General features: G+C 70.7%; 100 protein-coding genes, 3 tRNA genes and 2 pseudogenes (1 of these 105 running past the window's edge). 57 read left to right on the forward strand and 48 right to left on the reverse strand.

The genetic code is table 11. The features are described 5' to 3' along the window. Window positions 1-122: 122 nt before the first annotated feature. A complete protein-coding gene (locus tag ACGF8A_RS01900) occupies window positions 123-1,562 on the reverse strand; it encodes a CCA tRNA nucleotidyltransferase (protein WP_393103187.1) in 1,440 nt (479 codons plus the stop codon). A 257-nt stretch (window positions 1,563-1,819) separates the two neighbouring features. Between ACGF8A_RS01900 and ACGF8A_RS01905 the strand changes: the two genes are divergently transcribed. The 7 genes from ACGF8A_RS01905 to trxA all read left to right on the forward strand — a co-directional run bounded on the left by ACGF8A_RS01905 (window position 1,820) and on the right by trxA (window position 11,647). Continuing rightward, window positions 1,820-4,210 (forward strand): DUF6049 family protein, encoded by a 2,391-nt coding sequence (locus ACGF8A_RS01905; RefSeq protein ID WP_393103189.1) that lies wholly within the window; start codon window positions 1,820-1,822, stop codon window positions 4,208-4,210. A gap of 43 nt (window positions 4,211-4,253) precedes the next feature. Further along, window positions 4,254-6,557, forward strand: a complete 2,304-nt coding sequence (gene murJ, locus ACGF8A_RS01910) for a murein biosynthesis integral membrane protein MurJ (RefSeq protein WP_393103191.1) — start codon at window positions 4,254-4,256, stop codon at window positions 6,555-6,557. Between the two features lie 140 nt (window positions 6,558-6,697). Then, a complete protein-coding gene (locus ACGF8A_RS01915) occupies window positions 6,698-8,422 on the forward strand; it encodes a protein kinase family protein (protein WP_393103193.1) in 1,725 nt (574 codons plus the stop codon). A gap of 27 nt (window positions 8,423-8,449) precedes the next feature. Further along, window positions 8,450-9,175 carry an RNA polymerase sigma factor SigM gene (sigM, locus tag ACGF8A_RS01920; protein ID WP_393103195.1) on the forward strand — a complete coding sequence of 242 codons (726 nt, stop codon included), beginning with the start codon at window positions 8,450-8,452 and terminating at the stop codon, window positions 9,173-9,175. Next, on the forward strand, window positions 9,172-10,086 hold the full coding sequence (locus ACGF8A_RS01925) for an anti-sigma factor family protein (protein ID WP_393103197.1): 915 nt from the start codon (window positions 9,172-9,174) through the stop codon (window positions 10,084-10,086). The genes sigM and ACGF8A_RS01925 overlap by 4 nt, the downstream gene beginning before the upstream one ends. A gap of 216 nt (window positions 10,087-10,302) precedes the next feature. Then, the gene (trxB, locus tag ACGF8A_RS01930; RefSeq protein WP_393103199.1) at window positions 10,303-11,271 is read left to right on the forward strand and encodes a thioredoxin-disulfide reductase; all 969 of its coding nucleotides are present in this window, start codon (window positions 10,303-10,305) and stop codon (window positions 11,269-11,271) included. Between the two features lie 43 nt (window positions 11,272-11,314). Next, window positions 11,315-11,647 carry a thioredoxin gene (gene trxA / locus ACGF8A_RS01935; RefSeq protein ID WP_393103201.1) on the forward strand — a complete coding sequence of 111 codons (333 nt, stop codon included), beginning with the start codon at window positions 11,315-11,317 and terminating at the stop codon, window positions 11,645-11,647. Between the two features lie 123 nt (window positions 11,648-11,770). On the opposite strand, the gene ACGF8A_RS01940 is transcribed toward trxA, so the two are convergent. The 9 genes from ACGF8A_RS01940 to rpmH form a co-directional block, all read right to left on the reverse strand. Further along, window positions 11,771-12,388, reverse strand: a complete 618-nt coding sequence (locus tag ACGF8A_RS01940) for a GNAT family N-acetyltransferase (RefSeq protein ID WP_393103203.1) — start codon at window positions 12,386-12,388, stop codon at window positions 11,771-11,773. A gap of 334 nt (window positions 12,389-12,722) precedes the next feature. Beyond that, window positions 12,723-13,826: a ParB/RepB/Spo0J family partition protein gene (locus tag ACGF8A_RS01945; protein WP_393103205.1), complete on the reverse strand. Its 1,104-nt coding sequence runs from the start codon at window positions 13,824-13,826 to the stop codon at window positions 12,723-12,725. Continuing rightward, a complete protein-coding gene (locus ACGF8A_RS01950) occupies window positions 13,823-14,896 on the reverse strand; it encodes a ParA family protein (RefSeq protein ID WP_393103826.1) in 1,074 nt (357 codons plus the stop codon). The genes ACGF8A_RS01945 and ACGF8A_RS01950 overlap by 4 nt, the downstream gene beginning before the upstream one ends. A 304-nt stretch (window positions 14,897-15,200) precedes the next feature. Further along, window positions 15,201-15,917 (reverse strand): 16S rRNA (guanine(527)-N(7))-methyltransferase RsmG, encoded by a 717-nt coding sequence (gene rsmG, locus ACGF8A_RS01955; protein WP_393103207.1) that lies wholly within the window; start codon window positions 15,915-15,917, stop codon window positions 15,201-15,203. A 105-nt stretch (window positions 15,918-16,022) separates the two neighbouring features. Continuing rightward, window positions 16,023-16,535, reverse strand: coding sequence for a protein jag (locus ACGF8A_RS01960; protein WP_393103209.1), 513 nt, complete (start codon window positions 16,533-16,535; stop codon window positions 16,023-16,025). A 15-nt stretch (window positions 16,536-16,550) separates the two neighbouring features. Next, window positions 16,551-17,855 (reverse strand): membrane protein insertase YidC, encoded by a 1,305-nt coding sequence (gene yidC, locus ACGF8A_RS01965; RefSeq protein WP_393103211.1) that lies wholly within the window; start codon window positions 17,853-17,855, stop codon window positions 16,551-16,553. Between the two features lie 3 nt (window positions 17,856-17,858). Beyond that, on the reverse strand, window positions 17,859-18,236 hold the full coding sequence (gene yidD / locus ACGF8A_RS01970; protein ID WP_393103213.1) for a membrane protein insertion efficiency factor YidD: 378 nt from the start codon (window positions 18,234-18,236) through the stop codon (window positions 17,859-17,861). Beyond that, complete coding sequence (gene rnpA, locus ACGF8A_RS01975) at window positions 18,233-18,604, reverse strand: ribonuclease P protein component (protein ID WP_393103216.1); 372 nt, start codon at window positions 18,602-18,604, stop codon at window positions 18,233-18,235. The genes yidD and rnpA overlap by 4 nt, the downstream gene beginning before the upstream one ends. A 21-nt stretch (window positions 18,605-18,625) precedes the next feature. Next, on the reverse strand, window positions 18,626-18,763 hold the full coding sequence (gene rpmH, locus ACGF8A_RS01980; RefSeq protein WP_003949374.1) for a 50S ribosomal protein L34: 138 nt from the start codon (window positions 18,761-18,763) through the stop codon (window positions 18,626-18,628). A gap of 374 nt (window positions 18,764-19,137) precedes the next feature. Here rpmH and dnaA point away from each other — a divergent pair, with 374 nt between their 5' ends. The 9 genes from dnaA to ACGF8A_RS02025 all read left to right on the forward strand — a co-directional run bounded on the left by dnaA (window position 19,138) and on the right by ACGF8A_RS02025 (window position 31,936). Next, complete coding sequence (dnaA, locus tag ACGF8A_RS01985) at window positions 19,138-21,033, forward strand: chromosomal replication initiator protein DnaA (RefSeq protein WP_393103218.1); 1,896 nt, start codon at window positions 19,138-19,140, stop codon at window positions 21,031-21,033. Window positions 21,034-21,890: 857 nt separating this feature from the next. Beyond that, window positions 21,891-23,021, forward strand: a complete 1,131-nt coding sequence (gene dnaN / locus ACGF8A_RS01990) for a DNA polymerase III subunit beta (protein ID WP_393103220.1) — start codon at window positions 21,891-21,893, stop codon at window positions 23,019-23,021. A 201-nt stretch (window positions 23,022-23,222) separates the two neighbouring features. Beyond that, entirely contained in the window at window positions 23,223-24,098 is an 876-nt protein-coding gene (gene gnd, locus ACGF8A_RS01995) for a phosphogluconate dehydrogenase (NAD(+)-dependent, decarboxylating) (RefSeq protein WP_393103222.1), read from the forward strand. Between the two features lie 66 nt (window positions 24,099-24,164). Then, entirely contained in the window at window positions 24,165-25,286 is a 1,122-nt protein-coding gene (recF, locus tag ACGF8A_RS02000; RefSeq protein ID WP_393103224.1) for a DNA replication/repair protein RecF, read from the forward strand. Next, window positions 25,283-25,813, forward strand: a complete 531-nt coding sequence (locus tag ACGF8A_RS02005; RefSeq protein WP_393103226.1) for a DUF721 domain-containing protein — start codon at window positions 25,283-25,285, stop codon at window positions 25,811-25,813. The genes recF and ACGF8A_RS02005 overlap by 4 nt, the downstream gene beginning before the upstream one ends. Before the next feature lie 453 nt (window positions 25,814-26,266). Beyond that, window positions 26,267-28,327 carry a DNA topoisomerase (ATP-hydrolyzing) subunit B gene (gene gyrB / locus ACGF8A_RS02010; RefSeq protein ID WP_393103228.1) on the forward strand — a complete coding sequence of 687 codons (2,061 nt, stop codon included), beginning with the start codon at window positions 26,267-26,269 and terminating at the stop codon, window positions 28,325-28,327. A 42-nt stretch (window positions 28,328-28,369) separates the two neighbouring features. Continuing rightward, window positions 28,370-30,961: a DNA gyrase subunit A gene (gene gyrA, locus ACGF8A_RS02015; RefSeq protein ID WP_393103230.1), complete on the forward strand. Its 2,592-nt coding sequence runs from the start codon at window positions 28,370-28,372 to the stop codon at window positions 30,959-30,961. Between the two features lie 18 nt (window positions 30,962-30,979). Beyond that, a complete protein-coding gene (locus ACGF8A_RS02020) occupies window positions 30,980-31,759 on the forward strand; it encodes a DUF3566 domain-containing protein (protein ID WP_393103232.1) in 780 nt (259 codons plus the stop codon). Window positions 31,760-31,859: 100 nt separating this feature from the next. Further along, window positions 31,860-31,936 (forward strand) — tRNA-Ile (locus ACGF8A_RS02025). Between the two features lie 259 nt (window positions 31,937-32,195). Here ACGF8A_RS02025 and ACGF8A_RS02030 read toward each other — a convergent pair. Next, complete coding sequence (locus tag ACGF8A_RS02030; RefSeq protein ID WP_393103234.1) at window positions 32,196-33,071, reverse strand: hypothetical protein; 876 nt, start codon at window positions 33,069-33,071, stop codon at window positions 32,196-32,198. A gap of 673 nt (window positions 33,072-33,744) precedes the next feature. Further along, a complete protein-coding gene (locus ACGF8A_RS02035; protein ID WP_393103236.1) occupies window positions 33,745-34,131 on the reverse strand; it encodes a DUF6344 domain-containing protein in 387 nt (128 codons plus the stop codon). A gap of 370 nt (window positions 34,132-34,501) precedes the next feature. On the opposite strand from ACGF8A_RS02035, the gene ACGF8A_RS02040 reads away from it, so the two are divergent. Beyond that, window positions 34,502-34,630 carry a DLW-39 family protein gene (locus ACGF8A_RS02040; protein ID WP_003999697.1) on the forward strand — a complete coding sequence of 43 codons (129 nt, stop codon included), beginning with the start codon at window positions 34,502-34,504 and terminating at the stop codon, window positions 34,628-34,630. A 180-nt stretch (window positions 34,631-34,810) separates the two neighbouring features. After that, window positions 34,811-36,238, forward strand: coding sequence for a hypothetical protein (locus tag ACGF8A_RS02045; protein ID WP_393103238.1), 1,428 nt, complete (start codon window positions 34,811-34,813; stop codon window positions 36,236-36,238). A gap of 124 nt (window positions 36,239-36,362) precedes the next feature. Here ACGF8A_RS02045 and ACGF8A_RS02050 read toward each other — a convergent pair whose 3' ends face one another. Both ACGF8A_RS02050 and ACGF8A_RS02055 read right to left on the reverse strand, forming a co-directional pair. Further along, complete coding sequence (locus ACGF8A_RS02050) at window positions 36,363-38,219, reverse strand: protein kinase (protein WP_393103240.1); 1,857 nt, start codon at window positions 38,217-38,219, stop codon at window positions 36,363-36,365. A 139-nt stretch (window positions 38,220-38,358) separates the two neighbouring features. Continuing rightward, complete coding sequence (locus ACGF8A_RS02055; RefSeq protein ID WP_393103242.1) at window positions 38,359-38,907, reverse strand: helix-turn-helix domain-containing protein; 549 nt, start codon at window positions 38,905-38,907, stop codon at window positions 38,359-38,361. A 182-nt stretch (window positions 38,908-39,089) separates the two neighbouring features. Between ACGF8A_RS02055 and ACGF8A_RS02060 the strand changes: the two genes are divergently transcribed. Then, window positions 39,090-39,162 (forward strand) — tRNA-Ala (locus tag ACGF8A_RS02060). Window positions 39,163-39,751: 589 nt separating this feature from the next. Here the strand turns inward: ACGF8A_RS02060 and ACGF8A_RS02065 are convergent. Continuing rightward, window positions 39,752-40,465: a DUF5324 family protein gene (locus ACGF8A_RS02065; RefSeq protein ID WP_393103244.1), complete on the reverse strand. Its 714-nt coding sequence runs from the start codon at window positions 40,463-40,465 to the stop codon at window positions 39,752-39,754. 318 nt (window positions 40,466-40,783) lie between these two features. Between ACGF8A_RS02065 and ACGF8A_RS02070 the strand changes: the two genes are divergently transcribed. Further along, complete coding sequence (locus ACGF8A_RS02070; protein ID WP_393103246.1) at window positions 40,784-41,317, forward strand: peptidylprolyl isomerase; 534 nt, start codon at window positions 40,784-40,786, stop codon at window positions 41,315-41,317. Between the two features lie 189 nt (window positions 41,318-41,506). Beyond that, on the forward strand, window positions 41,507-42,391 hold the full coding sequence (locus ACGF8A_RS02075) for a rhomboid family intramembrane serine protease (protein ID WP_393103248.1): 885 nt from the start codon (window positions 41,507-41,509) through the stop codon (window positions 42,389-42,391). Window positions 42,392-42,716: 325 nt separating this feature from the next. Here ACGF8A_RS02075 and crgA read toward each other — a convergent pair whose 3' ends face one another. Next, window positions 42,717-42,971, reverse strand: a complete 255-nt coding sequence (crgA, locus tag ACGF8A_RS02080; RefSeq protein ID WP_393103250.1) for a cell division protein CrgA — start codon at window positions 42,969-42,971, stop codon at window positions 42,717-42,719. Between the two features lie 142 nt (window positions 42,972-43,113). On the opposite strand from crgA, the gene ACGF8A_RS02085 reads away from it, so the two are divergent. From ACGF8A_RS02085 to ACGF8A_RS02110, 6 genes are read left to right on the forward strand one after another with little or no spacing between them, the layout of a single operon-like run. Continuing rightward, window positions 43,114-43,893, forward strand: coding sequence for a DUF881 domain-containing protein (locus tag ACGF8A_RS02085; RefSeq protein ID WP_393103252.1), 780 nt, complete (start codon window positions 43,114-43,116; stop codon window positions 43,891-43,893). A gap of 21 nt (window positions 43,894-43,914) precedes the next feature. After that, entirely contained in the window at window positions 43,915-44,607 is a 693-nt protein-coding gene (locus tag ACGF8A_RS02090; RefSeq protein ID WP_393103254.1) for a class E sortase, read from the forward strand. Between the two features lie 54 nt (window positions 44,608-44,661). Then, complete coding sequence (locus ACGF8A_RS02095; RefSeq protein ID WP_103813562.1) at window positions 44,662-44,823, forward strand: hypothetical protein; 162 nt, start codon at window positions 44,662-44,664, stop codon at window positions 44,821-44,823. Continuing rightward, window positions 44,820-45,458: an aminodeoxychorismate/anthranilate synthase component II gene (locus ACGF8A_RS02100; RefSeq protein WP_393103256.1), complete on the forward strand. Its 639-nt coding sequence runs from the start codon at window positions 44,820-44,822 to the stop codon at window positions 45,456-45,458. The genes ACGF8A_RS02095 and ACGF8A_RS02100 overlap by 4 nt, the downstream gene beginning before the upstream one ends. Further along, window positions 45,455-46,651: a class E sortase gene (locus ACGF8A_RS02105; RefSeq protein ID WP_393103258.1), complete on the forward strand. Its 1,197-nt coding sequence runs from the start codon at window positions 45,455-45,457 to the stop codon at window positions 46,649-46,651. The genes ACGF8A_RS02100 and ACGF8A_RS02105 overlap by 4 nt, the downstream gene beginning before the upstream one ends. A gap of 13 nt (window positions 46,652-46,664) precedes the next feature. After that, window positions 46,665-47,420: a class E sortase gene (locus tag ACGF8A_RS02110; protein ID WP_393103260.1), complete on the forward strand. Its 756-nt coding sequence runs from the start codon at window positions 46,665-46,667 to the stop codon at window positions 47,418-47,420. A gap of 75 nt (window positions 47,421-47,495) precedes the next feature. Here ACGF8A_RS02110 and pknB read toward each other — a convergent pair whose 3' ends face one another. The 6 genes from pknB to ACGF8A_RS02140 form a co-directional block, all read right to left on the reverse strand. After that, complete coding sequence (gene pknB / locus ACGF8A_RS02115; protein ID WP_393103262.1) at window positions 47,496-49,493, reverse strand: Stk1 family PASTA domain-containing Ser/Thr kinase; 1,998 nt, start codon at window positions 49,491-49,493, stop codon at window positions 47,496-47,498. 171 nt (window positions 49,494-49,664) lie between these two features. Further along, complete coding sequence (locus tag ACGF8A_RS02120) at window positions 49,665-51,137, reverse strand: peptidoglycan D,D-transpeptidase FtsI family protein (RefSeq protein WP_393103264.1); 1,473 nt, start codon at window positions 51,135-51,137, stop codon at window positions 49,665-49,667. Next, complete coding sequence (locus tag ACGF8A_RS02125; RefSeq protein ID WP_393103266.1) at window positions 51,134-52,573, reverse strand: FtsW/RodA/SpoVE family cell cycle protein; 1,440 nt, start codon at window positions 52,571-52,573, stop codon at window positions 51,134-51,136. The genes ACGF8A_RS02120 and ACGF8A_RS02125 overlap by 4 nt, the downstream gene beginning before the upstream one ends. 27 nt (window positions 52,574-52,600) lie before the next feature. Next, on the reverse strand, window positions 52,601-54,136 hold the full coding sequence (locus ACGF8A_RS02130) for a Stp1/IreP family PP2C-type Ser/Thr phosphatase (RefSeq protein ID WP_393103828.1): 1,536 nt from the start codon (window positions 54,134-54,136) through the stop codon (window positions 52,601-52,603). Between the two features lie 140 nt (window positions 54,137-54,276). Beyond that, window positions 54,277-54,786 carry an FHA domain-containing protein gene (locus ACGF8A_RS02135; protein WP_393103268.1) on the reverse strand — a complete coding sequence of 170 codons (510 nt, stop codon included), beginning with the start codon at window positions 54,784-54,786 and terminating at the stop codon, window positions 54,277-54,279. Window positions 54,787-54,796: 10 nt separating this feature from the next. Further along, a complete protein-coding gene (locus tag ACGF8A_RS02140; protein WP_393103270.1) occupies window positions 54,797-55,678 on the reverse strand; it encodes an FhaA domain-containing protein in 882 nt (293 codons plus the stop codon). Window positions 55,679-56,119: 441 nt separating this feature from the next. On the opposite strand from ACGF8A_RS02140, the gene ACGF8A_RS02145 reads away from it, so the two are divergent. Continuing rightward, window positions 56,120-56,203, forward strand: a tRNA-Leu gene (locus ACGF8A_RS02145). 210 nt (window positions 56,204-56,413) lie between these two features. Here the strand turns inward: ACGF8A_RS02145 and ACGF8A_RS02150 are convergent. The 3 genes from ACGF8A_RS02150 to ACGF8A_RS02160 all read right to left on the reverse strand — a co-directional run bounded on the left by ACGF8A_RS02150 (window position 56,414) and on the right by ACGF8A_RS02160 (window position 59,403). After that, window positions 56,414-57,514, reverse strand: a complete 1,101-nt coding sequence (locus ACGF8A_RS02150) for a sensor histidine kinase (protein WP_393103272.1) — start codon at window positions 57,512-57,514, stop codon at window positions 56,414-56,416. Beyond that, window positions 57,511-58,164 (reverse strand): response regulator, encoded by a 654-nt coding sequence (locus ACGF8A_RS02155; protein WP_393103274.1) that lies wholly within the window; start codon window positions 58,162-58,164, stop codon window positions 57,511-57,513. The genes ACGF8A_RS02150 and ACGF8A_RS02155 overlap by 4 nt, the downstream gene beginning before the upstream one ends. A gap of 573 nt (window positions 58,165-58,737) precedes the next feature. Next, the gene (locus tag ACGF8A_RS02160; RefSeq protein ID WP_393103276.1) at window positions 58,738-59,403 is read right to left on the reverse strand and encodes a histidine phosphatase family protein; all 666 of its coding nucleotides are present in this window, start codon (window positions 59,401-59,403) and stop codon (window positions 58,738-58,740) included. A gap of 651 nt (window positions 59,404-60,054) precedes the next feature. Between ACGF8A_RS02160 and ACGF8A_RS02165 the strand changes: the two genes are divergently transcribed. The 3 genes from ACGF8A_RS02165 (at window position 60,055) to ACGF8A_RS02175 (ending at window position 63,020) form a co-directional block, all read left to right on the forward strand. Beyond that, window positions 60,055-61,485 (forward strand): DUF2252 domain-containing protein, encoded by a 1,431-nt coding sequence (locus ACGF8A_RS02165; protein ID WP_393103278.1) that lies wholly within the window; start codon window positions 60,055-60,057, stop codon window positions 61,483-61,485. Between the two features lie 184 nt (window positions 61,486-61,669). After that, window positions 61,670-62,515: a hypothetical protein gene (locus ACGF8A_RS02170; RefSeq protein WP_393103280.1), complete on the forward strand. Its 846-nt coding sequence runs from the start codon at window positions 61,670-61,672 to the stop codon at window positions 62,513-62,515. A gap of 160 nt (window positions 62,516-62,675) precedes the next feature. Continuing rightward, a complete protein-coding gene (locus ACGF8A_RS02175; protein WP_393103282.1) occupies window positions 62,676-63,020 on the forward strand; it encodes a rhodanese-like domain-containing protein in 345 nt (114 codons plus the stop codon). A 387-nt stretch (window positions 63,021-63,407) separates the two neighbouring features. Here the strand turns inward: ACGF8A_RS02175 and ACGF8A_RS02180 are convergent, their stop codons facing one another. The 6 genes from ACGF8A_RS02180 to paaA all read right to left on the reverse strand — a co-directional run bounded on the left by ACGF8A_RS02180 (window position 63,408) and on the right by paaA (window position 68,262). Continuing rightward, a complete protein-coding gene (locus tag ACGF8A_RS02180) occupies window positions 63,408-64,544 on the reverse strand; it encodes an acyl-CoA dehydrogenase family protein (protein ID WP_393103284.1) in 1,137 nt (378 codons plus the stop codon). A gap of 131 nt (window positions 64,545-64,675) precedes the next feature. Continuing rightward, entirely contained in the window at window positions 64,676-65,734 is a 1,059-nt protein-coding gene (locus tag ACGF8A_RS02185) for a 2Fe-2S iron-sulfur cluster-binding protein (RefSeq protein WP_393103286.1), read from the reverse strand. Continuing rightward, a complete protein-coding gene (gene paaD / locus ACGF8A_RS02190) occupies window positions 65,734-66,270 on the reverse strand; it encodes a 1,2-phenylacetyl-CoA epoxidase subunit PaaD (protein ID WP_393103288.1) in 537 nt (178 codons plus the stop codon). The genes ACGF8A_RS02185 and paaD overlap by 1 nt, the downstream gene beginning before the upstream one ends. Next, the gene (paaC, locus tag ACGF8A_RS02195; protein WP_393103290.1) at window positions 66,264-66,983 is read right to left on the reverse strand and encodes a 1,2-phenylacetyl-CoA epoxidase subunit PaaC; all 720 of its coding nucleotides are present in this window, start codon (window positions 66,981-66,983) and stop codon (window positions 66,264-66,266) included. The genes paaD and paaC overlap by 7 nt, the downstream gene beginning before the upstream one ends. Then, a complete protein-coding gene (gene paaB / locus ACGF8A_RS02200) occupies window positions 66,980-67,267 on the reverse strand; it encodes a 1,2-phenylacetyl-CoA epoxidase subunit PaaB (protein WP_393103292.1) in 288 nt (95 codons plus the stop codon). The genes paaC and paaB overlap by 4 nt, the downstream gene beginning before the upstream one ends. Beyond that, window positions 67,264-68,262 carry a 1,2-phenylacetyl-CoA epoxidase subunit PaaA gene (gene paaA / locus ACGF8A_RS02205; protein ID WP_393103294.1) on the reverse strand — a complete coding sequence of 333 codons (999 nt, stop codon included), beginning with the start codon at window positions 68,260-68,262 and terminating at the stop codon, window positions 67,264-67,266. Before paaA ends, paaB begins: the two co-directional genes overlap by 4 nt. Window positions 68,263-68,496: 234 nt before the next feature. Here paaA and ACGF8A_RS02210 point away from each other — a divergent pair, with 234 nt between their 5' ends. From ACGF8A_RS02210 to ACGF8A_RS02220, 3 genes are read left to right on the forward strand one after another with little or no spacing between them, the layout of a single operon-like run. Next, a complete protein-coding gene (locus tag ACGF8A_RS02210; RefSeq protein WP_393103296.1) occupies window positions 68,497-69,267 on the forward strand; it encodes a DUF5819 family protein in 771 nt (256 codons plus the stop codon). After that, window positions 69,264-70,490, forward strand: a complete 1,227-nt coding sequence (locus tag ACGF8A_RS02215) for an HTTM domain-containing protein (protein WP_393103298.1) — start codon at window positions 69,264-69,266, stop codon at window positions 70,488-70,490. Before ACGF8A_RS02210 ends, ACGF8A_RS02215 begins: the two co-directional genes overlap by 4 nt. Then, window positions 70,487-71,272: a TrmH family RNA methyltransferase gene (locus ACGF8A_RS02220; protein ID WP_393103300.1), complete on the forward strand. Its 786-nt coding sequence runs from the start codon at window positions 70,487-70,489 to the stop codon at window positions 71,270-71,272. Before ACGF8A_RS02215 ends, ACGF8A_RS02220 begins: the two co-directional genes overlap by 4 nt. A 4-nt stretch (window positions 71,273-71,276) precedes the next feature. On the opposite strand, the gene paaN is transcribed toward ACGF8A_RS02220, so the two are convergent. Beyond that, window positions 71,277-72,968 carry a phenylacetic acid degradation protein PaaN gene (gene paaN, locus ACGF8A_RS02225; protein ID WP_393103302.1) on the reverse strand — a complete coding sequence of 564 codons (1,692 nt, stop codon included), beginning with the start codon at window positions 72,966-72,968 and terminating at the stop codon, window positions 71,277-71,279. A 160-nt stretch (window positions 72,969-73,128) separates the two neighbouring features. Between paaN and ACGF8A_RS02230 the strand changes: the two genes are divergently transcribed. The 3 genes from ACGF8A_RS02230 to ACGF8A_RS02240 all read left to right on the forward strand — a co-directional run bounded on the left by ACGF8A_RS02230 (window position 73,129) and on the right by ACGF8A_RS02240 (window position 75,592). Then, on the forward strand, window positions 73,129-74,646 hold the full coding sequence (locus ACGF8A_RS02230; protein ID WP_393103304.1) for a 3-hydroxyacyl-CoA dehydrogenase: 1,518 nt from the start codon (window positions 73,129-73,131) through the stop codon (window positions 74,644-74,646). Beyond that, a complete protein-coding gene (locus ACGF8A_RS02235) occupies window positions 74,643-75,233 on the forward strand; it encodes a TetR/AcrR family transcriptional regulator (protein WP_393103306.1) in 591 nt (196 codons plus the stop codon). The genes ACGF8A_RS02230 and ACGF8A_RS02235 overlap by 4 nt, the downstream gene beginning before the upstream one ends. 128 nt (window positions 75,234-75,361) lie before the next feature. Further along, complete coding sequence (locus tag ACGF8A_RS02240) at window positions 75,362-75,592, forward strand: hypothetical protein (RefSeq protein ID WP_393103308.1); 231 nt, start codon at window positions 75,362-75,364, stop codon at window positions 75,590-75,592. A gap of 6 nt (window positions 75,593-75,598) precedes the next feature. On the opposite strand, the gene ACGF8A_RS02245 is transcribed toward ACGF8A_RS02240, so the two are convergent. After that, window positions 75,599-76,099, reverse strand: a complete 501-nt coding sequence (locus ACGF8A_RS02245) for an Lrp/AsnC family transcriptional regulator (protein ID WP_393103310.1) — start codon at window positions 76,097-76,099, stop codon at window positions 75,599-75,601. A gap of 175 nt (window positions 76,100-76,274) precedes the next feature. On the opposite strand from ACGF8A_RS02245, the gene pdhA (ACGF8A_RS02250) reads away from it, so the two are divergent. Genes pdhA (ACGF8A_RS02250) through ACGF8A_RS02270 form a run of 5 tightly spaced genes read left to right on the forward strand, consistent with a single transcriptional unit; the run spans window position 76,275 to window position 82,586 of the window. Continuing rightward, the gene (gene pdhA / locus ACGF8A_RS02250) at window positions 76,275-77,411 is read left to right on the forward strand and encodes a pyruvate dehydrogenase (acetyl-transferring) E1 component subunit alpha (protein ID WP_393103312.1); all 1,137 of its coding nucleotides are present in this window, start codon (window positions 76,275-76,277) and stop codon (window positions 77,409-77,411) included. Next, window positions 77,408-78,412: an alpha-ketoacid dehydrogenase subunit beta gene (locus ACGF8A_RS02255; RefSeq protein WP_393103314.1), complete on the forward strand. Its 1,005-nt coding sequence runs from the start codon at window positions 77,408-77,410 to the stop codon at window positions 78,410-78,412. The genes pdhA (ACGF8A_RS02250) and ACGF8A_RS02255 overlap by 4 nt, the downstream gene beginning before the upstream one ends. Continuing rightward, entirely contained in the window at window positions 78,412-80,043 is a 1,632-nt protein-coding gene (locus tag ACGF8A_RS02260; protein WP_393103316.1) for a dihydrolipoamide acetyltransferase family protein, read from the forward strand. Before ACGF8A_RS02255 ends, ACGF8A_RS02260 begins: the two co-directional genes overlap by 1 nt. Before the next feature lie 54 nt (window positions 80,044-80,097). After that, window positions 80,098-81,009 carry a DUF6457 domain-containing protein gene (locus ACGF8A_RS02265; RefSeq protein ID WP_393103318.1) on the forward strand — a complete coding sequence of 304 codons (912 nt, stop codon included), beginning with the start codon at window positions 80,098-80,100 and terminating at the stop codon, window positions 81,007-81,009. After that, the gene (locus ACGF8A_RS02270; RefSeq protein ID WP_393103320.1) at window positions 81,006-82,586 is read left to right on the forward strand and encodes a molybdopterin molybdotransferase MoeA; all 1,581 of its coding nucleotides are present in this window, start codon (window positions 81,006-81,008) and stop codon (window positions 82,584-82,586) included. Before ACGF8A_RS02265 ends, ACGF8A_RS02270 begins: the two co-directional genes overlap by 4 nt. A gap of 18 nt (window positions 82,587-82,604) precedes the next feature. On the opposite strand, the gene ACGF8A_RS02275 is transcribed toward ACGF8A_RS02270, so the two are convergent. After that, entirely contained in the window at window positions 82,605-83,714 is a 1,110-nt protein-coding gene (locus ACGF8A_RS02275; protein WP_393103322.1) for a potassium channel family protein, read from the reverse strand. Between the two features lie 166 nt (window positions 83,715-83,880). Between ACGF8A_RS02275 and ACGF8A_RS02280 the strand changes: the two are divergent. Continuing rightward, window positions 83,881-84,666, forward strand: a pseudogene (locus ACGF8A_RS02280) (potassium channel family protein); the annotation flags it as partial. A 370-nt stretch (window positions 84,667-85,036) separates the two neighbouring features. Here the strand turns inward: ACGF8A_RS02280 and ACGF8A_RS02285 are convergent. Then, a complete protein-coding gene (locus tag ACGF8A_RS02285) occupies window positions 85,037-85,885 on the reverse strand; it encodes an ABC transporter permease (RefSeq protein ID WP_393103324.1) in 849 nt (282 codons plus the stop codon). After that, the gene (locus ACGF8A_RS02290) at window positions 85,882-86,904 is read right to left on the reverse strand and encodes an ATP-binding cassette domain-containing protein (RefSeq protein WP_393103326.1); all 1,023 of its coding nucleotides are present in this window, start codon (window positions 86,902-86,904) and stop codon (window positions 85,882-85,884) included. Before ACGF8A_RS02290 ends, ACGF8A_RS02285 begins: the two co-directional genes overlap by 4 nt. A gap of 148 nt (window positions 86,905-87,052) precedes the next feature. Here ACGF8A_RS02290 and ACGF8A_RS02295 point away from each other — a divergent pair, with 148 nt between their 5' ends. After that, window positions 87,053-88,033, forward strand: a complete 981-nt coding sequence (locus ACGF8A_RS02295; RefSeq protein WP_393103328.1) for an NAD(P)H-quinone oxidoreductase — start codon at window positions 87,053-87,055, stop codon at window positions 88,031-88,033. 37 nt (window positions 88,034-88,070) lie between these two features. On the opposite strand, the gene ACGF8A_RS02300 is transcribed toward ACGF8A_RS02295, so the two are convergent. Continuing rightward, window positions 88,071-88,577 (reverse strand): hypothetical protein, encoded by a 507-nt coding sequence (locus ACGF8A_RS02300; protein WP_393103330.1) that lies wholly within the window; start codon window positions 88,575-88,577, stop codon window positions 88,071-88,073. Between the two features lie 179 nt (window positions 88,578-88,756). On the opposite strand from ACGF8A_RS02300, the gene ACGF8A_RS02305 reads away from it, so the two are divergent. Beyond that, window positions 88,757-89,296: a bacterial proteasome activator family protein gene (locus ACGF8A_RS02305; RefSeq protein ID WP_393103332.1), complete on the forward strand. Its 540-nt coding sequence runs from the start codon at window positions 88,757-88,759 to the stop codon at window positions 89,294-89,296. Window positions 89,297-89,484: 188 nt separating this feature from the next. Here the strand turns inward: ACGF8A_RS02305 and ACGF8A_RS02310 are convergent, their stop codons facing one another. Next, the gene (locus ACGF8A_RS02310; protein WP_393103334.1) at window positions 89,485-91,116 is read right to left on the reverse strand and encodes a protein kinase; all 1,632 of its coding nucleotides are present in this window, start codon (window positions 91,114-91,116) and stop codon (window positions 89,485-89,487) included. Window positions 91,117-91,451: 335 nt separating this feature from the next. On the opposite strand from ACGF8A_RS02310, the gene ACGF8A_RS02315 reads away from it, so the two are divergent. Continuing rightward, entirely contained in the window at window positions 91,452-93,026 is a 1,575-nt protein-coding gene (locus ACGF8A_RS02315; protein ID WP_393103336.1) for a protein kinase, read from the forward strand. Between the two features lie 96 nt (window positions 93,027-93,122). Here the strand turns inward: ACGF8A_RS02315 and ACGF8A_RS02320 are convergent, their stop codons facing one another. Next, window positions 93,123-94,166 (reverse strand): phosphotransferase, encoded by a 1,044-nt coding sequence (locus ACGF8A_RS02320; RefSeq protein WP_393103338.1) that lies wholly within the window; start codon window positions 94,164-94,166, stop codon window positions 93,123-93,125. A 286-nt stretch (window positions 94,167-94,452) separates the two neighbouring features. Beyond that, window positions 94,453-95,154: a response regulator gene (locus ACGF8A_RS02325; protein ID WP_393103340.1), complete on the reverse strand. Its 702-nt coding sequence runs from the start codon at window positions 95,152-95,154 to the stop codon at window positions 94,453-94,455. Window positions 95,155-95,474: 320 nt separating this feature from the next. Between ACGF8A_RS02325 and pdhA (ACGF8A_RS02330) the strand changes: the two genes are divergently transcribed. The 3 genes from pdhA (ACGF8A_RS02330) to ACGF8A_RS02340 are packed head-to-tail and all read left to right on the forward strand — an operon-like array spanning window position 95,475 to window position 99,038. After that, complete coding sequence (gene pdhA / locus ACGF8A_RS02330; protein ID WP_393103342.1) at window positions 95,475-96,650, forward strand: pyruvate dehydrogenase (acetyl-transferring) E1 component subunit alpha; 1,176 nt, start codon at window positions 95,475-95,477, stop codon at window positions 96,648-96,650. A gap of 2 nt (window positions 96,651-96,652) precedes the next feature. After that, the gene (locus tag ACGF8A_RS02335) at window positions 96,653-97,633 is read left to right on the forward strand and encodes an alpha-ketoacid dehydrogenase subunit beta (RefSeq protein ID WP_393103344.1); all 981 of its coding nucleotides are present in this window, start codon (window positions 96,653-96,655) and stop codon (window positions 97,631-97,633) included. Between the two features lie 10 nt (window positions 97,634-97,643). Continuing rightward, window positions 97,644-99,038: a dihydrolipoamide acetyltransferase family protein gene (locus tag ACGF8A_RS02340; protein WP_393103346.1), complete on the forward strand. Its 1,395-nt coding sequence runs from the start codon at window positions 97,644-97,646 to the stop codon at window positions 99,036-99,038. A gap of 105 nt (window positions 99,039-99,143) precedes the next feature. Here the strand turns inward: ACGF8A_RS02340 and ACGF8A_RS02345 are convergent, their stop codons facing one another. Next, entirely contained in the window at window positions 99,144-100,043 is a 900-nt protein-coding gene (locus ACGF8A_RS02345) for a D-alanyl-D-alanine carboxypeptidase family protein (protein ID WP_393103348.1), read from the reverse strand. A 190-nt stretch (window positions 100,044-100,233) separates the two neighbouring features. On the opposite strand from ACGF8A_RS02345, the gene ACGF8A_RS02350 reads away from it, so the two are divergent. Both ACGF8A_RS02350 and ACGF8A_RS02355 read left to right on the forward strand, forming a co-directional pair. Then, complete coding sequence (locus ACGF8A_RS02350) at window positions 100,234-100,887, forward strand: GntR family transcriptional regulator (protein WP_393103350.1); 654 nt, start codon at window positions 100,234-100,236, stop codon at window positions 100,885-100,887. Further along, entirely contained in the window at window positions 100,884-102,203 is a 1,320-nt protein-coding gene (locus tag ACGF8A_RS02355) for a nitrate/nitrite transporter (RefSeq protein ID WP_393103352.1), read from the forward strand. The genes ACGF8A_RS02350 and ACGF8A_RS02355 overlap by 4 nt, the downstream gene beginning before the upstream one ends. Window positions 102,204-102,389: 186 nt before the next feature. On the opposite strand, the gene ACGF8A_RS02360 is transcribed toward ACGF8A_RS02355, so the two are convergent. After that, window positions 102,390-103,214, reverse strand: a complete 825-nt coding sequence (locus ACGF8A_RS02360) for a maleylpyruvate isomerase family mycothiol-dependent enzyme (RefSeq protein ID WP_393103354.1) — start codon at window positions 103,212-103,214, stop codon at window positions 102,390-102,392. Window positions 103,215-103,433: 219 nt separating this feature from the next. Between ACGF8A_RS02360 and ACGF8A_RS02365 the strand changes: the two genes are divergently transcribed. Continuing rightward, on the forward strand, window positions 103,434-104,231 hold the full coding sequence (locus tag ACGF8A_RS02365) for a carbon-nitrogen family hydrolase (RefSeq protein WP_393103356.1): 798 nt from the start codon (window positions 103,434-103,436) through the stop codon (window positions 104,229-104,231). Window positions 104,232-104,578: 347 nt separating this feature from the next. Here the strand turns inward: ACGF8A_RS02365 and ACGF8A_RS02370 are convergent, their stop codons facing one another. The 3 genes and pseudogenes from ACGF8A_RS02370 to ACGF8A_RS02380 all read right to left on the reverse strand — a co-directional run. Further along, window positions 104,579-105,229 (reverse strand): class I SAM-dependent methyltransferase, encoded by a 651-nt coding sequence (locus ACGF8A_RS02370; RefSeq protein ID WP_393103358.1) that lies wholly within the window; start codon window positions 105,227-105,229, stop codon window positions 104,579-104,581. A gap of 297 nt (window positions 105,230-105,526) precedes the next feature. After that, window positions 105,527-106,021: an LURP-one-related/scramblase family protein gene (locus ACGF8A_RS02375; RefSeq protein ID WP_393103360.1), complete on the reverse strand. Its 495-nt coding sequence runs from the start codon at window positions 106,019-106,021 to the stop codon at window positions 105,527-105,529. After that, window positions 106,018-106,227 (reverse strand): annotated as a pseudogene (locus ACGF8A_RS02380) (helix-turn-helix domain-containing protein); the annotation flags it as partial. The gene ACGF8A_RS02375 and the pseudogene ACGF8A_RS02380, both read right to left, overlap by 4 nt. A gap of 134 nt (window positions 106,228-106,361) precedes the next feature. Between ACGF8A_RS02380 and ACGF8A_RS02385 the strand changes: the two are divergent. Both ACGF8A_RS02385 and ACGF8A_RS02390 read left to right on the forward strand, forming a co-directional pair. Beyond that, window positions 106,362-106,748 carry a cupin domain-containing protein gene (locus ACGF8A_RS02385; protein WP_393103362.1) on the forward strand — a complete coding sequence of 129 codons (387 nt, stop codon included), beginning with the start codon at window positions 106,362-106,364 and terminating at the stop codon, window positions 106,746-106,748. Between the two features lie 59 nt (window positions 106,749-106,807). After that, a complete protein-coding gene (locus ACGF8A_RS02390; protein ID WP_393103364.1) occupies window positions 106,808-108,637 on the forward strand; it encodes an NHL domain-containing thioredoxin family protein in 1,830 nt (609 codons plus the stop codon). Between the two features lie 27 nt (window positions 108,638-108,664). On the opposite strand, the gene ACGF8A_RS02395 is transcribed toward ACGF8A_RS02390, so the two are convergent. The 3 genes from ACGF8A_RS02395 to ACGF8A_RS02405 form a co-directional block, all read right to left on the reverse strand. Continuing rightward, on the reverse strand, window positions 108,665-108,913 hold the full coding sequence (locus ACGF8A_RS02395) for a DUF6458 family protein (protein ID WP_393103366.1): 249 nt from the start codon (window positions 108,911-108,913) through the stop codon (window positions 108,665-108,667). Window positions 108,914-109,055: 142 nt separating this feature from the next. Further along, complete coding sequence (locus tag ACGF8A_RS02400) at window positions 109,056-110,354, reverse strand: M18 family aminopeptidase (protein WP_393103368.1); 1,299 nt, start codon at window positions 110,352-110,354, stop codon at window positions 109,056-109,058. A gap of 101 nt (window positions 110,355-110,455) precedes the next feature. Then, window positions 110,456-112,282, reverse strand: a complete 1,827-nt coding sequence (locus ACGF8A_RS02405; RefSeq protein WP_393103370.1) for an acyl-CoA dehydrogenase — start codon at window positions 112,280-112,282, stop codon at window positions 110,456-110,458. Window positions 112,283-112,447: 165 nt separating this feature from the next. Between ACGF8A_RS02405 and ACGF8A_RS02410 the strand changes: the two genes are divergently transcribed. The 3 genes from ACGF8A_RS02410 to ACGF8A_RS02420 form a co-directional block, all read left to right on the forward strand. Then, a complete protein-coding gene (locus ACGF8A_RS02410; protein ID WP_393103372.1) occupies window positions 112,448-112,918 on the forward strand; it encodes an SseB family protein in 471 nt (156 codons plus the stop codon). Window positions 112,919-113,231: 313 nt separating this feature from the next. Further along, complete coding sequence (locus tag ACGF8A_RS02415) at window positions 113,232-114,209, forward strand: pirin family protein (RefSeq protein WP_393103374.1); 978 nt, start codon at window positions 113,232-113,234, stop codon at window positions 114,207-114,209. Window positions 114,210-114,283: 74 nt separating this feature from the next. Further along, a protein-coding gene (locus tag ACGF8A_RS02420) for an AI-2E family transporter (protein WP_393103376.1) crosses the window boundary here: on the forward strand, window positions 114,284-114,356 show its start. The gene runs 977 nt beyond the window's last position; the window shows 73 of its 1,050 coding nt (coding positions 1-73); it begins with the start codon at window positions 114,284-114,286; its stop codon lies off the right edge, out of view.

Below are 114,356 nucleotides of genomic sequence, written 5' to 3' on the forward strand. Positions count from 1 at the left end.
CATCCACCCCCCCCCGTCATCGCGGGGTTGGTTTCCCCCAAAAACCCCCCCCCTCGCCCGCCGCCCCCGCGGGGGGGGGGGGGGTTTGAACCCCCCCCCCCCCCCCCCCCCCCCCCGCGGCGTCAGCTCTGTTCCGCCCACCACTCCTTCAGCGCCGCGACCGCCGCTTCATGGCCCATCGGGCCGTTCTCCAGACGAAGCTCCAGCATGTGCTTGTAGGCGCGGCCGACCGCTGGGCCCGGCTTGACGTCCAGGATCTCCATGATCTGGTTGCCGTCCAGGTCAGGACGGATGGCGTCCAGCTCCTCCTGCTCCTGAAGTAGGGAGATCCTCTCCTCCAGGCCGTCGTACGCCCGTGACAACGCCGCTGCCTTGCGCCTGTTCCGCGTGGTGCAGTCGGAGCGGGTCAGCTTGTGGAGACGGTCGAGAAGCGGTCCGGCGTCCCGGACATAGCGGCGGACGGCGGAGTCGGTCCACTCACCGGTGCCGTAGCCGTGGAAACGCAGGTGCAGCTCGACCAGGCGGGAGACGTCCCTCACGAGTTCGTTGGAGTACTTGAGCGCCGCCATCCGCTTCTTGGTCATCTTCGCGCCGACCACCTCGTGATGGTGGAAGGAGACCCGGCCGTCCTTCTCGAAGCGACGGGTCCGCGGCTTACCGATGTCGTGCAGCAGCGCGGCCAGGCGGAGAGTCAGGTCCGGGCCCTCCTCCTCCAGCGCCATGGCCTGCTCCAGGACGATCAGTGTGTGGTCGTAGACGTCCTTGTGACGGTGGTGCTCATCACTCTCCAGCCGCAGGGCCGGCAGCTCGGGCATCACGTGATCGGCGAGCCCGGTGTCGACCAGCAGCGTCAGTCCCTTGCGCGGGTTACGGGAGAGGACCAGCTTGTTCAGCTCCTCCCGGACCCGCTCGGCCGAGACGATCTCCAGGCGCCCCGCCATCTCCTTCATCGCCGTGACGACCTCGGGAGCGACTTCGAAGTCGAGCTGGGCCGCGAAACGCGCCGCCCGCATCATCCGCAGCGGATCGTCCGAGAAGGACTCCTCGGGTGTGCCCGGCGTACGCAGCACCCGGGCCGCCAGGTCGTCGCGACCGCCGTGCGGGTCGATGAACTTCTTCTCCGGCAGCGCGACAGCCATCGCGTTCACCGTGAAGTCGCGCCGGACGAGGTCCTCCTCGATGGAGTCGCCGTACGACACCTCCGGCTTGCGCGAGGTCCGGTCGTAGGCCTCCGACCGGTAGGTGGTCACCTCGATCTGGAAGCCGTCCTTCTGAGCACCGATCGTGCCGAAGGCGATCCCGACATCCCACACGGAGTCCGCCCACGGCCGGACGATCTTCAGCACGTCCTCGGGGCGGGCGTCGGTCGTGAAGTCCAGATCGTTGCCGAGCCGGCCGAGCAGCGCGTCCCTGACCGAGCCACCGACCAGGGCGAGTGAGAACCCGGCCTCCTGGAAGCGGCGGGCAAGGTCATCGGCGACAGGCGCGACCCGCAGCGACTCACTCGTCGCGTGGGGCGGCACCTGACTCAGGGCACGGGTGTCATCGTTGGCGTTCGGCACAACAGAACAGGGTACGTGGCCCGGACGACCGCGAGCGTCTCGATTAAGGGCGGGCGAACGCCGGCGCCAGCCTGTCACAAGGCCCGCCCTCACGACGTTCGGAGGCGTTCCCCTTCATAGGCTCACAATCGGGGCAGTGGCACCCGCTCCCCCGATCTTGTGGACCGGACCGCGGCACTTCCCCTCAGCGGGCATCGTTACCATGCGTGGACGCACATACCGACGACCACTGACGACGACGAGGGACGGGCAAGCGCGTGGCCGAGGCGGCAGACTTCCAGGGGACGAGTCCCTCAGCTGCCTGCCGGTGGCTGAGGCGTAGCGGAGCATTGCTGGCCGGGGCACCGCTGCTGGCAGGGCTGCTCCAGCTGCCGGGAGTCCCCGCCGCGGACGCCGCCGGGCGCACCCGCGCGCAGGAGGCCTCCGGCTCCCGTACCGTGTCCGTGGCCCTCGACTCACTCAGCCCCAGCGCCCCGACCGGCGGAGACACCCTGACCGTCTCGGGCACGGTGACCAACAAGGGCGAGCAGACGATCACCGACGCCCATGTGGACCTGCGTACAGGGCCCGAGATCAACACCCGCTCGTCGATCGACAGCGTCGCCAGGCGTACCGGTCACTCCCCGGACGCCGACGGCACACAGATCGACGACACCTATCGCCAGGAGTTCGCCAGGCTCACGCCGGGCGTCGCCCAGCGCTTCAGCATCTCGGTGCCCGTCGACGAACTGGACCTCGGTGACAGCGGTGTCTACCAGCTCGGTGTCGCCCTCTCCGGCGAGACGTCCGCGCAGCCCTGGGACCAGGTGCTCGGCATCCAGCGGACGTTCCTGCCGTGGCAGCCGGAAGAGGCCGGGACCAAGACGAGGACGACGTTCCTGTGGCCGCTCATCTCGACCGCGCACATGACGGCGGAGACGGGTTCGAACGAGCAGCAGACGCCGGTCTTCCGCGACGACGAGCTGGCCAAGGAGATCTCTCCGGGCGGCCGCCTGGAGCAGCTGGTGTCACGGGGCAGGGACCTCGACGTCACCTGGGTGATCGACCCGGACCTGCTCGCCTCCGTGGACGCGATGGCGCGCGGCTACCGCGTGCAGGGTGAAGGCGATGCCACCGTGCCGGGCAAGCACCAGGCGGTCGCCAAGCAGTGGCTGGCCGATCTGCAGAAGGCGGTGACGGAGAAGGAGGTCGTCGCCCTGCCCTACGCCGACCCGGACCTGGCCTCCCTCGCCCACAACGGCACGAGCGTCACAGGCTCGCTCAGTCGCCTCAAGGAGGCCACGGACGTGGTCGCCAACACCGTGGAGCCCATCCTCCATGTGAAGCCGAACACAGAGTTCGCCTGGCCCGTCGACGGCGCCGTGGACCCGTCGATCGTCAAGGTCGCCACCTCCGCCGGCGCCGACAAGGTGATCGCCCGCAGCGACAGCCTCGAGGAGACCAGCGCCCTGTCGTACACGCCGTCCGCGGCGCGTCCCATCGGCGGCGGCACCACCGCGGTGGTCGCGGACGCGCGGCTGTCCAGAGCCTTCCAGGGCGATCTGACGAGGGCCTCCGCGAAGACGCTGTCCGTGCAGAAGTTCCTCGCCCAGAGCCTCGCCCTCAACCTCCAGACGAACCAGCAGCGCAGCATCGTCGTCGCCCCCCAGCGCATGCCGACCGCCAGCCAGGCCCGGGCGATGGCCGAGGCGATCTCGTCCTTGCAGACCGGCGGCTGGAGCGAATCCCAGACCCTGGCCGCGGCCGCCAAGGCCAAGCCCGATCCCGCGGCCGCCAGGAAGGTGCCGTCGGCCTCCGACTACCCCACGTCGCTGCGCAAGCAGGAACTGCCGCGCTGGGCCTTCGAGCAGATCGCGCGGACGCAGACCAAACTCGACGGTTTCCGGGTCATCCTCACCGACCAGTCCCGGGTCGTGACACCCTTCGGGCGCGCCATAAACCGGGAGATGTCCACGTCCTGGCGCGGCCGGGCCACCGAGGCCCAGAACTACCGCGACGGGGTGGAGGACTACCTGGACGGCCTCGCCGAGGGGGTGACGCTGATCGACAAGTCGGAGACCAAGCTCTCCGGCCGCAGCGCCACGATCCCCGTGACAGTCCAGAACAACCTGGTGCAGGACGTCGACCACTTGGTCCTGCGCCTCACCTCGACCAGTCCGACGAGGCTGGAGTTCGGCGGCAACGGCTACGCCGAGCAGCCCGTCACGGTCTCGGGCGGGCACAGCCAGTCGGTGAAGTTCGGCACATCGGCCAACGCAAACGGCCGGGTGACCGTGAAGGCCCAGCTGTTCACGAAGGACGGCAGGGCCTACGGGCGAGCCGTCTACTTCGACGTGAAGGTCACCGAGATCACCGCCACGGTGATGCTGGTCATCGGCGGCGGCGTGCTGCTCCTCGTCCTCGCCGGCTTCCGGATGTACACCCAGCGCAAGCGGGCGGCCGCACGGGAGACCGAGGAGGACGGCACGGAGATGTCCGACGACTCCGCCGAGGCCTCGCAGAACCCCGACGGCCCCGCCGACCGTCTCCAGAAGGAGTCCGGCCCGCGGCCCGGCGCAGGCGCCCCGGAGCAGCCGAGTGACCCTGGGCCGGACACCCCAGCGGAAAGCGCCGACCCGTCCGGGACGGGTGAGAGAGTTGACCGTTGAGATGTCGTGGCCGGTGGGCCCGGGACGATGAGGTGGGGTAACCATGAACGCGCCGTACGACGGTGACCGCGGCCAGGCCGCGGGCAGCTCGGGCCACCCCGAGGGTCCGCCGCCCGAGCACGGCCAGGTGCCGCCGCAGCACCCCGCGGACATGTACCTCCAGGACGCCTACGAGCAGGACCCTTACCGGGCGCAGGACCTCGCCGCCCAGGACCCGGTAACGGAGGCGCTCTACGATCGCGCCGCGCACCCGCCGCCGCCCCCCGGCACGTACCCGCCGCCGCAGCACCTGTACGCCCAGCCGCCGCAGTCGCCGTACGCACCCGACCCTCGCGTGTGGGCCCAGACCCCGGCCCCCGAGCCGGCGGGCCCCACCCAGCACCTGCCGTACGGCGACGACCCCCGCACCACCCAGTACGTGGGTGTCGACGACCTGGTGACCGAGGCCGGTGAGCAGCGTCACGAACACGACGCCTTCGCGCACCTGTTCCGTGACCAGCAGCAGACCGGCGCCCGTCCCCCGACGGACTACGCGGGCGTGCCGGGTCCGGCCGCCGCTCCGGGTACCGGGCACGGGCCGGCGGACCAGCACGACGGGACACCGGCCGCGCAGGGCCAGTACGGCGGCGGTGCCCAGGCGCCGGCCGAGCAGTATCAGGCGCCCGCGCCGCGGCACGCCGCCGAGTCCGCGCCCGCTGCCGCCGCCCCGGCGAAGGGCGGGCGGGCCGCGGGTCTGCTGAAGTCGAGCGCCGTGATGGCGGCGGGCACGATGGTGTCCCGGCTCACCGGGTTCATCCGGTCGGCCTTGATCGTTTCGGCGCTGGGCGTCGGCCTGCTCGGTGACACCTTCCAGGTGGCGTACCAGCTGCCGACGATGATCTACATCCTGACCGTCGGCGGTGGCCTCAACTCGGTCTTCGTGCCGCAGCTCGTACGGGCCATGAAGGAGGACGACGACGGCGGCGAGGCCTACGCCAACCGGCTGCTCACGCTGGTCATGGTGGCGCTCGGCGCGCTCACCGTGCTCTCCTTCCTCGGCGCGCCCCTCCTGATCCGCCTGCTGTCCGACGCGGTTGCCAGCGACCCGGCGGCCAACGAGGTCGGCGTCACCTTCGTGCGCTTCTTCCTGCCCTCGATCTTCTTCATGGGGATCCACGTCGTGATGGGCCAGATCCTCAACGCACGCGGCCGGTTCGGCGCCATGATGTGGACGCCGGTCCTGAACAACGTCGTCATCATCGTGACGCTCGGCATGTTCCTGTGGGTGTACGGCACCGCCGAGCACTCCGGCATGAAGGTCACGAACATTCCGCCGGAAGGACAACAGCTCCTCGGCGTCGGAGTGCTGCTCGGACTCGTCGTCCAGGCCCTGGCGATGATCCCGTACCTGCGCGAGACCGGATTCAGCCCGCGTCTGCGCTTCGACTGGAAGGGCCACGGCCTCGGCAAGGCCGTGACGCTCGCGAAGTGGACCGTGCTGTTCGTCCTCGCGAACCAGGCGGGCGCCATCGTCGTCTCCCAGCTGTCCACGGCGGCCGGCAAGGCCTCGCCCGTAGACGGCACGGGCTTCGCCGCCTACGCCAACGCCCAGCTGATCTGGGGCCTTCCCCAGGCCATCATCACCGTCTCTCTCATGGCCGCCCTGCTGCCCCGCCTCGCGCGATCCGCGGCGGAGGACGACGCCGGCGCCGTCCGCGACGACATCTCCCAGGGGCTGAGGACGACGGCAGTGGCGATCGTGCCCATCGCCTTCGGCTTCCTCGCGCTCGGCATCCCGATGTGCACGCTGATGTTCGGCTCCTCCGGCAGCAGCGAGGCCACGAACATGGGCTTCATGCTGATGGCCTTCGGTCTCGGACTGGTCCCGTACTCCGTGCAGTACGTCGTCCTGCGGGCCTTCTACGCGTACGAGGACACACGGACCCCGTTCTACAACACGGTGATCGTGGCCGGCGTCAACGCCGCGGCGTCAGCCCTGTGTTACTTCGTACTCCCGTCCCGCTGGGCCGTGGTCGGCATGGCCGCCTCCTACGGCCTGGCCTACGTGATCGGAGTAGGTGTCGCGTGGCGCCGGCTGAGCAGGCGGCTGGGCGGCGACCTGGACGGCGCCCGCGTCATGCGGACGTACGCGCGCCTGAGCATCGCCTCGGTACCCGCTGCGCTGCTGAGCGGCGCGGCCTGCTACTACATCTCCAAGGCTCTTGGACAGGGCGTCGCCGGTTCGCTCGCCGCGCTGGTGGCCGGCGGAGCCGTCCTGCTGGGCGTCTTCTACGTGGCCGCGCGGCGCATGCGTATCGAGGAGCTGAACTCGCTGGTCGGTATGGTCCGAGGGCGTCTGGGCCGCTGAATCGGGGGGTACGCGCACAACCATCGTCCGCCATCGCGTGTCGTGCTAAGCGGCGGACTGTGGGCACAATTGGTTTCGGCGTCGGACGGCGCGCAACGGGGTTAGGCCGGCGCGCTATGGATGGGGAGGCAGGAACGACGGTGGCGGAACGGAGCACGGCTGCCGTCGACGTGGCAGACAACAGCGGCGACGAGCCGCTGACCGCCAAGGCGGACCAGTCCACGGCCGACGGGGTGGCCAAGAACCCGGAGCGGATCACGGAACACGACGTGGCACAGGGGAGTGGCGGGACCGAGGGTCCCGGAGCGAAGGCGACGCCGCCCGAACTGCACAGCGGTCACAAGCTCGCCAGACGTTACCGCCTCGAGGACTGTGTCACCCGTCTGGACGGTTTCAGCAGTTGGCGTGCGGTGGACGAGAAGCTGCGCCGCGCCGTCGGCGTGCACGTCCTGCCGGCGGACCACTCGCGGGCACGCGCCGTGCTGGCCGCGGCCCGCTCCTCCGCGCTGCTCGGCGACCCCCGCTTCGTCCAGGTCCTCGACGCTGTCGAGGAGAACGACCTCGTGTACGTCGTGCACGAGTGGCTGCCCGACGCCACGGAGCTCACCACACTCCTGTCCGCCGGTCCGCTGGAGCCGCACGACGCCTACCAGATGGTCAGCCAGGTCTCCGCCGCCATGGCCGCCGCCCATCGCGAGGGCCTCGCCCATCTCCGGCTGAACCCCAACGCCGTACTGCGCACGTCCACGGGACAGTGGCGCATCCGCGGCCTGGCCGTGAACGCCGCGCTGCGCGGTATCAGTTCCGACACCCCGCAGCGCGCCGACACCGAGGCGATCGGGGCCCTGCTGTACGCGTCGCTGGTGCAGCGCTGGCCGTACGAGAGCGATGCCTACGGTCTGTCGGGACTGCCCAAGGACGTCGGCCTCATCCCTCCGGACCAGGTGCGCGCCGGAGTCCACCGCGGCCTGTCGGAGCTCGCCATGCGTGCGCTCGTCAACGACGGTGCGACCGCCTCCCGCCACGAGTCCCCCTGCACGACACCGGAGGAACTGGTGAAGGCGGTCGGCGAGATGCCCCGCATCCGCCCGCCGGAGACCGCCTTCAGCGCGCCGCCGGACTACCAGCACACGACGTACCAGCAGGGCACGTACGGCCGCACCACACCGCATCCCGGTGTCCCCCAGCCGGTCGCGTCCCCGCCGTCTCCGCTGCAGAGCCGCACCGGCAAGGCCCTGAAGTGGGCCGTCTCCGCGCTGCTCATCGCCGCGCTGGGGCTGGGCAGCTGGCAGCTCGCGGACGCGCTGATGGAACGGGGCAACCAGTCGGACGACCCGAACAGGTCGCAGACGACGGACGGGAACGAAAAGGGCTCCGTGGAGAAGAAGCCGGCTGCCAAGCCGCTCACCATCGCCGGGGCTCAGGAGTACGTCGCCAGCGGCGAGGCCCAGGCCCCCGGCGACGTCGGCCTCACCTACGACGGCGACGGCTCGACGTACTGGCGCACCAACCGCTACAACGACGGTCCGGAACTTGCTCCCTACAAGCCCGGCGTGGGCATCGTCTACGACCTCGGCTCGTCCCAGGAGGTCTCGGCCGCGTCGATAGGGCTCCGGTACCCGGGTGACCACACGACGGTTCACCTTTACGCGACCGACTCGCTGACCCCTTCGACCGGCGTCGACGGAATGCAGGAGATCGGAACCGCCACGGCGAGCGGCACCTCTCTCAGCGTGAAGGCGTCGAAGTCGGTGAAGACCCAGTACGTGCTGGTGTGGATCACGGCAGTGCCGAACGCGCCCACCGACGGCTACAGCGGCGCCGGTTACAAGCAGGCCGTGACCGACGTGAAGTTCACGGGCTGACGTCTCACCGAAGGGGGAGGGGGTCCGATGGCGGAAGGCGCCGGGTACGAGACGGCGAGCGATCAGGATCTGCTCGCCCGCCATGTGGAAGGCGACCCCGACGCCTTCGGTGAGATCGTGCGGCGGCACCGCGACCGGCTCTGGGCGGTCGCACTGCGGACGCTGGGAGACCGTGAGGAGGCCGCTGACGCGGTCCAGGACGCTCTCGTCTCCGCCTACCGTGCCGCCCACACCTTCCGCGGGCAGTCGGCCGTCACCACATGGCTGCACCGCATCACGGTGAACGCCTGCCTCGACCGTGCCCGCAAGGCGGCCTCCCGCAAGACGGCTCCGGTCGATGACACCGAGCGGCTGGAGCAGCTGCTGGAGCCCCATGAGTCGGCCTCTGCGCCTGCCGAACGCAACGATCTGCACCGCCAGCTCCTCGAAGCGCTCGGCACTCTCCCGCTCGATCAGCGTGCGGCCCTCGTCCTGGTGGACATGCAGGGCTACCCGGTCGCCGAGGCCGCCCGCGTCCTTGACGTCCCGACCGGCACGGTGAAGAGCCGGTGCGCCCGTGGCAGAGCCAAGCTCCTGCCACTGCTCACCCATCTGCGACCGGAGAACACCGGCGAGGACGAAGATCCGGCCGCCGGACGGAACCGGGCTGAGGGGACATCCGTCCCACCGGCAGCGGGACCGCACGACGCGGGCCCACGGAATGCAGGGCCAAGCGACTCAGCTGCTGTGAAGGGCGGAGGTGGGCGAACGTGACTTCCACGACGGACACGGCCGGGCACCCGGACGTCACGGAGATCTCCGACCTCACCGAGGGCCTGCTGCCATCGTCCCGCACAGCGGACGTGCGACGCCATCTCGACGAGTGCGATCTCTGCGCGGACGTCTTCGCCTCGCTGGAAGAGATCCGCGGCGTGCTCGGCACGCTGCCGGGACCGGCACGCATGCCCGCCGATGTCGCAGAGCGAATCGATGCCGCTCTCGCGGCAGAGGCACTACTCGATGCCACGGCGCCGGACACGGCGAGCGCCATCGCCCCCGTGGAAGCGGCCCGCGTGAACGACGGCGCGCATGTTTCACGTGAAACATCGACCGTGACGGCTCGACCCGCGGGACGCGCCCGCACAACGACCACGGGGCCGGGCCGCAAGGAACGCAAGCACGGCCGGCGTCGCAGGGTGGCCGTTCTGGGGGCTGTGCTCTCCGTCGGCGCCCTGGGGCTGGCCTCGCTACTCGTCTCCTCCCTGCAGGGCGACCAGGGCACCACGCCCGAAGGCCGAAAGCCCTCGGCCGGGGACACCTTCGCAGCGGGCAAGCTGGAGCAGCAGGTCGCGGACCTCCTGGCCAAGAGCGAGAAGTCCGGTGGCTCCTCGCGTACTCCCCGCGACCTGGGTGCGCAGTCCGACCCCGGCAGCGAGGGCCCGCGCATCCTCACCAAGCCCACCGTTCCGGTGCCCGAGTGCGTCCAGAACGGTATCGGTCGGGACGACGACGCACTGGCAACCGAGAACGGCACGTATCAGGGGACGACTGCTCTGCTCGTGGTCATGCCTGACACCTCGGACCCCTCGCGTGTCACGGCCTATGTCGTGGACGCCACGTGCGTGAAGGATTCGCCTTCCGCCTCGGCCGAGGTGCTGCTGAAGCATTCCTACGCGCACTCCTGAGGGCACCGGTCCTCCTGGGAACGCAAGAGCCCCTCAGAAGGCATCCGCAACCCTCGCCTGGCCAGTCGCCCCAACGGGTCTCCGCTCTGCAGACGGCTCTCCGTGTACCCGGGCACAACGGGAATGCGAGCCCCTTAGGATCCGTTGGGTGGGATGAGAGTCCTGAGAGGGCCCTCACCGGTCGAACGACGCAGTCCAGAGACGAGGAATCAAGCCGTGAGCGATGTCCGTAACGTGATCATCATCGGCTCCGGGCCCGCCGGCTACACGGCGGCGCTCTACACCGCGCGCGCGTCGTTGAAGCCGCTGGTGTTCGAGGGTGCCGTCACCGCCGGTGGCGCCCTGATGAACACCACGGACGTGGAGAACTTCCCGGGCTTCCAGGACGGGATCATGGGCCCCGAGCTCATGGACAACATGCGCGCCCAGGCGGAGCGTTTCGGTGCCGAACTCGTTCCGGACGACGTGGTCTCCGTCGACCTGGCCGGTGAGATCAAGACCGTCACCGACACCGCCGGCACGGTGCACCGAGCGAAGGCCGTGATCGTGGCCACCGGTTCGCAGCACCGCAAGCTGGGTCTGCCCAACGAGGACGCGCTGTCCGGCCGCGGTGTCTCCTGGTGCGCCACCTGTGACGGGTTCTTCTTCAAGGACCAGGACATCGCCGTGATCGGCGGTGGTGACACCGCGATGGAGGAGGCCACCTTCCTCTCACGTTTCGCCAAGTCCGTGACGGTCGTCCACCGCCGGGACACGCTGCGCGCCTCCAAGGCGATGCAGGAGCGTGCCTTCGCCGACCCGAAGATCACGTTCGTATGGGACAGCGAGATCGCGGAGATCCAGGGTGACCCGAAGCTCTCCGGACTGAAGCTGCGCAACGTGAAGACCGGCGAGCTCTCGGACCTGCCGGTGACCGGTCTCTTCATCGCCATCGGCCACGACCCGCGGACCGAGCTGTTCAAGGGCCAGCTGGAGCTGGACGAGGAGGGCTACCTGAAGGTGACCGCCCCCTCGACCCGCACCAACCTGACCGGTGTCTTCGGTGCAGGCGACGTGGTGGACCACACCTACCGACAGGCCATCACCGCAGCCGGCACCGGCTGCTCCGCCGCCCTGGACGCCGAGCGCTTCCTTGCCGCCCTCGCGGACGAAGAGAAGGCCGAGCCCGAGAAGACCACTGTCTAATCCCCTCGCCCACCCCACGCACCAACCAGTTAAGGAGCCCGCCGTGGCCGGCACCCTGAAGAATGTGACCGACGCCTCCTTCGAGCAGGACGTCCTCAAGAACGACAAGCCCGTACTGGTGGACTTCTGGGCCGCCTGGTGCGGTCCGTGCCGCCAGATCGCGCCGTCGCTCGAGGCCATCGCTGCCGAGTTCGGCGAGAAGATCGAGATCGTCAAGCTGAACATCGACGAGAACCCCGGCACGGCCGCCAAGTACGGCGTCATGTCGATTCCCACCCTGAACGTCTACCAGGGTGGCGAGGTCGCCAAGACCATCGTCGGAGCCAAGCCGAAGGCCGCGATCCTGCGCGACCTCGCGGACTTCATCGCGGAGTAGCAGGCGGCGCCGCCGCAGCGCGGCGCATGTTTCACGTGAAACACGAATGGGCCAACCCCGCCGGGTTGGCCCATTTGCTGTGTCAGCGATCAACCGGAGCCTTACCAGCGATCTCCCTGCCGACTACAGCGGTCGCAGTGCCGGCTCCTTCTGCACCGCCCCCAGCAACCGGTCCAGTGCCATCTCCACGTCTTCTTTCCAGGAGAGGGTCGTTCGCAGCTCCAGTCGCATACGCGGGAAGGTGGGATGCGGCCGGACCGTCTTGAAGCCCACCGCGAGCAGATGCTCCGCGGGCAGCACGCAGGCAGGCTCCTTCCACCGGGCGTCCCCGAAGGCCTCGATCGCCTTGAAGCCCCGCCGCAGCAGATCCTTGGCCACCGTCTGCACCATCACACGGCCCAGCCCCTGCCCCTGGTACCCCGGCACGATGAACGCGGTCATCAGCTGCACCGCGTCCGGCGCCACGGGACTGGTCGGGAAAGCCGTCGAACGTGGCACATAGGCCGGAGGCGCGTAGAGCACAAAGCCCACCGGTACGTCGTCGACATAGACGACCCGTCCGCAGGAACCCCACTCCAGCAGGACAGCCGAGATCCAGGCTTCCTTCTCCAGGGCGGGCGTACCCGCCCTTACCGCGGCCTCGCCGCTGACTGGGTCGAGCTCCCAGAAGACACACGTGCGGCAGCGCCGGGGTAGATCCTGAAGGTTGTCCAGCGTGAGCGGTACGAGCCGACGCCCCATGAAGGCTGTTCCTCGCTTCCCTCGCTCGCAGCATCACGAGCGGCAGTCAGAGCACTCCGTTCCCTGAGCAGGCTGCCGACGAACCCGCCGACCGCTCCCAGGCCCAGTCCCGCGCTCAGCAGTCCGGTCCGGCTCATCGTTCGCACGGCCCCCGCCTCCCATAGACGTACCGCAGACGTACTGCCAGGTGGATGCGCCATACCCGAACGCATCGTATCCATGAAGCGATTCCCTCGATACCGCCAGAAAGCAAAGTGCGGGTCGTGTTCCGGTACACACCGGACACGACCCGCACGAAGGTCCGCGGAGCGGGCTCACGCCCGCGCCAGGGGACTCAGTCGTCCGACTCCTCGAGGTCGCCGCCCTCCAGAAGGCTCTTCTGAAGGACAGGTCCCTCGCCCGGGGCGAGTGAGCCGAGAATCCGCTCAAGGTCCTCCATGGAGGCGAACTCCACGGTGATCTTGCCCTTCTTCTGGCCGAGGTCGACCTTGACCCGGGTCTCGAAGCGATCCGACAGACGCGTCGCGAGGTCGGTCAGTGCCGGGGAGACGCGAGCGCCGGCCCGTGGCCCCTTGGAACGCTGAGCCGCCTTGGGCCGCGACCCCATGAGAGTCACGATCTCCTCGACGGCCCGCACCGAGAGACCCTCGGCCACGATCCGGTGCGCCAGCCGGTCCTGCTCCTCCGAGTCCTCCACGGAGAGCAGCGCGCGTGCGTGTCCGGCGGAAAGCACACCCGCCGCCACCCGGCGCTGAACGGCCGGCGACAATTTCAGCAGACGCAGCGTGTTGGAGACCTGTGGACGGGACCGGCCGATGCGGTCGGCCAGCTGGTCGTGCGTGCAGTTGAAGTCCTTCAGCAGCTGGTCGTAGGCGGCTGCCTCTTCCAGCGGGTTCAGCTGCGCCCGGTGGAGGTTCTCCAGCAGCGCGTCGAGGAGGAGCTTCTCGTCGTCCGTGGCGCGCACGATCGCCGGGATCGCCTCAAGGCCCGCCTCACGGCAAGCCCGCCAGCGCCGCTCGCCCATGATGAGCTCATAGCGGGCGTAGCCCAGCTGGCGTACGACGACCGGCTGGAGAAGACCGACCTCCTTGATGGAGGTGACGAGCTCCTGCAGCGCGTCCTCGTCGAAGACCTCACGGGGCTGACGTGGGTTGGGTGTGATGGAGTCGAGCGGCAGCTCGGCGAAATGGGCGCCCATGGGAGGTGCGGGCATGTCCACCCCGTCGTCCACCGACGGCTCTGCGGTTTCACGTGAAACAGGCGGCAGTGTGGCCACCTTGGCCGCAGCCACGCCCCGGTCAGTTGTCAGCACCGGCACCGCCGCGGGAGACGTGGATGCAGCACCTCCCACCGCTGTCTGGGCCGGCGTCCTTTCGGTCGGGGCCGCAGGGATCAGCGCCCCGAGACCACGGCCCAGTCCCCTCCGTCGCTCGCTCACTGGATCCCCTCCACCATGCTCTGGTCGCTCTGGGCGCCGATGTGTGCGTGCGTCGCGTCGTAGCTGACGCCCACACCCTTCAGCGCGATTTCTCGTGCCGCCTCAAGATAGGAGAGGGCACCGCTCGAACCTGGATCGTAGGTCAGGACCGTCTGACCGTAACTCGGCGCCTCGGAGATACGGACCGAGCGCGGGATGCTCGTCCGCAGCACCTCTTCACCGAAGTGGCTACGAACCTCGTCCGCCACCTGGGAGGCAAGACGTGTCCGGCCGTCGTACATGGTGAGCAGGATCGTCGAGACATGCAGCGCGGGGTTGAGGTGCCCCCGTACCAGGTCGACATTGCGCAGCAACTGCCCCAGACCCTCCAGTGCGTAGTACTCGCACTGGATCGGGATGAGAACCTCCTGGCCCGCGACGAGCGCGTTGACCGTCAACAGGCCCAGGGAGGGCGGGCAGTCGATGAGGATGTAGTCCAGGGGCTGCTCATAGGCCTGGATCGCCCGCTCAAGACGACTCTCCCGTGCCACCAGAGACACAAGCTCGATCTCCGCACCGGCGAGATCGATCGTGGCTGGGGCGCAGAAGAGACCCTCGACATCAGGAACCGGCTGGACGACCTCCGAGAGCGGCTTGCTCTCGACCAACACGTCATAGATGGACGGGACTTCCGCGTGGTGGTCGATCCCCAGAGCGGTGGACGCGTTGCCCTGCGGGTCGAGGTCGATCACCAAGACGCGCCCGCCATGCAGAGCCAGCGACGCGGCAAGGTTGACCGTCGTCGTTGTCTTACCCACCCCACCCTTCTGGTTGGCGACGACGATGACACGGGTCTGATCAGGTCTCGGCAGACCCTCACCGGCCCGGCCCAGAGCCTCGACCGCCAGTTGGGCAGCACGACCGATGGGAGTGTCGTCCATCGGGGGCGGTGTTTCACGTGAAACATCGTCCCCCGGCGACTCGGTACGGGGACCGGGGACCGGATCGGTCATCGGTCCCGCGATGTTGGCGTCGGACCGCAAGGATTCACTCTCCTCGACTACAGGCTCGCAATGAACAGAGCCTCCCATGCCTTCGGGGTCGTGAACCAGTGAGGCCTGGTGTTCTGTGGAGAAATCCACCTCTGTGGACAACTCCGTGCCCCCGGAGGGGGACGGAATGTCATCCGAAACGGCCGGAGCCTCGCCGAGTGAGCCGAGAGGCTTGCGGTCTCGGGGTTCGGCCGCGGCGCGACCGCGGCTGATGATGCCGTGCAGCAGTGAGCGACGTTTCACGTGAAACACGATGCACAGCAGCCGCGACCGGACTGTCGCGACACTCCGGGGTGCGTAGGTTTGGCAGCTTGTGTGGAGTACGTCTCGTCCTCAGGACGGATCAGCGGCGCCGGCGTGCCCGCCCCGTCCGTGCAGCCTTCGCCCGCTTCGCCGCGAACCGAACCCCGCCGGGGCTCTCCCCGACCTCGACACGTACGACCGTGGACAGGGGGTCCACGACGCCCTCTCCCACGTGCAGGATGGAAGTGCCGACAGCGCCGAGTTTGCTCAGCGCGGTACTCGCGGCCTTGAGCTCCTCCTCCGCCGTGTCGCCCTTGAGCGCGAGCATCTCACCGTAGGGACGCAGCAACGGAATGCCCCAGGTGGCCAATCGGTCCAGTGGGGCCACCGCCCGTGCCGTGACCACATGGACCGGCGGGAGCTTGCCCATGACTTCCTCGGCGCGGCCCCGCACGACCGTGACATGGTCCAGGCCGAGCAGTTCGACGACCTCGGTGAGGAAGTTCGTCCGCCGCAGCAGGGGTTCCAGCAGCGTGATCTTCAGGTCCTCGCGGACCAGGGCCAGCGGGATACCCGGCAGACCGGCACCGGAACCGACATCGCAGACGGTGACGCCCTCAGGGACGACCTCCGAGAGCACCGCGCAGTTCAGCAGATGACGTTCCCAGAGCCGGGGCACCTCCCGGGGACCGATGAGCCCCCGCTGTACGCCTGCCTCGGCCAGCAGCTCCGCGTACCGGACCGCGTCCGCGAAGCGATCGCCGAATACCGCCCGGGCCTCCTCGGGAGCGGTGGGGAGCTCCGCTGCCTCCGTCACGGGGACCGTCCTTCCGTACCCTCCAGCGCGCACGCGCTGACTACCAGGCTGACAAAGATCGGCCCCGCCTGCGCAACAGACGGGGCCGGTGGAGCGTGGGACCGCTCAGGCAGGCAGTACGACGACGAAGCGCTGCGGCTCCTCGCCCTCGGACTCGCTGCGCAGCCCCGCGGCCTTGACGGCGTCGTGCACGACCTTGCGCTCGAACGGCGTCATCGGCTTGAGCTTCACGGGAGAACCGCTGTTCCTGACCTCTGCAGCGGCCTTGGCGCCCAGCTCGGAGAGTTCGGAGCGCTTTCTGGCGCGGTATCCCGCGATGTCCAGCATCAGCCGGCTGCGGTCACCGGTCTCCCGGTGCACGGCCAGGCGCGTGAGCTCCTGGAGCGCCTCCAGCACCTCACCGTCCCTGCCGACCAGCTTCTGCAGGTCGTGGGTTCCCGCGTCGCTGATGATCGAGACAGCGGCGCGGTCGCCCTCGACGTCCATGTCGATGTCGCCGTCGAGATCGGCGATGTCCAGCAGACCTTCGAGGTAGTCCGCCGCGATCTCGCCCTCCTGCTCCAGGCGGGTCAGGGTGTCTGCACCCTCGGCAGCGGCGGAGGTGGTGCCTTCCGTCACGGGATGGACTCCTTCTTACTTCTTGGACGAGGACTTGGGCCGCTGCGGCCCCTTGCGCTGGCCGGACTGGGCCCGGCTGCGGCCCCCGCCACCGGACTTCGGCGCCGCCTTGCCGGCCGATTCCGCCGCGGCGTCCTGCGGCTGGTCGGACTTGCTCAGCGAGGTCGACGGCGCGGAGGTGTTCCCGGCATCGGTCGTCCCGGCCCCGCCCGCGGGCTTGGGGCCGCCGGTGGTCTGACGCTTGGACTTCGGCTGCCGCTTCGGCTGCTGACGCTTCGGAGCGGCGGCGGTGGTCGGCGTACCGTCCTCGGTGACCGTGGCCACGGCGCCCTCGCTCTTCACGACATTGCCGTCGGGCTGGGCCGCGAGGCCCGCCTTGCTCAGACCGTTGATGAACTTGCGCTCGTAGTCGTTGCGGTCCCGGCCCTTTGCCACGATGGCCTTGACGATGGCACGCTCGCGCCGGCTACGGGTCTTGCCGTGGTGCGTGACGTGCTTGTACAGCCGGTCCAGGTAGGAGGCCTGGGCCTTGGAACCCGGGGTCGGGTTGTTGTGGATGACGTACATCTGCTGGCCCATGGTCCACACGTTGGTGGTCAGCCAGTAGACGAGGACACCGACCGGGAAGTTGATGCCGAAGACGGCGAAGATGACCGGGAAGACGTACATCAGCATCTTCTGCTGCTGCATGAACGGGGTCTTCACCGAGGTGTCGACGTTCTTCGTCATCAGCTGACGCTGCGTGTAGAACTGCGACAGCGACATCAGGACGATCATGATCGCCGTGACGATCCGGACGTCGAGGATCGAGGAGCCGAGCGCCTCGACCTTGTCCGCGTTGTCGGTGAACTTCGCGGCGAGCGGGGCACCGAAGATGTGCGCCTTCTGCGCGCTCTCCAGCAGCCGGGTGTTGATCACGCCGACGGTGTCGTTCGACGCGATGCTGTTCAGCACGTGGTACAGGGCGAAGAAGAACGGCGACTGCGCGAGGATGGGAAGGCACGAGGAGAGCGGGTTGGTGCCCGTCTCCTTGTACAGCTTCATCATCTCTTCGGACTGACGCTGCTTGTCGTTCTTGTAGCGCTCCTGGATCTTCTTCATCTCGGGCTGGAGCGTCTGCATGGCCCGGGTCGCCTTGATCTGCTTCACGAAGAGCGGGATCAGGCAGATGCGGATCAGGATCACCAGCGACACGATGGACAGGCCCCAGGCCCAGCCCGTGTCAGGGCCGAAGATCGCACCGTACAGCGAATGGAACTGGACGATGACCCACGAAACGGGTGTGGTGATGAAGCTGAAGAGGCTGGCAATCGTGTCCACTAATCATGCTCCTTGGGCATGGGACGAGGTCTCTGCGGCCGGGCTCGGAGGAACGTCGATCGATGCACTCGAGGGTCCGTTCGCTTCGGTGGCCGTTTCGGCGGCGGAGGGCCCGCCCTTGCGTGCGCGCCATGTGTTGCGCAGCATCTCGTGCCACCGCGGACGCTTGCGCGGCGGGACATGGTCCACACCGCCCAGCGACCACGGATTGCAGCGCAGGATGCGCCAGGCCGTGAGTGCGGTGCCCTTGAGGGCACCGTGCCGGTCGATGGCCGTGTAGCCGTAGTGGGAACACGACGGGTAGTACTTGCACACCGGCCCGAGCAGCGGGCTGACGGTCCACTGGTACAGCTTGATCAGCGCCAGCAGCGGGTACTTCATCGCGCGCCCCCTCCCAGTAGCCGCTGCAGGGCGGCGTCCAGGTCTCGGGCCAGCTGTGCATGGTCGGCGTCACCCGCACCGGGCAGCGCTCGTACGACTACCAGGCTACCGGGGGGCAGCAGGTCGACCCGGTCACGCATCAGATGGCGCAGTCTGCGCTTCACTGTGTTGCGTACGACCGCGCCGCCCACAGCCTTGCTCACGACGAAACCCGCACGTGTCCGGGGAGCGCTCTCCCCAGGCGCGTGCGGGTCCGTGGCACCGCTACGAAGGTGGACGACGAGGAGTGGGCGTCCGGCCCGGCGTCCTCGTCGTACCGCGGTCGCGAAGTCCTCGCGCCGCCTCAGCCGGTTCTCGGTGGGCAGCACGACGTCATGACCTGATCGGAATCAGGCGGACAGGCGGGCGCGACCCTTGCCACGGCGGGACGCGAGAATCGCGCGGCCGGCACGGGTGCGCATACGCAGCCGGAAGCCGTGGGTCTTGGCGCGACGACGGTTGTTCGGCTGGAAGGTGCGCTTGCTCACTCGGGGGCTCCAGAAGAAATCGGGGTTTGCGGGGTGCCGTCCTGGCTGTCACCGTGCGCCCACGAGTAGCTCGCGTTACGCCCGAGTGCACCGCTTTCCGATCACCTTGACGCGATCTGTGCCCATCGGAGGCAGGCGGCAGCAGCCATCGACAACTCGACCTGGTTACGGTACGCGCGGCTACGCCATCCGGTCAAACCAAGGGCCATGGGGAGACACTGTCCACAGCCTGGGGACAACAACTTGAACCGTACCCGTCGCGCTGACTACCGTGGCTGGACTCCGATTCGTTCCCTTATCCCCGCCCGACCCGATTTACATCCCGACCCGTCCCACGACCACACGTTCGTGGGACCCGTGAGAGAGCGTGCCCTGTGGCTGACGTACCTGCCGATCTTGCCGCAGTGTGGCCACGAGTACTCGAGCAACTTCTGGGTGAGGGCCGTGGACAGGGCGTCGAGACCAAGGACGAACACTGGATCCGGCGCTGCCAGCCGCTCGCGCTGGTCGCCGACACCGCACTGCTCGCCGTACCGAACGAGTTTGCGAAGGGTGTCCTGGAAGGGCGCCTCGCACCGATCGTGAGCGAGACGCTGAGCCGGGAGTGCGGCCGCCCGATCCGGATCGCGATCACCGTCGACGACTCCGCGGGCGAGCCTCCGCCGGCGCCCCCGGTCCCGCCCCAGCAGCGCTACGAGGAGCCCGAGCTCCCATCCTCCGGGCAGTACGAGGGGTACGGCCGGCACCGCGCCGAGCAGCTCCCGGGCTCACCCGGCGACCAGCTACCCAGCCCGCGCCCCGCCTATCCCTCGGAGTACCAGCGCCCCGAGCCGGGCGCCTGGCCGCGGCCGTCCCAGGACGAGTACAGCTGGCAGCAGCAACGCCTCGGCTTTCCCGAGCGCGATCCGTACGCGACGCCGTCGCGCGAGCCGTACGACTCACAGGACTCCTACGGCTCACAGGACACGTACGGCGCCCCGTTGCGCGACTCCTACGGGCCGCCCGCCCAGGACTACCGCCCGCAGGGCCGGGAGCGGCCGTACGAGCAGCAGCGCTCGGAGTACGAGCCGTCACGCGGCGACTACGACCAGCGCGACGCCCGCCGGGAACTGCCCGAGCAGCCGATGGGCGGCGGGCAGGTGCACCGTGGCCCGGTCGGCGCCGCGCTGCCGGTGTCCAGCGGCGCCCCCGGTCCGCTCGCCGCGCAGCCCGCGCCGGCGACCGGTCCCGGGGAGCCGACCGCACGGCTGAACCCGAAGTACCTCTTCGACACGTTCGTCATCGGCGCCTCGAACCGCTTCGCGCACGCGGCCGCCGTGGCCGTCGCGGAGGCTCCGGCGAAGGCCTACAACCCCCTCTTCATCTACGGGGAGTCGGGCCTCGGCAAGACGCACCTGCTGCACGCGATCGGGCACTACGCGCGGAGCCTGTACCCGGGCACGCGCGTGCGTTACGTGAGCTCGGAGGAGTTCACCAACGAGTTCATCAACTCCATCCGCGACGGCAAGGGCGACAGCTTCCGCAAGCGGTACCGCGAGATGGACATCCTGCTGGTCGACGACATCCAGTTCCTGGCGGACAAGGAGTCGACCCAGGAGGAGTTCTTCCACACCTTCAACACCCTCCACAACGCGAACAAGCAGATCGTGCTGTCCAGCGACCGGCCGCCGAAGCAGCTGGTGACGCTGGAGGACCGGTTGCGGAACCGTTTCGAGTGGGGACTGATCACGGACGTCCAGCCGCCGGAGCTGGAGACCCGGATCGCGATTCTTCGCAAGAAGGCGGTGCAGGAGCAGCTCAACGCCCCACCGGAGGTGCTGGAGTTCATCGCCTCGCGGATCTCGCGGAACATCCGTGAGCTGGAGGGCGCGCTGATCAGGGTGACGGCGTTCGCCTCGCTCAACCGGCAGCCGGTGGACCTGGGCCTGACGGAGATCGTCCTGAAGGACCTGATCCCCGGCGGTGAGGACTCCACCCCGGAGATCACCTCGACGGCCATCATGAGCGCCACCGCCGACTACTTCGGCCTGACGGTCGAGGACCTGTGCGGCAGCTCCCGGGGCCGCCAGCTCGTCACGGCCCGCCAGATCGCCATGTACCTGTGCCGGGAGCTGACGGACCTGTCGCTGCCGAAGATCGGGGCGCTGTTCGGCGGCCGCGACCACACGACGGTGATGCACGCGGACCGCAAGATCCGCAATCTGATGGCCGAGCGGCGCTCCATCTACAACCAGGTGACCGAGCTGACGAACCGCATCAAGAACGGCTGACAGCGGCCGTCGCCCGCCGCCGAGGGCGCCCCGGGACAAGTTCCCCGGGGCGCCCTTCGTCGTTCCGTGGTAACCCGCTGTTCGAATAGCCACCGGGTTACGGCCACTCTCCACAGATTCGGTGAGTTTCTCCCGTCCACATGCTGGGGACTGGGAAGTTGTCCAGATCGTGTCCACAGCCACGCCTGTTGAAAGACCATCAGACCAGGTCAACTGCTTGTGGATTGGTGGACGAACGATCTCCACAGACTGTGGACAGCGGGCGCGTCCACAAGCTGTGCACGAAGTTGTCCACGGGCAACCCACAGGCTGGGGGCGGTTGTCCCCAGTGATCCCCAGCTTCTCCACAGCGCTGTCCACTGTTCGGCAACCCGACGCGCCTGATCACCGGGGCGAGTGAAAGGCGTCACACAAAGGTGCCAGGTTGGGCTGTGGGAAAGGTGGGTAAAGCTGGGGACGGCGCTGGGGAGAAGTCGCCCCGGCCTGTGCACGGGGTGTGCAGAACTTTCTTTTCTCCACAGACAGGCCCGGTTGTCCACCGCCGCCGCCCACAGGGCCCGTGGACAAAATCTCAGCTCTGAGCTGCGCAAACGCAGTTATCCACGGTATCCACAGCCCCTACTACTACTCCCGACCAGAGAGAGCGGGGAATTCGCTTCGAAGGGGGTCCTGTGCACAACTCGCCCCTCGGCGCCCGGCTGCCCCTCGTCACGACTTGACCCCGAGAGGCACCTACTGTCAGTGCGGTGCGTCAGACTGGTCCCGGTGTCCTTCCCTCCCCAGGGTCCGACGACACCGAGACAGACGACGAAGCCAGGCAGGGCGAGAAGCGCCGGCAACAGCAGGAGGCGGCAACAGTGAAGATCCGGGTGGAACGCGACGTACTCGCGGAGGCCGTGGCCTGGGCGGCGCGCAGCCTCCCGGCCCGGCCGCCGGCGCCTGTCCTCGCCGGCCTGCTGCTGAAGGCCGAGGACGGCCAGCTGAGCCTGTCCAGCTTCGACTACGAGGTCTCCGCTCGCGTGTCGGTGGAGGCCGAGGTCGAGGAGGACGGGACGGTCCTCGTCTCCGGCCGGCTGCTCGCCGACATCTCCCGCGCTCTCCCCAACCGGCCGGTGGAGATTTCCACAGACGGTGTACGGGCGACGGTGGTGTGCGGCTCCTCGCGGTTCACACTCCACACCCTGCCTGTGGAGGAGTACCCGGCGCTCCCGCAGATGCCGAACGCGACGGGCACGGTCCCCGGCGAGGTCTTCGCCGCCGCGGCCGCCCAGGTCGCCATCGCCGCCGGCCGGGACGACACGCTGCCCGTGCTGACCGGTGTGCGCATCGAGATCGAGGGCGACAAGGTGACCCTGGCCTCCACCGACCGCTACCGCTTCGCGGTCCGCGAGTTCCTGTGGAAGCCGGAGAACCCGGAGGCCTCGGCGGTCGCCCTGGTGCCCGCCAAGACGCTCCTGGACACCGCCAAGGCTCTGACCAGCGGCGACAGCGTCACGCTGGCGCTGTCCGGCTCCGGTGCGGGTGAGGGCCTGATCGGTTTCGAGGGCGCAGGGCGGCGTACGACGACCCGCCTGCTGGAGGGCGACCTCCCGAAGTACCGCACGCTCTTCCCGACGGAGTTCAACAGCGTCGCCGTTATCGAGACCGCCCCGTTCGTGGAGGCCGTCAAGCGTGTGGCCCTGGTCGCCGAGCGGAACACGCCGGTGCGGCTGAGCTTCGAGCAGGGCGTGTTGATCCTGGAGGCCGGTTCCAGCGACGACGCACAGGCTGTGGAAAGGGTCGACGCCCAGCTGGAGGGCGACGACATCTCGATCGCCTTCAACCCGACGTTCCTGCTGGACGGCCTGAGCGCCATCGACTCCCCGGTGGCCCAGCTGTCGTTCACGACCTCCACCAAGCCCGCGCTGCTCAGCGGCAAGCCGGCGCTGGACGCCGAGGCGGACGAGGCGTACAAGTACCTGATCATGCCGGTGCGACTCAGCGGCTGACGTCGTCCGGGCCGGGCGGACCGGTGATCCACAGCCTTCGCGGTCCTGTGCATCACCGGAGGCGAAGCCGCAGGTGGGGCGGTACGCGTGAGCGCGTATGCCCACAGATGTGCGCGACCGTCCGGGTCTAGGCTCGGACACGGGTACGAAAGTGCCCGACGCCACTTCGCCACACCTGTCGCAACCTAAGGAACACAACTGATGGAGCTCGGTCTCGTCGGCCTCGGCAAGATGGGCGGCAACATGCGCGAGCGGATCCGCCGCGCGGGCCACACCGTCGTCGGATACGACCGCAACCCGGACCTCGCCGATGTCCACAGCCTGGAAGGGCTTGTGGGCAAGCTCAGCGGCCCGCGCGTGGTGTGGGTGATGGTCCCGGCCGGTGCCGCCACCCAGTCGACCATCGACCAGCTGGCCGAGCTCCTGGAGCCCGGGGACGTCGTCGTGGACGGCGGCAACTCCCGCTGGACGGACGACGAGAAGCACGCCGCGGAGCTGGCCGCCAAGGGCATCGGCTTCCTCGACTGCGGTGTCTCCGGCGGCGTCTGGGGTCTGGAGAACGGCTACGCGCTGATGTACGGCGGCGAGGCGGCGGACGTCGCCAGGGTGCAGCCGGTCTTCGACGCGCTCAAGCCCGAGGGCGACTTCGGCTCCGTACACGCCGGCAAGGTCGGCGCGGGCCACTTCGCGAAGATGGTCCACAACGGCATCGAGTACGCCATGATGCAGGCCTACGCCGAGGGCTGGGAGCTCCTGGAGAAGGTCGACTCCGTGACCGACGTGCGGGAGGTCTTCCGGTCCTGGCAGGAGGGCACCGTCATCCGCTCCTGGCTGCTGGACCTCGCCGTCAACGCCCTCGACGAGGACGAGCACCTGGACAGGCTGCGCGGTTATGCACAGGACTCCGGCGAGGGCCGCTGGACTGTGGAAGCCGCCATCGACAACGCCGTGCCGCTGCCCGCGATCACGGCCTCCCTCTTCGCGCGGTTCGCCTCACGCCAGGAGGACTCGCCGCAGATGAAGATGATCGCGGCGCTGCGGAACCAGTTCGGTGGCCACGCGGTCGAGAAGAAGTAGACCCACAGGAAGTCGCACAAGAAGTAGCCAGCATTACAGGACGCTGGGGGAGGTCGGCGCACCACCATGCACGTCACGCATCTGTCGCTCGCCGACTTCCGCTCGTACGCCCGGGTCGAAGTCCCGCTCGACCCGGGCGTCACCGCCTTCGTCGGCCCCAACGGCCAGGGCAAGACCAACCTCGTCGAGGCGGTCGGCTACCTCGCCGCCCTCGGCAGCCATCGCGTCTCCTCCGACGCCCCCCTGGTCCGCCTGGGCGCCGACCGCGCGGTCATCCGCGCCCAGGTCCGGCAGGGCGACCGGCAGCAGCTGGTCGAGCTGGAGCTGAACCCGGGCAAGGCCAACCGCGCCCGCATCAACAGATCTTCGCAGGTCAGGCCGCGTGACGTACTCGGCATCGTCCGCACCGTGCTGTTCGCGCCCGAGGACCTCGCCCTGGTCAAGGGCGATCCCGGCGAGCGGCGCCGCTTCCTGGACGAGCTGGTCACCGCCCGCTCCCCGCGCATGGCCGGTGTGCGCTCCGACTACGACCGGGTCCTCAAGCAGCGCAACACCCTGCTGAAGTCGGCCGCGCTGGCCCGGCGGCACGGCGGTCGTTCCATCGATCTGTCCACGCTCGACGTCTGGGACCAGCATCTCGCGCGCGCGGGTGCCGAACTGCTCGCCCAGCGCCTCGAACTGGTCTCCGCGCTCCAGCCGCTCGCCGACAAGGCGTACGAGCAGCTGGCCCCCGGCGGCGGTCCGGTCGCCCTGGAGTACAAGCCGTCGTCCCCGGGTGACGCCCACACGCGCGAGGCGCTCTTCGAGCAGCTCATGGCCACGCTCGCGGACGCCCGCAAGCAGGAGATCGAGCGGGGCGTCACCCTGGTGGGCCCGCACCGGGACGATCTGAGCCTCAAGCTCGGTGAGATGCCCGCCAAGGGCTACGCCTCGCACGGCGAGTCCTGGTCCTACGCGCTGGCGCTGCGCCTCGCCTCCTACGACCTGCTGCGCGCCGAGGGCAACGAGCCCGTGCTGATCCTGGACGACGTCTTCGCCGAGCTCGACACGCGCCGCCGTGAGCGGCTGGCCGAGCTCGTCGCGCCCGGCGAGCAGGTGCTGGTGACGGCCGCGGTCGACGACGACGTACCGCATGTGCTGGCGGGGGCGCGGTACACCGTGGCCGACGGGGCGGTGGAACGCGTATGACGGCGCAGGGACCTGCCCCGAAGAACCCCGAACCCTCCGGCGTCGACCTCGCGCGTGTGGCGCTGCGGGCGGCGAAGGAGGCCGCACGCGCGCGTGGGGACGCGGTGCAGCAGAAGAAGCAGGCGCGCCGCGGCGGCCTGCGCTCCGGCGCGCGCGCCGACGGACGCGATCCCATGGCGCTCGGCTCCGCGATCAACCGGCTGATCAGCGAGCGCGGCTGGGAGGCCCCGGCCGCGGTGGGCGGTGTGATGGGCCGCTGGCCGCAGATCGTCGGCGACGACGTGGCCAAGCACTGCGTCCCGGAGAGGTACGACGAGGACGAGCGCGTGCTCGTCGTGCGGTGCGACTCGACCGCATGGGCCACCAATCTGCGGCTGCTCGCCCCCACGCTCGTCGCCCGGCTCAACGAGGACCTCGGCCACGGAGCGGTAAAGGCGATCAAGGTGCAGGGTCCCAGCGGTCCCACGCGCCGCTACGGCCCCTTGCGTGCCCCGGGAAGCACCGGACCCGGCGACACCTACGGCTGAGTGACGCCCTTCCCGGCGTGAACTGCATCACGTTTTGTGAGTGACCCAGGCCACGTCGGCAGGGTCCGGTGACGGGGGTTCTCCACAGGCGCGCACTGATCGTCGTACTACCGGACGCGGTTGCGAATACTGACCTGACGCCGGAGTAGCGAAGGGTTGACGCCCGGAAGCGCTGAGTGCCTCTGTGAGCCTCTTGGAGCCCCCTTCCGCATATCGGTACCCGGGCGATGATGGTTCAGGGCGGCACATGCGGACTCAGGTACCGGCAAACCCCCATCACTGTCGGCGCTACCGGTAGACTGGGAGGCAATCCCGCCCCGATCGTGGGGACCGTCCGGGAAAAGCTGAGCAACGCTGAGCAACGCTGAACAAGGCTTACCAACGCAACATGCCGCAGCCGCTCCGGCAACCCGCCGACGAGCCCGGCTCGTGCTGTGCCAGAAAGGGCGCTTCGTGGCCGATTCCGGCAACCCCAACGAGAACATTCCGTCCACCGGCGCCGGCGTGACCGCCGCGGCCTCCGCATCGAGCGGCGAGGTCACGGCCTCGTACGACGCCAGCGCCATCACCGTCCTCGAGGGTCTGGACGCGGTCCGCAAGCGACCGGGCATGTACATCGGCTCGACCGGTGAGCGAGGACTGCACCACCTCGTGTACGAGGTCGTCGACAACTCCGTCGACGAGGCGCTGGCCGGGCACGCGGACACCATCGACGTCACGATCCTGCCCGACGGCGGGGTCCGGGTCGTCGACAACGGCCGAGGCATCCCGGTGGGCATCGTCCCGTCCGAGAACAAGCCGGCTCTCGAGGTCGTGCTGACCGTGCTGCACGCGGGCGGCAAGTTCGGCGGCGGCGGCTACGCGGTCTCCGGTGGTCTGCACGGCGTGGGCGTCTCCGTCGTGAACGCCCTGTCCTCCAGGGTCGCCGTCGAGGTGCGGACCGACGGCCACCGCTGGACGCAGGACTACAAGATGGGCGTCCCCACGGCCCCCCTCGCCCAGCACGAGGCCACCGAGGAGACCGGTACCTCGGTCACCTTCTGGGCCGACAACGACATCTTCGAGACCACGGACTACTCCTTCGAGACGCTCTCGCGGCGCTTCCAGGAGATGGCGTTCCTCAACAAGGGCCTGACGATCAAGCTCACCGACGAGCGCGAGTCGGCCAAGGCCACGGCGGGCGCGGACGAGGCGGGCGCGGACGAGAAGCAGGAGCCCAAGACCGTCTCGTACCACTACGAGGGCGGCATCGTCGACTTCGTGACGTACCTCAACTCCCGCAAGGGAGACGTGGTGCACCCGTCGGTCATCGACCTGCAGGCGGAGGACAAGGAGAAGAACCTGTCCCTCGAGGTCGCGATGCAGTGGAACAGCGGCTACACCGAGGGTGTCTACTCGTTCGCGAACATCATCCACACGCACGAGGGCGGTACCCACGAGGAGGGCTTCCGCGCCGCGCTGACCTCGCTGATCAACAAGTACGCGCGCGACAAGAAGCTGCTGCGCGAGAAGGACGACAACCTCACGGGTGACGACATTCGCGAGGGTCTGACGGCGATCATCTCGGTCAAGCTGAGCGAACCCCAGTTCGAGGGTCAGACCAAGACCAAGCTCGGCAACACGGAGGCGAAGACCTTCGTGCAGAAGGTCGTCTACGAGCACCTCAACGACTGGCTCGACCGCAACCCCAACGAGGCCGCGGACATCGTCCGCAAGGGCATCCAGGCGGCCACCGCGCGCGTGGCGGCCCGCAAGGCACGTGACCTGACCCGCCGCAAGGGCCTGCTGGAGAGCGCGTCGCTGCCGGGCAAGCTGTCCGACTGCCAGTCGAACGACCCGATCAAGTGCGAGATCTTCATCGTCGAGGGTGACTCCGCCGGCGGCTCGGCCAAGTCCGGCCGTAATCCGGAGTACCAGGCGATCCTCCCGATCCGCGGCAAGATCCTCAACGTCGAGAAGGCGCGGATCGACAAGATCCTGCAGAACCAGGAGATCCAGGCACTGATCTCCGCCTTCGGCACGGGTGTGCACGAGGACTTCGACATCGAGAGGCTCCGCTATCACAAGATCATCCTGATGGCGGACGCCGACGTAGACGGCCAGCACATCAACACCCTGCTGCTGACCTTCCTGTTCCGCTTCATGCGGCCGCTGGTCGAGGCGGGACACGTGTTCCTGTCACGTCCCCCGCTATACAAGATCAAGTGGGGCCGGGAGGACGTCGACTACGCGTACTCCGACCGCGAGCGTGACGCGCTGATCGAGATGGGCCGGCAGCGCGGCAAGCGGATCCGGGAGGACTCGATCCAGCGCTTCAAGGGTCTCGGTGAGATGAACGCCGAGGAGCTGCGCATCACCACGATGGACCAGGAGCACCGCGTCCTCGGCCAGGTCACCCTCGACGACGCCGCGCAGGCCGACGAGCTGTTCTCGGTCCTGATGGGCGAGGACGTCGAGGCCCGCCGCCAGTTCATCCAGCGCAACGCCAAGGACGTCCGCTTCCTCGACATCTGAGTCGGTCCCAGCTGACCGCACCAGGAAGGATCTTCACCAGCTATGGCCGACGAGAACACTCCTGTCACGCCCGAGGACGAGGGCCAGACCCTCCGCGTCGAGCCCGTCGGGCTCGAGACGGAGATGCAGCGCTCGTACCTCGACTACGCGATGTCCGTCATCGTCTCCCGCGCGCTGCCGGACGTCCGGGACGGCCTCAAGCCCGTCCACCGCCGCGTCCTGTACGCGATGTACGACGGCGGCTACCGCCCCGAGCGCGGCTTCTACAAGTGCGCCCGTGTGGTCGGCGACGTCATGGGCAACTACCACCCCCACGGCGACAGCTCCATCTACGACGCCCTGGTCCGCCTGGCCCAGCCGTGGTCGATGCGCATGCCGCTCGTCGACTCCAACGGCAACTTCGGCTCCCCGGGCAACGACCCCGCCGCGGCCATGCGCTACACCGAGTGCAAGATGGCGCCGCTGTCGATGGAGATGGTCCGCGACATCGACGAGGAGACCGTCGACTTCACGGACAACTACGACGGGCGCTCCCAGGAACCGACCGTCCTGCCCGCCCGCTTCCCCAACCTGCTGATCAACGGCTCCGCGGGCATCGCGGTCGGCATGGCGACCAACATCCCGCCGCACAACCTGCGCGAGGTCGCGGCCGGCGCCCAGTGGTACCTGGAGAACCCGGAGGCCTCGCACGAGGAGCTCCTGGACGCGCTGATCGAGCGCATCAAGGGCCCGGACTTCCCCACCGGCGCCCTGGTCGTGGGCCGCAAGGGCATCGAGGAGGCGTACCGCACCGGCCGCGGCTCCATCACGATGCGCGCGGTGGTCGAGGTCGAGGAGATCCAGGGCCGCCAGTGCCTGGTGGTAACCGAGCTGCCGTACCAGGTGAACCCGGACAACCTCGCGCAGAAGATCGCCGACCTGGTGAAGGACGGCAAGATCGGTGGCATCGCGGACGTCCGCGACGAGACCAGCTCCCGCACGGGCCAGCGTCTGGTCATCGTCCTCAAGCGGGACGCGGTCGCCAAGGTCGTCCTGAACAACCTCTACAAGCACACCGACCTGCAGACGAACTTCGGCGCCAACATGCTGGCGCTCGTCGACGGCGTGCCGCGCACCCTCTCCCTGGACGCGTTCATCCGCCACTGGGTGACGCACCAGATCGAGGTCGTCGTCCGCCGTACGCGCTTCCGGCTGCGCAAGGCCGAGGAGCGGGCGCACATCCTGCGCGGCCTGCTGAAGGCCCTGGACGCCATCGACGACGTCATCGCCCTCATCCGGGCCAGCGAGACGGTCGAGATCGCGCGCACCGGCCTGATGGAGCTGCTCGAGATCGACGAGATCCAGGCCAACGCCATCCTCGAGATGCAGCTGCGCCGACTGGCCGCCCTGGAGCGCCAGAAGATCATCCAGGAGCACGACGAACTCCAGGCGAAGATCACCCAGTACAACGCGATCCTCGCCTCGCCGGTCCGCCAGCGCGGCATCGTCAGCGAGGAGCTCGCCGCGATCGTCGAGAAGTACGGCGACGACCGCAAGACCATGCTGGTGCCCTACGACGGTGACATGTCCATCGAGGACCTGATCGCCGAGGAGGACATCGTCGTCACCGTCACCCGCGGCGGTTACGTCAAGCGCACCAAGACGGACGACTACCGGGCGCAGAAGCGCGGCGGCAAGGGCGTACGCGGCGCGAAGCTGAAGGAAGACGACATCGTCGACCACTTCTTCGTGTCGACCACCCACCACTGGCTGCTGTTCTTCACCAACAAGGGCCGTGTGTACCGGGCGAAGGCGTACGAGCTGCCGGACGCCGGCCGCGACGCGCGCGGGCAGCACGTCGCGAACCTGCTGGCCTTCCAGCCGGACGAGGCGATCGCCGAGATCCTCGCGATCCGCGACTACGACGCGGCGCCCTACCTGGTCCTGGCGACCAAGGGCGGCCTGGTGAAGAAGACCTCGCTCAAGGACTACGACTCGCCGCGTTCGGGTGGGGTCATCGCGATCAATCTGCGCGAGCGTGAGGACGGTTCCGACGACGAACTGATCGGGGCCGAACTCGTGTCGCCGGACGACGATCTGCTGCTGATCAGCAGGAAGGCGCAGTCGATCAGGTTCACCGCGACGGACGAGTCGCTTCGCCCGATGGGACGTGCGACATCCGGTGTGAAGGGCATGAGTTTCCGCGAGGGGGACGAACTGCTCTCGATGAATGTTGTTCGACCCGGTACGTTCGTGTTCACTGCCACGGACGGCGGGTACGCAAAGCGGACCGTCGTCGACGAGTACCGCGTCCAGGGTCGCGGCGGCCTCGGCATCAAGGCTGCCAAGATCGTCGAGGACCGTGGATCGCTCGTTGGCGCGCTGGTGGTCGAGGAGACCGACGAGATCCTCGCCATCACGCTGTCCGGCGGTGTGATTCGCACGCGAGTCAACGAGGTCAGGGAGACGGGCCGTGACACCATGGGCGTCCAACTGATCAATCTGGGCAAGCGCGATGCCGTGGTCGGTATCGCTCGTAACGCCGAGGCGGGACGCGAGGCGGAAGAGGTCGACGGAGTTCTGGCCGCCGACGAATCCGCCGAGGGTGCCGTCACCACCGGCACGGACGAGGGCGAGGCGCCCCCGGCCGAGTAGCACGAGGAGTGAGTCAGCGTGAGCGGAGCCACGGGCGCCGGATCGACCGGTATCCCGGCCGGTACCTCGACCGGCGCGGAGACGGACGGCGGCGGCCGTGGCTCCGCCGCGCCTGCGACCGACCCGCACACCACCCAGCTGCGGGCGATCAAGTCGCCTGCGAAGGACGTTCAGACACCCTCCAACTCGCCTGACACTCATGGATCCCAGGGGGGAACTGTGACGGACACCCGAGGCCCGCAGGCCCAGCAGAACGCGGCTGGAGCGGGCCCGGCCGCTACGGCGGGCGCGCAGCAGACGGCTTCGCCGTTGCCCGGTGAGCGGCAGCCGGAGCAGGCTTCCGGGCCGTACCACCCGCCGCAGGCCTACCAGGCCGCTCCTGGGAGCGGCGTACGCCGCCCGCGCACCGGCGCGCGCACCACGCCGCGGGTGCGTAAGGCACGACTGCGGGTGGCCAAGGCCGACCCGTGGTCGGTGATGAAGGTCAGCTTCCTGCTCTCGATCGCGCTCGGCATCTGCACGATCGTGGCGTCGGCGGTGCTGTGGATGGTCATGGACGCGATGGGCGTCTTCTCCACGGTCGGCGGCACGATCTCCGAGGCCACCGGATCGAACGAGTCGAACGGCTTCGACCTGCAGGCCTTCCTGTCGCTGCCCAACGTCCTGATGTTCACGGCGATCATCGCGGTCATCGACGTCGTCCTGGCGACGGCGCTGGCGACGCTCGGCGCGTTCATCTACAACCTCTCCGCAGGCTTCGTCGGCGGGGTGGAGCTGACGCTGGCGGAGGACGAGTGACGGTCCCCTAAACGTCCAGCGACTATCGATTTTGGGAGTGCCGCAGTCGTGCGCTAATCTTCAGGAGTCAGCGCGCGGGACACACCCCGCAGAGCGCGGCGGGGCTATAGCTCAGTTGGTTAGAGCGCATCCCTGATAAGGATGAGGCCACAGGTTCAAATCCTGTTAGCCCCACCAGCGAGAAGACCCCCGGTCCCCTTGGGCCGGGGGTTTTTGATGCGCCCCCGAGTCCAGGTCGAGGCGGTGGCGTAGGTGGCGCCCGCGACCCGGATGTTGCCCGACGTGCCTCCCAACTCGCCGGGCAGTCACCCGGCACGCAGCCTGGCTTCTGCCGTCCGGCTCAAGGATGACCTGGCCACCGGGCCGTCCCGGGCCGTTGGATGCCGGATCGGCGGCAGCCGGGGCGCTGTCGGCTCGCGGAGCAGGCGGGACCTGGTCACTGGCCTTCCGCGGTCAGGCGTTGCCTGCGGGCCGCCGCTGCCTTGGCTCTGCGTGCGGCTTCGGTCACGCGGCGGTCGGTGAAGCGGGCGCGTTCCCTGGCCCGGCGCTCGGCCGCGACGGCGTGCCGGTGCTCCTTCTCGGCCCGTTCCAGTTCCTCGGCCAGCTCGCTGACGCGCTCCTTCAGCCGGTTCGCCCGCTTCTTGGCGTCCTCGGCGTCGCGCGTGGCCTGCGTCGCTTCCTCCTCGGCGGCCCGCAGGTCGTTCTCGGCCGCCTCGGCCTCCTCACGCGCCTTCGTCAGGCGCTCACGCCTCGACGCTTCCGCCGCTCGCTCGCGTCGGGCAGCCGGCGGTGGCGCTTCGGACACGGCAGGAGCCCGTCGTACGGCGTCCTGTGCGACCGCGGGGAAGCCGACGGCGGCGTCGAGGGGCCTCACCAGCCTGCCTGCCGCCCATTGCCGGGCCGCGTCCGGGTCGGCGAGGACGGCCTGCAGGGTGCTCTCGACCTCCCGTTGGGCGTCCGGCGTGATCGGGCGTCCGGCCTGCGCGGCGAGTTGGCCGGCCTGGCGTGACATGGTGCTGATCAGGACCCGTTGCCGGTGGATGAGTTCACGCAGCTGTGCGCCGTCCAGGTCGTGGTGGGCCTGGCGCAGGCCCTCCCCGAGTCGTAGCAGTGGTTCGACCTGGTCCGGCTGCTCGCGGACGAGGAGGTTGCCGGCCCACGCGGACAGGCTCGGGCGGCGCAGCTTGCCGATCTTTTCGGCGAGGGCGCGGTCCCCGGCCTTGCGGGCCGCTGCCGCGTGGGTGTCACGGGCGGCGGTGAACTGCTCAGGCCGCAACCCGTACAGCTCGTCGGCGACAGCGTCGAAGTCCACGGGCGTTCCTCTCCACGTGGCGGGGCGGCGTAGGAGCGTCCACATGACGGGGCGGCGTGGGAGCGGCCGTCGTGGGGGCGTCGTTCCGATTTTCCCAGAGCCGCCCTGGAGCGGCCTGCCCATGCGTGGCGATCCCCGGGTGGGGGAGGCGCTCGCCGCGGTCTCGTACGGGTCGGCTCAGGCGGCCAGTTTCGGCTCCGTGGCCGGGTGCTGGGACGCGGCCGGCTCGGCGGGGCCGCCGGGCTTGCGGTCGCGCATGACCAGCGTCGCGAGGAGGGCGGCGGTCAGGACGCCGACCGGCGGAGCGAGCCCGGCCGGCCCGCCTTGAGCCAGGCCGGTCCCGCCTGCCTCGGGCCGAACCTGATGACGTTCTCCGAGCGGCTCGCCGCACTCTTCGCGTCCGCGGGTTTCGCCGAGCCGAGCCGGGCCGGGCCATCGACACCCTGCTGTCGTGCGTCATCGGTATGGGCGAGGGCGAGGGCCAGGGATGGCGGACAGGCAGTGCGAAGGCCCGGCCACTGTGGAGTGGCCGGGCCTCGGCATGGACGCGGGGTACGCAAGTTCGCCGCGACGACAGGTGTGAAGAGAAGTGAGAGAAGCAGGGGAGGGAGGAGCGGGAGGAGCGAGGGAGGAGCAGAGGGAGCAGAAGGGGCAAGGAGAGGCGGTGGGAGCCTCAGCGCTTCAGCGGTGTGGAATCGGGGCCGGAGGCGAGGAGCGGCTCCGTGTCGCAGTCGTCGACTCGCGGGGCGGTGGCGGTGTCCGGGGTGTCGGCGGAGCCGGCCTGGTCGGTTTCTGCCAGCGGACGCTGCCGGCAACTCGGGGACTTTCCGTGGGCCTCGGCCCGGATGCGCTGCTTCATCGTGGGGGGCAGGGACCTGGTATGTGCCCAGGCCCAGGGAGACATCGTCGGCACGGTGATGCTCGCGGCGCTCTTGCGAGCCGGCTCGGGCTGGGGTACCGCCGCGGAGGCGGAGGTGGTGACGAGTCCGAGCGCCGTGAACAGCGCGAGGAAGGCGGTGACGAGGACGTTCCACAGCTTCATGACCGTGTTCCGGGCCATGGCCCCTCACTTTCGGGTTGGGCGATTTGCGTACTTTCCTCATGATGTGTATGGCGTTCGCGAAGTGTTGGACCGACGCCCGTGGCGCGTCGATCTTCCGATGAACACCACACGGATGGACGCAAGGGCCCCGAAAAGCTGGAAGAGGGGGATAATGTGGCGAAGTCAGGGCAATTCTCGCCGAGCGTAAGGAAGTGATCACCCTCGGGCGGGAGTGGTGTTCTACGCCGTCAGCCCGGCCCGGCTCCGCCTCTAGGCGGTGGTGTCGGGGGGAAGTTGGGGGCCCGACGCAGGTCACTGATCGATATCGGCCGGTGTGTATAGTCGGGCGCCAGAGGTCCCCTACGTCAAGGAAAGACGAGGTCGCGCGGTGAAGAAGCTTCTCCTGGTCGCACTGGCCGCCATCGGCGGGCTCCTCGTGTACCGCCAGATCCAGGCGGATCGCGCCGAGCAGGATCTGTGGACGGAGGCGACTGACTCCGTGCCCACGGGTTCGTGAGTACCGACAACCGAATCTGAACAGACCCCGGCCGCCTCGCGGTCGGGGTTTTGCGTGTATGCCGGTGCTCACCGAGGGACCCGCGGGGCAGGATGGGCCAGGCACGGACGGTTCGAGGCCGGAACTCCCGGGGGTGGGTTGCACGTGATCGGGCGGTGCGGTAGGGCGAGGGGACGTGCGGTGGCTGTGGTGCTGCCGGGGGCACTGCTGGTACTGCAAGGGACGGTGGGGCCTGCGGGGTCGGCGGGGCCGATGGGGTTGTCGCCGGGGGTGGCGGTAGCCGCCGGGACGACATCGGGTTACTCCGGGGCAGCCTTCTCGTCCACCTCTCCCTCCCCCTCTCCCTCGTCGTCGTCCTCGTCGTCGTCCTCGTCCAGGTCCGCTGCGTCGGCCTCCTCTGCCTCTTCCGCCTCCTCGTCCTTCGACTTCGCGGACGGCGCCCGTCCCGTCCGCGCCGCCACGGGTACGACCGACGCCGCACGCCTGGAGCCCGGCGGCACGTACCGGAGCACCCTGCCGGGCAACGGGGAGGCCTACTACCGCCTCGTACTCGACGCGACGTCGAACGCGTACGTCTCCGCCACCGCCGTACCCGACCCGGACGCCACCGTCTCCGCGATCGAAGGCATCAGGGTGTCCGTTCAGGACGCCGACGGCAGGTCCTGCTCGTCCGAGACGACGACCTTCGGCGCCGCGCGCAGCCCACATCCGATCGCGGCGGGCGGCTCACGCGAGGCCGGCGGCAGCCGCTGCCAGGAGGCGGGCACGTACTACGTGGTCGTCGAGCGAGCCGGTACGACGGACTCCGCGCCGGCCGAGTGGGAGCTGGAGCTCACCGCGGTCCAGGAGCCGGGACTGGCGCGGGCCGGCGCCACCGAGGCGCCGCAGGACTGGGACTCGGCCACCCCCGCACCGCCTGCGGTCGAGCCCCAGCGGCGTAGGGGTGGCTCCGGTTTCGCCACGGCGGCCTCCCTCAGGCAAGGCGTCTGGACCGACGACATCGCACCCGGCCAGACGCTCTTCTACGAGGTCCCGGTCGACTGGGGTCAGCAGGTGTCCGCCACCGCCGAACTCGGCACGGCGACGGGGGGTTCCGGCTATGTGAGCAGCGCTCTGGACGTCTCCCTCTACAACCCCGTGCGCGCTTTCGTCGCGGACAAGGGCGTCGGCTACGACGGCAAGCAGCGGACGGCCGCGCTGGCCGCGCTTCCGCCGGTCGACCACGCGAACCGACACTCCTTCACCGGCCGTGTCAGCGCGATGCGCTTCGCCGGCTCCTATCACCTCGTCGTGCACCTCTCCGCCGAGGTCGCGGAGGAGTTCGGGGACGGGCCGTTCGGGCTGACGCTGCGCGTGGGGGTGAATGGGGACGCGCAGCCGGGGCCCGACTACGCGGGGGAGTCCGTGCCGGAGGGCGTCTTCGCGGTACGGGGTGGGGGACCGGGCGGTTTCGGTGGGGCCCACGCCGGTGACGCGGGGGAGGGAAGCGGGGATGACGGGGCCATGGCGGCCGTCGCCGTGGGTGGGATCGGCGCGGGCAGCGTGATCCTCGTGGGGCTCGGTGTGTGGGTGGCTGTGGCGCGGCGGAGGGCCGGGGTCGCCGGGTAGAGCGGCGGAATCATCGGGCGCCGGAAGCTTTGGGTGCCGTATGCCCGGGGTGCCGGATGCCCGGGTGGGCTGCGGTGGCGGACGGCAGGCTGGGCTCGCTGGTGAGGGCCCGTGGGCGGTGCCGTCAGATGCGTGCCAGTGCCCAGAACCCCACGGCGTAGCAGACCAGCGCGAGCAGGAGCAGCGGGATCACCGCCTTGGCGGGTGGGCCGGGGCGGCGGGCGGCCCGTCGGCCGGTGCGACGGTGGCCTGCGGGCGGGCGTGGCGTTGGCGCCGTCGAGGGCGGAACCTGCGGGTCTTGAGCGGTGTATGAGGCAGTAGAGACGTCGGCGAGCTGCGGCGGCAGGGAGAGTGCCTGGGCGGGACCCGGGGTGGGGTGGTGGAGCGGCTTCGGCCCGTCCGGCTGGGGGGAGGCGAAGGACGCCTGGTGTGGTCGTGGGGGGTACTGGGGCTGTGGGTCGTGCTGGGGTTGTGGTGTGTGCTGGGGCTGAGGTGTGTGCTGGGGCTGTGGCACGTGCTGGGGTTGCTGTGTGGCGCGGTGCGGCTGCTGAGGTTCCGCGGGGGACCGGCGGGTGGTGACCGTCGGCTGAGGCGGCGGCAGGTGGAAGCTCCCGGTGTCGGACATACTGGGCGACTGCATGGGCGCCCTCTGCTGCTGCCGGGGGGCAGGGGGTACGTCCATGGGGCGGGCCCCGGCTGTCACGGGCCCCGTGCCGGGCCAGGGGCCCAAGGACTCCGGACGGTCCCGCGCGCCGGGCGGCACCGCAGCGTCTTCCCGCCGGGCCCCCTCGGGCGGCACCGGTACGTGGCTGCCCCCCGGATGCGGCCCTCCGGTCTGCGGCCAACCGCTTCCCGCCTGCGAGCCCTCGGCACGCACCCCGCCGCCCCATCCTCGGAGTGCCTCGGGTGTCCTCCCCTCGCTGCCGCTGCCGCTGCCGCTGCCGCTGCCGCTGCCGGATGCTCCTCCGGCGTCCGCTCCCCCGCCCGGCCTCGCGCTTCTTCCGCTCGGCAGGGCAGCGGAGTGACCCTCGTCGCTCCTGTCCCCAGAACCCGCGGCCGACCCCGTCGCCCGGGCCCCGGCCCCGGCCCCGGCCCCCGGAGTGAGCGGCCCACTCGGGCCGAACCCCGGGGGAAGCGGCCCCAGTTGGTCGAAGATCTCGATCTGCTCGTCATCGGGTCCGGGCTCGGGAAGCAGCTCGGCCGCGGCGGCAAGGGCCTTGCGCGCCCCCGTGGCCGTGCGGAACCGGGCCACCGGATCCGGCTGCAACAGCGAGGCCACCACCTGCCACAGCGGTTCCGGGATGCCGGTGGGGGCACCTGGAGTTCCGTGCTCGGCGAAGTACTGGATGAGCGCTTTGGCGTCCGGCTTGGCGCCCTCCAGCAGGTACAGCGCGACCAGCCCCACGGCGAACAGGTCGGCCGGAAAGTCGGGTTCCGCGCCCATCATCTGCTCGGGCGCGAGATATCCGGGCGTTCCCACCACCAGGTTGGTCTCGGTCAGGCGTGGCTCGCCCAGCCGCATCGCTATTCCGAAGTCGGACAGCCGCAGCCGTGGACGCCCGGTGCCGGTGGCTTCCAGCAGCACGTTGGCGGGCTTGATGTCACGGTGCACGACATCCTCCGCGTGCACCGCGGCCAGGCCCGACAGGAGCTGGTCGAGAAGGGCGCAGACGAAGGACGGCGGCAGGGGACCGTAGTCCCCGACGAGATGGACCAGCGAACCGCCGGCGACCAGATCCATGGTGAAAAGGACCTTGTCGTCGTCGGCGGCCCAGCTGGCCGGCGCGAGTACATGCGGGTGATCGATCCGCAGCGCCTGTTCCCGGACGAAGCGCAGCAGGGAGTGCGCGTCGCGCTGTTGCAGCACCTTGGCGGCCACGTAACGGCGGCGTCGGTGGTCCCAGGCGCGCCAGACGGCGCCTACTCCACCGCGTCCGATCGGGTCGACCAGCTCGTACCGTCCGGCGAAGACCTCACCCATCGCTGTGCGCCGCTCCTCCCCCTTCGGTCCCTGTCGGTCCCTGTCGGTCCCGGGGCCTCCCCCGTTGCCTGCCCCTCGACGCGTGGTACGACCCCTCCCGGACGTGTGCCGCACCCCCTACGGCACAGGTCCGCCTGGTTCAGCTCTGGTGCGACTGGTAGTGCGCGACGGCGTCGGAAGTGCGGCCGGCGCCGTACACCCGGAGGAACTCTGCCAGTTCCGGGTGGGTCGGGGCGAGGGTGTCCGCGGCGTCGATGATGTCTCCCGCGGCGGCCACCGAGCGCAGCAGGGACTGAATCTCACGCACCACCCGCTTGACCGTCGGCGCTCCCGAACTGTTCGTCGTCTGCGTGGTGTTGCTGAGCACCGAGCCCCCCTGGGACTTCTTGATCTCGTCCATCCTGTCGGTGGCCTCGGCCGCACTCACGCTGCCGTCCGCCACCTGCGCGGCCAGGTCCTGCAGCAGTTGCACCCGCTGGACCACGGCCGGGTTGCCGATCTTCGCCCGCTGACCGCTCATCAGCTGGGACAGCATCGGTGCGGACAGTCCCAGCACCCCCGCGAGACGAGCCTGGTTGAGCCCAAGATCGTCGATGAGCTTACGGAAGAGCGCCCCCAGCGGCTCCCCGTACCAGTTCCGCTGCAGTTCCCGCGCTCTTGCGGTGGCTTCCTGCTGTGCGGCGTCCATTGCGTCTCCCCATCGCTTCCCCTAAAACGGCGGTTCGCTGTAGCGAACCACGCCGAGCATCTTACGGAGAGTGGTCGTTCACGGGGACCCCCCAATCTTTTTGCGAGATACCGGGGGTGACCCGCTACTCTGGTCTGCGGCGCCTGCCGGTACGCGGTACTTCCGGCGGATGTCCCCTACTCGGGGCCTTAGCTCAGTTGGTAGAGCGCTGTCTTTGCATGGCAGATGTCAGGGGTTCGACTCCCCTAGGCTCCACAACACGGAAGCCCTCTGAACTGCGGAAACGCGGTTCGGAGGGCTTTTTCGTCCGCACGGTCGGGCGGCAGGGTGCCGGTCGCCGCCTCGCCCCCCACCGTCATTGCCTGTGCCTGTGCCAGTGCTACCGCCAGTGCCGCCGTCACTGCCGCCGCCCCTGCCACTGCCGGACCAGTCCCGGTGAGCATCCCGGCCGGACCGGCTCGCACAGTGCCCGGCCCCCGACCCGACCCCACCGCGGCCGCCCCCACTCACTGCGCACCCGCCCTCGGCACCCAACCCTCGGCACCCGCCTCCCAGCCGACCGAGTCCAGGCGAGCCCGGCGTCCGACCCGGAACAGTAAGTCGAGGCCACCGAGTGGCCCCCTTTGCGCAAACGACGCCCGCTGCCCATCGCAGTCACACTGTGACGAGGCACGAGCCTCGTTCGGCATTGCATTCGTGATCACTGCCCGCCCCGCGGGTGTGTGAACGTCGCAGCGGCAGGCAAGTCCCCCGCCGCACAACGCTGTTGGTTCCACGTGAAACATCGCTGTGGGGCGGGTGACCCTCAGGTCACCCGCCCCACAGCCGTTCAGGCGAGTCCGGCTCAGCCGCGGTCGTCGCGGTCCGCGGCCTCCTCCTCGGCCTCCTTGACCTGTACCTCGGGGTCGAGGACGGACTGGCCACTGCCGTCCACCGACGTGAGCCGGCCGGACTCGGAGACCTCGGTCGCCGCGGGGGGCTCGACCAGCCAGTCCGGGTTGGCCTGCTTGTCCCACCACTTCCAGGCGGCGAAGGCGCCGCCCGCGACGACGGCGGCGATGGCCATCACCTTCATGGCCCGGCCGGCCTTGGCCCGGCGCTCGTGCTTGCGGACGAGCTTGTGGATCTCCTCGGGCGAGATCTGCCCGCGCAGCGCGGCCAGCACGGCGGCGCCCCGGGCCGCTGCCTCGTCCTTGACGGGTCCGGCCGCGGCGACTGCCTGCTCGATCCTCGGCCGGGAGTAGTCTGCGGCCTGCCGTGCGGCCTCGCGGGCGCGGACGGCGGCCTCGTGGGCGGCGTGGTCGACCTTCGGCGGCACATGCGTGCGGACCTGGTAGCGGGCCTGCTCCAGGTGCGGCGCGAGATGCGACGCGTACTGGACGCGGGCCTGCCCGGTGGCCTGCGACACCTTGGGCGCGAGCCGTACGCGTGCCTCGTGTGCGTAGTGTGCGGCCCGGTCCTTGGCCGTGTCGGCGTAGGGCGCCACCACTTCCGCGGCGTGCAGCACGCTGTCCTTCGCCGAGCCGGTCGCGGCGCGCACGCTGTCAATGCGGGTCACGGGTTCCTCCTCCTCGGTGGCGTACGGTATTTCGACTTTCCACCCTTTTACGGATCATGCATGTCGGAGAGCGATGCGGCATGCGAGGGCGGGCATCCGGGTCACGATTCCGGTGCAATAGCGGATGAATAAGGGACAACATGAGCTTGTCGTCGACAATGCCACGGATCGGCGCCCTGCGCTTGTGTCCCGGGGCGACTCGGCCGGAATTTCGCAAGCGAATCGCCCGGAATCGCTGCTGTGGGAGGGCGTCGGGCGACGCCGGGCGTGGACCGTGCGAGGATCGTGGGGTCACAGGAAGACAACGGAAGGCAGATCGTGGCTGAGCAGCTTTACGCCACCCTGAAGACCAACCACGGCGACATCGCGGTTCGGCTGTTCCCGGACCACGCGCCGAAGACGGTCAAGAACTTCGTCGAGCTCGCCAAGGGCGAGCGGGAGTGGACGAACCCCGAGACGGGTCAGAAGTCCACGGACAAGCTGTACGACGGCACGGTCTTCCACCGGGTCATCAGCGGCTTCATGATCCAAGGCGGGGACCCGCTGGGCAACGGCACGGGCGGCCCGGGTTACCAGTTCGGGGACGAGTTCCACCCCGACCTGCAGTTCGACAAGCCGTACCTGCTGGCCATGGCGAACGCCGGCCCGGGCACCAACGGCTCGCAGTTCTTCATCACCGTCTCCCCGACGGCGTGGCTGAACCGCAAGCACACCATCTTCGGCGAGGTCGTGGACGCGGGCAGCCAGAAGGTCGTGGACGCCATCGCGAGCGCGCAGACCAACCCGCGCACCGACCGCCCGCTGAAGGACGTCGTCATCGAGTCGGTCGTCGTCGAGTCCCGCGAGGCCTGAGTCCCGCGAGTTCGCGCGAGGCCCGCGTGATCAGGCGCGGGCCTGGCCCTGCCGGTGCCGAGGCCGCGCCCCGGTGAGGGGCCCGGGACCTCCCGGAGGGGAACCAAACGCCCCGCTCGTCCGTAAAGATGAGCGGGGCGTTGCGGTGCAGCGGGGCTTCGCAGTGCCACCACGACTTAGGGGAAGCTCATGGACCAGGCGCAGGGCAGCCAGCCGGACGCGCAGAGCGCGCCTGTCTGCTATCGCCACCCGGGCCGCGAGACCGGCGTGCGCTGCACGCGCTGTGAGCGCCCGATATGCCCGGAGTGCATGGTGAGCGCCTCGGTCGGCTTCCAGTGCCCCGAATGCGTCCGTGGTGCCGTCGGCACCGGCCACGCGCCGAATGCCTCACGTCCCCGCACCATCGCGGGCGGCACGGTCGTTGCCGACCCCCGGCTGCTCACCAAGATCCTGATCGGGATCAACCTCGCGGTGTTCCTCCTCATCCAGGCCCGCCCGTCGGTGCTGAGCAGCCTGGTGCTGATCGGCGAGTGGCCCCCGGCGCCCTGGGGGCCGACGGAGGGAGTGGCGGAAGGCGAGTGGTATCGCCTGGTGACCTCGATGTTCTCGCACGAGGCGATCTGGCACATCGCGTTCAACATGCTCAGCCTCTGGTGGCTCGGCGCTCCCCTGGAGGCGGCCCTCGGCCGGGCACGCTTCCTGGCGCTCTACCTGATCTCCGGCCTCTCGGGCAGCGCCCTGACCTATCTGCTGGAGGCGCCCACGACCGCCTCGCTCGGCGCCTCCGGCGCGGTCTTCGGCCTCTTCGGTGCGACCGCCGTGCTGATGCGCCGCCTCAACTACGACCTGCGGCCCGTGCTGGCGCTGCTGGCGATCAACCTGGTCTTCACGTTCACGGTGAGCAACATCGCCTGGCAGGCACACATCGGTGGGCTGGCGGGCGGTCTGGTGATCGGCTACGCGATGGTGCACGCCCCGCGCGAGCGCCGGGCTCTGGTGCAGTACGGCGTCTGTGCGCTGGTGCTGGCCGTGGTCGTCGGGGTGACGCTGCTGCGCACGGCGCAGCTCAGTTGAGCCGGCGGGTTATCCACTGAGCCGGGCGGTTGTCCACAGCGTGTGGCGGATCTTGTGCACCCTGTGCGGGAACGTATGTGCCCCCTGCCGGTGACCGGAATTTCCGCAGGTCGGGCAGGGGGCGAACATGTTTTCGAGGGATCGTGTGACGGTCGTACCGGCGTCAACGGTCGATGGGTTATCCACAGATCGTCGTCTTTTCCCCAGGTCAGGTGTGGAAATTCTCCCCGGGCTGTGGATAACTCAGCGGATAGCCATGGGCAGAACTCCGTTCACCGCCCGGTGGTCCGCCCTTCGACGGGCCTGTCCACCGGGCGGAGAGCGGCTACTTCCACTGCGTGGAGACGCCGAACCCGGCCGCGATGAAGCCGAAGCCCACCACGATGTTCCAGTTGCCCAGCGACTCGACGGGCAGCGAACTGTCGGTCACGTAGAAGACGACGATCCAGGCCAGGCCCACGAGGAACAGCGCGAGCATGACCGGGGCGACCCAGGCGCGGTTGTTCAGCTTGAGGCTGGTCGCCTGCTTCGACGGCGGCGGCGTGTAGTCGGCCTTCTTGCGGATACGTGACTTCGGCACGAGGGTCTCTCCTGTCGATGCGCTGCGTGGCCGCGCAGGGAACGTGGGTCGGGCTCGGGGCAGCGTACAAGGGGACACTGAGCGCTCCCCCGGCCGTCCGTTAGCGTAGTGCTTCCGTGGCGCCGAAGGAGATAAGGGTACGTTGAGCAATTCTGCCGACTCCCCCGGGACGGGATCCAGCGCTGGGCGCCGATGGGCCTTCCGGCCTGTGCGGCTCCTCACAGTGGCTGTCTTCGCTCTCGCGGGCCTCATTTTCTTCACGAGTTTCCACACGGCCAAGGGCACCAACATCCGCACGGACGCGTCCTTGCTGAAGCTCTCCGACCTGATCCATGAGCGCAGCCGCAACAACGGGGAGCTGGACGAGGCCAACGCAGCCCTGCGCGAGGACGTGGAGACCCTGGCCGAGCGGGACGACGGCAGCACCAAGGCGGAGGACGACAAGCTCGCCGCCCTGGAGAAGGAGGCCGGGACCCAGAAGCTCACCGGTGAGGCGCTCACGGTGACGCTCAACGACGCCCCGCCCAACGCCACGGCCAAGCTTCCCGGCTACCCCGAGCCCCAGCCCGACTACCTGGTCATCCACCAGCAGGACCTGCAGGCCGTCGTGAACGCCCTCTGGCAGGGGGGCGCCAAGGGCATCAAGGTCATGGACCAGCGGCTGATCTCCACCAGCGCCGTGCGCTGCGTGGGAAACACCCTGATCCTCCAGGGCCGCGTCTATTCACCGCCGTACAAGATCACGGCGGTCGGTGACCCCGAGAAGCTCCAGAAGGCGCTCACCGCCTCCCAGGCGATCCAGAACTACATGGTCTACGTCAACGTCTACGGGCTCGGCTGGAAAGTCGAGGAGAACGGGACGGTGACTCTGCCCGGCTACTCGGGCACAGTGGATCTGCGGTACGCCCAGCCCATGGAGTGAGCCCCTTGCGAGGAGCCGCCGGTGCGCTCAGTCATCAGGACGGTCAGCGAGCTGTGCTTGACCGTCGGGACCGTGATCGTGCTGTTCGTCGTGCACGTCCTGTTCTGGACCGGTGTGGAGGCCGACGCCGTCATGGACGACGAGATCGACCAGCTCCAGGAGCAGTGGGCCAAGGGCGGTGTGCGCACGACGGCACCGGCGGACACCTCCGGCACCGCGGCGCCGCCGAAGCCGGCGGCGTACCGGGACGGACAGGCCTTCGCGATCATGTACATCCCGCGGCTTGGTTTCACGTGGAACAAGCCCGTCCTCGAAGGCACCGGCACCAGCACCCTGAAGAAGGGCCTCGGGCACTACGCCGGGACCGCACAGCTCGGGCAGAAGGGCAACTTCTCCGTCGCAGGGCACCGGCGGACGTACGGTGATCCCTTCAAGGACTTCCCGCGGCTGAGGCCCGGTGACGCGGTGGTGCTGACGGACGGGACGACCTGGTTCACGTACCGGATCGACAAGGGGCCGTACAAGACCGTTCCGACGGACGTCGAGGTGATCGAGCCGCTGCCACGTAATTCGGGGTACACCCGTCCGGGCCGCTATCTGACCCTGACGACCTGCGAACCGGAGTGGGGCCACAGCCATCGTCTGATCGTCTGGGCGCATCTGGATTCCACACAGCCTGTGGAGGCCGGGAAACCAGCCGCCCTGCGCCGTTAGTCTGGTGGAGTACGGCGTGAGTTTCTGGTGCCGTGGTGCGACGGAAGGGACGGCATGTACGGCTGGATCTGGCGGCATCTGCCGGGGAACGCGTGGGTCAGGGCGCTGATCTCACTGGTACTGATCCTGGCCGTGGTCTACGTCCTGTTCCAGTACGTCTTCCCCTGGGCCGAACCACTGCTGCCCTTCAACGATGTGACGGTGGACAACCAGTGAGCGCGCGCATTCTCGTCGTCGACAACTACGACAGCTTCGTCTTCAACCTGGTCCAGTACCTGTACCAGCTGGGTGCCGAGTGCGAGGTCCTGCGCAACGACGAGGTCTCGACCTCGCACGCGGGCGACGGCTTCGACGGCGTGCTGCTGTCGCCCGGCCCCGGCGCGCCCGAGCAGGCCGGCGTCTGTGTCGACATGGTCCGGCACTGCGCCGCGACCGGCGTGCCCGTGTTCGGCGTCTGCCTCGGCATGCAGTCCATGCAGGTGGCGTACGGCGGTGTCGTGGACCGCGCCCCCGCGCTGCTGCACGGCAAGACCTCGCTCGTCGAGCACGGGGGCAAGGGTGTCTTCGCGGGCCTGCCCACGCCGTTCACGGCGACCCGTTACCACTCGCTGGCCGCCGAGCCGCCCACGGTGCCGGCCGAGCTGGAGGTCACCGCGCGCACGCACGACGGCATCATCATGGGCCTCAGGCACCGCGAACTCCCGGTCGAGGGAGTGCAGTTCCATCCCGAGTCGGTGCTGACCGAGCACGGCCACCGGATGCTGGCCAACTGGCTGACGGAGTGCGGTGACGAGGGCGCGGTGACGAGGTCGGCGGGGCTCGCCCCGGTGGTGGGCAGGGCCACGGCGTGACCGCGCTGCGCCCTGAGCGCGAGTCCGGGGCCGCCGCGTACGGCGACGCCGGTGACCAGGGCTCCTCGTACGGGCAGCAGCCGTACGAGGGGGCGGGTGCGTTCGGGGACTGGTACGGGCAGCAGCCGTACCCGGCACCGGTGGGCGATGTCCCTCCGGGCGAGGCACTGCTGGGCGGGGCTCCTGCGGACGACGAGACGATGGCCCTGCGGATACCGGAGCCGCCGGGGCGTGGCACAGGCTCCGCGGCAGCCCGGCACGGCACCGGGAGGCGGGCCGCGAGAACCACAGACGTCACAGGGGCCACAGGAACCCCAGCAGCCGCCCATGCCACCGGAGCTGCCACGGGCGGACGTGCGGCTCGCAGAAAGGCCGCCAAGGGCCGCCACGGGCGTCATGGCGGACACGCCGACCCCGCCGGGCGCTCCGGCCCGCCCGCGGAGGGGGCACAGGACGCCGGCGGTGGCGGTGGCCGCCCGCTCTCCCGTGTCGAGGCGCGCAGGCTCGCGCGGGAGCGCAAGCCCGGTGCCGCGGTCGTCGCCAGCCGGCTGATAGGCGAGGTGTTCATCACCACCGGTGTGCTGATGCTCCTCTTCGTCACCTACCAGCTGTGGTGGACCAACGTCCGGGCGCACGCGCAGGCCGGCAACGAGGCCAGCCAGCTCCAGGACGACTGGGCGAACGGCAAGCGCAACCCCGGCACGTTCGAACCGGGTCAGGGCTTCGCGCTGCTGCACATCCCCAAGCTGGACGTCGTCGTGCCGATCGCCGAGGGCATCAACAGCAAGAAGGTGCTCGACCGGGGCATGGTCGGGCACTACGCCGAGGGCGCGCTGAAGACGGCGATGCCCGACGCCAAGACCGGCAACTTCGGGCTCGCGGGCCACCGCAACACGCACGGCGAGCCGTTCCGGTACATCAACAGGCTGCAGCCGGGCGATCCGATCGTCGTCGAGACGCAGGACAGGTACTACGTCTACGACATGGCCTCGATCCTGCCGGTGACCTCACCGAGCAACGTGAGCGTGCTCGAACCGGTCCCGCCGGGGTCGGGCTTCACCGAGCCCGGCCGCTACATCACCCTGACGACGTGCACACCGGAGTTCACCAGCAAGTACCGGATGATCGTCTGGGGCAAGATGGTCGAGGAACGGCCGCGCAGCAAGGGCAAGCCGGATGCGCTCGTCAGTTAAGGGCAGATGACACGTGGCAGCGACCACCGATCGTGAAGAGCACACCGGCACCGCCCCCGAGGCGCCCGGGCCAAGGCGCCGGGGGCCAAGCCGGATCGCCATGGCGGTCAGCGTCTTCGGTGAACTCCTCATCACCGCGGGCCTCGTGCTCGGCCTGTTCGTCGTCTACTCGCTGTGGTGGACGAACGTCCTCGCCGACCGCAAGGCGCACCAGGACGGCGACAAGGTCCGTGACACATGGGCCACCTCCGAGTCCTCCGGCCCCGGCCGGCTGGACACCAAGGACGGCATCGGCTTCCTGCACGTGCCCGCGATGAACAAGGACGAGATCCTGATCAAGAAGGGCACGTCGACGGATCTCCTCAACAACGGCGTCGCCGGCTACTACACCGATCCCGTCAAGGCGACCCTCCCCACCAGCGGCAGGAACGGCAACTTCTCGCTGGCCGCCCACCGCGACGGCCACGGCGCCAGGTTCCACGACATCCACAAGCTGAAGAAGGGCGACCCGATCGTCTTCGAGACGATGGACAGGTGGTTCGTCTACAAGGTCTACGCCGTCCTTCCCGAGACCTCGAAGTACAACGTCAAGGTCCTCGACGCGATCCCCGAGGAGTCCGGGCGCAAGCAGGCCGGCAAGTACATCACCCTGACCACCTGCACCCCGGTCTTCACCAGCCGCTACCGGTACGTCGTCTGGGGCGAGCTGGACCGCGTGGAGAAGGTCGACGGCGACCGGACCCCTCCCGAGGAACTGCGCCGGCCCTAGCCGCACGGGACGTACGACGGAGCCCCGGCAACCCTCAGAGGGTTGCCGGGGCTCCGTCGTAGGACGTGGTGGCGGTCAGTCGCCGTCGTTGCCTCCGAAGATGCCGCCGCCGTCTCCGTTGCCACCGTTGTTGCCGGGGAGGCCCACGGTGCGCAGGGTGATCTGCGTGGCGCCCGGGTCGTCGACCTCCTGGTCACCCGGCGGGTTCTGCGCAGTGACGAACGCGCCGTCGCCCTGGTCGCTGCCGCCCTCGAACTGGATGTTGGTGAAGCCGGCCGCGTTCAGGATCTGCTTCGCCTGACCCACCCGCTGTCCGACGACGTTCGGCACCTTGGTCTTCTGCTGGAGCTTGCCGACCTTGAGGTTCACCGTCGAGTTCCTGTCGACCTGCGAACCGGCGGGCGGCGTGACCTCGATGACCTTGCCGTCCTGGTTGGGGTCGGTGACCGGCACGTCGGTGCAGTTGCCGGTGAGGTCGTTGTCCTGCAGCTGCTTCTTGGCGTCGTCACAGGTCTGGCCGGCCACGTTCGGGACGGTCGCCCTCTCCTCGGCCTTGGCGATGATCAGGGTGATCGTGGAGCCCTTCTCGACCTCCTTGCCGGAGACCGGGTCCTGCTCCAGGACGGTGCCCGGGTCGTCCGAGGACTCGCGGGTCTCCGTCTTCACCTTGAACTCGTACTCGTCGCCCTCGAGTTTGGACGTGGCGTCGTCCACGTTCTCGTTGATGACGTTGGGCACCGCGACCTTCGGCGCGCCCGTGGACACCACCACGTTGATCGACGTGTTCTTGTCGACCTTCGTGCCCCGCGGCGGGTCCTGGTCGCAGACGTTGCCCTTCTTCTGGTCCTCGCAGGGCTTGCTGCTGACGGACAGCTGAAGATCGGAGTTGGTCGCCTGCTGCTCCGCGTCCTCCTGGGTCAGGCCCACGAAGTTCGGCACGTCGACCTTGTCGTTGCTCACCCCGTCCCCGCCGAACGCCCAGCGCCCGATCAGGATGGCGCCCACGAGGACCAGCACCGCGGCCACGACCAGCAGGATCGTCGAGGTGTTGGACTTCTTCTGGCGCCGCCGGTCCGGGCGGTCGTCGTAGCCGAAACCGCCGTCGTCCGGGTTGGCCGGCGGAAGCAGGGTCGTCGCGCCCGCGTGGCCGTCGGAGCGCAGAGCCGTGGTCGCCTGGTCGTCGGGGTAGCCGCCGTAGCCGACCGAGCCCATCGCCGCCGTGGCCCCGACCGGCTGGCCGTCGAGGCATGCCTCGATGTCGGCACGCATCTCGTCGGCCGACTGGTAGCGGTAGTTCGGGTCCTTGACCAGCGCCTTGAGGACGATCGCGTCCATCTCCGGCGTGATCTCGGGGTCGAAGACCGACGGCGGCTGCGCCTCTTCCCGTACGTGCTGGTAGGCGACGGCGACGGGGGAGTCGCCCACGAAGGGCGGGCGGACCGTCAGCAGCTCGTACAGCAGGCAGCCCGTGGAGTACAGGTCACTGCGCGCATCGACCTGCTCACCCTTGGCCTGCTCCGGGGAGAGGTACTGGGCGGTGCCGATCACGGCGGCGGTCTGCGTCATCGTCATGCCGGAGTCGCCCATGGCGCGGGCGATACCGAAGTCCATGACCTTGACCTGGCCGCCCCGCGTCAGCATGACGTTCGCCGGCTTGATGTCGCGGTGGACGATGCCGTTGCGGTGGGCGTACTCCAGGCCCTGGAGGATGCCGATGGTCATCTCCATGGCGCGCTCCGGCAGCAGCTTGCGGCCGGAGTGCAGCAGCTCACGGAGCGTGGAGCCGTCGACGTACTCCATGACGATGTACGGGATCGAGACCCCGTCGATGTAGTCCTCGCCCGTGTCGTAGACCGCCACGATCGCGGGGTGGTTGAGCGAGGCGGCCGACTGGGCCTCCCGGCGGAAGCGGGCCTGGAACGACGGGTCGCGCGCGAGATCCGCGCGCAGCGTCTTCACCGCCACGGTGCGGCCGAGGCGGGTGTCATGCGCGAGGTAGACCTCCGCCATGCCACCACGGCCGAGCACATGACCCAGCTCGTACCGGCCGCCGAGGCGACGCGGCTCTTCCATAAGCTACCTACCAGCCCTCTCCGTCGGTCCCGGCCGGCATGTGGTGCGGCCGGAGACTGCCGTCCGGGCCTACCGTACCCGGCTCGCTTTGTATGACCTGGCCAAGCCCGTCAGCTGATACAGGACCGGTATCGCAACGTGCATCAATGTGAAGGCGACGTGACGGGGCTCTCACTGCTTGCTCTGGATGACCGCCTCCATCACGCTCTTCGCGATGGGTGCCGCGAGGCCGCCGCCGGAGATGTCGCCACGGTCCGCCGCCTCGTCCTCGACGACCACGGCCACGGCGACCGGCGAGCTGCCGTCGTCCAGCTTGGCGTACGAGATGAACCAGGCGTAGGGCTTCTCACTGTTGTCGACGCCGTGCTGGGCGGTACCGGTCTTGCCGCCCACGGTCACGCCGTCGATCTTCGCTTTGCTTCCCGTGCCCTTGTCGACGACCGTCTCCATCATCGACTGCAGGATCTGGGCGTTGTCCGAGGACAGCGGCTTGCTCAGCTCCTCCGGCTCGGTCTGCTCGATCGTGTCGACGTTGGACGCCTGGAGCTTGTCGACCATGTACGGCTTCATCAGCGTGCCGTCGTTGGCGACCGCGGAGGCGACCATGGCCATCTGCAGCGGGGTCGCGGCAGTGTTGAACTGGCCGATCGAGGACAGCGCCACCTCGGAGGGAGCCATGTCCTCGGAGAACACCGAGGCGTTGGAGCGGACCGGCGTGAACTGCTCCTCGGTGAAGCCGAACTTCTTCGCCGTCTCCAGCATCTTGTCGTTGCCGAGGTCGGAGCCGACCTTGCCGAAGACGGTGTTGCAGGACCACTGCAGGGCGACCCGGAGGGTGGCGTTCTTGCAGGGGATGGTCCCCTCGTTCTTCAGCTCGGTCGTGGTACCGGGCATGGTCCACGGCAGCGGCGTCTTGGTGGGCGAGTCCGCTTCCGGGTACAGGCCGTGCTCCAGGGCGGCCGCGGCGGTGACGACCTTGAAGGTCGAGCCCGGCGGGTAGGTCTCGCGCAGCGCCCGGTTGAGCATCGGGTCGTCGGCGTCGTCCTTCTTCTGGAGCTTGTTCCAGGCCTTCTGGTCGTCGTCGGAGTACCCGGCGATCGTCGAGGGGTCGTACGACGGGTAGGAGGCCAGCGCCAGGATCGCCCCGGTCTCCGGGTCCAGCGCCACCACGGCGCCCTTGCCGCGCTTGGCCAGGCCCTCGTACGCCGCCTTCTGCGCGGCCGTGTTGAGGGTGGTGACGACGTTGCCGCCGGCCTTCTTCCTGCCCGTGAGCATGTCGAGGGTGTTGCGGAAGAACAGCCGGTCGTCGTTGCCGGTGAGGATCCCGTCCTCCAGGTTCTCCAGCTGGTTGGTGCCGAAGGCCTGGGAGGCGTAGCCGGTGACGGGTGCCCACATGGGGCCGTCCTTGTAGGTGCGGACGTACTCGAAGTCGCCGCTGGCGGCCCGCTTGGAGCCGGTGATGGCCTTGCCGTCGACGATTATGTCGCCGCGCGGGGTGGCGTAGCGCTCGATCGCCACACGGCGGTTGTCGGTGTCGGAGGCCAGCTCGTCCGCCCGGACGTACTGGAGCCAGTTGTCGCGGATCAGCAGCGTCAGGACGAGCAGTCCGCAGAAGATCGCGATCCGGCGCAGGGGCTTGTTCATGACGGGCGGACCACCTGGGTCATCTCGGCGTCGGGGTTGGGGGCGGGGGCCGGCGCCGGGCGGCGCGCGGTGTCGCTGATTCTCAGCAGGATGCCGATCAGGGCCCAGTTGGCGATCACGGAGGAGCCGCCGTAGGCCAGGAACGGCATCGTCATACCGGTCAGCGGGATGAGCCCCATCACACCGCCGGCGACGACGAACACCTGGAGGGCGAAGGCGCCGGACAGGCCGATGGCGAGCAGCTTGCCGAAGGGGTCGCGGGCCGCGAGGGCGGTGCGCACGCCGCGTTCCACGATCAGGGCGTAGAGCAGCAGCAGGGCCATCACACCGGCGAGGCCCAGCTCCTCGCCGAAGGTGGCGAGGATGAAGTCGGAGTTGGCGGCGAACCGGATGAGCTCGGAGTGGCCCTGGCCCCAGCCGGTGCCGAGGGTGCCGCCGGAGCCGAACGCCCACAGTGCCTGCATGGCCTGCTCGGAGTGCCCGCCGACGCCCTGGCGGGAGAGCGTGTACTCGCGCATCGGGTCCAGCCAGGCGTCGACGCGCTGCTGGATGTGCGGCTCGAACGAGGCCACGCCGACGGCGCCGACCGCGGACATCAGCAGACCGAAGACGATCCAGCTGGTCCGCTCGGTGGCGACGTACAGCATGATGACGAACATTCCGAAGAACAGCAGCGACGTGCCGAGGTCGGTCTCGAAGACCAGGATCAGGATCGACATCGCCCAGACCACGAGGATCGGGCCGAGGTCGCGGCCGCGCGGCAGGTACAGACCCATGAAGCGGCGGCTGGCCAGGGCGAGCGCGTCCCGCTTGACCATCAGGTAGCCGGCGAAGAAGACCGCGAGGACGATCTTCGCGAACTCACCCGGCTGGATGGAGAATCCGCCGACGTTGATCCAGATCCTGGCGCCGTAGATGTTCTGGCCGAGGCCCGGAACCAGCGGCAGCAGCAGCAGGAACAGCGCGCCGACCATGGAGATGTACGTGTAGCGCTGCAGGGCGCGGTGGTCCTTGAGGAAGATCAGCACCACGATGAACAGCGCGATGCCCATCGCCGTGTAGAGCAGCTGGCGCGGGGCGGCGGTGCCGGCCTGGCCGATGTCCTGCAGCAGCTCGGACTGGTCCAGCCGCCAGATGGCGACCAGACCCAGCCCGTTGAGCAGGGTGGCCAGCGGCAGCAGCAGCGGGTCGGCGTACGGCGCGAACTTGCGGACGACGAGATGGCCGACGCCGGCCAGCAGGCCGAGGCCGAGCCCGTAGCCCAGCAGGCCGGCCGGTACCTCGTCGTTCACGGCGAGGCCGACGTTGGCGTAGGCGAAGACCGGGATGAGCACGGCGAACACCAGGAGCCCGAGCTCCGTGTTGCGCCGGCTCGGCGTGCCGATCGAGCCGATCGTGGACGTGTGCTGCGTCGACGGATTGGAAGTACTGCTCATCGTGTGACGGGGCCTCTCACGGCTTGCCTACTGCTTACCGCACAGCGAGACGACCTTCTGCTCTTCCTCCGAGAGGCTGGGGCCGGGGCTGGGAGTGGGCGCGGTCGCGGACTGGGTCGGGGACGGGGATCCGGTGGCCGACGGGGTCGGCGTGGCCTTGGACGTGAGGGAGGTGCGGGTGGTTCCCGTGGTACCGCCGGCCTCTCCCTGGCCGGTCCGCGCGCTGTTCTCGCTCTCGGCGGCGCGTCGTTGCGCCTCCTTCTTGCACGCGGAGGCCTGCACGCCCAGCTCGTCGATCTTCGCCCGGGCGTTCTTCAGCCCGCCCTCGGCGATGGTGGCCTCGACCAGCTTCTGCTGGTAGGGCGGCAGGTACTTGAGTTCGATCTCGGGGTGGTCCTTCTCGACGTTCGACAACGAGACCCAGGCCAGGTCCTGGCTGATGCCCCGGTACAGCGCGACGTGCTCGTCGTTGGTGCCGACGTAGTACTGGGTCTGCGTCCAGCGGTAGCCGCCGTACAGACCGCCGCCGATGACGGCCAGCGCGAGGACGGTGTAGAAGGACCTCTTCAGCCAGCGGCGCCGGGGCCGCGGTTTGACGAAGTCGTCGTCGCTGTATCCGCCGAAGCCGTCAGCCGGGATGTAGCCGGTGGTGTCGCCGGAGCCGGGCGGGCCGAACTCGCCGCCCCCGCCGCCCTGCCCGGGCACCTGCCGGCCGAGCCCGGCGGCGCGGCCGGCCGGGGTCTGCATGATGCCGTTGTCGTGCAGGTGGTTCTGGTTCTCGGCGACCGCTCCGACCACGACCGGGGTGTCGGACAGCTGGCCGGCCAGGGTGTCACCGGTGTCGAGGTCGAGGACGTCCGCGACGATGACGGTGATGTTGTCGGGGCCGCCGCCGCGCAGCGCCAGCTCGATCAGCTGCTGCACGGTCTCCTGCGGGCCCTGGTAGCTCGCGAGGGTCTCCTCCATCGTCTGGTGGGAGACGACGCCGGACAGGCCGTCGGAGCAGATCAGATAGCGGTCGCCGGCCCGCACCTCGCGGATCGACAGATCGGGCTCGACGTGGTCGCCGCTGCCGAGGGCCCGCATCAGCAGGGAGCGCTGCGGGTGGGTGGTGGCCTCCTCCTCGGTGATCCGGCCCTCGTCGACGAGGCGCTGCACCCACGTGTGGTCCTGGGTGATCTGCGTGAGGACACCGTCGCGCAGCAGGTACGCGCGCGAGTCGCCGACGTGCACCAGGCCGAGCCGCTGACCGGTCCACAACAGGGCGGTGAGGGTGGTGCCCATGCCCTCCAGCGACGGGTCGTCCTCGACCATCTGGCGCAGCTGGTCGTTGGCCCGCTGGACGGCCGCGCCGAGCGAGGTGAGGACGTCGGAGCCGGGGATGTCGTCGTCGAGCTGGACGATGGTGGAGATCGCCTCGGAGGAGGCGACCTCGCCGGCCGCGGCGCCGCCCATGCCGTCGGCGATGGCGAGCAGGCGGGGACCGGCGTATCCGGAGTCCTCGTTGCCCTCCCGGATCATGCCTTTGTGCGAACCGGCGGCGAAGCGCAGTGACAGACTCATGCGCACCTCGCCCGTCGGCTCCGGGTACAGCCGGTCGTGTCGAGCCACACTGCCCACCCTCCGGTCGGGAGCGCGCCGGGGCCCCGGGTGTGGACCGCCGCTGCGTGCTCGCTCCGCTCGCGCTCATTCATGATGTAGCACTACTTCCGCAGCTCGATGACGGTCTTGCCGATGCGGATCGGTGCGCCCAGCGCGATCGGCGTGGGGGTCGTGAGGCGGGTCCGGTCGAGATAGGTGCCGTTGGTGGACCCGAGGTCCTCGACGATCCACTGACCGTCCCGGTCCGGGTAGATCCTGGCATGCCGGCTGGAGGCGTAGTCGTCGTCCAGCACGATCGTGCTGTCGTGCGCCCGGCCCAGGGTGATGGTCTGGGACTGGAGGGCGACGGTGGTGCCGGTGAGTGTGCCCTCGGTCACCACCAGTTTGGTGGGAGCGTTGCGCCGCCCCCGGCCGCCGGCCGGTTGCTGGCGCTGCTGCGGAGGCGCCTGGCGCGTGGCCTGCTGCGCCCGGCTCGCGTCCCGTCGGGATCCGCGCTGTGTGACACGCGTACCGAACAGATCGCTGCGGATGACCTGCACGGCCACGATCACGAACAGCCACAGTACGGCCAGGAAACCCAGCCGCATGACCGTGAGGGTCAGCTCTGACATTGCCCCCGGATCACCCTTCGGCTTGCCTATAGATAACGGTGGTGCTGCCCACGACGATCCGCGAGCCGTCGCGGAGCGTAGCGCGGGTGGTGTGCTGCCCGTCCACCACGATGCCGTTGGTGGACCCGAGATCCTGGATCGTCGAGGGCGTTCCGGTCCGGATCTCGCAGTGCCGGCGGGACACGCCGGGGTCGTCGATCCGCACGTCGGCGTCGGTGCTGCGGCCCAGGACCAGCGTCTGGCGGGAGATCTGGTGGCGGGTGCCGTTGATCTCGATCCAGTGCCTGGTCCGGGAGCCAGGGGCGGCGCCGGGCGCGGCCCCGGGACGCTGGGCGGCGGGCTGGGCCGGCTGGGGATAGCCGTACCCGCCGGGGCGGGCGCCGGGCGGCGGTGCCGAGGGCATGGGGGGAGCGCCCGCGGGCTGCGCCGGGGCGCCGGCCGGCGGGTACCCGTAGCCACCGGCGGCACCGGCGGGGCGGGCACCGCCGGGCGCGGAGCCCGGTGCCTGCTGGCTGGTGGAGGAGGCGAGCGTGCGGCTGCGCACCCGGTACAGACCGGTGTCCAGGTCGTCAGCCTTCTCCAGGTGGACCTTGATCGGGCCCATGAACGTGTAGCGCTGCTGCTTCGCGTAGTCGCGGACCATGCCGGCGAGCTCGTCGCCGAGCTGGCCGGAGTAGGGGCTGAGGCGCTCGAAGTCCGGGGCGCTCAGCTCCACGATGAAGTCGTTGGGCACGACCGTGCGGTCGCGGTTCCAGATGGTCGCGTTGTTGTCGCACTCGCGCTGGAGCGCTCCCGCGATCTCCACGGGCTGCACCTCGGACTTGAACACCTTGGCGAAGGTGCCGTTGACCAGACCTTCGAGACGCTGCTCGAACTTCTTCAGGACTCCCATGGGGCACCTCCTCCGGTGTTGCCGTCCTGTGTACTGCCTACCCGGTACTGCTTACTGATCGTATCCACGCCCCGGTTAATCGGCTGGTTCCCCCTGTCAGCCCGGTCGACGGGTGTCGACGGATGCCGACGCCTGACGAAGTTCCCTGCGGCGCTCCCCTTCGAACTTCTGGCATGGATCGTAGAGGGGGTCGCAAACAAGTGTCCCGCACCGGACTGTGGACTCGGTCCGGCTCCTGGGCAGACGGCCCGGACCGGTACGAGGTTGATACGTGCGGCGGTCCTCGGGCCGGTCGGCGTGCCGGTCCGGGTGCCGGTCGGGGGGGGCTGAGGGTGCGCCTGCCCCGGACAAGGGATGTGAACCCACCCCATCCAGCGTGCTAATGTTCTGGGTGTCGGAAGGCGCCAACCCCAAGGGGACGGGGCCGCAGACACACCCAATGCGCGGGTGGCGGAATAGGCAGACGCGCTGGATTCAGGTTCCAGTGCCCGCAAGGGCGTGGGGGTTCAACTCCCCCCTCGCGCACAGAGATACCGAGGAAACGGGTCTCCGCAGGTGACGTAAGTCACGGCGGGGGCCCGTTTCTCGGTTTACTGACGTCGCGTGACCGAGACTGCTCGTGATCTATCTCACGAGCGTGGCGCCTCCATGTCGACTCCGTGTCATGCGGTGCGGGCCCAACGCCCCCTCCAGCCGCACGCCGTGGGCTGCCGCCGAGCAGGATCTCGTACGTGCTCACGGCGCGGTTTCCGCCGGGAGCACCACGCAGACCTCGTAACCGCCGTCGCTCGTCGGGCCCGAGGTCATGGTGCCGCCGAGCAGTTCGGTGCGCTGGCGCAGACCGATCAAGCCGTGGTGTGCGCTGGGCAGGGGAAGGGCCGGCCGGGTCGGCGCGGTGTTGGTGACCCGGACGCGGACACGGCCGTCGGTATGGCGCAGGTCGATGCGCGCGGTGGCGCCGGGAGCGTGTTTGCGGGTGTTGGTCAGGGCTTCCTGGACCGTGCGGTAGACCGCTCGCTGGACGGTGGCCGGAAGATCCTCGGGGAGGTCCGTCCTCAGCTCGGTCTCGACACCGCAGCCGTCGGCCAGCCTCCGGAGGTCGGTGAGGGCCGGTTGCGGGGTCAGTTCCGTCGGGTGGCCACCGGAGGCGCGCAGGACGGCGACCATGTGGCGCAGCTCGTCGAGCGTCTGCACACTCAGTCGCCTGATAGTCGCGGCGGCCTCCTTCGTCTCGGGATCGCCCGTTGCGACCTGCAGCGCTCCGGCACGTACGGCGATCAGACCGACCTGGTGGGAGACGACGTCGTGCATCTCCCGCGCGAGCTGGGCGCGTTCCTTCGCCAGGACGGCCTGCGCGGTCAGCAACTGCTGATGGTCACGTGCCTCGGAGATCTCGGTCAGTCTCAGCGACAGGTCGCGCCGGGTCTGCACGAGCTGCCCCAGGAACACCGCGGCGGCCGCGGTCGCGGAGGTGTAGCCGAGCCTGATCAGGGTCGAGGGGTCGGCCAGATCGAGGTCCAGCGACGGCACGAAGGTCGCGTCGCTGACCGTGTACACCAGGGCGCACAGGACCAGCAGCGCCCGACTGCGGCTGAGGGAGGCGAGCGTGTACAGCGCGACCAGGCACGCGAAGAGCGCGTCGGACAGCAGGACGCCCGGGAGGGTGAGGGCGAAGGTGAGCAGCGGCCGACGGCGGCGCAGCAGCAGGGCGGCGGCAGCTGCGATGGCGCAGGCCGTCCGCCACGGCTCCTCGGCCTCCCAGTGGACCCAGACATCGAGGAGGGCCAGGCACACCACCAGGGCGTCCAGGAGCAGCGGGGGCGGGCGGCGGGTCATCCCGGTCCCCTGGTGAGCAGTCCGGCCCGCTGGGCGAAGAGTGCGGCCTGGACCCGGCCGCTCACCTCCAGCTTGGTGAGGATCGCGCTGACGTGGTCCTTGACCGTGCCGGTGCTCAGGTGCATCCGGGTCGCGATGTCGGCGTTCGACAGGCCCTCGGCCATGAGGACGAGCACCTCGCGTTCACGGTCGGTCAGGCGCTCGAGGAGCTGCGGTGGGTGCTCCTGCGCCCCGGCGCTCAGGTAGCCCTCCACCACCACCCGAGTCACCTTGGACGACAGCACCGTGCCGCCGCCGGCCAGGCTCCGCACCGCGAGGGGGAGGGCCTCGGGGTCGGTGTCCTTGAGGAGGAAGCCGGCGGCACCCGAGCGCAGTGCCGTCTCGACGTACTCGTCCATGTCGAACGTGGTCAGCATGGCCACCACGGGAGGCTCCCGCAGTTCACGGATGTGGCTCAGGACGGTGAGGCCGTCCACGTCAGGCATCCGGATGTCCAGCAGTACGACGTCGGGGCGCGTCTCGCGCACCGTCCGCAGGGCCTGACCGCCGGACACCGCCCCAACGACCTCGATGCCGTCGGCGGCGTCGAGGATGCGCTGGAAGCCCGTGCGGATCAGGGCTTCGTCGTCGACCACCAGTACCCGGATCACGTGTGCTCCAGCCGATATCGGACCACTGTCCGATTCGTACCACGTCGAGCGCGGCTCCGCCGCTGGGCGGGGTGCGACCAGGGGTGGGGTGGGGTTCGTCCGGGGCGATGGGCGCCGCTCGGCGAGGCCGGTGGGGTTGTGTGGAGGGGCGGGGCCGTCGTAGGTGCCGGTGGCGGCGTTATGGACGTGGGTGGGGTTGTATGGAGGGGCGGGGCCGTCGTAGGCGCTGGTGGCGGCGTTATGGACGTGGGTGGGGTTGTCGTAGGTGCTTGGTGGCGGCGTCGTTCCGGTGGGTTGTCGTAGGTGCTGGTGGGGCGTCGCGGACGCGAGTGGTGACGCCGTTGGTGTCGGTGGGGTCGCCGCAGACGTCGGTGGGGCTCGCTCGGGCGAGTGTCCGGGGTGGGGCGGTGGTTGCGGTGGGTGGACGCCTGGCCGGGGTGGCGCCGCCGTTCCGGTGGGTGGACGGTGGTGCGCGGCCGGGCGTCTGGGGGGGCTGGGGGGCCGTCCGCCGTCCGGGCGAGAGCCGATTTCTGGGTCAGGTCACGCGGTCCAGTGACGAGAAGGGCCGGGAGGTCAGGGCCGGACCAGGAGGGCCGGATACCTTCCGCCGGCCCGCGTGGTCGGTGCCGCGACGGAGGCGGAGTGGTCGGCCGACTGCTGTTGGTGCGGGATGGCCATGCGGCCGGGCCGGGCGTTCCAGCATCCGTCGCGCATGGTCAGCGTGACCGCGGACAGGGGCGGAACCCCGAGGTGCCAGAAGGCGCGTGGAGGCGCGGACAGGGCGTGGACCAGTGCGGCCCGGACGACGGCGGCCTCGGTGATCGCGAGTATGCGCCCCGTGCCTGTGGGCAGAGAACTCAGCCACGCCGCCGTACGACGGCAGAGCCGGCCGACGGACTCGCCCCCGTGGGGCGCGGCGTCGGGATCCGTCAGCCAGGCGGAGAAGCCGAGGGGGTCTTCGGCCACGACGTCCTTGTGCGGGCGGCCGTACCAGCTGCCGTAGTCGAGGTCGCGCAGGGCGATCTCGGGCCTGGCCGTGATCGCGAGGGCCTCGGCGGCCCGTGCACAGCGGGTGGAGGGCGCCCGGAGCGCCAGTGAGTACGCCGGAAGGACGGTTTCCGTGGCCTTGGCGGCCAGGCTCCCCCGTCCGCGGTCGTTCAGGGCACCGTCTCCGAAGACCGGGCCCTCGCGGCCTTCCGCGCCGGTCATGCACAGCATCGTCACGTGCACAGTCACCATCCGACCTCCTTCTCCGATCGGTACGGGACACTGCCGGGCGGTCGGGTGATCAAAGCCGGCAGGCTTGGCGGCCGCTGGACAGACACTCCGGCGGGCCGCGCGGGGAGGAGCGGGTCCGCCGGATGGCACCACGACGTGGATCACGCAAGCCCTGAGGGAGAACGAGGGCGACCGCGGCACTTGGATACAAGACTCCAGGAAGCGTGCCTGTACAACCATCCGGCAGGTGGCCGGACCGACCCCGCCGACCGGGGGGACTGGTCCGCCGGTGGGCGGGGCAGGGCGGGGCGGGGCCGTGAGGCTCGGCGTGGTGGTGTGCGGGGTGAGGCCGGGGCCTGGGCGGTGGGGGGCCTGGCCTGGGGGCTGCTGGTCCGGTGGGGGCTTGGGGCTTGGGGGCTGCTGGTCCGGTGGGGGCTTGGGGCTTGGGGGCTGCTGGTCCGGTGGGGGCTTGGGGCGTGAGGTCGGCTGGTCCGGTGGGTGGGAGGACGGCTGGTCAGCGGGGGCGGGAGGCCGGGGCACGGATCGTTGCACGGTCCCGGGGCGGTGGGTTTTCCACAGGTGGGGAGTTGTCCACAGGGTCTGACGGGATGCGGCGAGCGGTTGTACGGTCGGCACGAGTTGATGTTCGGGTGAGTCACGGGGGAGGCGGTCGTGGTGACCGAGGCCGGTGTGCGGGATGCGGGTTTTGGGGCGGTGCGGATTCCGCGGGTGCGGGGCTTCGCAGAGCGGTCAGCGCAGGGCGCGCGCTCGCCGAAGGCGGAGGGGAAGGCCCTGCGCGAGCGGGTCCCGCGGCGCGCCCACGCCACCCTCGACATCGACGGCGCGAGGCCCGGCGCGGTGGCCGCGGTCGAGGAGTCCAACCAGGGCCGGATTCCCGGGCTCACGCCGATAAGGGTCGGCAGGATGGTGGCGACGCCGTTCGCCTTCCTGCGCGGAGCCGCGGGGCTCATGGCGTACGACCTCGCCCGCACCCCCATGACCCGCATCCGCGCCCAGATCTGCGGCGACGCGCACGCGGCCAACTTCGGGCTGTACGGAGACGCCCGAGGCGGCCTGGTCATCGACCTGAACGACTTCGACGAGACGGTGCACGGCCCCTGGGAGTGGGACCTCAAGCGGCTCGCGGCCTCGCTGGTACTCGCGGGACGGGCGGCGGGCGCCGACGAGGACACCTGCCGGGCGGCCGCCCATGACGCGGCCGGCGCCTACCGCCGCACCATGCGGCTGCTGGCCAAGCTCCCGGTGCTGGACGCGTGGAACGCCATCGCGGACGAGGAGCTGGTCTCCCACACCGACGCCCACGATCTGCTCGGCACGCTCGAGAGGGTCTCGGAGAAGGCGCGGGCCAACACCAGCGGGCGGTTCGCGGCCCGGTCGACCGAGCAGGCCGAGGAGGGCGGCCGGCGGTTCGTGGACGCGCTGCCGGTGCTTCGCCGCGTCCCCGACGCCGAGGCGGCGGCGGTGGCGGCGTCGCTGGAGGACTATCTGACGACGCTGTCGGAGGACCGGCTGCCGCTGCTGTCCCGGCACGCCGTGCACGACGTGGCGTTCCGCATCGTCGGCACGGGCAGCGTGGGCCTGCGTTCCTACGTCGTCCTGCTGCTGGACCACCGCGGCGAGGCGCTGATCCTCCAGGTGAAGGAGGCACGCGACTCGGCGCTGCTGCCGCATCTGCGGACGGCCGGGTTCGAGACGCGGCCTGTCGAGCACGAGGGCCGGCGGGTGGTCCTGGGGCAGAAGCGGATGCAGGTGGTCAGCGACATCCTGCTGGGCTGGACGACCGTGGAGGGCCGCCCCTTCCAGGTCCGCCAGTTCCGCAACCGCAAGGGCAGCGTGGACCCCGCGGCGCTCTCCGCCGACCAGCTCGACGACTACGCCCGCATGACCGGCGCGCTGCTGGCCCGCGCCCACTCCCACAGCGCCGACCCGCGCCTGATCTCCGGCTACTGCGGCAAGAACGAGGAGCTGGACGAGGCGATCGCCACGTTCTCCGTGGCGTACGCCGACCGGACCGAGGCGGATCACTCGGCGCTGGTGACGGCGGTGCGGGCAGGGAGGATCGCGGTGGAGACGGGGGTGTGAGCGACGCGGCGGACGTGGTGGCCTGCTGAGGAGTACGGGTGAGGTACGTCCGGTGAGGAGCACGCGGTGAAGAACGCCGAGTTCCCCCTCCGAGGCCGGCGACGTCGCGGGAGTCATCAGCCCGGCACGACGCTGATGAGGCCGGTGCTCCGAAGGCGATCGCGGTGTGGCCTACGCTGGTCGGGTGACGACCCCGGAAGCTGAGCAGGGTGGTGTCGCCGGTGAGGCGCGGGCGACGCCCGAGGACGGCGCGCCCCGGCCCGAGGAGCGGCTCGAGCGGGCCGTGCGGGCGGCCGAGCAGGCGCTGATCGAGTACGAGATCGCGGTGGAGACCTTCCGGGTCGAGATCGAGAACTTCTCCCGGCTGCACCACCAGAAGCTCGGACCGATGTACGCCCGCCTCGAAGAGCTGGACGCGCAGATAGCAGAGGCGAAGGCGGCCCGGAGCGGTGACCCCGAGGACGTGCGCCGCGCACAGGAGCTGCGGGCGCGGGTGCTGCCCATGCCCTCCGTGGAGGAGCTGTTCCACGGCTGGATGGACGGCGACGGTCTGTTCCCCGAGGCCGCTGCCATGCTCACGGACCAGCCGGTCCGGCCCCCGCAGCGGGTGCGCCCGAGCGAGGAGGCCCGCCGCCTCTACCGCGACCTGGCGCGCAGGGCCCACCCCGACCTCGGGCAGGAGGAAAGCGAGCGGAAGCGGCGTGAGGAGTTCATGACCCGCGTGAACACCGCCTACGCCCGCGGCGACGAGGTCCTGCTGCGCGAGCTGTCCGAGGAGTGGGCCGCCGGACCGGTGCCCGAGGAGCACCGCCCGAGCCGCAGCGAGGAGCTCTACGCGCGGCTGGAGTGGCTCGCCCAGCGCAAGGAACTGCTCACGGTCGTCGCCCGGGAGCTGGAGGAGGGCGCCATCGGCTCCATGCTCCGGCTGGCGCCGGACGACCCGGACCGCCTGCTCGACGAGATCGCCGAGCAGTTGCTGAGGGAGGTCACGGGGCGTGAGGCGGAACTGGCGTCGCTGATCGGCCAGTGATCGTGCGGGGCGGTGATCGGTCCGGCCGGTGATCGGTCCCGCTGGTGATCGGTCCGGCTGGTGATCGATCCGGCTGGTGGCGCGGGTCTTCGGTCCGGCCAGGCCGTCCTCCGGCCGTCCTCCGGGCGTCCTCGGGGACGCTTCGGGTAGCGTCGGGGCCATGAATTTCGGAGCTGTTCCCACAGTCGGGGTCACCGACCTCAAGGACGACGACTTCCTGCTGGACGTCCGTGAGGACGAGGAGTGGCAGGCGGGCCACGCCGCGAGGGCGCTGCACCTTCCCATGAGCGAGTTCGTGGCCCGGTACGGCGAGCTGACCGAGGCCGCCCCGCAGGACGGCCGTGTCCATGTGATCTGCCGCTCCGGCGGCCGTTCGGCGCAGGTCGCGATGTACCTCAACCAGCAGGGCATCGACGCCGTGAACGTCGCCGGCGGCATGGAGGCGTGGCAGGCGACCGGACGTCCGGTGGTCACGGACGCCGGGGAGCCGGGGGCAGTCGTCTGAGGCGTCTGTGGCGGCCGGGAGGCGGTCGCCACAGGGGTGAGGTCGGGCCGGGACAGTGGGGCGAGGCTGCCTGTGGCGGGCCAGGGCGTCGCCGGTCGGGCGTGAGCTTGAGCGGGGCAGTGGTTCGAGTCCGGTGTGGTCGGCTGTGTGTCGTCGTTCGGGCGTGAGCTTGAGCCGTGAGCTTGAGCGGGGCCGGTGGTCTGAATCCGTGTGTGGTCGGCCGCGTGTCGTCGTTCGGCGGAGCTTGAGCAAGGGGCAGTGGGGCGAGGCCGCGTCCGGCCCCGGTGCGTCGTCGTCGGGGCGTCGGCTCTGTCAGGGGCGGAGAAGGTGTCCTGCGGCTCGGCGCCCCGTATCGCCTTGCCGCCCCTTGGGGCCGTTCAGGGGGCTTCAGACCGGGGCGTGTGCCGCCAGCAGATCGCCCAAGGCCTCCTCATGCGCCGCCGCCGGTCCCAGGGACAGTTCGAGGTGCTTGGCCCAGGCGTGGTACCGGTGCAGCGGATAGTCGACGTCCGCCCCGAAGCCGCCGTGCAGATGGTGTGCGGTCTGCACCACCCGCCGTACCCCCTCCGCCGCCCAGATCTTGGCGACCGCCACATCCCCGGCGGCCGGCAACGCCCCCGGCGCTCCCGAGCTGATTCGCCAGGCCGCCTGCCACAGCGTGGCCTCCATCGCCCGCAGGTCGATGTAGCGGTCGGCGGCCTGCACGGCGACGACCTGGAACGTCGCAATCGGGTGGCCGAACTGCTCCCGCTTCGCCGTGTACTCGCCGGTCATCCGCAGCACCCGCTCCCCGAGCCCCAGCGCCAGCGCACATGTCCCGGTCGTCAGGAGCTCCCGCAGCCATTCCCAGGCGCCCTCGGCCGCGATGACATACCCCTCCGGCACGCGCGCCGACTCCAGCCGCAACTCCCCGAGCCGCTCGCCGTTGGTCGCGAACTGCTCGGCCGCCAGGGCACCTTCATGTCCCCGGGGGACGAGGGCGAGCACGCTCCGGTCGGCATCGGTGTGTGCCGGTACGACGGTGTAGTCGGCGTCGTACACCCACGGCACCGTGGTCTGCACACCGGCCAGGATCCAGCCGTCCCCGTCTGGGCGAGCGGTGACCGCCTGCTCGGCGGGATCGTGACCGCCGGTGCGCCCCTGCGCGGCGACGGTCAGCACGACCTCGCCCCGCCCGGCCCGCGCGAGCAGCGCCGACTTCAACTCCGCACCGCCGTAGGCCTGCACGGCCGCCAGCGCGGCGCTGCTCTCCAGCAGTGGCACCCGCGCCAGCACCTTCCCCGCCTCACGCAGCAGCAGACACAGCGCGACGGCGTCGAGGCCGGCCCCGCCGAACTCCGGGTCGAGCAGCAGGCTCAGCAGATCCGCGTCGGCGAGCCTGCCCCACAGGGCGCGGTCGAAGTCGTCGGCCACGGCGCCCCTGGACAGCGTGGGGCTCGGCACCGCGTCCGGTGCGACGTCGGCGAACACCCCTCGTGCCGCCTCGGCCGCCGCCTGCTGCTCCTCGGTGAAGGTGAAGTCCACGGTCCTGTCCTCCCGGCGGCTCCGGCTGTCTGACGGAGCGTCAAGATAGAACAGGTTCTAGGAGAAGGGAATGGGCCCGGGCGCCCCGGTGGCTGCTCCGAAGGGAGCCGGCGCAGGCGCCCGGAGCCGGCTCATCGGTCGAAGTCCAGCTCCACCTTCTCCGTCACCGGACGCGACTGGCAGGCCAGCACGTAGCCCGCCTCCGTCTCCTCGCGCTCCAGCGCGAAGTTGCGGTCCATCCGCACCTCCCCGGAGACCAGGAAGGCCCGGCAGGTGCCGCACACCCCGCCCTTGCAGGCGTAGGGCGCGTCGGCACGGTTGCGCAGCACCGTCTCCAGCAGCGATTCGCCGGCGTGGACCGGCCAGGTCCCGCCGCGGCCGTCGAGCCGCGCGGTGACCGTGCTGTGCGCGGGCGTGGCCGCCGGGGCGGTGGCCGGAGCGGCGTCCACATGGAAGATCTCCTCGTGGATACGGCCGCGCGGCACCTCAAGTCCGCGCAGCGCCCGCTCGGCCTCCTGCACCAGCCCGTACGGCCCGCACAGGAACCAGCCCGCCACGTCGGCCATCGGCAGCAGCGCCGGCAGCAGTGCTGTGAGCCGCTCCCGGTCCAGCCGTCCGGACGGCAGACCCGCCTGCTGCTCCTCCCGGGAGAGCACCGTCACCAGCTGGAACCGCTCGGGGAAGCGGTCCTTCAGGTCGGCGACCTCCTCCAGGAACATCGTCGAGGCGGACGTGCGGTCGCTGCGGATCAGGCAGAAGCGGGCCGCGGGCTCGCACGCAAGCAGCGTCGTCGCGATCGACAGCACCGGTGTGATGCCACTGCCGCCGACGACCGCGGCGTAGAGCCCGGGCGCGGGGTCGAGGGTGAAGCGGCCGGCCGGTGTCATCACCTCCAGCTCGTCGCCGATGTTGATCTCCTTCAGCGCGTACGTGGAGAAGGCCCCGCCCTCGACCAGCCGTACGCCTACCCGCAGGGCGCGCGGTCCCGCGCCGTCCCGCGGTGCCGGGGAGCAGATCGAGTACGTCCGCCTGATGTCGACGCCGTCGACCGTCCGCCGCAGGGCGATGTGCTGCCCGGGCGCGTACCGGAACTCCCCGCGCAGCTCCTCCGGGACCGCGAGCGTCACGGCCACGGAGTCGTCGGTGAGCCGGTCGACCGCGGTCACCCGGAGCGTGTGGAAGCGGGCCATCACAACTCCTTGAAGTGGTCGAACGGTTCACGGCAGGCCAGGCAACGGCGCAGCGCCTTGCACGCGGTGGAGGAGAAGCGGCTCAGCAACTCGGTGTCGGCGGAGCCGCAGTGCGGGCAGCGCAACGGTTCGGCGGTGACCGGCTCCTCGGTGACCGTGCGCGTCGGGCCCAGCGCCAGCGGCACCGGCCCGGATTCCACGTGCACCCGGGGTGGAGCGATGCCGAACTCCCGCAGCTTGCGGCGGCCTTCGGGAGTGATGTCGTTGGTCGACCAGGCCGGCGTGAGCACCGTGCGCACGGTGACCTCCCGTACGCCGTGCTCGTGCAGTGCCCGCTCTATGTCCAGGGACATGGCCTCGATGGCGGGGCAGCCCGTGTACGTCGGGGTCAGCTCCACGTCGACCGCGTCCTCCCCGCGCAGGCGCACCGCGCGCAGGACGCCGAGCTCCCGCAGGGTGAGGACCGGCAGCTCGGGGTCGGGCACCGAGCCGGCGATCACGACGAGCTCCTCCTCCAGGGCCGTGGTGGTCACCATGACGCCCCCGGGTGGCTGCGGTGCAGATGCTGCATCTCGGCGAGCATCCGCCCGAACGACTCGGTGTGCAGGCCCTGCCGGCCCGCGCCCGCGCTCCACGCCCCCGACTGCGGCCCCTCGGGGACCGTGAGCGTGGCGCGGCCCAGTACCTCGCCGACCGACTCCAGCCAGGCCGCCTTCAGCTGCTCGACGTCCACGTCCAGCCCCTCCAGGGGCTGGAACATCTCGCCGGTGAACCGCCACAGCGCCGCGCAGGCCCGCGTCATGCGCTCATGGCTCTCGTCCGTGCCGTCCCCGAGCCGGAGGGTCCACTGCTCGGCGTGGTCGCGGTGATAGGCGACCTCCTTGACGGCCTTCGCGGCGAGCGGGGCGAAGGGGCCGTCGCCGGTGGCCAGTTCGCCGTACAGCAGGTGCTGGTAGGTCGAGAAGTACAGCTGCCGGGCGATGGTGTGGGCGAAGTCGCCGTTCGGCTGCTCCACCAGCTGGAGGTTGCGGAAGGCGCGCTCCTCGCGCAGATACGCCAGCTCGTCCTCGTCGCCGGTGAGCGACAGCAGCACGCGGGCCTGGCCGAGCAGGTCCAGCGCGATGTTGGCGAGGGCGACCTCCTCCTCCAGGACCGGAGCATGACCGGCCCACTCCCCCAGGCGGTGGGAGAGCACCAGGGCGTCGTCGCCCAGCGCGAGGGCGGCGGTCGTGGGAATCGTCGTGGTCACAGGTGCCGCACCCCCTCGGGGATCTCGTAGAACGTCGGGTGGCGGTAGGGCTTGTCGGCGGCCGGTTCGAAGAACGGGTCCTTCTCGTCGGGGGAGGACGCCGTCACGGCGGCGGAGGGCACGACCCAGATGGAGACGCCCTCGCCGCGCCGGGTGTACAGGTCGCGCGCGTTGCGCAGGGCCAGCTCCGCGTCCGGGGCGTGCAGGCTCCCGGCGTGGGTGTGGGACAGGCCCCGGCGCGAGCGCACGAAGACCTCCCACAGGGGCCAGTCGGTGTTCGTCATGCGCGCGTTGCTCCCGTCTCGCTGTGCTTGACCGCGTACGCCGCGGCCGCCTCCCGAACCCATGCGCCCTCCTCGTGGGCCCGCCTGCGCTGGGTGATGCGCTGCTCGTTGCACGGGCCGTTGCCCTTGAGGACGTCCCAGAACTCCGTCCAGTCGATCGCCCCGAAGTCGTGGTGCCCGCGCTCCTCGTTCCACCGGAGGTCCGGGTCGGGGAGGGTGAGGCCGAGGGACTCGGCCTGGGGGACGCAGATGTCGACGAAGCGCTGGCGCAGCTCGTCGTTCGAATGCCGCTTGATCTTCCAGGTCATCGACTGTGCCGAGTGCTGCGACTCGTCGTCGGGCGGGCCGAACATCATCAGGGACGGCCACCACCAGCGGTCCACCGCGTCCTGCGCCATCGCGTGCTGCTCGGGGGTGCCGCGGCTGAGGGCGAGCAGCAGCTCGTACCCCTGGCGCTGGTGGAAGGACTCCTCCTTGCAGATACGGACCATCGCGCGCGCGTAGGGACCGTAGGAGCAGCGGCACAGCGGCACCTGGTTGGTGATCGCGGCGCCGTCCACCAGCCAGCCGATCGCGCCGACGTCGGCCCAGGTCAGCGTCGGGTAGTTGAAGATCGAGGAGTACTTCTGGCGGCCGCTGTGCAGCTTGTCGAGGAGCGCGTCGCGGCTGGTGCCGAGGGTCTCCGCGGCGCTGTACAGGTACAGACCGTGGCCTGCCTCGTCCTGGACCTTGGCCATCAGGATGGCCTTGCGGCGCAGCGAGGGCGCGCGGGTGATCCAGTTGGCCTCCGGCTGCATGCCGATGATCTCGGAGTGCGCGTGCTGGGCGATCTGCCGGACCAGCGTCGCCCGGTAGGCGTCGGGCATCCAGTCGCGCGGCTCGATGCGCTCGTCGGCGGCCACGGCGGCGTCGAAGGCGCGCTCGTACCCGGCGGTGCTGTCCCCGTCGGCGTGTGACGCCGTGTGGTCCGTCCTCTGCGCGGCTGCTGTCGCCATCTGGCCCCCTCGACCTGTGGGTCTGTCCGGAGCATGCTCCCGACCGATCGTTCGGTTCGTGCGATTCCATGGTCGGACGGGCGCCGTAAGGTGTCAACCGCTGTGGAAAACCGGCGCGGCTGTGGACGGGCTGATCGAAGGGGCTGTGCCCGGTGGGTCGGCCTGAGTACCGTTCGCGTGCGAGGGGGCTGCCGGCGGCGGAGTGGACCGGATCGGGAACGGAATCGGGGCGGAATGGACGCGCAGGGCGCGAAGGATGCGTACGACAGGGGGGCGTACGACAGGGAGGCGAGCGACCGGCACGCGCGGGGCGAGCCGGGCGCAGCCCATGACGCGCGCGAGCCCCTGCCGGAGTCCCGCACCGGCGTCGCCGCCCTCTCGCCGCGTTACCAGATCAGCGTCGCGCTGGCCCTCGCCGTCGTCGCGATCGCCGTGTGTGTGCACATCGGGATGGTCTTCCTGCACGTGGCGCCGTCGAACACGGTCACCAAGCAGCACGGCGAGGTGATCGACGACTGGATCTACCCGGAGTTCGAGCAGAACTGGAAGCTGTTCGCGCCCAACCCGCTCCAGCAGAACATCGCCGTCCAGGTCCGTGCCCAGATCCGAACGGGTGACGGCAGCAGCCGCGTCACCGGCTGGTACGACCTGTCCGCTCAGGACGGCGAGGCCATCGACGGCAATCCGCTGCCGAGCCACACCCAGCAGAACGAGCTGCGCCGCGCCTGGGACTTCTTCACCGCCACCCACGACGGCAGTAACCGCCCCTCGGGACTGCGCGGCGCGCTGAGCGAGACGTACATGCGCCGGATCGTCGTGCTGCGCCTGGACCGCGCCGAGGCCGCCGGGCCGGGCGGTGCCGTCGAGCGGGTCCAGATCCGCTCGCGGACGACCGCCGTCCGCCCGCCCGCGTGGAGCGAGGAGCGGATCTCGCTCGAACCGGAGTACCGGGAGCTGCCCTGGTGGACGGTGCCGCGTGACGAGGCCGGGGGAGGCACCCGGTGAGCCGCTTCGCCCTGGCCGTCTCCCGTGGCATCGCCCGGGTCACCGGATCCGCCCTCGGCCCGTACCAGACCGCCGTGATCCGGATCGGGTTCGCCGCGACCTGGCTGCTGTTCCTGCTGAGGGAGGTCCCGCACCGCCAGGAGCTGTACGGCCCGGACAGCCCCTGGGGCTGGGATCTGGCCGAGCAGCTGGTCGGCCAGAACGGCGCCTTCACGGCCCTGCTGTGGTCCGACGGGCAGCTGTGGTTCGAGACCGTCTACGCGCTCGGTGTGCTCTCCAGCGTGCTGCTGATGCTGGGCTGGCGTACCCGCACCATGTCCGTGCTCTTCATGGCCGGTGTGCTCTCGCTGCAGAACCGTAGCGTCTTCATGGGCGACGGCGGTGACAACGTCCTGCACCTGATGTGCATCTACCTGGTCTTCACCCGGTGCGGACAGGTGTGGTCGCTGGACGCGCGCCGTGCGCGGCGCACGCGCGAGGCACGCGCGCGTGGGGAACGTGTCACCGATCGGACGGGCCCGCTGCTGTGGGGCGTGTTCGGGCTCGTGCTGACCGTGGTGACCGCGGCCGGCCGGATGGACGGCGACTGGCTGGTGCCGGCGCTGCTGTGGGGCGCGTGGATGGCGCAGTGCCTGTGGTGGTTCGCCGGGCGCCTCACCCGCACCGGCGAGCCGCGGATCATGCTCGACGTGATCGCCGACATCCTGCACAACGGCGCGCTGTTCGTGATCATGGCCGAGGCCTGCCTGATCTACGCCACGGCCGGCTGGTACAAGATCCAGGGCTCCCGCTGGCAGGACGGCACCGCCGTCTACTACCCCCTGCAGCTCGAGTACTTCTCGCCCTGGCCCGCCCTGGCCGACCTGATGTCCGCCGGCGGCACCCTGGTCATGCTCGTGACGTACGGGACAGTGATCGTCCAGGTCGCCTTCCCGTTCACACTGCTCAACCGGCGGGTCAAGAACGTCCTGCTGACTGTCATGATCATCGAGCACGCCGTGATCGCCGTGGTGCTCGGGCTGCCGTTCTTCTCGCTGGCGATGATCGCGGCGGACGCGGTCTTCCTGCCCACGTCGTTCCTGCGCCGCCTGGGCGACTGGACGGTACGCGCGCGCGGACGGCTGCACCGGGGCGTTCTGCCGAAGGTGCCCGCGCAGCGGACGCCGGACACCGCCGATCAGCACGGGGACACCGAACAGGCCCACGTAGGCTTCAGGGCATGAACGACCCCGCGGACAGCGGCACCGGCGGCTCCGCGCGGGGGCCGGTGAGCGACTGGCACCGGCTCGCCGGCACCTCGGTGCTGCTGGACGGCTTCCACGCCCTCAAGCACGCCTTGCGCTTCGGCGCCGAGGTGCCCCTCGCGGTCACCGCCGACCGCGCGGCCACTCTCGCCCTCGCCGGCGAGCTCGCTGCGGACCTGCGGCAGCCGCTGGCCGCGCTGCTCACCGAGGTCCCGGAGCCGGTGTACGCCTCCCTGGTGCCGCGCCCGCACCCCACCGCCGTGGCCGCCCTGGCCGTACGGCCGTCCCGCGAGGGCAATCTGCGGGCGCTGGCCCGCACGCCCCGCACCGCCCCCGTCGTGGTCCTGGACCAGCCGCGCAACCTGGGCAACGCGGGGGCCGTGATCCGGCTCGCGGCCGGCTTCGGGGCGACCGGCGTGGTCACGACGGGCACGCTCGACCCCTGGCATCCCACGGTCGTCCGTGGTGGCGCCGGGCTGCACTTCGCGACCGCCGTGGAGCGGCTGGACGTCGGGGAGCTGCCTCCCGGCCCGCTGTTCGCCCTCGACCCGGAGGGCGAGGACATCCGTGGAGTGAAGCTGCCGGCCGACGCCCTGCTCGCCTTCGGTTCGGAGCGCAGCGGCCTGTCCACGTCCGTACGCGCGCGTGCGGACCATCTGGTGGCGTTGCCGATGCGCCCCCAGGTCTCCAGCTACAACCTCGCGACCAGCGTGGCCATGACGCTGTACCACTGGAGCGCCACCGGGGGCGCGGCGGCCTGAGAGGTCACGCCTCCCGGCGCACCTCCACCACGCGGAACCGGTTCGCGACGAACGCCCCGTCGGTCAGCGCCGAGTTGGCCGCCGGGTTGCCGCCCGAGCCGTGGAAGTCGGAGAAAGCGGCCGTCTGGTTGACGTACACCCCGCCGGTCAGGTTCAGCGAGAGCTGCGCGGCCTCCTCCAGGCAGGCCTCCTCGATCGCCCGCTCGACGTCCTCGTCGGTCGTGTACGCCCCGACCGTCATCGCGCCCTTCTCCCGGACGGTCCGGCGCAGCAGCTCCACCGCGTCGGCCGCCGAGTCGACGGCGACGGCGAAGGCGACCGGGCCGAAGCACTCGCTCATGTACGCGGCCTCGTCGTCCGGCTTGGCGCCGTCCAGCTTCACGACGACGGGCGTGCGGACCACCGCGCCCGGGAAGTCGGGGTTGGTGATCTCGCGCGAGGCGAGGGCGACTTCGCCGAGGCCGGCGGCCGCCTCGAGGCGGGCCTTGACGTCGGGGTTGACGATGGCGCCGAGCAGGGCGTTCGCGCGCGCGTCGTCGCCCAGCAGGCCGTCGACGGCCTGGGCGAGGTCGGCGGTCACCTCGTCGAAGGACTTCGGGCCCTGCTCGGTGCGGATGCCGTCCCGGGGGATGAGGAGGTTCTGCGGGGTGGTGCACATCTGGCCGCTGTACAGCGACAGCGAGAACGCCAGGTTGGACAGCATCCCCTTGTAGTCGCCGGTCGACTCCACGATCACCGTGTTGACGCCGGCCTTCTCCGTGTAGACCTGCGCCTGGCGGGCGTTGGCCTCCAGCCAGTCGCCGAACGCCGTCGAGCCGGTGTAGTCGATGATCCGGATCTCGGGGCGGACGGCGAGGTTCTTGGCGATGCCCTCATCGGGCCGCTCGGCGGCCAGGGCGACCAGGTTCGGGTCGAAGCCGGACTCCGTGAGCACCTGGCGCGCGACCTGCACCGTGAGCGCGAGCGGCAGCACGGCGCGCGGGTGGGGCTTCACCAGGACGGCATTTCCGGTGGCGAGCGAGGCGAACAGGCCCGGGTAGCCGTTCCACGTGGGGAAGGTGTTGCAGCCGATCATCAAGGCGATCCCGCGCGGGACCGCGGTGAAGCGCTTGGTCAGGGCGAGCGGGTCGCGCTTGCCCTGCGGCTTGGTCCACTCCGCGGTGTCGGGGGTGCGGGCCTGCTCCACGTACGCGTACGCCACCGCTTCCATGCCACGGTCCTGCGCGTGCGGGCCGCCCGCCTGGAACGCCATCATGAACGCCTGGCCGGAGGTGTGCATGACGGCGTGCGCGAACTCGTGCGTCCGGTCGCTGATCCGCTTGAGGATCTCCAGGCAGACCATCGCGCGCAGCTCCGGCCCCGCGTCGCGCCACGCGCGCTGCCCGGCCCGCATGGCGGGCAGCAGCACGTCGATGTCCGCGTGCGGGTAGCTGACGCCCAGATCGAGGCCGTAGGGGGAGACCTCGCCGCCCACCCAGTCGTCCGTGCCGGGCTGGTCCAGCTCGAGGCGGGTGCCGAGCAGGGCGTCGAAGGCGGCCTTGCCCGCGGTCGCGTCCAGGCTGCCGTTCTCCCCGTAGGCCTTCGGGTGCTCGGGGTGCGGGGACCAGTACGCGCGTGTGCGGATGGCTTCCAGCGCCTGGTCGAGGGTCGGCCGGTGCTGGGCGATCAGCTCGTGCGCGGTGAGTTCGGCGGCCATGCGGGACCAACTCCTCGTCTTGTGAGCTCTTCGTCGAGCTCATGACCTGGGCAGAGACATGGGCAGGATCAGGCGGTCAGAGTTAGAGTAACCGAACGATCGGTCGGTTCAAGGGGGTCCGCCGCATCTGTGGAAAACCCCGTGCGGGAGGATCGCGTTCATGACAGCACTCGACCTCAGCAGCCCCGTGGCCGTCGTCGGCAGCGGCACCATGGGCCAGGGCATCGCCCAGGTGGCGCTGGTCGCGGGCCACCCCGTACGGCTGTACGACGCCGTCCCCGGGCGCGCCCGCGAAGCCGCCGACGCGATCGGCGCACGGCTCGACCGGCTCGTCGAGAAGGAGCGGCTCAGCGGCGCCGACCGGGACGCCGCACGCGCCCGTCTGCTCCCCGCCGGGAGCCTCGCCGAGCTCGCCGACTCCGCCCTCCTCGTCGAGGCCGTCCTGGAGCGGCTGGACGTCAAACAGCACCTGCTGCGCGAGCTGGAGGACGTCGTCGCCGAGGACTGTCTGCTCGCGACCAACACCTCCTCGCTGTCGGTGACCGCCATCGGCGGCGGACTGCGCGTCCCGGGCCGTTTCGTCGGCCTGCACTTCTTCAACCCCGCTCCACTGCTGCCACTGGTCGAGGTGGTCTCCGGTTTCGCCACCGACGTCACCTCGGCCACACGCGTGTACGAGACGGCGCGCGCCTGGGGCAAGACGCCGGTGGCCTGCGCCGACACCCCCGGCTTCATCGTCAACCGCATCGCCCGGCCCTTCTACGCCGAGAGCTTCGCCGTCTACGAGGCGCACGGCGCCGACCCCGCCACCATCGACGCCGTGCTGCGCGAGTGCGGCGGCTTCCGCATGGGCGCCTTCGAGCTGACCGACCTGATCGGGCAGGACGTCAACGAGTCCGTGACGCGGTCCGTGTGGCAGTCCTTCTTCCAGGACGTCCGTTTCACACCGTCGCTCGCCCAGCGCCGCCTGGTCGAGTCCGGCCGGCTCGGCCGCAAGTCCGGGCAGGGCTGGTACGACTACCGGGACGGCGCCGAGCGCGCCGAACCGCACACCGCGGAGAGCGCCCAGCCGCCCGCGTACGTCGTCGCGGAGGGCGACCTGGGCCCCGCGTCCGAGCTGCTCGCCCTGATCCGTGAGGCGGGAATCCAGGTCCGCGAGGAGGAAGAGGACCACGGCACCCGGTTCGTGCTGCCCAGCGGCGGCCAGCTGGCCCTCGCCGACGGCCAGACCTCCGTGGAGTTCCGGGACGTCGTCTACTTCGACCTCGCCCTGGACTACCGCAGGGCCACCCGCGTCGCCCTGTCGGCGTCCCAGGACACCTCCCCGCAGACCCTCGCCGAGGCCACCGGCCTGTTCCAGGCGCTCGGCAAGAAGGTCAGCGTCATCGGCGACGTCCCCGGCATGATCGTCGCCCGCACGGTCGCGCGGATCGTCGACCTCGCCCACGACGCCGTCGCCAAGGGCGTCGCCACGGAGGAGGACGTCGACACCGCGATGCGCCTGGGCGTCAACTACCCGCTCGGCCCCTTCGAATGGAGCCGGCGGCTCGGCCGCAACTGGGCGTACGCCCTCCTGGACGACCTGCACCTGCGCGACCCCTCGGGGCGCTACGCCCCCTCCCTCGCGCTCTACCGCCACGCGTACGCCTCCGGCAAGCGGGAGGGCAGTACGTCATGACCACCGCCAAGCGCGACACGTACACCCCGGAGACGCTGCTGTCGGTCGCCGTGCAGGTCTTCAACGAGCGCGGCTACGACGGCACTTCCATGGAGCACCTCTCCAAGGCGGCAGGGATCTCCAAGTCGTCGATCTACCACCACGTCACGGGCAAGGAGGAGCTGCTGCGCCGGGCCGTGAGCCGGGCGCTGGACGGGCTCTTCGGGATCCTCGGCGAGGAGCACGCGCGCGTGGGACGGGCGTCCGGGCGGCTGGAGTACGTCGTCCGGCGCATGGTCGAGGTGCTCATCGCCGAACTGCCGTACGTGACGCTGCTGCTGCGGGTGCGCGGCAACACGGACACCGAGCGGTGGGCGCTGGAGCGGCGCCGCGACTTCGACCACCGCGTCGCCGAGTTGCTGAAGGCGGCCGCCGCGGAGGGGGACGTGCGCGGCGACGTGGAGGTGCGCCTGGCCACGAGGCTGGTCTTCGGCATGATCAACTCGATCGTGGAGTGGTACCGGCCGGACGGGCGGGGCATGGGGGAGCGCGAGGTGGCCGACGCGGTGACGCAGTTGGTGTTCGAGGGGCTGCGCCGGGCGGGCTGAGACGTGGGCACGCGCGCGGGGAGGGGCTGAGTACGCCGCCCGATGCCACTGCCGGGTGCCGGTGGTGGACTCGGGCGCACGGTTCACGACGGCGTCCCCTCCGCGGCCCCGTCCGCCGCGCACCCCACGTGGTGGAGGGCGCCCCCGCCCCGGTGGCCGCCTCGCAGTGGTTCGCGTCCCTCGACGGCCCCGGGGCCTTCGCCGGAGTGGACCACTGGGCCACCGGCATGCTCGTCCTCGTCTGGCTGCTGCCGCCCCGGCCCTCGCGCGGGCCGCGGACGGCGGCGGGCGCGGGGCTCGGCTGTGCGCTGCTCCCCGTGACGTTCCCGATCCCGGGCGCGGCGCCGCCCTCCGGCTGACGGGCTTCAGCCCTGCGGTTCCAGGTCCTCCTCCTCGAACACCAGCAACGTGCGCGTGCTGAGCACCTCGGGGATCGCCTGGAGCCGGGTGAGCACCACCTCGCGCAGCGCCCGGTTGTCCGGGGTGTGCACCAGCAACAGCACATCGAAATCGCCCCCGACGAGGGCGATGTGGGAGGCGCCGGGGAGCTGTCTGAGCTGCTCCCGCACGGTGCGCCAGGAGTTCTGGACGATCTTCAGGGTGATGTACGCCGAGGTCCCCTGACCCGCGCGCTGGTGGTCGACGCGGGCGCCGAAGCCACGGATGACCCCGTCCTCGACGAGCCGGTTGATGCGCGCGTAGGCGTTGGCCCGTGAGACGTGCACACGCTCGGCGACGGACCTTATCGACGAGCGGCCGTCGGCCTGGAGCATCCGCAGGATGTCCTGGTCGATGGCGTCGAGGGGACGCGGCGGCGGCAGGGCGGCACCGGTGTCCTGCCCTTCGGCCATTTGTTCAGATGCCATGTCCCCCCACCTCTCTACCATGGACGTACTGCGTCCATCTCAGGTTGTGGAGAACCGTTTGTCCACAGCCCCGGGTCGCCTGTAGCCAAAATGTGCCGTCGACCGAACAATCGGTAGGTGAGGCGCATCACAGACGCGCGCCTCCCCGAAGCCGCTCCCACGAGGAGGTGCCGTCATGACGGTCATGGAGCAGCGCGGCGCGTATCGTCCGTCGCCGCCGCCCGCCTGGCAGCCCCGTACAGACCCGACGCCGCTGCTGCCCGACGCGGCTCCGTACCGCGTGCTCGGCACCGAGGCCGTGGCGAAGGCCGACCCCGAGCTGCTGCGCCTGCTGTACGCGCAGCTGGTGCGCGGCCGACGGTACAACGCGCAGGCGACCGCCCTCACCAAGCAGGGCCGCCTCGCCGTCTACCCGTCCAGCACCGGCCAGGAGGCCTGCGAGGTCGCCGCCGCGCTGGCCCTCGAGGACCGTGACTGGCTCTTCCCCAGCTACCGCGACACCCTCGCCGCCGTCGTCCGCGGCGTGGACCCCGTCGACGCGCTCACCCTGCTGCGCGGCGACTGGCACACCGGCTACGACCCGCACGCCCACCGCGTCGCCCCCTTGTGCACCCCGCTCGCCACCCAGCTGCCGCACGCCGTCGGCCTCGCGCACGCCGCCCGCCTGAAGGGCGACGACGTGGTCGCGCTGGCGATCGTCGGCGACGGTGGCACCAGCGAGGGCGACTTCCACGAGGCGCTGAACTTCGCCGCCGTATGGCAGGCGCCGGTCGTCTTCCTGGTCCAGAACAACGGCTTCGCGATCTCCGTCCCGCTCGCCAAGCAGACCGCCGCGCCCTCCCTGGCCCACAAGGCCGTCGGGTACGGCATGCCGGGCCGCCTGGTCGACGGCAACGACGCCGCCGCCGTGCACGAGGTCCTCACCGACGCCGTGCGCCACGCGCGCGCGGGGGGCGGTCCGACGCTCGTCGAGGCGGTGACGTACCGCCTGGAGGCGCACACGAACGCCGACGACGACAAGCGCTACCGCCCGGACGGTGAGCTCGAGGTCTGGCGGGACCACGACCCCGTCACGCTCCTGGAGCGGGAGCTGACCGGGCGCGGCTGGCTCGACGAGGCCGGAGCGCAGGCCGCGCGCGAGGACGCCGAGGCGCTCGCCGCCGACATGCGCGCCCGCCTGAACCAGGACCCCCGGCTCGACCCCATGGACCTGTTCGACCACGTCTACGCCGAGCCGACCCCGCAGCTGCGCGAGCAGCAGGCCCTGCTGCGGGCCGAGCTGGCGGCCGGACAGGAGGAGGAGCTGTCATGACCACGGTTGCCGTGAAGCCCGCGACCATGGCCCAGGCCCTCACCCGCGCGCTGCGCGACTCCATGGCCGCCGACCCGTCCGTGCACGTCATGGGCGAGGACGTCGGCACCCTCGGCGGCGTCTTCCGCGTCACCGACGGCCTCGCCGAGGAGTTCGGCGAGGACCGCTGCACGGACACCCCGCTGGCCGAGGCCGGCATCCTCGGCACGGCCGTCGGCATGGCGATGTACGGGCTCAGGCCGGTCGTCGAGATGCAGTTCGACGCGTTCGCCTACCCGTCGTTCGAGCAGCTCGTCAGCCATGTGGCGCGCATGCGCAACCGCACTCGCGGGGCGATGCCCCTGCCGATCACCGTCCGTGTCCCCTACGGCGGCGGCATCGGCGGCGTCGAGCACCACAGCGACTCCTCCGAGGCGTACTACGTGGCGACTCCGGGGCTCCACGTCGTCACGCCGGCGACCGTCGCCGACGCCTACGGCCTGCTGCGCGCCGCCATCGCCTCCGACGACCCGGTCGTCTTCCTCGAGCCCAAGCGTCTGTACTGGTCGAAGGACGCCTGGAACCCGGACGAGCCGGAAACCGTTGAACCCATCGGCCGCGCGGTGGTGCGGCGTTCCGGCCGGAGCGCCACGCTCATCACGTACGGCCCGTCGGTACCCGTCTGCCTCGAAGCCGCCGAGGCGGCCAGGGCCGAGGGATGGGACCTCGAAGTCGTCGACCTGCGCTCCCTGGTGCCGTTCGACGACGAGACGGTCTCGGCCTCGGTACGACGGACCGGGCGAGCGGTCGTCGTCCATGAGGCGGGCGGGTTCGGCGGACCGGGCGGTGAGATCGCGGCCCGGGTCACGGAGCGCTGCTTCCACCACCTGGAGGCGCCGGTGCTGCGCGTGGCAGGGTTCGACATCCCCTACCCGCCGCCGATGCTGGAGAGGCACCATCTTCCCGGCGTCGACCGCATCCTGGACGCCGTGGCGCGTCTGCAATGGGAGGCCGAGAGCTGATGGCACAGGTGCTGGAGTTCAAGCTCCCCGACCTCGGAGAAGGGCTCACCGAGGCGGAGATCGTGCGGTGGCTGGTGCAGGTCGGCGACGTCGTCGCCGTCGACCAGCCGGTCGTCGAGGTCGAGACGGCCAAGGCGATGGTCGAGGTCCCCTGCCCGTACGGAGGCGTCGTCACGGCCCGCTTCGGTGAGGAGGGCGCGGAGCTGCCCGTGGGGGCGCCGCTGCTGACCGTGGCCGTGGGCGCGGAGGCCTCCGGCACGGGGGGCGAGGCTGAGGGCGGACCGGGGGCGGTCTCCGGGGCGGCTCAGGGCACGGGCGCCGACGCGGGTGCGGGGCAGGGCTCCGGTTCGGTCCCGGACGCGGGGCGCGGGCCGGGTACGGCTGAACGTCCCAGTACCGGATCGGGTACGAGGCCAAGTTCGGGTACGGGTTCGGGTGGAGGTTCCAGCACCGCTTCCGCCAACGGCTCAGGCCCGCGGTCCGGCGGCACGGGTTCCGGCAACGTCCTGGTGGGCTACGGCACGGGTGCGCCTGCGGCGCGGCGCCGCAGGGTACGTCCCCAGGCTCCCATAGCTCCCCAGAGGGCAGTGGAGGCCCCGGATGCGCAGGCCGCTCCCGCACCGGCATCCCGGACAGCTGACATCGACGACCATCTCAACGGCGGCCGGGGCGAAGGCCCCGTGCCGGTGATCTCCCCCCTCGTGCGGCGCCTCGCACGCGAGAACGGGCTGGACCTGCGGGAGCTGACGGGCTCCGGCCCCGACGGGCTGATCCTGCGCGCGGACGTGGAGTACGCGCTGCGTGCCGCCGCCGCGCAGGGCCGTTCCGCCCAGGCGCAGGCCGAGCCGCACGCACGCGTGGCTCCCGCGCAGTCCCTCGCACCGCACGCCGCTCCGGCGGACACCGCCACCACGGCCGTCCCGGTCACCCCGGCGCTCGCCTCCGGCACCCGCGTCCCGCTCAAGGGCGTCCGCGGCGCGGTGGCCGACAAGCTCTCCCGCAGCCGGCGGGAGATCCCGGACGCGACCTGCTGGGTGGACGCCGACGCGACGGAGCTGACGCGGGCGCGCACCGCGATGAACGCGGCCGGCGGCCCCAAGATCTCGCTGCTCGCCCTGCTGGCCCGGATCTGCACTGCCGCGATCGCCCGCTTCCCCGAGCTGAACTCCACGGTGGACACGGCGGCCCGGGAGATCGTCCGGCTGGACGAGGTGCACCTGGGCTTCGCCGCGCAGACCGAGCGGGGACTGGTCGTCCCGGTCGTGCGGAACGCGCACACCCTGGATGCCGAGGGCCTGACCGCGGAGTTCGCCCGGCTGACCGAGGCGGGCCGAGCGGGCAGGCTCACCCCCGCGGACCTGACCGGCGGCACCTTCACGCTGAACAACTACGGCGTGTTCGGCGTCGACGGCTCCACGCCGATCATCAACCACCCCGAGGCGGCCATGCTCGGCGTCGGCAGGATCGTCCCCAAGCCCTGGGTGCACGAGGGTGAGCTGGCGGTGCGGCAGGTCGTGCAGCTCTCGCTCACCTTCGACCACCGGGTGTGCGACGGGGGCGTCGCGGGCGGCTTCCTGCGTCATGTCGCGGACTGCGTGGAACAGCCGGCGGTGCTGCTGCGCACCTTGTGACCGGGCGGTCCGCCGGCGTTCCCTGAGACGGCCAGCGGCACGCATACTCAGGGGGTGAGCGAGAAGCAGCGCACCGCACCTGACGACCACGGCGGCTACGACGCCGTGGTGCTCGCCGGGGGTGCGGCGCGGCGGCTGGGCGGTGCCGACAAGCCCGGCGTCCGGGTGGGCGGACGGGCGCTGCTCGACCGGGTGCTGGCCGCCTGCGCGGACGCCCGGACCACCGTCGTCGTCGCCGACCCCAGGCCCACGGCACGCCCCATGACCTGGGCACGCGAGGACCCGCCGGGCGGTGGACCGCTCGCCGCCCTCGCCGCCGGCCTGCCTCTGACCGTCTCCGGGCGGGTGGTGGTCCTCTCCGCCGACCTGCCCTTTCTCGGCGCGTCCACGGTCAAGGGTCTGCTCGCCGAGCTGGACGCGGGTACGGCGGACGGCGTGCTGCTCACCGACCCCGACGGCCGTGACCAGCCGCTCGTGGCGGCCTACCGCGCGGAGCGCCTGCGCGGGACCCTCGCGCGTCTCGGTGCCCGCAACGGCGGCCTCACCGGCCTGCCTCTGCGGCTCCTCACCTCCGAACTCCACCTCACCCGCGTCCTCGACCCTGTCGCGTCCTTCGACTGCGACACCTGGGACGACATCGCCACTGCCAGGTCACGTATCAGGGAGCATGGGCTCGTGTTGGACGAATGGATCTCCGCAGTGAAGGACGAGCTGGGCATCGACCTCGACGTCGACACCGGTGTCCTGCTGGATCTCGCCCGCGACGCGGCGCACGGGGTGGCACGCCCCGCGGCGCCGCTGACGACCTTCCTCGTCGGCTATGCGGCGGCCCGGGCCGGCGGCGGCCCCGAAGCCGTCGCCGAGGCCTCCCGCAAGGCCACCGCCTTGGCGCTGCGCTGGGCGGAGGAGGACGACGCCGCCAGGGACGGCGCGGCCTCCGCCGAGCCCCGCCCGGACGCCGGATGACCGCCGCCCCCGGCGTCCATGGCGGCGAGGACGTCGATCCGCCGGACGTCAAGGATCGGGGTGCCGGGAAGCAGGGCATCGAGGACCGGGATGTGGAGGAGGCGCTGGCACTCGTGAAGGAGGACCGGGACAGGGCCCGTCGCCGCGACGACGCCCCTGACCGCACCAGCTCCCCTCGCCGGGACACCGCTCCCGCCGAGGACCACGCCGGCGTCCCCACCCCCGCCGCCGGTCCGGGAACGCGCACGCCCCGCACCCGGAGCCGCACACCCGAACACGGCACCTCCCGGCAAGGCGCCTCACCACACGACACCCCTCAGCACGGCACCCCCCACGGAGCCGCCCCTCAGCCCCGCATCCCCCAGGACCGTCACCACAAGGCCACCCCCTGGCCCGAGGCCCGCGAGATCGCCACCCGTGCTCCCCTGGCCCGCGTCCGCCGTGCTCCCGTCCCGGTCGCCCTCGACGCCGCCCTCGGCCTCACTCTGGCCGCACCCCTGACCGCCCTCACGGACCTCCCCTCCTTCGACACCTCGGCGATGGACGGCTGGGCGGTCGCCGGGCCCGGCCCTTGGGTGGTACGGGAAGAGGACGTTCTCGCGGGCCACGCGGCACGCACACGCCTCGACGACGGCGAGGCCGTCCGGATCGCCACCGGTGCCCGGATCCCGCCGGACACCACCGCGGTACTGCGCAGTGAGCACGGCCGTACCGACGACCGGGGCAGGCTGCACGCCACCCGCGATCCGGGCCACGGACAGGACATCCGCCCACGCGGTCAGGAATGCCGCAGCGGCGACCAGTTGCTGCCGCCCGGTACGACGGTGACCCCCGCCGTGCTGGGCCTCGCCGCGGCCGCCGGGTACGACACCCTCACCGCCGTGCCCCGCCCCCGCGCCGATGTCCTGGTCCTCGGCGACGAACTGCTCACCGAGGGACTTCCGCACGACGGACTCATCCGGGACGCCCTAGGCCCCATGCTGCCGCCCTGGCTGCGGGCACTCGGCGCCGAGGTCACGTCGGTGCGGAGGCTCGGCGACGACGCGGACGCCCTGCATGAGGCGATCACGGCCAGCGACGCCGACCTCGTCGTCACGACCGGCGGCACCGCCTCGGGCCCCGTCGACCACGTCCAGCCCACCCTGCGCCGTGTCGACGCCGAACTCCTGGTCAACGGGGTCAAGGTGCGACCGGGTCACCCCATGCTGCTGGCCCGCACCAAGGAGAACCAGCACCTGGTCGGCCTGCCCGGCAACCCGCTGGCCGCCGTCTCCGGGCTGCTCACCCTCGCGGAGCCCCTGCTCCGGATGCTCGCGGCCCGCCCGGAACCAGAGCCATGCCTGCTGCCCCTGCGGGAGGCCGTGCACGGACACCCGTACGACACCAGGCTCGTCCCGGTCGTCCTGCGCGCCGGCCAGGCGGTACCGCTGCACTACAACGGCCCCGCCATGCTGCGCGGCGTCGCCGCCGCCGACGCCCTGGCGGTCGTACCGCCGGGCGGCGCACGAGCCGGTCAGGCCGCGGAGATCCTGGAACTGCCGTGGAGCACGTCGGGTCTCGGGCGGTGTTTCACGTGAAACACCGCACGTCTGCCGTCAGGCAGCGGTCACCGGTCGGCTGACCGTGATGACCCGGTCCCCCGCCCGCAGTTCCGTCCGCCATCCGTCGGTGTAGCCCAGCACCTTCCTGTCCCGCACGACCGCCACCACCAGATCCGCGCACTCGCGAGGGGTCCGGCCCACCTCGGCCGGGCCCACCGGACGTTCGATCAGGTCCATGCCGCTGCCGAGGGTCATGAGGTCCTCCAGCGTCCGGGCGACGGCGGGGCTGGCCGTGAACGTGCCGAGCAGCCGGCCGGCCGAGCTGGAGCTGGTCACGACGGTGTCAGCGCCGCTCTGCTTGAGCAGGGGCACGTTCTCGTCCTCGCGGACGGCCGCGACGATCGTGGCGTGCTTGTTCAGCTGGCGTGCGGTGAGGGTGATCAGGGTGGCCGTCTCGTCGCGCTGCGGGGCGATGATCACGCGGTTGGCACGGTGGATCTCCGCCTTGAGCAGGGTCTCCGAGCGTGTGGCGTCGCCGGTCACGGCTACCAGGCCGTCGTCGCCGGCCGCGTCGGCGGTCTTGCGCTGGGCGTCGACGACGACGATGCGCTCCTTGCCGATGCCCTGCCCGACCAGGGTCTCCACGGCGTGCCGGCCCTTGGTGCCGTACCCGACGACCACGACATGGTCCCGGGTCCGGGCGCGCCAGCGGTGGATGCGGACCTGCTGGCGGGTGCGCTCGGTGAGCACCTCCAGGGTCGTGCCGACCAGGATGATCAGGAAGAGCACCCGCAACGGTGTGATGACGAAGATGTTGGTGAGCCGGGCGGCCTCGCTGACCGGGGTGATGTCGCCGTACCCGGTGGTGGAGAGCGTGACGGTGGCGTAGTACGCGGCGTCGAGCAGGTCCACGGAGCCGTCGGAGTTGTCGTTGTATCCCTCGCGGTCCACGTAGACGATCAGGACCGTGACGGCCAGCACCAGTATGGCCACGAACAGGCGCTTGAGGACCTGCTGGAGCGGCGGTACGACGTTCTGCACCGGCATGGTGATGGAGCGGCCCGCCTCGGCGTCGTCGCGGGCCTCCGTGCGTGAGCGGCTCCACAGGGACCGCAACAGCGCAGACCTCGCCCCCCGCGCGGTCGCATGGTCGTCGTCCCTCATCGCTGTGCCCCCTGCGGTGTCGTCTGACTGTCGGGTCCATCGTTCCGCACCGCGGCCGGTGCGGACGCCCTGCCCCCCGTTGCGACACGCCGAACCGGGGTGGGCTGTTGTCCGGCCGCTCGGTAGCGTCGGATCCGACGTCCGGGAGCCGTACCCGCTCGGCTGCCGCATATCCCGCTGGAGGTCCTCCTTGCGCGACCACACCGTCGTCGTCGGCTTCGGTACGAAGGGCCGGGCGGCGATCCAGGCCGTCTGCGCCACCGGGCTGAGGAAGGAACAGGTCGTGGTGATCGACCCCAGCGCCAAGGCGGTCGACGCCGCGACGGCGCAGGGCTACGCCGCCGTGCTCGGGGACGCGACACGAAGTGACGTACTGAAGCGGGCCGAGGTACTGCGGGCGGGGCAGATCATCATCGCGACCCAGCGTGACGACACGGCAGTGCTGGTGGCGCTGACGGCCCGGCAGCTCAACCGGAACGCGACGATCGTGGTCGCGGTGCGCGAGGAGGAGAACGCGCCGCTGCTGCGGCAGTCCGGCGCCGACGAGGTCATCACCAGCGCCGGCGCGGCCGGACGGCTGCTCGGCCTGTCCGTACTCAGCCCCGCCGCGGGGCTGGTGATGGAGGATCTGATCCGCCAGGACAGCGGACTGGACGTCGTCGACCGGCCGGTGACCAGGGCGGAGGTGGGCCGGAGCCCACGCGAGACCGACGACCTGGTGATCAGCGTCGTACGCGGCCACCGGGTACTGCACTACGACGATCCGGCCGTACGGACGCTGGAGCTGACGGACCGTGTGATCACCATCGTGCCCCGGGCAGCACCGGTGAAGCCGCGCGGCGCCACGCCGGAGACACCTTGGAGCATCGCCCCGGAAATGCCCCGGAACCCCGCCCCGGACAGGCCGAGGGCTGCCGACCCAGGGCCCCGGCGGACCGACGCACCCGAGTAGCCGGAGAATGCCGCGCCGGGGTCGTGGCGGACTGCCGTTGGCGCCCGGTGTCGCCGTGGAGGCGCGCCTGTCGGGCCGAGGCGGTGCCGCGTCGACGTCTCGGACCGGATCCGCCGTGTTGTCGCGGCGGGGTATCCGAGTGGCCGTGGAGTGCGGTGCCGGTGTGGTGTCGCGGACCGGTTCTCCGGTCGGGCCGGGGCCACGCATCCGAGGGGCCGAGGCGGTGCCGCGCCCGTCGCCCCGAGGACCAGGCCGACGACGTCCGGGACCCCTGGCCGGGGCCTTGCCCTGGCATCCGCGGCGGACCGCCACCCCCGTCACGCCGCGTGCCGCGCCGGAGGCGTGGCCCGGCACGCGGGGACGAGCTCGGCTACTTGCGGTTGTAGAGCCGCATCGTGATCGGGCCGAAGACCAGGACGAACACGCCCGCCCAGCCCAGCGACCAGGCGATCTCGCCGGCCGGCCAGTCGCCGGCCATCAGCCCCCGTACCGCGGAGGCCAGATGGGTGACCGGGCTGTTGTTGACGAACGCCTGGAGCCAGCCGGGCATCGTGCGCGGGTCGACGAAGACGTTGGACAGGAAGGTCAGCGGGAAGATCACCATCATGCTGACGCCCATCACCGACTTCTCGGTGCGCAGCATCAGCCCGAACATCGTCCAGATCCACGAGAACGCGAACGAGAAGACCACCAGCAGCGCGATCCCGGCGAGCACACCGCCGACCCCGCCGTCCGGCCGGTAGCCGAGGATCATGCCGACGGTCAGCATGACCACCGAGGCGATGGAGTAGCGCAGGGCGTCGCCGAGCAGGTAGCCCACCATGGTCGACGGCCGCCAGATGGGCAGGCTGCGGAACCGGTCGAAGACGCCCTTCTCGATGTCCGTGTTGACCGAGACGCCGGTGTACATCGTGATCATCACGACCGACATCACCAGGATGCCCGGCAGCAGGAACTGGATGTACTCCTTCGGCGAGCCGGCCAGCGCCCCGCCGAACAGGTACGTGTACATCAGCACCATCATGATCGGGAAGGCGGTGACGTCGAAGAGCTGCTCCGGCACGTGCTTGATCTTCAGGATCGCCCGCCAGCCGAAGGTCAGTGACGCCGACAGGGCGCTCGGCCGGGGCGGCCGCTCCTTGGCCACCAGCAGGGCGGCGAGCGACTCGGTGCTGACGGGGGCGAGTTCCTTGGTCTCCGTGGTGGTCGCGGTGCTCATGCGGCTGCCCCGTCCTTCGCGTCCTGAGCCTGCGGCTCGTCGTGCACGTTGGTGTCGTGTCCGGTGAGGGCGAGGAAGACCTCGTCCAGGCTCGGCTGGCCCAGTGAGAAGTTGTCGACGACGACGCCGGCGCGGGCCAGTTCGGCGAGGGCCGCGGCGGCCTGCTCGGCGGCGCCCTGGCCGTTCGAGGCACCGCCGACGCGCGCGGTGAGCGCCACCGGGTCCGGTTCCAGCTGTACGTCCGCCTGGAGCACCTGGCGCAGCACCCGCGAGGCCTCCGGCCGCTGCTCAGCCTCCCGCAGCCGCAGATGGACGGAGCCCGCCCCGACGGACGCCTTCAGCTCGCCCTTGGTGCCCTCGGCGATCACCCTGCCGCGGTCGATCACGGCGATCCGGGAGGCCAGCTGGTCGGCCTCGTCCAGGTACTGCGTCGTCAGCAGCACTGTCGTGCCCTGGGCGACGACCGCGCGGACGATGTCCCACACCTGGTTGCGGCTGCGCGGGTCGAGACCGGTGGTCGGCTCGTCCAGGAACAGCAGGTCGGGCGTGTTCAGGATGGACGCGGCGATGTCGATGCGGCGCCGCATACCGCCGGAGTAGTTCTTGACCTGCTTCGCGGCCGCGTCGGCGAGTCCGAAGGCCTCCAGCAGCTGGCCGGCGCGCTCCCGCGCGGCCTTCTTGTGGTGGCCGAGGAGGCGACCGAGCAGGACGAGGTTCTCGGTGCCGGTCAGGTCCTCGTCCACGGACGCGTACTGCCCGGTCAGGCTGACCCGGCCGCGTACCTCGTCCGCCTCCCGGACGACGTCGTGGCCGAAGACGTGGGCCTCGCCGCCGTCCGGCCTGAGCAGGGTGGCGAGCATTTTCACGGTGGTGGTCTTCCCGGCGCCGTTCGGACCGAGGACGCCGTACACCGTGCCGGTGGGCACGGCCAGGTCGACGCCGTCCACGGCCCTCGTCTCGCCGAACGTCTTCACCAGGCCCGCGGTCTCGATGGCCAGACCGGGCGTCTGCTGGCTCATGGTGTGTGTGTCCTTCCGCGTACGTGGGCTACGCCTGGGGAGACCCATACCGTCGCGCAAACTCATCGGTCGCGCACAGGGTTTTCCCGGCGGACCGGACCAATGACCGAGGGGCCTCGGCCTGGAGACGGAGGAGTAGCGTCCCCCTATGCATGCGATCACGATTCCCGAACCTGGTGGGCCCGAGGCGCTGGTGTGGGACGAGGTCCCGGATCCGGTCGCCGGAGACGGTGAGGTACTGGTCGAGGTGGTGGCCAGCGCCGTGAACCGGGCCGACGTCCTGCAGCGCCAGGGCTTCTACAACCCCCCGCCCGGCGCATCCCCCTACCCCGGACTGGAATGCTCCGGCCGGATCGCCGCGGTGGGCGCCGGGGTCGCCGGCTGGGCCGTCGATGACGAGGTGTGCGCGCTGCTCTCCGGCGGCGGTTACGCCGAGAAGGTGGCCGTTCCCGCAGGTCAGCTGCTGCCCGTGCCCGGCGGTCTCGACGTCCGGCAGGCCGCGGCGCTGCCCGAGGTCGTCTGCACGGTCTGGTCGAACGTTTTCATGGTCTCCCAGCTGCGCCCCGGCGAGACCTTCCTCGTGCACGGCGGCTCCAGCGGCATCGGCACCATGGCGATCCAGCTGGCCAAGGCCGTCGGCGCCAAGGTCGCCGTCACCGCGGGCACCAAGGAGAAGCTGGAGCGCTGCGCCGAGCTCGGCGCGGACATCCTGATCAACTACCGCGAGCAGGACTTCGTCGAGGAGATCCGGCAGGCCACGGCCGGTGAGGGCGCCGACGTCATCCTCGACAACATGGGCGCCAAGTACCTCGACCGCAACGTCCAGGCGCTCGCCGTCAACGGCCGGCTGGCGATCATCGGTATGCAGGGCGGCGTCAAGGCCGAGCTGAACATCGGTGCCCTGCTCGGCAAGCGCGCCGCGATCAGCGCGACCTCGCTGCGCGCCCGTCCGCTCGGCGAGAAGGCGGCCATCGTCGCCGCCGTCCGCGAACACGTCTGGCCGCTGCTCGACTCCGGCCGGGTCCGCCCGGTGGTCGACCGCGAGCTGCCCATGCGGGACGCCCCCGACGCCCACCGTCTGCTGGAGGAGAGCGGCCACGTCGGAAAGGTGCTGCTGGTCATGGCGTGACGAAGGCCCTGCGGGCCGCGCCGGGGCCGGCAGGGCCTCATTCCCCCGCCCGGCGCACCCGCAGCGCCACGAAGGCCAGCCCGAACCCGAGGCCGATGAGCACCAGGCCGCTGCCCAGCGGCAGGACCCGCAGCACCGGCCCGGACGGATCGGCGCCGGTCACCGCCTGCACGTCCTCGTCCGTGGCGGCCCCGGGGTCGGACGCCGGCGGCGACGCGGGTGCGTCGTCGGCGGCTCCGGTGCCGCTCGGGTGTGCCGTCTCCGTCCCGGGCCCCGGCTCCTCCGGCCGCCCGGGACGCAGCCGCCCCTCCCCGGCCCGGCTCCCGGCCCAGCTCGGATCCACGGAGTCGGAGACGGAGGGAGCGGGGGAGGGAGGGCCGGAGCGTTGCCTCGCGATGGACGGCACGTCATCCGCGCCCGTCCCCGCGAACGACGGCCCCGCCGTCTCGTACGACGCCACCGCCTCGCACCCGAGCACGACCGCGCTGAGCGCCAGTCCCAGCACCACCCCCGCCGCACGCCTGACACGCCATCCTGGAGTCACGTCCGTGACCCCCTCCCGGAAACAGGTCGCCACAATCGACGGCACAAGCCTCACATCAGCGGCAGGTCATGGCATTCCGGGCGCCGCCAAGTGGTCGTAACGAACAGGCGTCATTGGTGGATCACCCCACACGGGGGGCGCCTCGGTGATGGGGTGGACGGGTGCGAGAGAATGACGGCATGGAGATGCCGAGGAACGAACGGTCGTCGGATAACGCCCAGAAGATCCTGGTCGTGGGCCAGGACGGCATGGCACTCGGCGGCGGTGGAGACGACGACTCCCATGAGACTCCGCTGACCGAGCAGGTCGAGCAGCCGGCCAAGGTGATGCGGATCGGCAGCATGATCAAACAGCTCCTGGAGGAGGTGCGCGCGGCTCCCCTCGACGAGGCCAGCAGGGTCCGGCTCAAGGAGATCCACGCGAGCTCGGTGAAGGAGCTGGAGGACGGCCTGGCGCCGGAGCTGGTGGAGGAGCTGGAGCGGCTCTCCCTGCCGTTCACCGACGAGGGAACCCCCAGCGACGCCGAACTGCGGATCGCCCAGGCCCAGTTGGTCGGCTGGCTGGAGGGGCTCTTCCACGGGATCCAGACCACGCTGTTCGCCCAGCAGATGGCCGCGCGTGCCCAGTTGGAACAGATGCGCCGGGCCCTGCCGCCGGGCATCGGCCAGGAGGGCGACGACCCCCGCACGGTCGGCCGCTCGGGCGGCCCGTACCTGTAAGGCCCCTGCCCTTCAAGGGCACCTCCGCCCTTCAAGGGCACCCGCGCCCTTCGAGGGCACCCGCCCCTTGCAGGGACGCGCACCCTTCAAGGACACCGCACAAGGGCCCGGCATGAGCCGGGCCCTTCCTCTTTCCGTTCTTGCCGTTCTTCTCCGCGTTCTCCCCGTCCTCTGCCCGGGCCGACGGCTCAGGAAGGCGGATAGCCCGTCGAGACCTCCAGCAGGAGCTCCGGCATGTCCTCCGGGTCCGCGTCCGTCCCCGCGGACGGGAACTGGTTCATGACCGTGTCCTTGCCGTACGTGTTCTCGTGGACCTCTTTGGTCTTCAGCTGCCAGCCGGCGGCCTGGAGGCACTCCTTGACCGAGGTGAGGTTCTTGAACTGGAAGTTCGGGATCCGGATCTTGTCGGGGTCGTTGTACGCCTCCTCCGGTTCCGTGCACTCCTCCTTCTCGATCGTCTTCGCCGTGTCCGGCCCCCGGTAGCCCGGCACTTCGGTCGACGACGCGGAGGTGCTCGCCTCGCCGCCCCCGCCCTTGTTTGCGCCGTCGCCGCCGTTCAGCGCGAGAGCCGCGGCCAGGCCGCCGACCGCGACCAGGGCGACCACGACCGAGCCGATGATCACCGGCCTGTTGCTCCTGCCGCCGCTCGCGGGTGTCCGGCCCTGCGGCGTGATGTTGTACGGCGGCGGGGTGCCCGGGGTCGGCTGGTGCCCGTACGGGGAGTGCGGCGTCTGGTAGCCGCCCTGCTGCGGATAGCCGTACGCCGGGGAGGGCGTCGGCGTGCCGTACGGGTTCGGCGCCGGGTGGGGCTGGTACGGCGTCTGCAGACCGCTCTGGGGCGGCGCCGGAGTCGCCTGGTCGACCGGCGGGAACACCGCGGAGCCGACGCCCGCGCCGCTCTGCGTCGGTGCGCCCGGCACGATGCTCGGCGGGGCCGCCTGGAAGGACGCCGCCACGCGCAGGCACTCGTCGCGCATGGACTCGGCCGTCGGGAAGCGCTCGCTCGGGTTCTTCTTCAGCGCGCGGGCGATCAGCGCGTCCACGGCCGGCGGCAGCGCCCGGTTGATGGAGGACGCGGCCGGCGGCTCCTCCTGCACATGCGCGTACGCGATGGCCAGCGGCGAGTCCGCGTCGAACGGCAGCCGCCCGGTGACCAGTTGGAACAGCATGATGCCGACCGAGTAAAGGTCGGAGCGGGCGTCCACGCCGCGGCCGAGCGCCTGCTCCGGCGAGAGGTACTGCGGGGTGCCGACGACCATGCCGGTCTGCGTCATCGACGTGACCCCGGACTGCATGGCGCGCGCGATGCCGAAGTCCATGACCTTGACGACGCCACGCTTGGTCACCATCACGTTGCCCGGCTTGATGTCCCGGTGGACCAGGCCCATCTCATGGCTGATCTCGAGCGCCGCGAGCACGTCCGCCGTGACCTTCAGCGCCTTGTCGGCGGGCATCGCGCCGGCCCGCCGTACGTCCTCGTCGAGCACCGAGCCGAGCGGGCGGCCCTCGACGTACTCCATGACGATGTACGGCGTCGTCAGCCCGCCGAGATCGTCCTCGCCGGTGTCGAAGACCGAGACGATGTTGGTGTGCGTGAGCTTCGCCACTGCCTGCGCCTCACGGCGGAAGCGCTCGCGGAAGGCCTGTTCGCGGCCCAGCTCGGTGTGCAGGGTCTTGATGGCGACCTGGCGGTCGAGCACGGCGTCGTACGCGAGGTGCACCGAGGCCATGCCGCCCTGGCCGAGCAAGTCACGCAGCTGATACCGGCCACCGGCGAGTGCCCGCCCCGTGTACCGGCCCTGTGCGCCGTCCTGGCTCATGTTCCGTATCCCCCGTGGGCCTTCAGGCGCCGTTGATCGAAAGTGCTACTCCCGGCCAAGTCTGCCCCAGGGCACCGACACGTCAAGCTCGGTGCCCGTTCCGTGACCGTAAGCGAAAGAAGCGTCGCGGAAGCGTTACAGCGGCCGTACGGCCGGTACACAGGATTTGCACGGCGCGACGGCGCGAGGGTTTCATGACCGGTTCGACGGCCGTCCGTCCTGGACCGGTCCCTGTGTCCATCTCGGACCGGCGGCTTGTGTGAAGGCTGTAGCGTGGCCGACGGAGACCGTGACAACACCGCGCGCACCGCGGGCAGAAACGACGGCGAGGACCGATGGCACAGCAGCAGCGCGCTCAGGGCCCGTCCGACCCCGAGGCGACTGGCGGCGGGATGTCAGATGCGCCGGAAATGTGGGGTAACGGAGGGCTTGTCGGGGATGGCCGGTACCGGCTGACCGGCAGACTCGGCCGGGGCGGCATGGCCGAGGTGTTCGCGGCCGAGGACGTGCGCCTCGGGCGCACCGTGGCCGTCAAGCTGCTGCGCGCGGACCTCGCCGAGGACCCGGTGTCCAAGGCCCGCTTCACGCGCGAGGCGCAGTCGGTGGCCGGCCTCAACCACCACGCCATCGTCGCCGTGTACGACTCCGGCGAGGACGTCGTGGGCGGCCAGTCGGTGCCGTACATCGTGATGGAGCTGGTCGAGGGCCGCACCATCCGCGATCTGCTGCACAACGCCGAGGCGCCCGGCCCGGAGCAGGCCCTGATCATCGTCTCCGGCGTCCTGGAGGCGCTCGCCTACTCGCACCAGCACGGCATCGTGCACCGCGACATCAAGCCGGCGAACGTCATCATCACCCACAACGGCGCCGTGAAGGTGATGGACTTCGGCATCGCCCGCGCCCTGCACGGGGCGTCCACGACGATGACGCAGACCGGCATGGTCATGGGCACCCCGCAGTACCTCTCCCCGGAGCAGGCGCTCGGCAAGGCCGTCGACCACCGCTCCGACCTGTACGCGACGGGCTGCCTGCTGTACGAACTGCTCGCACTGCGCCCGCCGTTCGTCGGTGAGACTCCGCTCTCGGTGGTCTACCAGCACGTCCAGGACATCCCCACCCCGCCGTCGGAGCTCCACGAGGGCTCGCCGCCGGAGCTGGACGGCCTCGTCATGCGCTCGCTCGCCAAGGAGCCCGACGACCGCTTCCAGACGGCGGAGGAGATGCGCGGGCTCGTCCAGTACGGCCTGCAGATGCTGTACGACCAGGGCCCCCACACCGGCACCTGGAACACCGGTCCCGTCACCGCGCAGGACTCCGGGAAGACCCCGGCCATGGGCATGGCGGGCACAGCCGTACTGCCGCACTCGGCCGAGGGCACCACGCAGATCCCGCAGCCGATGATCCCGGGCCACGGTGGCCGCGACGACGGAGGTTTCGAGGGGCACGGCAACAAGGGCAGCGGCCGGGGCAAGCTGTGGATCCTCGCCGTGCTCGCGGTGATCGCCATCTCGGCCGGTGTCGCGCTGGCGCTGAACAACGGCGGGGGCGGCCAGGGCGGCAGCGGCACCACGCCGACGCCGACCAGCTCGCAGGCCACCGACGAGGAGACCTCCAGCGAGCAGCCGAGCGATCGGCCGAGCGACGACTCCACGGACACCTCCACCGAGGACAGCGGCAACCCCGGCTCCGGCTGGGGCGACTACTCGCCGTCGTACACCCCGTCGGACCCCCCCTCGTACACGCCCAGCGACAAGCCCACCGACACGGACCCGACGTACACCGCGCCGACGGACCCGGAGCCTTCCGACCCCGAGCCGACGGACCCGGAGCCCTCCGACCCCGAGCCGAGCGAGCCGGAGCCGACGGGTGGCACGCTCGAGGGCCTGACCGAGGGCGCCTCGGGCGGCTGATCCGCAGCGCCGGCATCGCCGGCGAGGACCCCTCACGCGCGTGTGCGGGCCCCACCGGGCTCCACGCGCGCGTGCCGTCGGGCGGGCCGGCCCCGCTCAGTCCACGAACGCCCCGCACACCGCGTCGTACTCGCGCGTCCACCACACCGCCAGTGCCGAGGCGGCCGGGAACTGGGGGTCGGCGCGGGTGTCACCGCGTTCGTAGTGCCAGCGGAGCATCCAGAAGTCGTTCAGCCGCTCCCACCACACGCGGTGCACGGCCGCGGCGAGCTCCGAGGGCGTGGCCCCGGCGGCACGCCGGTACGCGCGCGCGTAGGCCCGCACCTTCGGCAGGTCGAGGGTCCCGACGGGCCGTACGAAGAAGATCGCGGCGGCGCGTACGGCCTCCTCGGCGCGGGGCTGCACGCCGAGCCGGTCCCAGTCCACGATCGCTGCGGGCGCGTTTCCCCGGTAGAGCAGGTTGAACGGGTGGAAGTCGCCGTGCACCCAGCCCACCGAGCCCCCGCGCGGGGGGCGCCGGCCGGCGTGCCGCTCCAGCAGCGCGCGCCGCTCCAGGAGGCGGTGGCGGGCCAGTTCGTCGAACGAGTCGGCGGGGCGGTGGCGGCGTACGCGCGCGAGGAGGTCGTCGATGAGGTCGAACGTGTCGGCGGGATCGGCGCTCTCCACGGGGTGGGGGCTGGTCGCCGGGGGCGTGCGCCCCTTGGGCGGCATCACGCGGTCCAGGATCGCGTGAACGGCGCCGAGCAGCGCTCCCAGGCGCGCGCACTGCCCCGCGCTGAGCTGCCCGCCGTGCCGGTGCCTGCCGTCGATCCACGGGTGCAGGGCGTACGCGTGGCCGCCCACCACCGCGACCGTGCGCCCGTCACGACCGGCCAGCGGCGGCGCCACCGGGACGCCGAGGTCCGCCAGCCGCTGGGTGGCCCGGTGCCGGCGTTCGATGGCGGCGGGATCGGCGGTGTCGGGGTCGAAGTGGTGCTTGAGGAAGTAGCGGCCGCGGGTGGTGCAGAGCCGGTAGCCCCGGTTGAGCAGGCCCTGGTCGACGGGGTCGCAGGTGAGGGCGGAACCGGCGGCGTACTGGCGCAGAAGGGCGCTCAGCGGGGGCGCATGGGGTACGGGGGGTGGTACACAAGGGCGCGGCACGCGGCAGATGCTAGGGCACCTGCCGGGCGCGTGAGCTGGGCGTTGTCACACGAAGTCGCCGACGGTCGCTTTCGGTCACAAGTGCAGCCCAAGTGCGTTTCGCGTGTCACGAGGGCGGTTCTGGGGGCGGCTCCTGCCGCGGTCGGCGGCTGGGGAGGGCCGGCTCCGGACTGCGGCCCCGGTGTGCTGCCCCGGTGTGCGGCCCCGGCATGCGTCCCGAGGGACGGTCGCGCGGCCGGGCGCGGGTGCGTGGTCAGCGTGGTCATCACCGCGTTCACGGGCGCGGTCACTCGCGGGCCCGTTCACAGGCGGACCCGAATCGCTGTGAGTGTTTCCCGGCCTGCATTCGCGCCACATATGCCGCTGCCTGCGAACGCCTCCGCATTCCGAGTTTGGCGAGCAGCCCGGAAACGTAATTCTTGATCGTTTTCTCGGCGAGATGCAGTTCGGCGCCGATCTGCCGGTTGGTGAGCCCCTCGCCGATCAGATCGAGAATCCGGCGCTCCTGGCCGGTCAGCCGCGCGAGCCGCGCGTCGTCCTCGGTGCCGCTGCCGCCGTCGCGCAGCCGCTCCAGGACCCGGGCCGTCGCCACGGGGTCCAGCAGCGACCTCCCGGCCGCGACGTCCCGCACGGCCGACAGCAGCTCCCCGCCCCGGACGGCCTTGAGGACGTACGCGGAGGCGCCCGCCACGATCGCGTCGAAGAGGGCCTCGTCGTCGGCGAACGACGTCAGCATCAGACACCGGACGGTGTCGCCCCGGGCGCGGATCTCGCGGCACACCTCGACGCCGCTGCCGTCCGGGAGGCGCACGTCGAGCACCGCGACGTCCGGCCGGGTCGCCGGAATCCGCACCAGCGCGTCGGCCGCCGTACCCGCCTCGCCGACCACCTCGATGTCGCCCTCCACCGAGAGCAGCTCGTGCACGCCACGCCGGACGACCTCGTGGTCGTCGAGCAGAAATACCCGTATTTTTCGGTTTTCGCGCACGAGGTCAGTCTCACATACAGCTCTTCCCGAGAGCTGGGTGAGCGGGATAACGTGCCGGTGTTCCGGCCCCCTGCAAGGCTGTGACCAGGCCCCCTTCCCGGCTTTTCGATTTACTTGGATTTCCAAGCAAAAACGCAGGTCAGGGAGGGTTTCACAGAAATGTGGAGCACTGGGTAACGTGACCGTTGCAGGGCGCTCGCCGGGGCACCTGTCACGCCTGTTCCGGCCGAGCGGCACCCACCCCGTGCACGGGAACGGAACAGGTGAGCCGCACTGGCTTTCCCGGCAATCCCGGGGGCCGGACCGACGGAGGAGCACACGTGACCGTGGAGAGCACTGCCGCGCGCAAGCCGCGACGCAGCGCCGGAGGCAAAGCCGGCACCAAGCGCACCACCCGCAACACCGCCCAGAACACCGACCCCGAGCTCGTACAGCTTCTGACGCCCGAGGGCGAGCGCGTCAAGAACGCCGAGTACGAGCGGTACGTGGACGGCATCACCCCGGACGAGCTCCGCGGCCTCTACCGCGACATGGTGCTCACCCGTCGCTTCGACGCCGAGGCCACCGCCCTGCAGCGCCAGGGCGAGCTGGGCCTGTGGGCGTCCCTGCTCGGCCAGGAGGCCGCCCAGATCGGCTCCGGCCGCGCCACCCGCGAGGACGACTACGTCTTCCCCACCTACCGCGAGCACGGCGTCGCCTGGTGCCGCGGGGTCGACCCGGCCAACCTGCTCGGCATGTTCCGCGGCGTGAACAACGGCGGCTGGGACCCGAACGGCAACAACTTCCACCTCTACACGATCGTCATCGGCTCCCAGACGCTGCACGCCACCGGCTACGCGATGGGCGTCGCCAAGGACGGCGCGGACTCGGCGGTCATCGCCTACTTCGGTGACGGCGCCTCCAGCCAGGGCGACGTCGCTGAATCGTTCACCTTCTCCGCGGTCTACAACGCCCCCGTGGTGTTCTTCTGCCAGAACAACCAGTGGGCGATCTCCGAGCCCACCGAGAAGCAGACCCGCGTGCCCCTGTACCAGCGCGCCCGCGGCTACGGCTTCCCGGGCGTCCGCGTCGACGGCAACGACGTGCTGGCCTGTCTCGCGGTCACCAAGTGGGCGCTGGAGCGGGCCCGCAGCGGCGAGGGCCCGACGCTGGTCGAGGCGTACACCTACCGCATGGGCGCCCACACCACCTCCGACGACCCGACGCGCTACCGGCACGACGACGAGCGCGCCGCCTGGGAGGCGAAGGACCCGATCCTGCGCCTTCGCCGCCACCTGGAGGCCGCAAACCACGCGGACGAGGGATTCTTCGCGGAACTGGAGGCCGAGAGCGAGGCGTTGGGCAGGCGAGTGCGCGAAGCGGTCCGTGCGATGCCCGACCCGGACCGTTTCGCCATCTTCGAGAACGTGTACGCGGACGGGCACGCGCTCGTCGACGAGGAGCGAGCCCAGTTCGCCGCCTACCAGGCGTCGTTCACGGACGTAGAGGGGGTCTGAACATGGCTGTGGAGAAGATGGCCCTGGCCAAGGCGATCAACGAGTCGCTGCGGCACGCCCTGGAGGCCGACCCCAAGGTCGTCGTCATGGGCGAGGACGTCGGCAAGCTCGGCGGCGTGTTCCGCGTGACCGACGGCCTGCAGAAGGACTTCGGCGAGAGCCGCGTCATCGACACCCCGCTCGCCGAGTCCGGCATCGTCGGCACGGCGATCGGCCTGGCTCTGCGCGGGTACCGACCCGTCGTCGAGATCCAGTTCGACGGCTTCGTCTTCCCGGCGTACGACCAGATCGTCACGCAGCTCGCCAAGATGCACGCGCGCTCGCTCGGCAAGGTGAAGCTCCCGGTCGTCGTCCGTATCCCCTACGGCGGCGGCATCGGCGCGGTCGAGCACCACTCGGAGTCCCCCGAGTCGCTCTTCGCACACGTGGCGGGCCTGAAGATCGTCTCCCCGTCCAACTCCTCGGACGCCTACTGGATGATGCAGCAGGCCATCCAGAGCGACGACCCGGTGATCTTCTTCGAGCCCAAGCGGCGCTACTGGGACAAGGGCGAGGTCAGCACGGAGGCCATCCCCGGCCCGCTGCACAAGGCGCGCGTCACCCGTGAGGGCACCGACCTCACCCTCGCCGCCTACGGCCCGATGGTGAAGCTCTGCCACGAGGTCGCCGACGCGGCCGCCGAGGAGGGCAAGTCGCTGGAGGTCCTCGACCTGCGCTCGATCTCACCGCTGGACTTCGACTCCATCCAGGCGTCGGTCGAGAAGACCCGCCGCCTGGTCGTCGTCCACGAGGCGCCGGTGTTCTTCGGTTCCGGCGCGGAGATCGCCGCCCGGATCACCGAGCGCTGCTTCTACCACCTGGAGGCACCCGTGCTCAGGGTCGGCGGCTACCACGCCCCCTACCCGCCGGCCCGCCTGGAGGAGGAGTACCTGCCCGGCCTGGACCGGGTGCTGGACGCCGTCGACCGCTCGCTGGCGTACTGAGGAGAGGGTCGTGACGACGATGACGGAAGCTTCCGTGCGCGAGTTCAAGATGCCCGACGTGGGCGAGGGCCTGACCGAGGCCGAGATCCTCAAGTGGTACGTCCAGCCCGGCGACACGGTCACCGACGGCCAGGTGGTGTGCGAGGTCGAGACGGCGAAGGCGGCCGTCGAGCTGCCGATCCCGTACGACGGCGTCGTGCGCGCACTGCACTTCCCCGAGGGCACCACGGTCGACGTCGGCACGTCGATCATCGCGGTGGACGTGAGCGGCGGCGCGGCACCGGCGCCCGAGGCGCCCGCCGAGCCGGCGGAGGAGCCGAAGCCGGAGGGCCGCCAGCCGGTGCTGGTGGGCTACGGCGTGTCCACCTCCTCCACCAAGCGCCGCCCGCGCAAGGGCCCCGACGCCCCTGTGCAGCAGGCCGCGGCCGCCGTCCAGGCCGAGCTGAACGGTCACGGCACACCGGCCCCGGCCGCCGGGGTCCCGTCGGGCCGGCAGCGTCCCCTCGCCAAACCGCCCGTGCGCAAGCTGGCCAAGGACCTCGGCGTCGACCTGGCGGTGGTCGTGCCGACCGGCCCGGACGGCATCATCACGCGCGAGGACGTGCATGCGGCCGCGGCCCACGCCCCCGCCCCCGCGCCGGCCGCGGAGCCGGTGGCGGCGAGTGCCGCACCCGTGGCGGCTTCGCCCGTGCCGGTCCCGGCGGCCCGCGAGACGCGCGTCCCGGTCAAGGGCGTCCGCAAGGCCACCGCCGCCGCGATGGTCGGCTCGGCCTTCACCGCGCCGCATGTCACCGAGTTCGTGACGGTCGACGTGACGCGCACGATGAAGCTGGTCGAGGAGCTGAAGGAGGACAAGGAGTTCGCGGGCCTGCGCGTGAACCCCCTCCTCCTCGTCTCCAAGGCGCTCCTGGTGGCGATCAGACGCAACCCTGACATCAACGCGTCCTGGGACGAGGCCGGCCAGGAGATCGTGCTCAAGCACTACGTCAACCTGGGCATCGCGGCGGCGACCCCGCGCGGCCTGATCGTGCCGAACATCAAGGACGCGCACGACAAGACCCTTCCGCAACTGGCCGCGTCCCTCGGCGAGCTGGTCGCCACGGCCCGGGAGGGCAAGACCTCCCCGTCGGCGATGCAGGGCGGCACGGTGACCATCACCAACGTCGGCGTCTTCGGCGTCGACACCGGCACGCCGATCCTCAACCCCGGCGAGTCCGCGATCCTCGCGGTCGGCGCCATCAAGCTCCAGCCGTGGGTCCACAAGGGCAAGGTCAAGCCGCGGCAGGTCACCACGCTGGCCCTCTCCTTCGACCACCGCCTGGTCGACGGCGAACTGGGCTCCAAGGTCCTGGCGGACGTGGCGGCGATCCTGGAGCAGCCGAAGCGGTTGATCACCTGGGCGTGACACCGGCCGTGGGCCGCAGGGCACGACGCGGTACGACGTGACGGAGGGCGGGAGCCGCGCACCCCGGGGTGATGCGGCTCCCGCCCTCGTCGTGGTGCGGTGGCGTCAGCCCAGGCGGGCGAAGCCGTAGCTCAGGAGCCTCTTCGCGTCCGCCTCGCGCTGGGCCGCCGAGGTGGAGGTCAGGACCGTGCCGATGACGGTCTTGCCGTTGCGGGTGGCGGCGAAGACCAGGCAGTACTTGGCGATGCTGCCGGAACCGGTCTTCACGCCGATGGCGCCGCTGTAGTTGCTGAGCAGCGTGTTGGTGTTGGTCCACGTGTAGTAGCGGTAGCCGCCGCTCTTCGTGGTGACCTTCTGCTTCGTGGTCTTCGTCTTGACGAGCGCGCGGAAGGTGGCGCTCTTCATCGCGTTGCCGGCGAGCTTCGTCAGGTCGCGCGGCGTGGAGTAGTTCGAGCCGTTGCTGATGCCGTCGAACGAGTCGAACTTGGTCTTCGTCATGCCGAGCGAACGCGCCGTGGTGTTCATCTTGCCGATGAACGACTTCACTCGCGCGGCGCGGGTCGAGCCGGTGCCGAACTTGTCGGCGAGCGCGTAGGCGGCGTCACAGCCGGACGGCAGCATCAGCCCGTAGAGCAGCTGACGGACGGTGACCTTGTCGCCGACGATCAGGCGCGCGGACGAGGCGTTCTTCGACACGATGTAGTCGCTGTACGCCTTCTGCACCGTGACCTTGGCGTCCAGGTTCAGGTTCGGCTGGGACAGCACGACCTTGGCGGTCATGATCTTGGTGGTGGAGCCGGTGGCGCGCGTGGTGTTCGCGTACTTGTCGAACAGCGTCCTGCCGGTGGCGTTGTCCATGACGTAGCCGCCCTTGGCCACGATCGTGGGCGCGGCGACGGCCTGCGCGGGTGCCGCGGTGAGGGCTCCGGTGGTGAACACGGCGCCGGCCGTCGCGGTGACGGCGACGGCTCTGCGGATACGGATGCCCTTGATGCCGGTTATCAACTGAGATACCCCGAATACGTCGAATGCCCCTATGAAGCGGCCGAGTTGAACGGGAGCACAGGAGGCCGCATGGGTGTGACACGTGAGTTGCACGAATGGTTGTGCGGGGGAGGGGCCGGGTCGGTGACTTCCGGGGTCCGCATGGTGGACGGGCCCATCCATGCGTACGTGTTGTATCTATCCTGTCGGCATGACCCTGGCCGCCGTGAAGCAACCCCCTGCCGCCGACCGTGTCTACACCCACGTCAAGCAAGGCGTCCTGGACCGCCGTTACGAAGGCGGCACCCTCCTCACCGAGGGCGAACTGGCCGATGCCGTGGGGGTGTCGAGGACGCCCGTGCGCGAGGCGCTGCTCCGGCTGGAGGCCGAGGGGCTGATCAAGCTCTATCCGAAGAAGGGCGCCCTCGTCCTCCCCGTCTCCGCGCAGGAGATCGCCGACGTCGTCGAGACCCGCCTGCTGGTGGAGGAACACGCGGCGCGCAAGGCCGTACCCGCGCCCTCCGGGCTCATCGCGCGCCTCGAAGAACTTCTGGAACGGCAGCGGGAGCAGGCCGCCGCCGGGGACCTGGCAGGCGCCGCCGTCACCGACCGCAGCTTCCACGCCGAGATCGTCCGCAGCGGCGGGAACGAGATCCTCTCCCGGCTCTACGACCAGCTGCGCGACCGGCAGTTGCGGATGGGTGTCGCCGTCATGCACTCCCACCCCGACCGGATCGCCAAGACGCTCGCCGAGCACCAGGACATCCTGGACGCGTTGCGCTCCGGCGACCCCGACGCGGCCGTCGGCGTCGTCCACCGGCACATCGGCTGGTTCTCGCACCTGGCGCGGGGTGAGGTGCGATGAGCTCCGCCTCGGTCGCACGGCCCGGCGATCCTCCTCCAGAGGGGGCACCCCCAGGCGGCCGGCGCGCCGTCGCCGTCTGGGGCACAGGCGTCTCGGTCTACTTCGTCGCCGTCATTTTCCGTACGTCGCTGGGAGTCGCCGGCCTCGACGCGGCCGACCGGTTCGGCGTGGGCGCCTCCGCGCTGTCGACGTTCTCGATCCTCCAGCTGCTGGTCTACGCCGGCATGCAGATACCCGTCGGCCTGCTCGTCGACCGGCTCGGCACCAAGAAGGTGCTGGGCCTGGGCGTCGTGCTGTTCACGGCCGGGCAGCTGGGCTTCGCGTTCTCCCCGACCTACGGCATGGCGCTCGCCTCGCGCGCACTGCTGGGATGCGGGGACGCCATGACGTTCATCAGCGTGCTGCGGCTCGGCAGCCGCTGGTTCCCGGCCCGGCGCGGCCCGATGATCGCGCAGCTCGCCGGTCTCGCCGGCATGGCGGGCAACCTGGTCTCCACCCTCGTACTGGCCCGGCTGCTGCACGGCATCGGCTGGACGGCCGCGTTCGCGGGCAGCGCGCTCGCCGGGGCCGTGGTCTTCGTACTGCTCCTGCTGTTCCTGAAGGACCACCCCGAGGGGCACGAGCCGGAACCGGCGCCGCACATGGGGGCCGCTTACGTACGACGGCAGATCGCCGCGTCCTGGCGGGAGCCGGGGACCCGGCTGGGGCTGTGGGTGCACTTCACGACCCAGTTCCCGGCGATGGTGTTCCTGCTGCTGTGGGGCATGCCGTTCCTGGTCGAGGCGCAGGGACTGTCCCGGGCCACGGCCGGTGAACTGCTCACCCTCGTCGTGCTGTCGAACATGGCGGTCGGGCTCGTCTACGGCCAGATCGTCGCCCGCCATCACGGGGCGCGGCTGCCGCTCGCGCTCGGTACGGTGGCGGCGACGTCGCTGCTGTGGGCCGCGACGGTGTACCACCCGGCCGACCGGGCGCCGATGTGGCTGCTGATCGTGTTGTGCGCGGTGCTCGGCGCGTGCGGACCCGCCTCGATGATCGGGTTCGACTTCGCCCGGCCGGCGAATCCGCCCGAGCGGCAGGGGACGGCGTCCGGGATCACCAACATGGGCGGGTTCGTCGCCTCGATGACCACGCTGCTCGCGGTGGGCGCGCTGCTGGACGCGACCGGGGACGACTACACCGTGGCCTTCTCGTCCGTGTTCGTGCTGCAGGCGCTGGGTCTGTCGCAGGTGCTGCGGCTGCGGAAGCAGGCGGCGCGGCTGGAGCGGGAGCGGCTGGTGGCCAGCCGGGTGGAGACGGTGCACGTCCCCGCGTAGGCCTCCGGCGTCACGCGTCCGGCAGCCTGGGCCCGGCGTCACGCGTCCGGCCACCTGGGCCCGGCGTCACGCGTCCGGCGTCCGTGCGCCCGCCAGGGCTTCCGCCGTGCCAGGGCTTGCCCAGTGCCAGGGCTGCCGTGAGCGTGCCGGGGGCTGCCGCCCCCGGATCCGCGCTCCGGCGTCGCGCTACTGGGTGACGGTGAAGTTCCGCAGGATCGCCGCCGACAGGTCCGCGTCGCCCTCCACCTTGACGCGGTCGGCGGCCGCCTCGGGCGTGACGCGGCCGCAGGCCAGGCGGACGTAGGTCTCCCAGTCGAGGGTCAGGGTGGCGGCGGGACCGAGGGCGGGGGCCGTTTCGAGGGTGCCGCGGCCCTGGATGTCGACGCGGATGGTGCGCAGGAACTCGACGGGGCCGTGCACGTCGAACACGACGGCCGAGCTGCGCGGCGCGTTCGCCTTGGCGGCGACGACCTCCGGGAGCTCGGCCAGCAGGACGTCGCGGGCGATGTGGGCGCCGGGGGAGTCCAGGTTGCCGGGGCGGCCGAGGGCGGCGCGCAGGTCCTGCTCGTGCGCCCACACGGCGAAGGCGTGGCCCCGCATCGACTCCTCCAGCGTGAGCTCGGTGCCGAGCGGGCCGCGCACCTTGGTGCGGGGGTCGCGGGACTCGCCGCGCAGCTGCCGGTTGCGCCGGATGACCGTGTACTCCAGCTCGGAGGTCATCTCGGGCGCCGTGTGGTGACGGCGTACGTCCACCTGCATCTCCATGTAACGCTGGTGGTCGTTGGTGACGTGGAACAGGTCGCGCGGGAGGGTGTGGATCGGGCGCGGGTCGCCGAGCATCTCGCAGTCCAGGCCGATCACGTGCGAGACGATGTCCCGCACCGACCAGCCCGGGCAGGGGGTCCGCCGGTTCCACTCGCCCTCCACAAGGGGCTGCACCAGCTCGGATATCGCTTCGATGGAGTGGGTCCAGGCGTCGGCGTAGGGCTGGAGGGTGGGATGCAGACTCACGGAACGGGACCCCTCGGCGGTCGGTACACGGGCAGGTTGTGGCGGCGGTGCCAGTGGGAGGTGGCTGCACTCGGCGTCGTCTCGAAACTCCCCTGGTTCTCGGCTCCGCTCGAACCGGGGGGACCCCCAAAGTTACGCTGCTGTGTGGCACCCCGGCAGTGCTTTCGTGTGACGATCGTAGGCCTGTGTGGACGGCTCGAACGCCAGGACGGTGGTAGTGTGCGCGCCTCTTTGATCCAGATCGCCGTAGACGAGGGCGAATCGGTCGCGGAACGTCGACAGCGAGCGTTCTCTCTGGTACAGCAGCAGGCCGGCACCGATCTCGTGGTGCTGCCCGAGCTGTGGACGACGGGCGCCTTCGCCTACGAGGACTTCGGCCGGGAGGCCGAGCCGCTCGAAGGGCCGACGTACGAGGCCATGGCCAAGGCCGCGAGCGACACGGGCGTGTGGCTGCACGCGGGTTCGATTCCGGAGCGGGACCCGGAGGGGCCCCTCTACAACACCTCGCTCGTCTTCTCTCCCTCCGGTGATCTGGTCGCCGCCTACCGCAAGATCCATCGCTTCGGCTTCGACAAGGGTGAGGCCGTGCTGATGGGAGCGGGCGACGAACTGGTGACCGTCCGTCTTCCGGGCGCGACGACGCTGGGCCTGGCCACCTGCTACGACCTCCGGTTCCCCGAGCTGTTCCGTGGGCTCGTCGACGTGGGCGCCGAGACCCTGGTGGTCCCGGCGGGGTGGCCGGAACGCCGGCGCTCCCACTGGACGCTGCTGGCTCAGGCGCGGGCGGTGGAGAACCAGGCGTACGTCCTCGCGTGTGGAACGGCCGGGACGCACGCGGGAGTTCCACAGGCCGGTCACTCGATCGTGGTCGATCCGTGGGGCGAGGTGCTGGCGCAGGCCGGCGCGGAAGAGGAGGTCCTCACGGTGGAACTCGACTGCGCGAAGGTGGCGGCGACCAGGGAACAGTTCCCGGCGCTGAAGGACCGGGTGCTGGGCCTGCAGCGGCCCCGACGCTGAATCGGGGTCCTGGACGGGGGCCTGGATGAGGGGCCGGGGCGGGCGGGGGCTTGCACCGGGCGGTGGCCGGGCGGTGGCGCCGACATGGGGGCGGTCGCCGGGCGGTGGCCGAATGGCGGTCCTCAAGCCGGGGACGGGCCGGGCGGTGAACGGAGGCGGGCCGTGGCCGAGGGTTGCCCCGTGCGGGGTCCTGGACGAGTGGCGGGCCCGATCGGGGGAGCGGCCGTGCGGCGCCCGAACCGGTGGTGGCATCCCGTGACGGGGCCGTGCCCGGCGGCGCCGGACACCCCTTGAGGGCCTGCCGGGCGGAGCCTCCCGCAGACCCGGTGCCCGGCACGCCGGCCGGGTCAGAGCCCGGCACCCGTGCGGCGCAGTACCCGCAGGGAACCCGTCTCCGACACCTCGGTGAACGCCCCCGACGCGAGCGCCCGCAGATAGATCCGGTACGGCGCCTGGCCGGTGAACTCGTCCTCCGGCTCCGGGAAGACGTCGTGGACGACGAGCAGTCCGCCCTCGGCGACATGCGGGGCCCAGCCCTCGTAGTCGGCGTTCGCGTGCTCGTCGGTGTGGCCGCCGTCGACGAAGACCAGTCCGAGGGGCGTGCCCCAGACCCGCGCGATCTGCGGGGAGCGGCCGACGAGCGCCACCACGTGCTCTTCCAGGCCCGCCCGGTACAGGGTGCGGCGGAAGGTCGGCAGGGTGTCCATCAGGCCGAGGCCGGCGTCCACCGTCTGCGGGTCGTGGTACTCCCAGCCCGGCTGCTGCTCCTCGCTGCCGCGGTGGTGGTCGACGGTGAGCGCGGTGACGCCGGCCGCGCGGGCCGCGTCGGCGAGCAGGATCGTGGAACGCCCGCAGTACGTGCCGACCTCCAGCAGCGGCAGCCCGAGCCGCCCCGCCCCGACGGCCGCCCCGTACAGCGCGAGCCCCTCGTCCACGGGCATGAACCCCTTGGCCGCCTCGAACGCGGCGAGGATCTCGGGCTTGGGGGCCGGCGTCATGGGCGGGGCCTTCCGGTCGTACGTGCGTCTGGGCCGCCCATGCTGCCGTACCTCCCGGCCGGCCCGCGACCAGGGGGCACGGAGGACGGATCGGCGGGGTGGGCCGAGGGGTGTGGGAGATGCCGAGCCCGTTCACCTTGATCGGTGAGTGCCGGACTCCCGGGCCGCGAAGAACCCGCCCGGCGCGCACTCGTCGGCCGTCGGGGTTTGTGGCCGTCGCCGCGCGCCGCGCCCCCCGTGCCGACGCTGCGTTCCGTCATGACGAGCGGCGTCCGCAAGCCACCGAGGAGGGACGCTCTAGTCGTCCTCCCGTTCCTTGTCCGCCAGATGGATCACGCACACCGTCACCGCGATCAGCAGCGCCGGGTCCGCGTCGTCCCGGACGACGTCCACGCCGTACGTCTCCCGGACGTGCAGGAAGCGCCGGGAGATCACGGCGAGGAGTTCACCGTCGTACTCGACGGCGAACTCACGGTCGAGGATCTTGCCGCTGACGTCGAGCTCGGTGCCGTCCACCAGGACCACCTTGTAGTGGTTGCGCAGCAGTGACAGCCGCTTGCGCCTGATGCGGGCCAGCGGCTCGCCGTCCCGCTCGATCAGCATGGTGTCCCGCAGGGCGAACATCTTCTGCCGGATGTCGGCCAGCACCTTCCCCTGGGTGTCCTTCAGTTCGAAGGTGTCGCGCAGCCTCATCGCCTTGCCGTCGACGAGGTAGGCCTTGTCGCCTCTGTCGTCCTCGATCCAGTAGTCGTCACCGAAGCCGAGGAGCCGTTCGCGCACGAGGAATCTCATGCCATGACCGCTTCCCCCGCGGCCGGTCCGAAACGCCGCCGGTAGGCCGACGGGCTGAGGCCGGTCTCGCGCCGCAGCCGCGCCCGCAGGTTCGCCGCCGTGCCCAGCCCGCTGCGGGCGGCCACCACGTCCAGCCGTTCCTCGCCGCGCTCGATGAGCCGGCACGCCAGGGCCACCCGCTCCCCGGTCAGCCACGCCAGCGGCGTCCTCTCGAACGGGTTGGAGTTGTCGTCGACGATCAGGACGACACGGTGCGCTCCCGCAGGCTGAGAGGATTCTTGCGGCATGTGCGATTCCTAGCACTCGTCCGCGTACGGCGCCACGGCCGACGATGGTCCCCATGGAACCCATCGCCCTGGACGAGGCCCTCGCATCCTTCACCGACCGGTGGAGCCCCCGGATCGTCACCGCCGTCAACGACTACGACGTACGCGTCGCCAAGGCCGAGGGCGAGCACGTGTGGCACACGCACGATCACACCGACGAGTTCTTCCTGGTCGTCGAGGGAGAGCTGCACATCGCCCTGCGGGAGGCCGGCGGCGAGCGCACGGTCGTGCTGCCCAGGGGCTCCCTGTTCACCGTCCCGCGCGGTACCGAGCACAAGCCGTACGCCCCCGTCCCCACCGCGATCCTCCTGTTCGAGCCGACCGGCACCCTCACCGTCGGCGACCGCCACGACGACGTCCCGGCCCACGTGGACTCCACGACGGGCCACGCCCTGGGGTGACTGTGGGTCGCGGGGCGGCGGGTCGCGTGACTGTCAGTGGCGGGTGGCACCCTTGAACCATGACCGATCCCGCCCCCGCCCCGAGCCGCCGCCGCGCCCGTGTCCGTGCCCCCGAGCTGATCGGCAAGGGCGGCTGGCTGAACACCGGCGGAAAGCAGTACAGCCTCGCTGACCTGCGAGGACGTGTGGTGATCCTCGATTTCTGGACCTTCTGCTGCATCAACTGCCTGCACGTCGTGGACGAGATGCGTGAGCTGGAGGCCAGGCACCGGGACACCGTGGTGGTCATCGGGGTGCACTCGCCGAAGTTCGTGCACGAGGCCGACCACGCGGCGGTGGCGGACGCCGTGGAGCGGTACGGGGTGGAGCACCCGGTGCTCGACGACCCCGAGCTCGGCACCTGGAAGCAGTACGCGGTGCGCGCCTGGCCGACGCTCGTGGTGATCGACCCCGAGGGGTACGTCGTCGCCCAGCACGCCGGTGAGGGGCATGTGCACGCCATCGAGCGGCTGGTGACCGAGCTGGAGGCGGAGCACGCCGCGAAGGGCACCCTGCGGCGGGGCGACGGGCCGTACGTGGCGCCGGAGCCGGAGCCGACGGTGCTGCGGTTCCCGGGCAAGGCGCTGCTGCTGCCCGGCGGGACGTTCCTGGTCAGTGACACGACCCGGCATCAGCTGGTGGAGCTGGCGGAGGACGGGGAGAGCGTGGTCCGGCGGATCGGTTCCGGAGCGCGCGGGTTCGCCGACGGTCCGGCCGGGGCGGCGTCGTTCAACGAGCCGCAGGGCCTCACCCTCCTCGACGACGGCTCGGTCGTGGTCGCCGACACCGTCAATCACGCCCTGCGCCGCCTGGATCCCGCCACCGGCGAGGTCGGCACGCTGGCCGGGACGGGCAAGCAGTGGATGCGGGGCGACGCCACGTCGGGTCCGGCGCGGGAGGTGAACCTCTCCTCGCCCTGGGACGTCGCCGTCTTCGCCGGCCGGGTGTGGATCGCCATGGCGGGCGTGCACCAGCTCTGGGCCTACGACCCTGCGGGCGGCGGTGTCGCCGTCGCGGCCGGCACCACCAACGAGGGGCTGGTCGACGGTCCCGGCCCCGAGGCCTGGTTCGCCCAGCCGTCCGGCCTCGCGGCCACGCCCGAGCGGCTGTGGCTGGCGGACTCGGAGACGAGCGCCCTGCGTTGGGTGGATCTCGACGGCACCGTGCACACCGCCGTCGGCACGGGCCTGTTCGACTTCGGCCACCGTGACGGACCGGCCGGTCAGGCCCTGCTCCAGCACCCGCTGGGCGTCACGGCCCTGCCCGACGGCTCGGTGGCCGTCAGCGACACCTACAACCACGCGCTGCGCCGCTTCGACCCGGCGACCGGTGAAGTCACCACTCTGGCCACGGATCTGCGCGAGCCGAGCGACGCGGTGCTGGCCGGTGGCGACATCGTCGTCGTGGAGTCGGCCAGGCACCGCCTGACCCGGCTGCGGCTGCCGGAGGACGCGGTCCGCGTCGAGGCGGTCGCCCACCGCACACAGCGCGCGGCCACGGAAGTCGCCTCCGGGCGACTCCAGTTGGACGTGATCTTCGAGGCGCCCGCGGGCCAGAAGCTCGACACGCGCTACGGCCCCTCGACCCGCCTGCTGGTCTCCTCGACGCCTCCGGAACTGCTGAAGCACGGCGAGGGCGCGGGAACAGAGCTGTCCCGCGCCCTGGAGCTGGACCCCACCGTGCCGGAGGGTGTGCTGCACGTCTCCGCGACGGCGGCGTCCTGCGACGACGACCCCGCAAACGAGTACCCCGCCTGCCACGTCCACCAGCAGGACTGGGGCGTGCCGGTCCGGCTCACCGAGCGGGGGACGGACCGCCTGCCCCTCGTCCTGGCCGGTCTGGACGCCTGACTCCGCGACGCCCGGCCTCGTGGGCTGTCACACCCCGTACCCGTCGCTGTAGCCGTCGCGCCGGGGGTGCCGTTCCTCCGTCACGACCGGCTGCGAGGGCGGCACCACGACGCGGCGCCGCCGCGCGATGCTGCTGAACGTGGTGACCCCGATCAGCCCGACGATCATCAGGATGACGCCGACCAGGTCGAGATTGACACCCTCCATGTTCCAGTCCGTGGCGAACGTGAGGATGGCTCCCACGGCGATGAGGATGATGCACCCGCCGAGGCCCATGAGTGTTGCCTCCCTGTTCCGGTCCGGTGATTCCGGAGCTTCCGGTGGGATGCGGGTACCCGCGCCCCCGGAATGCAGTCCTCACCAGACGGAGGGCAGCGTCTCCTCACCACCCGTCAGCTCATGTGCCACGGAGGGCCGCTCAGTCCTCCAGGAACGCCACCAGCGCGCGCGCCAGCAGGCCGGGGTCCTCCGCGCCGCACAGTTCGCGGGCGCTGTGCATCGACAGGATCGCCACGCCGATGTCCACCGTGCGGATCCCGTGCCGGGCCGCCGTGATGGGGCCGATGGTCGTGCCGCAGGGCATGGAGTTGTTGGAGACGAAGGACTGGAAGGGAACTTGGGCCCTCTCGCAGGCCGCCGCCCAGACCGCGCGGCCCGAACCGTCCGTCGCGTAGCGGTTGTTGACGTTGACCTTGAGGATGGGGCCGCCGTTGACCCGGGGGTGGTGGCTGGGGTCGTGGCGTTCGGCGTAGTTGGGGTGCACCGCGTGGCCCGTGTCGGAGGAGAGGCAGACGGTGGCGGCGAAGGCGCGGGCCCGGTCCTCGTACGAGCCGCCGCGGGCGAAGACCGAGCGCTCCAGGACGCCGCCGAGCAGCGGGCCGTCGGCGCCCGTGTCGGACTGGGAGCCGTTCTCCTCGTGGTCGAAGGCGGCGAGCACGGGGATGGCGGCCGGTTCCGCACTGCCGGTCGCGGCGGCGGTCAGCGCGGCCACGCCCGCGTGCACGGAGAGCAGGTTGTCCAGGCGCGGCCCGGCCATCAGCTCCTGGTCACGGCCGAGGTACGCGGGCGGCTCGACGGAGTGCACCATCAGGTCCCAGCCGGTCGCCTCGCCCCGCCCGATGCCCGACTCCGCCTCCAGGAAGGCGATCAGGTCGCCGTCGCGTACGTCGTTGCCGAGGCCCCAGACGGGCTGGAGGTGGCGCTGCTTGTCGAGCTTCAGGCCTTCCGAGGACACCGAGCGGTCCAGGTGGATCGCCAGCTGCGGCACCCTCAGCAGCGGCCGGTCGACGTTCACCAGCCGCGTGGTGCCGTCGCGCAGCGTCAGCCGGCCGGCGAGGCCGAGGTCGCGGTCCAGCCAGGAGTTCAGCAGCGGTCCGCCGTAGATCTCCACGGCGACCTGGCGCCAGCCGTGCGCGCCGGTGTCGGGCAGTGGCTTGACGCGCAGGTTGGGGGAGTCGGTGTGCGCGCCGATGATCCGGAACGGGGTGTGCGGCGCGGCGCCCTCAGGGACGTACCACGCCACGATCGCGCCACCGCGCAGCACGAACCTGCCGCCGCTCGTCCCGTCCCAGGCGTCCGTCTCCGCGACCTGCCGGAAGCCCGCCTTCTCCAGCCGCTCGGCGGCGTTCGCCACGGCGTGGTACGGCGAGGGACTCGCCGCCAGGAAGGACATGAGGTCGTCGGTGTGGCCGCGGTCGAAGCGGGAGGGTTCGCTCATGGGGTTCACCTTAACGACGTACGAGGGCCCACTCCCCCTGGCCGGGAGCGGGCCCTCGTAAGGACGCTGTGGAAAAGCGCGGTGCCGGTGGGCGGGGCCGGTCAGAAGGCCGCTTCGTCCAGCTCCATCAGGTCCAGTTCCACGCCCTGGGCGATCTTGCGGGCCAGGGTCACACCGGGCAGGACGTTGGCCGCGAAGAACTTCGCCGCCGCGATCTTGCCGGCGTAGAAGGCCTTGTCCTTGGCGGTGGCCGACTCCAGCTTCTCGGCGGCGACCGCGGCGCCCTTGAGCAGCAGGTAGCCGACGATCACGTCACCGGAGGCCATGAGCAGGCGGGTGGTGTTCAGGCCCACCTTGTAGATGTTCTTGACGTCCTGCTCGGTGGCCGCGAGGTCGGTCAGCATCAGGCCGACGATCGCCTCCAGCTCGACGGCCGCCTTGGCGAGGTGCTCGCGGGCGCCGGCCAGGTCCTCGCCGCCGGTGCCGAGCGCCAGGAACTTCTTGATGTCCTCGGCGAGGGAGTTCAGTGCCGCGCCCTGGTTGCGGACGATCTTCCGGAAGAAGAAGTCCTGGCCCTGGATCGCGGTGGTGCCCTCGTAGAGGGTGTCGATCTTGGCGTCGCGGATGTACTGCTCGATCGGGTACTCCTGCAGGAAGCCGGAGCCGCCGAAGGTCTGCAGCGACTGGGCGAGCTGCTCGTAGGCCTTCTCGGAGCCGTAGCCCTTGACGATCGGCAGGAGCAGGTCGTTCAGGGCGTGCTCGACGGCCGCGTCCTCGCCGCTCGCCTCCTTGACCTGGATGGCGTCCTGGACGGAGGCGGTGTACATGACCAGGGCACGCATGCCCTCCGCGTACGCCTTCTGCGTCATGAGCGAACGGCGCACGTCGGGGTGGTGGGTGACGGTGACCTTCGGCGCGGTCTTGTCCATGAAGTTCGCCAGGTCCGGGCCCTGGACGCGCTCCTTGGCGTACTCCAGCGCGTTCAGGTAGCCCGTGGAAAGCGTGGAGATCGCCTTCGTGCCGACCATCATCCGCGCGAACTCGATGATCCGGAACATCTGGCGGATGCCGTCGTGCTTGTCGCCGATCAGCCAGCCCTTGGCGGGGTGCTTGTCGCCGAAGGTCATCTCGCACGTGTTGGAGGCCTTCAGGCCCATCTTGTGCTCGACGTTGGTGGCGTAGACGCCGTTGCGCATCCCGAGTTCGCCGGTCTCGAAGTCGAAGAGGTACTTCGGCACGAGGAAGAGGGACAGGCCCTTGGTGCCGGGGCCGGCGCCCTCGGGGCGGGCGAGGACGTAGTGGAGGATGTTCTCCGACATGTCGTGCTCGCCGGAGGTGATGAAGCGCTTCACGCCCTCGATGTGCCAGGAGCCGTCCTCCTGCTGGACGGCCTTGGTGCGGCCGGCGCCCACGTCGGAGCCCGCGTCGGGCTCGGTGAGGACCATGGTGGAGCCCCACTGCTTCTCGACGGCGACCGAGGCGATGTGCTTCTGGACCTCGTTGCCCTCCTCGAAGAGGATGCCGGCGAAGGCCGGGCCGGAGGAGTACATCCACACGGCCGGGTTGGCGCCCAGGATCAGCTCGGCGTAGGCCCAGATCAGGGAGCGGGGCGAGGTGGTGCCGCCGATCTCCTCGGGCAGGCCGAGCCGCCAGTACTCGGAGTCCATGAAGGCCTGGTAGCTCTTCTTGAAGGACGCCGGCACCGGCGCGGTGCTGGTCTGCGGGTCGAAGACCGGGGGGTTGCGGTCGGCCTCGGCGAAGGACTCGGCCAGCTCGTTCTCGGAGAGGCGGGTCAGCTCCTCCAGGACGCTCTTGGCGGTCTCGACGTCCATCTCCTCGAACGGGCCGGTGCCGTACACCTTGTCGCGCCCCAGTACTTCGAAGAGGTTGAACTCGATGTCGCGGAGATTCGACTTGTAGTGCCCCATGGCGACTGGCTCCGTTGAGAGAGATCGGCGAGGCACTGAATCCTCGCACCCAAAGTTCACGTACCAACTAGTAACTGAGATGATGCTACCCGTCGGTAATAAGAAGCAACCCCGATCCCGGTATCTGTGACTCAGCCCTCGTGGTCGGTCAGTACTCTTGCGTGCATGTACGGCTACGACCAGAGCGCGGGCGTGGGGCAGCAGTACGCCCAGCCGCAGCAGCAGATGCCCGGTGCCGGGGGCTACGGGCAGCAGCCGCCGCTGTACCCGGAGCCGTCGCCGCCGTCGCTCGCGGACGCGGTGCGCGCCTTCACCACCGGGCAGCTGACCGCCGAGGACTTCCAGCAGGTGTTCGCCACCTCCAAGGTCTACTGCCCGCGGGGCGACAACCCCGGCTTCCTCGCCCTGCACAACACCCAGCAGCCGGTGATCCCTATGTTCACCTCGCTGAAGGAGTTGCGGCGCTACGCGGGCAAGGAGTCCAAGTACTTCGTGATCACCGGCGCCGAGGTGATCGACCTGCTGCCGACCGGCTACGGCTTCGTCCTCGACATGGAGGGGGAGCACCGGATGGTGTTCGACGCGAAGGCCGTGGAGGAGATGGTCGACTTCGCCATGCGGCGGATGTACGGCTAGACGTCGGCCCGGCGGTTCGGTGCCGACCGCAACTCGTTCGGCTGCCACTGCCGTCGGCCGACCCGCCGGCTCGCACGCGGGCCGTGGCGAAAGCGCCGCGCGGCGCCCGGGGACGGCGGGAAGGCCGGCCGGTCCTTGGGGCGCGGACGCGCTCGGCGGTGTACCTCACCGGCTCGTCCGGTGACTCCGCGAACTCGACGACGTGACGACGACGGCCCGGAGGGAATGTCCCCCGGGCCGTCGGCGTTGCGGGGTGGCGGAAAGTTCAACGCTCAACTAAAGTGGAACGCACGTCGCCCAAGGAGGTACCGACATGCCCGCAGTGACCGTCGAGAACCCGTTGACGCTGCCCCGTGTGACCGCGCCGGCCGACGCGGTGGCACGTCCCGTGCTCAGCGTCACGACCGCGCCGAGCGGATTCGAGGGCGAGGGCTTCCCGGTGCGCCGGGCGTTCGCGGGGATCAACTACCGCCACCTCGACCCGTTCATCATGATGGACCAGATGGGCGAGGTGGATTACGCGCCCGGAGAGCCGAAGGGCACGCCCTGGCACCCGCACCGCGGCTTCGAGACCGTCACCTACATCATCGACGGCATCTTCGACCACCAGGACAGCCAGGGCGGCGGCGGCACCATCACCAACGGCGACACCCAGTGGATGACGGCCGGCTCGGGCCTCCTCCACATCGAGGCGCCGCCGGAGCACCTCGTCATGTCCGGCGGTCTCTTCCACGGCCTCCAGCTGTGGGTGAACCTCCCGGCCAGGGACAAGATGATGGCCCCGCGCTACCAGGACATCCGCGGCGGCAACGTCCAGCTGCTCACCTCCCCCGACGGCGGCGCGCTGCTCCGTGTCATCGCCGGTGAGCTGGACGGGCACGCCGGACCCGGTGTCACGCACACGCCGATCACCATGATCCACGCGACGCTGGCGCCGGGTGCCGAGATCACCCTGCCGTGGCGGGAGGATTTCAACGGGCTCGCGTACGTGCTGGCGGGCAAGGGCTCGGTCGGTGCCGAGCGCCGTCCGGTCCAACTGGGCCAGACCGCGGTCTTCGGCGCCGGCGGCTCGCTGACCGTCCGCGCGGACGAGAAGCAGGACTCGCACACGCCGGACCTGGAGGTCGTCCTGCTCGGCGGACGGCCGATCCGGGAGCCGATGGCCCACTACGGCCCGTTCGTGATGAACACCAAGGACGAGCTGATGCAGGCCTTCGAGGACTTCCAGAAGGGCCGCCTGGGGACGGTCCCGGCGGTGCACGGCATGACGGAGAGCGGCCCGCGGGACTGATGTCCTGACGAGCCGTCACCCGGCCGGGCCGTCCACGCAGGACAGCCCGGCCGGCGCGTGATCGGGTGGGAGGCGTGCATCTGCTTCCCGTTCCCGTACGGCGGTTCGCCGCGTGGTGCGCCGTCGTGCTGCTGGCCGCCGGCGTCG

It is taken from the genome of Streptomyces sp. NPDC047706, from assembly GCF_043204795.1.
In the GTDB taxonomy this organism is placed as follows: domain Bacteria; phylum Actinomycetota; class Actinomycetes; order Streptomycetales; family Streptomycetaceae; genus Streptomyces.

Excerpts from the sequence above, each read along its gene's own strand:
- ACGF8A_RS02135 (WP_393103268.1), bottom strand. The coding sequence starts at position 54,786 with ATGTCAGAGCTGACCCTCACGGTCATGCGGCTGGGTTTCCTGGCCGTA.
- ACGF8A_RS02075 (WP_393103248.1), top strand. The coding sequence starts at position 41,507 with ATGGACCAGGCGCAGGGCAGCCAGCCGGACGCGCAGAGCGCGCCTGTC.
- ACGF8A_RS02355 (WP_393103352.1), top strand. The coding sequence starts at position 100,884 with ATGAGCTCCGCCTCGGTCGCACGGCCCGGCGATCCTCCTCCAGAGGGG.
- gyrA (WP_393103230.1), top strand. The coding sequence starts at position 28,370 with ATGGCCGACGAGAACACTCCTGTCACGCCCGAGGACGAGGGCCAGACC.
- ACGF8A_RS02095 (WP_103813562.1), top strand. The coding sequence starts at position 44,662 with ATGTACGGCTGGATCTGGCGGCATCTGCCGGGGAACGCGTGGGTCAGG.
- ACGF8A_RS02235 (WP_393103306.1), top strand. The coding sequence starts at position 74,643 with ATGACCACCGCCAAGCGCGACACGTACACCCCGGAGACGCTGCTGTCG.
- ACGF8A_RS02410 (WP_393103372.1), top strand. The coding sequence starts at position 112,448 with ATGTACGGCTACGACCAGAGCGCGGGCGTGGGGCAGCAGTACGCCCAG.
- paaA (WP_393103294.1), bottom strand. The coding sequence starts at position 68,262 with ATGGCGACAGCAGCCGCGCAGAGGACGGACCACACGGCGTCACACGCC.
- sigM (WP_393103195.1), top strand. The coding sequence starts at position 8,450 with ATGGCGGAAGGCGCCGGGTACGAGACGGCGAGCGATCAGGATCTGCTC.
- ACGF8A_RS02375 (WP_393103360.1), bottom strand. The coding sequence starts at position 106,021 with ATGAGATTCCTCGTGCGCGAACGGCTCCTCGGCTTCGGTGACGACTAC.
- ACGF8A_RS02415 (WP_393103374.1), top strand. The coding sequence starts at position 113,232 with ATGCCCGCAGTGACCGTCGAGAACCCGTTGACGCTGCCCCGTGTGACC.
- ACGF8A_RS02400 (WP_393103368.1), bottom strand. The coding sequence starts at position 110,354 with ATGAGCGAACCCTCCCGCTTCGACCGCGGCCACACCGACGACCTCATG.
- ACGF8A_RS02230 (WP_393103304.1), top strand. The coding sequence starts at position 73,129 with ATGACAGCACTCGACCTCAGCAGCCCCGTGGCCGTCGTCGGCAGCGGC.
- ACGF8A_RS02350 (WP_393103350.1), top strand. The coding sequence starts at position 100,234 with ATGACCCTGGCCGCCGTGAAGCAACCCCCTGCCGCCGACCGTGTCTAC.
- ACGF8A_RS01950 (WP_393103826.1), bottom strand. The coding sequence starts at position 14,896 with ATGGGAGGCTCTGTTCATTGCGAGCCTGTAGTCGAGGAGAGTGAATCC.
- ACGF8A_RS02055 (WP_393103242.1), bottom strand. The coding sequence starts at position 38,907 with ATGGACGCCGCACAGCAGGAAGCCACCGCAAGAGCGCGGGAACTGCAG.
- pknB (WP_393103262.1), bottom strand. The coding sequence starts at position 49,493 with ATGGAAGAGCCGCGTCGCCTCGGCGGCCGGTACGAGCTGGGTCATGTG.
- ACGF8A_RS02120 (WP_393103264.1), bottom strand. The coding sequence starts at position 51,137 with ATGAACAAGCCCCTGCGCCGGATCGCGATCTTCTGCGGACTGCTCGTC.
- ACGF8A_RS02150 (WP_393103272.1), bottom strand. The coding sequence starts at position 57,514 with ATGACCCGCCGCCCGCCCCCGCTGCTCCTGGACGCCCTGGTGGTGTGC.
- ACGF8A_RS02035 (WP_393103236.1), bottom strand. The coding sequence starts at position 34,131 with ATGGCCCGGAACACGGTCATGAAGCTGTGGAACGTCCTCGTCACCGCC.
- ACGF8A_RS02370 (WP_393103358.1), bottom strand. The coding sequence starts at position 105,229 with ATGACGCCGGCCCCCAAGCCCGAGATCCTCGCCGCGTTCGAGGCGGCC.
- ACGF8A_RS02385 (WP_393103362.1), top strand. The coding sequence starts at position 106,362 with ATGGAACCCATCGCCCTGGACGAGGCCCTCGCATCCTTCACCGACCGG.
- paaD (WP_393103288.1), bottom strand. The coding sequence starts at position 66,270 with ATGGTGACCACCACGGCCCTGGAGGAGGAGCTCGTCGTGATCGCCGGC.
- ACGF8A_RS02210 (WP_393103296.1), top strand. The coding sequence starts at position 68,497 with ATGGACGCGCAGGGCGCGAAGGATGCGTACGACAGGGGGGCGTACGAC.
- ACGF8A_RS02335 (WP_393103344.1), top strand. The coding sequence starts at position 96,653 with ATGGCTGTGGAGAAGATGGCCCTGGCCAAGGCGATCAACGAGTCGCTG.
- ACGF8A_RS02310 (WP_393103334.1), bottom strand. The coding sequence starts at position 91,116 with ATGAGCCAGGACGGCGCACAGGGCCGGTACACGGGGCGGGCACTCGCC.
- gnd (WP_393103222.1), top strand. The coding sequence starts at position 23,223 with ATGGAGCTCGGTCTCGTCGGCCTCGGCAAGATGGGCGGCAACATGCGC.
- ACGF8A_RS02050 (WP_393103240.1), bottom strand. The coding sequence starts at position 38,219 with ATGGGTGAGGTCTTCGCCGGACGGTACGAGCTGGTCGACCCGATCGGA.
- ACGF8A_RS02390 (WP_393103364.1), top strand. The coding sequence starts at position 106,808 with ATGACCGATCCCGCCCCCGCCCCGAGCCGCCGCCGCGCCCGTGTCCGT.
- ACGF8A_RS02405 (WP_393103370.1), bottom strand. The coding sequence starts at position 112,282 with ATGGGGCACTACAAGTCGAATCTCCGCGACATCGAGTTCAACCTCTTC.
- paaN (WP_393103302.1), bottom strand. The coding sequence starts at position 72,968 with ATGGCCGCCGAACTCACCGCGCACGAGCTGATCGCCCAGCACCGGCCG.
- ACGF8A_RS02305 (WP_393103332.1), top strand. The coding sequence starts at position 88,757 with ATGGAGATGCCGAGGAACGAACGGTCGTCGGATAACGCCCAGAAGATC.
- ACGF8A_RS02295 (WP_393103328.1), top strand. The coding sequence starts at position 87,053 with ATGCATGCGATCACGATTCCCGAACCTGGTGGGCCCGAGGCGCTGGTG.
- ACGF8A_RS02315 (WP_393103336.1), top strand. The coding sequence starts at position 91,452 with ATGGCACAGCAGCAGCGCGCTCAGGGCCCGTCCGACCCCGAGGCGACT.
- ACGF8A_RS02255 (WP_393103314.1), top strand. The coding sequence starts at position 77,408 with ATGACCACGGTTGCCGTGAAGCCCGCGACCATGGCCCAGGCCCTCACC.
- ACGF8A_RS01940 (WP_393103203.1), bottom strand. The coding sequence starts at position 12,388 with ATGGGGCGTCGGCTCGTACCGCTCACGCTGGACAACCTTCAGGATCTA.
- ACGF8A_RS02160 (WP_393103276.1), bottom strand. The coding sequence starts at position 59,403 with ATGGTGACTGTGCACGTGACGATGCTGTGCATGACCGGCGCGGAAGGC.
- ACGF8A_RS02395 (WP_393103366.1), bottom strand. The coding sequence starts at position 108,913 with ATGGGCCTCGGCGGGTGCATCATCCTCATCGCCGTGGGAGCCATCCTC.
- pdhA (WP_393103312.1), top strand. The coding sequence starts at position 76,275 with ATGACGGTCATGGAGCAGCGCGGCGCGTATCGTCCGTCGCCGCCGCCC.
- ACGF8A_RS02270 (WP_393103320.1), top strand. The coding sequence starts at position 81,006 with ATGACCGCCGCCCCCGGCGTCCATGGCGGCGAGGACGTCGATCCGCCG.
- ACGF8A_RS02285 (WP_393103324.1), bottom strand. The coding sequence starts at position 85,885 with ATGAGCACCGCGACCACCACGGAGACCAAGGAACTCGCCCCCGTCAGC.
- ACGF8A_RS02185 (WP_393103286.1), bottom strand. The coding sequence starts at position 65,734 with ATGGCCCGCTTCCACACGCTCCGGGTGACCGCGGTCGACCGGCTCACC.
- recF (WP_393103224.1), top strand. The coding sequence starts at position 24,165 with ATGCACGTCACGCATCTGTCGCTCGCCGACTTCCGCTCGTACGCCCGG.
- ACGF8A_RS02220 (WP_393103300.1), top strand. The coding sequence starts at position 70,487 with ATGAACGACCCCGCGGACAGCGGCACCGGCGGCTCCGCGCGGGGGCCG.
- ACGF8A_RS02175 (WP_393103282.1), top strand. The coding sequence starts at position 62,676 with ATGAATTTCGGAGCTGTTCCCACAGTCGGGGTCACCGACCTCAAGGAC.
- ACGF8A_RS02290 (WP_393103326.1), bottom strand. The coding sequence starts at position 86,904 with ATGAGCCAGCAGACGCCCGGTCTGGCCATCGAGACCGCGGGCCTGGTG.
- ACGF8A_RS02140 (WP_393103270.1), bottom strand. The coding sequence starts at position 55,678 with ATGGGAGTCCTGAAGAAGTTCGAGCAGCGTCTCGAAGGTCTGGTCAAC.
- murJ (WP_393103191.1), top strand. The coding sequence starts at position 4,254 with ATGAACGCGCCGTACGACGGTGACCGCGGCCAGGCCGCGGGCAGCTCG.
- ACGF8A_RS02260 (WP_393103316.1), top strand. The coding sequence starts at position 78,412 with ATGGCACAGGTGCTGGAGTTCAAGCTCCCCGACCTCGGAGAAGGGCTC.
- ACGF8A_RS02125 (WP_393103266.1), bottom strand. The coding sequence starts at position 52,573 with ATGAGCAGTACTTCCAATCCGTCGACGCAGCACACGTCCACGATCGGC.
- ACGF8A_RS02005 (WP_393103226.1), top strand. The coding sequence starts at position 25,283 with ATGACGGCGCAGGGACCTGCCCCGAAGAACCCCGAACCCTCCGGCGTC.
- ACGF8A_RS02245 (WP_393103310.1), bottom strand. The coding sequence starts at position 76,099 with ATGGCATCTGAACAAATGGCCGAAGGGCAGGACACCGGTGCCGCCCTG.
- ACGF8A_RS02275 (WP_393103322.1), bottom strand. The coding sequence starts at position 83,714 with ATGAGGGACGACGACCATGCGACCGCGCGGGGGGCGAGGTCTGCGCTG.
- yidD (WP_393103213.1), bottom strand. The coding sequence starts at position 18,236 with ATGAAGTACCCGCTGCTGGCGCTGATCAAGCTGTACCAGTGGACCGTC.
- ACGF8A_RS02130 (WP_393103828.1), bottom strand. The coding sequence starts at position 54,136 with ATGAGTCTGTCACTGCGCTTCGCCGCCGGTTCGCACAAAGGCATGATC.
- paaB (WP_393103292.1), bottom strand. The coding sequence starts at position 67,267 with ATGACGAACACCGACTGGCCCCTGTGGGAGGTCTTCGTGCGCTCGCGC.